Source organism: Donghicola eburneus, from assembly GCF_900115865.1.
GTDB lineage: Bacteria > Pseudomonadota > Alphaproteobacteria > Rhodobacterales > Rhodobacteraceae > Donghicola > Donghicola eburneus.
This window is the reverse complement of record NZ_FOXY01000005.1, coordinates 167,529-280,287: the sequence shown is the minus strand read 5'-3', so window position 1 is coordinate 280,287 and position 112,759 is coordinate 167,529. Positions and strand designations below refer to the sequence as shown.

The 112,759-nt window shown below is 59.9% G+C and carries 114 protein-coding genes and 1 tRNA gene (2 of these 115 only partly in view); 36 read left to right on the top strand and 79 right to left on the bottom strand.

The genetic code is table 11. The features are described from left to right. From BM225_RS11135 to BM225_RS11115, 5 genes are all read left to right on the top strand, one after another. Positions 1-1,078, top strand: partial view of a phosphoglycerate kinase gene (locus BM225_RS11135; protein ID WP_092464382.1) — the 3' portion only. The gene continues 98 nt to the left of window position 1, outside the view; only the last 1,078 of its 1,176 coding nucleotides appear in the window; its start codon lies off the left edge, out of view; it ends in the stop codon at positions 1,076-1,078. Positions 1,079-1,212: 134 nt separating this feature from the next. After that, positions 1,213-1,509 carry an FtsB family cell division protein gene (locus BM225_RS11130; protein WP_072706710.1) on the top strand — a complete coding sequence of 99 codons (297 nt, stop codon included), beginning with the start codon at positions 1,213-1,215 and terminating at the stop codon, positions 1,507-1,509. Between the two features lie 235 nt (positions 1,510-1,744). Next, complete coding sequence (gene pdhA / locus BM225_RS11125; RefSeq protein ID WP_072706566.1) at positions 1,745-2,767, top strand: pyruvate dehydrogenase (acetyl-transferring) E1 component subunit alpha; 1,023 nt, start codon at positions 1,745-1,747, stop codon at positions 2,765-2,767. 18 nt (positions 2,768-2,785) lie between these two features. Next, positions 2,786-4,156, top strand: coding sequence for a pyruvate dehydrogenase complex E1 component subunit beta (locus BM225_RS11120; protein WP_072706567.1), 1,371 nt, complete (start codon positions 2,786-2,788; stop codon positions 4,154-4,156). A 12-nt stretch (positions 4,157-4,168) separates the two neighbouring features. Then, on the top strand, positions 4,169-5,479 hold the full coding sequence (locus BM225_RS11115; RefSeq protein ID WP_072706568.1) for a pyruvate dehydrogenase complex dihydrolipoamide acetyltransferase: 1,311 nt from the start codon (positions 4,169-4,171) through the stop codon (positions 5,477-5,479). 306 nt (positions 5,480-5,785) lie between these two features. On the opposite strand, the gene cysE is transcribed toward BM225_RS11115, so the two are convergent. From cysE to fabD, 22 genes are all read right to left on the bottom strand, one after another. Then, positions 5,786-6,595, bottom strand: coding sequence for a serine O-acetyltransferase (gene cysE, locus BM225_RS11110; RefSeq protein WP_072706569.1), 810 nt, complete (start codon positions 6,593-6,595; stop codon positions 5,786-5,788). A gap of 107 nt (positions 6,596-6,702) precedes the next feature. Next, complete coding sequence (locus tag BM225_RS11105) at positions 6,703-10,629, bottom strand: baseplate multidomain protein megatron (RefSeq protein WP_092464380.1); 3,927 nt, start codon at positions 10,627-10,629, stop codon at positions 6,703-6,705. Then, on the bottom strand, positions 10,629-11,075 hold the full coding sequence (locus tag BM225_RS11100; RefSeq protein WP_092464379.1) for a C40 family peptidase: 447 nt from the start codon (positions 11,073-11,075) through the stop codon (positions 10,629-10,631). Before BM225_RS11100 ends, BM225_RS11105 begins: the two co-directional genes overlap by 1 nt. Next, a complete protein-coding gene (locus BM225_RS11095; RefSeq protein ID WP_072706572.1) occupies positions 11,072-11,947 on the bottom strand; it encodes a DUF2163 domain-containing protein in 876 nt (291 codons plus the stop codon). Before BM225_RS11095 ends, BM225_RS11100 begins: the two co-directional genes overlap by 4 nt. Further along, the gene (locus BM225_RS11090) at positions 11,944-12,576 is read right to left on the bottom strand and encodes a DUF2460 domain-containing protein (protein WP_072706573.1); all 633 of its coding nucleotides are present in this window, start codon (positions 12,574-12,576) and stop codon (positions 11,944-11,946) included. Before BM225_RS11090 ends, BM225_RS11095 begins: the two co-directional genes overlap by 4 nt. An 11-nt stretch (positions 12,577-12,587) precedes the next feature. Next, positions 12,588-13,250: a phage tail tape measure protein gene (locus BM225_RS11085; protein ID WP_072706574.1), complete on the bottom strand. Its 663-nt coding sequence runs from the start codon at positions 13,248-13,250 to the stop codon at positions 12,588-12,590. Then, positions 13,225-13,437 carry a phage tail assembly chaperone gene (locus BM225_RS11080; RefSeq protein ID WP_072706575.1) on the bottom strand — a complete coding sequence of 71 codons (213 nt, stop codon included), beginning with the start codon at positions 13,435-13,437 and terminating at the stop codon, positions 13,225-13,227. Before BM225_RS11080 ends, BM225_RS11085 begins: the two co-directional genes overlap by 26 nt. Continuing rightward, positions 13,434-13,757 (bottom strand): gene transfer agent family protein, encoded by a 324-nt coding sequence (locus BM225_RS11075; protein WP_072706576.1) that lies wholly within the window; start codon positions 13,755-13,757, stop codon positions 13,434-13,436. The genes BM225_RS11080 and BM225_RS11075 overlap by 4 nt, the downstream gene beginning before the upstream one ends. Continuing rightward, positions 13,757-14,170: a phage major tail protein, TP901-1 family gene (locus BM225_RS11070; protein ID WP_072706577.1), complete on the bottom strand. Its 414-nt coding sequence runs from the start codon at positions 14,168-14,170 to the stop codon at positions 13,757-13,759. The genes BM225_RS11075 and BM225_RS11070 overlap by 1 nt, the downstream gene beginning before the upstream one ends. 22 nt (positions 14,171-14,192) lie before the next feature. Next, positions 14,193-14,597, bottom strand: a complete 405-nt coding sequence (locus tag BM225_RS11065) for a DUF3168 domain-containing protein (RefSeq protein ID WP_072706578.1) — start codon at positions 14,595-14,597, stop codon at positions 14,193-14,195. Further along, positions 14,594-14,932: a head-tail adaptor protein gene (locus tag BM225_RS11060; protein WP_072706579.1), complete on the bottom strand. Its 339-nt coding sequence runs from the start codon at positions 14,930-14,932 to the stop codon at positions 14,594-14,596. Before BM225_RS11060 ends, BM225_RS11065 begins: the two co-directional genes overlap by 4 nt. Further along, positions 14,929-15,528, bottom strand: coding sequence for a head-tail connector protein (locus BM225_RS11055; protein ID WP_072706580.1), 600 nt, complete (start codon positions 15,526-15,528; stop codon positions 14,929-14,931). The genes BM225_RS11060 and BM225_RS11055 overlap by 4 nt, the downstream gene beginning before the upstream one ends. 129 nt (positions 15,529-15,657) lie before the next feature. Next, complete coding sequence (locus BM225_RS11050) at positions 15,658-16,839, bottom strand: phage major capsid protein (RefSeq protein WP_072706581.1); 1,182 nt, start codon at positions 16,837-16,839, stop codon at positions 15,658-15,660. 22 nt (positions 16,840-16,861) lie between these two features. Beyond that, positions 16,862-17,386, bottom strand: coding sequence for an HK97 family phage prohead protease (locus tag BM225_RS11045; RefSeq protein ID WP_072706582.1), 525 nt, complete (start codon positions 17,384-17,386; stop codon positions 16,862-16,864). Beyond that, positions 17,379-18,566, bottom strand: coding sequence for a phage portal protein (locus BM225_RS11040; protein ID WP_072706583.1), 1,188 nt, complete (start codon positions 18,564-18,566; stop codon positions 17,379-17,381). Before BM225_RS11040 ends, BM225_RS11045 begins: the two co-directional genes overlap by 8 nt. A 102-nt stretch (positions 18,567-18,668) precedes the next feature. Continuing rightward, positions 18,669-20,033 (bottom strand): DNA-packaging protein, encoded by a 1,365-nt coding sequence (locus BM225_RS11035; RefSeq protein ID WP_420809852.1) that lies wholly within the window; start codon positions 20,031-20,033, stop codon positions 18,669-18,671. Then, positions 19,939-20,280, bottom strand: a complete 342-nt coding sequence (locus BM225_RS22110) for a hypothetical protein (RefSeq protein ID WP_245780460.1) — start codon at positions 20,278-20,280, stop codon at positions 19,939-19,941. Before BM225_RS22110 ends, BM225_RS11035 begins: the two co-directional genes overlap by 95 nt. A 284-nt stretch (positions 20,281-20,564) precedes the next feature. Continuing rightward, positions 20,565-21,722, bottom strand: coding sequence for an endolytic transglycosylase MltG (gene mltG / locus BM225_RS11025; RefSeq protein WP_072706586.1), 1,158 nt, complete (start codon positions 21,720-21,722; stop codon positions 20,565-20,567). Further along, on the bottom strand, positions 21,722-22,981 hold the full coding sequence (gene fabF, locus BM225_RS11020; RefSeq protein WP_072706587.1) for a beta-ketoacyl-ACP synthase II: 1,260 nt from the start codon (positions 22,979-22,981) through the stop codon (positions 21,722-21,724). The genes mltG and fabF overlap by 1 nt, the downstream gene beginning before the upstream one ends. A 232-nt stretch (positions 22,982-23,213) precedes the next feature. Further along, complete coding sequence (locus tag BM225_RS11015; RefSeq protein WP_072706588.1) at positions 23,214-23,447, bottom strand: acyl carrier protein; 234 nt, start codon at positions 23,445-23,447, stop codon at positions 23,214-23,216. A gap of 216 nt (positions 23,448-23,663) precedes the next feature. Further along, positions 23,664-24,401: a 3-oxoacyl-ACP reductase FabG gene (gene fabG, locus BM225_RS11010; RefSeq protein WP_072706589.1), complete on the bottom strand. Its 738-nt coding sequence runs from the start codon at positions 24,399-24,401 to the stop codon at positions 23,664-23,666. A 91-nt stretch (positions 24,402-24,492) separates the two neighbouring features. Next, complete coding sequence (gene fabD / locus BM225_RS11005) at positions 24,493-25,428, bottom strand: ACP S-malonyltransferase (RefSeq protein WP_072706590.1); 936 nt, start codon at positions 25,426-25,428, stop codon at positions 24,493-24,495. A 161-nt stretch (positions 25,429-25,589) separates the two neighbouring features. Here fabD and BM225_RS11000 point away from each other — a divergent pair, with 161 nt between their 5' ends. After that, entirely contained in the window at positions 25,590-26,795 is a 1,206-nt protein-coding gene (locus tag BM225_RS11000) for a cytochrome b/b6 domain-containing protein (protein WP_072706591.1), read from the top strand. Positions 26,796-26,884: 89 nt separating this feature from the next. On the opposite strand, the gene BM225_RS10995 is transcribed toward BM225_RS11000, so the two are convergent. Then, positions 26,885-27,460 (bottom strand): YceI family protein, encoded by a 576-nt coding sequence (locus tag BM225_RS10995; RefSeq protein WP_072706592.1) that lies wholly within the window; start codon positions 27,458-27,460, stop codon positions 26,885-26,887. 134 nt (positions 27,461-27,594) lie between these two features. Beyond that, the gene (locus tag BM225_RS10990; protein ID WP_072706593.1) at positions 27,595-28,149 is read right to left on the bottom strand and encodes a hypothetical protein; all 555 of its coding nucleotides are present in this window, start codon (positions 28,147-28,149) and stop codon (positions 27,595-27,597) included. A gap of 281 nt (positions 28,150-28,430) precedes the next feature. On the opposite strand from BM225_RS10990, the gene rpsF reads away from it, so the two are divergent. Genes rpsF through rplI form a run of 3 tightly spaced genes read left to right on the top strand, consistent with a single transcriptional unit; the run spans position 28,431 to position 29,649 of the window. Continuing rightward, a complete protein-coding gene (gene rpsF / locus BM225_RS10985) occupies positions 28,431-28,793 on the top strand; it encodes a 30S ribosomal protein S6 (RefSeq protein ID WP_072706594.1) in 363 nt (120 codons plus the stop codon). Positions 28,794-28,818: 25 nt separating this feature from the next. Next, the gene (gene rpsR / locus BM225_RS10980) at positions 28,819-29,046 is read left to right on the top strand and encodes a 30S ribosomal protein S18 (protein WP_013961325.1); all 228 of its coding nucleotides are present in this window, start codon (positions 28,819-28,821) and stop codon (positions 29,044-29,046) included. 12 nt (positions 29,047-29,058) lie between these two features. Continuing rightward, complete coding sequence (rplI, locus tag BM225_RS10975; RefSeq protein ID WP_072706595.1) at positions 29,059-29,649, top strand: 50S ribosomal protein L9; 591 nt, start codon at positions 29,059-29,061, stop codon at positions 29,647-29,649. A 60-nt stretch (positions 29,650-29,709) separates the two neighbouring features. Here the strand turns inward: rplI and BM225_RS10970 are convergent, their stop codons facing one another. The 4 genes from BM225_RS10970 to BM225_RS10955 all read right to left on the bottom strand — a co-directional run bounded on the left by BM225_RS10970 (position 29,710) and on the right by BM225_RS10955 (position 33,395). Beyond that, positions 29,710-30,291, bottom strand: coding sequence for a GNAT family N-acetyltransferase (locus tag BM225_RS10970; protein ID WP_143095371.1), 582 nt, complete (start codon positions 30,289-30,291; stop codon positions 29,710-29,712). Positions 30,292-30,382: 91 nt separating this feature from the next. Then, positions 30,383-31,720: a trigger factor gene (gene tig, locus BM225_RS10965; RefSeq protein WP_092464375.1), complete on the bottom strand. Its 1,338-nt coding sequence runs from the start codon at positions 31,718-31,720 to the stop codon at positions 30,383-30,385. Between the two features lie 127 nt (positions 31,721-31,847). Beyond that, positions 31,848-33,182 (bottom strand): mechanosensitive ion channel family protein, encoded by a 1,335-nt coding sequence (locus BM225_RS10960; protein ID WP_072706598.1) that lies wholly within the window; start codon positions 33,180-33,182, stop codon positions 31,848-31,850. Positions 33,183-33,310: 128 nt separating this feature from the next. Then, positions 33,311-33,395 (bottom strand) — tRNA-Leu (locus tag BM225_RS10955). A 146-nt stretch (positions 33,396-33,541) separates the two neighbouring features. On the opposite strand from BM225_RS10955, the gene BM225_RS10950 reads away from it, so the two are divergent. Further along, the gene (locus BM225_RS10950) at positions 33,542-34,006 is read left to right on the top strand and encodes a Hint domain-containing protein (protein ID WP_072706711.1); all 465 of its coding nucleotides are present in this window, start codon (positions 33,542-33,544) and stop codon (positions 34,004-34,006) included. 19 nt (positions 34,007-34,025) lie between these two features. Here the strand turns inward: BM225_RS10950 and BM225_RS10945 are convergent, their stop codons facing one another. Further along, the gene (locus BM225_RS10945; RefSeq protein ID WP_092464373.1) at positions 34,026-35,660 is read right to left on the bottom strand and encodes an NAD(P)H-hydrate dehydratase; all 1,635 of its coding nucleotides are present in this window, start codon (positions 35,658-35,660) and stop codon (positions 34,026-34,028) included. A 168-nt stretch (positions 35,661-35,828) separates the two neighbouring features. Here BM225_RS10945 and BM225_RS10940 point away from each other — a divergent pair, with 168 nt between their 5' ends. The 3 genes from BM225_RS10940 to BM225_RS10930 all read left to right on the top strand — a co-directional run bounded on the left by BM225_RS10940 (position 35,829) and on the right by BM225_RS10930 (position 38,557). Further along, positions 35,829-36,167: a P-II family nitrogen regulator gene (locus tag BM225_RS10940; RefSeq protein WP_072706600.1), complete on the top strand. Its 339-nt coding sequence runs from the start codon at positions 35,829-35,831 to the stop codon at positions 36,165-36,167. A gap of 50 nt (positions 36,168-36,217) precedes the next feature. After that, on the top strand, positions 36,218-37,624 hold the full coding sequence (gene glnA / locus BM225_RS10935) for a type I glutamate--ammonia ligase (RefSeq protein ID WP_072706601.1): 1,407 nt from the start codon (positions 36,218-36,220) through the stop codon (positions 37,622-37,624). A 135-nt stretch (positions 37,625-37,759) separates the two neighbouring features. Continuing rightward, the gene (locus BM225_RS10930) at positions 37,760-38,557 is read left to right on the top strand and encodes a lytic murein transglycosylase (protein WP_072706602.1); all 798 of its coding nucleotides are present in this window, start codon (positions 37,760-37,762) and stop codon (positions 38,555-38,557) included. Here the strand turns inward: BM225_RS10930 and BM225_RS10925 are convergent. Further along, positions 38,547-39,293 carry a heme-dependent oxidative N-demethylase family protein gene (locus BM225_RS10925; RefSeq protein WP_072706603.1) on the bottom strand — a complete coding sequence of 249 codons (747 nt, stop codon included), beginning with the start codon at positions 39,291-39,293 and terminating at the stop codon, positions 38,547-38,549. The two genes, BM225_RS10930 and BM225_RS10925, sit on opposite strands and share 11 nt — an antisense overlap. A 139-nt stretch (positions 39,294-39,432) precedes the next feature. On the opposite strand from BM225_RS10925, the gene BM225_RS10920 reads away from it, so the two are divergent. The 5 genes from BM225_RS10920 to BM225_RS10900 all read left to right on the top strand — a co-directional run bounded on the left by BM225_RS10920 (position 39,433) and on the right by BM225_RS10900 (position 44,968). Beyond that, positions 39,433-40,656, top strand: coding sequence for a bifunctional alpha/beta hydrolase/OsmC family protein (locus BM225_RS10920; RefSeq protein ID WP_072706604.1), 1,224 nt, complete (start codon positions 39,433-39,435; stop codon positions 40,654-40,656). Between the two features lie 84 nt (positions 40,657-40,740). Further along, positions 40,741-42,048 (top strand): adenylosuccinate lyase, encoded by a 1,308-nt coding sequence (purB, locus tag BM225_RS10915; RefSeq protein ID WP_072706712.1) that lies wholly within the window; start codon positions 40,741-40,743, stop codon positions 42,046-42,048. Positions 42,049-42,255: 207 nt separating this feature from the next. Next, entirely contained in the window at positions 42,256-42,840 is a 585-nt protein-coding gene (locus tag BM225_RS10910; protein ID WP_072706605.1) for a P-loop NTPase family protein, read from the top strand. Positions 42,841-42,906: 66 nt separating this feature from the next. Further along, positions 42,907-43,962, top strand: a complete 1,056-nt coding sequence (locus tag BM225_RS10905) for a FliG C-terminal domain-containing protein (protein WP_072706606.1) — start codon at positions 42,907-42,909, stop codon at positions 43,960-43,962. A gap of 79 nt (positions 43,963-44,041) precedes the next feature. Next, complete coding sequence (locus BM225_RS10900; RefSeq protein ID WP_072706607.1) at positions 44,042-44,968, top strand: lysophospholipid acyltransferase family protein; 927 nt, start codon at positions 44,042-44,044, stop codon at positions 44,966-44,968. Here the strand turns inward: BM225_RS10900 and BM225_RS10895 are convergent. Then, the gene (locus BM225_RS10895) at positions 44,932-45,633 is read right to left on the bottom strand and encodes a DUF1223 domain-containing protein (protein ID WP_072706608.1); all 702 of its coding nucleotides are present in this window, start codon (positions 45,631-45,633) and stop codon (positions 44,932-44,934) included. The genes BM225_RS10900 and BM225_RS10895 overlap by 37 nt on opposite strands. Positions 45,634-45,853: 220 nt before the next feature. Between BM225_RS10895 and acnA the strand changes: the two genes are divergently transcribed. Then, a complete protein-coding gene (gene acnA / locus BM225_RS10890) occupies positions 45,854-48,631 on the top strand; it encodes an aconitate hydratase AcnA (protein ID WP_072706609.1) in 2,778 nt (925 codons plus the stop codon). Between the two features lie 170 nt (positions 48,632-48,801). Beyond that, positions 48,802-49,890 (top strand): methyl-accepting chemotaxis protein, encoded by a 1,089-nt coding sequence (locus tag BM225_RS22290; protein ID WP_083595680.1) that lies wholly within the window; start codon positions 48,802-48,804, stop codon positions 49,888-49,890. A gap of 72 nt (positions 49,891-49,962) precedes the next feature. Here the strand turns inward: BM225_RS22290 and BM225_RS10880 are convergent, their stop codons facing one another. The 10 genes from BM225_RS10880 to BM225_RS10835 all read right to left on the bottom strand — a co-directional run bounded on the left by BM225_RS10880 (position 49,963) and on the right by BM225_RS10835 (position 58,851). Then, positions 49,963-50,496, bottom strand: a complete 534-nt coding sequence (locus BM225_RS10880) for a DsbE family thiol:disulfide interchange protein (protein ID WP_245780459.1) — start codon at positions 50,494-50,496, stop codon at positions 49,963-49,965. Further along, on the bottom strand, positions 50,489-50,644 hold the full coding sequence (ccmD, locus tag BM225_RS10875; protein ID WP_072706611.1) for a heme exporter protein CcmD: 156 nt from the start codon (positions 50,642-50,644) through the stop codon (positions 50,489-50,491). Before ccmD ends, BM225_RS10880 begins: the two co-directional genes overlap by 8 nt. Then, complete coding sequence (locus tag BM225_RS10870) at positions 50,644-51,372, bottom strand: heme ABC transporter permease (RefSeq protein WP_072706612.1); 729 nt, start codon at positions 51,370-51,372, stop codon at positions 50,644-50,646. The genes ccmD and BM225_RS10870 overlap by 1 nt, the downstream gene beginning before the upstream one ends. A 36-nt stretch (positions 51,373-51,408) precedes the next feature. Then, positions 51,409-52,065, bottom strand: a complete 657-nt coding sequence (gene ccmB, locus BM225_RS10865) for a heme exporter protein CcmB (protein ID WP_092464371.1) — start codon at positions 52,063-52,065, stop codon at positions 51,409-51,411. Further along, positions 52,062-52,679 carry a heme ABC exporter ATP-binding protein CcmA gene (gene ccmA / locus BM225_RS10860; RefSeq protein WP_072706614.1) on the bottom strand — a complete coding sequence of 206 codons (618 nt, stop codon included), beginning with the start codon at positions 52,677-52,679 and terminating at the stop codon, positions 52,062-52,064. Before ccmA ends, ccmB begins: the two co-directional genes overlap by 4 nt. A 144-nt stretch (positions 52,680-52,823) precedes the next feature. After that, the gene (locus BM225_RS10855; protein WP_072706615.1) at positions 52,824-53,177 is read right to left on the bottom strand and encodes an Mth938-like domain-containing protein; all 354 of its coding nucleotides are present in this window, start codon (positions 53,175-53,177) and stop codon (positions 52,824-52,826) included. Positions 53,178-53,240: 63 nt separating this feature from the next. After that, entirely contained in the window at positions 53,241-54,212 is a 972-nt protein-coding gene (gene secF / locus BM225_RS10850; RefSeq protein ID WP_072706616.1) for a protein translocase subunit SecF, read from the bottom strand. A 1-nt stretch (position 54,213) separates the two neighbouring features. Continuing rightward, positions 54,214-55,875, bottom strand: a complete 1,662-nt coding sequence (gene secD, locus BM225_RS10845; protein ID WP_072706617.1) for a protein translocase subunit SecD — start codon at positions 55,873-55,875, stop codon at positions 54,214-54,216. Between the two features lie 31 nt (positions 55,876-55,906). Next, positions 55,907-56,191, bottom strand: coding sequence for a preprotein translocase subunit YajC (gene yajC, locus BM225_RS10840; protein WP_072706618.1), 285 nt, complete (start codon positions 56,189-56,191; stop codon positions 55,907-55,909). Between the two features lie 131 nt (positions 56,192-56,322). Then, positions 56,323-58,851 (bottom strand): calcium-binding protein, encoded by a 2,529-nt coding sequence (locus BM225_RS10835; RefSeq protein WP_072706619.1) that lies wholly within the window; start codon positions 58,849-58,851, stop codon positions 56,323-56,325. 490 nt (positions 58,852-59,341) lie between these two features. Here BM225_RS10835 and serS point away from each other — a divergent pair, with 490 nt between their 5' ends. Further along, positions 59,342-60,634 (top strand): serine--tRNA ligase, encoded by a 1,293-nt coding sequence (serS, locus tag BM225_RS10830; RefSeq protein WP_092464369.1) that lies wholly within the window; start codon positions 59,342-59,344, stop codon positions 60,632-60,634. Between the two features lie 80 nt (positions 60,635-60,714). Next, entirely contained in the window at positions 60,715-61,122 is a 408-nt protein-coding gene (locus tag BM225_RS10825) for a hypothetical protein (protein ID WP_092464367.1), read from the top strand. A 104-nt stretch (positions 61,123-61,226) separates the two neighbouring features. On the opposite strand, the gene der is transcribed toward BM225_RS10825, so the two are convergent. From der to BM225_RS10810, 3 genes are read right to left on the bottom strand one after another with little or no spacing between them, the layout of a single operon-like run. Continuing rightward, a complete protein-coding gene (gene der / locus BM225_RS10820) occupies positions 61,227-62,702 on the bottom strand; it encodes a ribosome biogenesis GTPase Der (protein ID WP_092464365.1) in 1,476 nt (491 codons plus the stop codon). 49 nt (positions 62,703-62,751) lie between these two features. Next, entirely contained in the window at positions 62,752-64,065 is a 1,314-nt protein-coding gene (locus BM225_RS10815) for a PQQ-like beta-propeller repeat protein (RefSeq protein WP_072706623.1), read from the bottom strand. Positions 64,066-64,088: 23 nt separating this feature from the next. Next, a complete protein-coding gene (locus BM225_RS10810) occupies positions 64,089-64,751 on the bottom strand; it encodes a tetratricopeptide repeat protein (RefSeq protein ID WP_072706624.1) in 663 nt (220 codons plus the stop codon). Between the two features lie 246 nt (positions 64,752-64,997). Here BM225_RS10810 and BM225_RS10805 point away from each other — a divergent pair, with 246 nt between their 5' ends. Then, positions 64,998-66,212 carry an efflux RND transporter periplasmic adaptor subunit gene (locus tag BM225_RS10805; protein WP_072706625.1) on the top strand — a complete coding sequence of 405 codons (1,215 nt, stop codon included), beginning with the start codon at positions 64,998-65,000 and terminating at the stop codon, positions 66,210-66,212. Next, positions 66,209-69,925, top strand: coding sequence for an efflux RND transporter permease subunit (locus BM225_RS10800; protein ID WP_092464363.1), 3,717 nt, complete (start codon positions 66,209-66,211; stop codon positions 69,923-69,925). Before BM225_RS10805 ends, BM225_RS10800 begins: the two co-directional genes overlap by 4 nt. A 39-nt stretch (positions 69,926-69,964) precedes the next feature. Here the strand turns inward: BM225_RS10800 and BM225_RS10795 are convergent, their stop codons facing one another. The 3 genes from BM225_RS10795 to BM225_RS10785 form a co-directional block, all read right to left on the bottom strand. Beyond that, positions 69,965-71,734, bottom strand: a complete 1,770-nt coding sequence (locus tag BM225_RS10795) for a GMC oxidoreductase (RefSeq protein WP_092464361.1) — start codon at positions 71,732-71,734, stop codon at positions 69,965-69,967. Positions 71,735-71,955: 221 nt separating this feature from the next. Beyond that, positions 71,956-73,785 carry an ABCB family ABC transporter ATP-binding protein/permease gene (locus tag BM225_RS10790; RefSeq protein WP_092464359.1) on the bottom strand — a complete coding sequence of 610 codons (1,830 nt, stop codon included), beginning with the start codon at positions 73,783-73,785 and terminating at the stop codon, positions 71,956-71,958. A 67-nt stretch (positions 73,786-73,852) separates the two neighbouring features. After that, positions 73,853-75,145: a LysM peptidoglycan-binding domain-containing protein gene (locus BM225_RS10785; protein ID WP_072706629.1), complete on the bottom strand. Its 1,293-nt coding sequence runs from the start codon at positions 75,143-75,145 to the stop codon at positions 73,853-73,855. Positions 75,146-75,251: 106 nt separating this feature from the next. On the opposite strand from BM225_RS10785, the gene BM225_RS10780 reads away from it, so the two are divergent. Further along, positions 75,252-75,818 (top strand): LOG family protein, encoded by a 567-nt coding sequence (locus BM225_RS10780; RefSeq protein WP_072706630.1) that lies wholly within the window; start codon positions 75,252-75,254, stop codon positions 75,816-75,818. Here BM225_RS10780 and rarD read toward each other — a convergent pair. The 9 genes from rarD to BM225_RS10735 form a co-directional block, all read right to left on the bottom strand. Then, positions 75,710-76,639: an EamA family transporter RarD gene (rarD, locus tag BM225_RS10775; protein ID WP_072706631.1), complete on the bottom strand. Its 930-nt coding sequence runs from the start codon at positions 76,637-76,639 to the stop codon at positions 75,710-75,712. The genes BM225_RS10780 and rarD overlap by 109 nt on opposite strands. 132 nt (positions 76,640-76,771) lie before the next feature. Further along, the gene (locus BM225_RS10770) at positions 76,772-77,224 is read right to left on the bottom strand and encodes a host attachment family protein (protein ID WP_072706632.1); all 453 of its coding nucleotides are present in this window, start codon (positions 77,222-77,224) and stop codon (positions 76,772-76,774) included. Then, a complete protein-coding gene (locus BM225_RS10765; protein WP_072706633.1) occupies positions 77,224-77,424 on the bottom strand; it encodes a hypothetical protein in 201 nt (66 codons plus the stop codon). Before BM225_RS10765 ends, BM225_RS10770 begins: the two co-directional genes overlap by 1 nt. A gap of 122 nt (positions 77,425-77,546) precedes the next feature. Next, positions 77,547-78,155: a superoxide dismutase gene (locus BM225_RS10760; protein ID WP_072706634.1), complete on the bottom strand. Its 609-nt coding sequence runs from the start codon at positions 78,153-78,155 to the stop codon at positions 77,547-77,549. A 248-nt stretch (positions 78,156-78,403) separates the two neighbouring features. After that, a complete protein-coding gene (locus BM225_RS10755) occupies positions 78,404-78,973 on the bottom strand; it encodes a sarcosine oxidase subunit gamma (protein WP_072706635.1) in 570 nt (189 codons plus the stop codon). Further along, positions 78,966-81,980, bottom strand: coding sequence for a sarcosine oxidase subunit alpha family protein (locus BM225_RS10750; protein WP_092464357.1), 3,015 nt, complete (start codon positions 81,978-81,980; stop codon positions 78,966-78,968). Before BM225_RS10750 ends, BM225_RS10755 begins: the two co-directional genes overlap by 8 nt. A gap of 63 nt (positions 81,981-82,043) precedes the next feature. Then, positions 82,044-82,373 carry a sarcosine oxidase subunit delta gene (locus tag BM225_RS10745; RefSeq protein WP_072706637.1) on the bottom strand — a complete coding sequence of 110 codons (330 nt, stop codon included), beginning with the start codon at positions 82,371-82,373 and terminating at the stop codon, positions 82,044-82,046. A gap of 204 nt (positions 82,374-82,577) precedes the next feature. Next, entirely contained in the window at positions 82,578-82,829 is a 252-nt protein-coding gene (locus BM225_RS10740) for a hypothetical protein (protein ID WP_072706638.1), read from the bottom strand. Between the two features lie 66 nt (positions 82,830-82,895). Then, positions 82,896-84,140, bottom strand: a complete 1,245-nt coding sequence (locus BM225_RS10735) for a sarcosine oxidase subunit beta family protein (protein ID WP_072706639.1) — start codon at positions 84,138-84,140, stop codon at positions 82,896-82,898. 200 nt (positions 84,141-84,340) lie between these two features. Between BM225_RS10735 and ccmI the strand changes: the two genes are divergently transcribed. From ccmI to aat, 7 genes are all read left to right on the top strand, one after another. Continuing rightward, a complete protein-coding gene (ccmI, locus tag BM225_RS10730) occupies positions 84,341-85,573 on the top strand; it encodes a c-type cytochrome biogenesis protein CcmI (RefSeq protein ID WP_072706640.1) in 1,233 nt (410 codons plus the stop codon). Further along, positions 85,570-86,046, top strand: a complete 477-nt coding sequence (ruvX, locus tag BM225_RS10725) for a Holliday junction resolvase RuvX (RefSeq protein ID WP_072706641.1) — start codon at positions 85,570-85,572, stop codon at positions 86,044-86,046. The genes ccmI and ruvX overlap by 4 nt, the downstream gene beginning before the upstream one ends. After that, positions 86,043-86,276 (top strand): DUF1289 domain-containing protein, encoded by a 234-nt coding sequence (locus BM225_RS10720; RefSeq protein WP_072706642.1) that lies wholly within the window; start codon positions 86,043-86,045, stop codon positions 86,274-86,276. The genes ruvX and BM225_RS10720 overlap by 4 nt, the downstream gene beginning before the upstream one ends. Positions 86,277-86,402: 126 nt before the next feature. Beyond that, positions 86,403-87,017 (top strand): TetR family transcriptional regulator C-terminal domain-containing protein, encoded by a 615-nt coding sequence (locus BM225_RS10715; RefSeq protein WP_072706643.1) that lies wholly within the window; start codon positions 86,403-86,405, stop codon positions 87,015-87,017. A 233-nt stretch (positions 87,018-87,250) separates the two neighbouring features. Then, positions 87,251-87,745: an acetyl-CoA carboxylase biotin carboxyl carrier protein gene (accB, locus tag BM225_RS10710; protein WP_072706644.1), complete on the top strand. Its 495-nt coding sequence runs from the start codon at positions 87,251-87,253 to the stop codon at positions 87,743-87,745. Positions 87,746-87,754: 9 nt separating this feature from the next. Continuing rightward, positions 87,755-89,101, top strand: coding sequence for an acetyl-CoA carboxylase biotin carboxylase subunit (gene accC / locus BM225_RS10705; protein WP_072706645.1), 1,347 nt, complete (start codon positions 87,755-87,757; stop codon positions 89,099-89,101). 87 nt (positions 89,102-89,188) lie between these two features. Beyond that, entirely contained in the window at positions 89,189-89,827 is a 639-nt protein-coding gene (gene aat, locus BM225_RS10700) for a leucyl/phenylalanyl-tRNA--protein transferase (protein WP_072706646.1), read from the top strand. Here the strand turns inward: aat and BM225_RS10695 are convergent. From BM225_RS10695 to BM225_RS10670, 6 genes are all read right to left on the bottom strand, one after another. Then, a complete protein-coding gene (locus tag BM225_RS10695) occupies positions 89,764-90,147 on the bottom strand; it encodes a DUF2155 domain-containing protein (RefSeq protein WP_245780457.1) in 384 nt (127 codons plus the stop codon). The two genes, aat and BM225_RS10695, sit on opposite strands and share 64 nt — an antisense overlap. Further along, on the bottom strand, positions 90,144-90,593 hold the full coding sequence (gene mlaD / locus BM225_RS10690) for an outer membrane lipid asymmetry maintenance protein MlaD (protein ID WP_072706647.1): 450 nt from the start codon (positions 90,591-90,593) through the stop codon (positions 90,144-90,146). The genes BM225_RS10695 and mlaD overlap by 4 nt, the downstream gene beginning before the upstream one ends. Positions 90,594-90,602: 9 nt before the next feature. Continuing rightward, entirely contained in the window at positions 90,603-90,986 is a 384-nt protein-coding gene (locus BM225_RS10685; protein WP_072706648.1) for an NADH:ubiquinone oxidoreductase subunit NDUFA12, read from the bottom strand. A 59-nt stretch (positions 90,987-91,045) separates the two neighbouring features. Continuing rightward, complete coding sequence (locus tag BM225_RS10680) at positions 91,046-91,402, bottom strand: RidA family protein (protein WP_092464355.1); 357 nt, start codon at positions 91,400-91,402, stop codon at positions 91,046-91,048. Positions 91,403-91,502: 100 nt separating this feature from the next. Beyond that, entirely contained in the window at positions 91,503-92,774 is a 1,272-nt protein-coding gene (gene clpX, locus BM225_RS10675; RefSeq protein WP_072706650.1) for an ATP-dependent Clp protease ATP-binding subunit ClpX, read from the bottom strand. A 141-nt stretch (positions 92,775-92,915) separates the two neighbouring features. After that, complete coding sequence (locus BM225_RS10670) at positions 92,916-93,545, bottom strand: ATP-dependent Clp protease proteolytic subunit (protein ID WP_072706651.1); 630 nt, start codon at positions 93,543-93,545, stop codon at positions 92,916-92,918. 196 nt (positions 93,546-93,741) lie between these two features. Here BM225_RS10670 and BM225_RS10665 point away from each other — a divergent pair, with 196 nt between their 5' ends. Then, positions 93,742-94,959 carry an FAD-binding domain-containing protein gene (locus BM225_RS10665; protein ID WP_072706652.1) on the top strand — a complete coding sequence of 406 codons (1,218 nt, stop codon included), beginning with the start codon at positions 93,742-93,744 and terminating at the stop codon, positions 94,957-94,959. 9 nt (positions 94,960-94,968) lie between these two features. On the opposite strand, the gene hemA is transcribed toward BM225_RS10665, so the two are convergent. From hemA to BM225_RS10605, 12 genes are all read right to left on the bottom strand, one after another. After that, positions 94,969-96,195: a 5-aminolevulinate synthase gene (hemA, locus tag BM225_RS10660; protein ID WP_072706653.1), complete on the bottom strand. Its 1,227-nt coding sequence runs from the start codon at positions 96,193-96,195 to the stop codon at positions 94,969-94,971. A gap of 58 nt (positions 96,196-96,253) precedes the next feature. Continuing rightward, the gene (locus tag BM225_RS10655; RefSeq protein ID WP_072706654.1) at positions 96,254-97,510 is read right to left on the bottom strand and encodes an NAD(P)/FAD-dependent oxidoreductase; all 1,257 of its coding nucleotides are present in this window, start codon (positions 97,508-97,510) and stop codon (positions 96,254-96,256) included. Positions 97,511-97,553: 43 nt separating this feature from the next. After that, the gene (locus tag BM225_RS10650; protein WP_072706655.1) at positions 97,554-98,279 is read right to left on the bottom strand and encodes a c-type cytochrome; all 726 of its coding nucleotides are present in this window, start codon (positions 98,277-98,279) and stop codon (positions 97,554-97,556) included. Positions 98,280-98,282: 3 nt separating this feature from the next. Beyond that, a complete protein-coding gene (locus tag BM225_RS10645) occupies positions 98,283-99,455 on the bottom strand; it encodes a c-type cytochrome (RefSeq protein WP_072706656.1) in 1,173 nt (390 codons plus the stop codon). Next, positions 99,439-100,704: a sulfite dehydrogenase gene (soxC, locus tag BM225_RS10640; protein WP_072706657.1), complete on the bottom strand. Its 1,266-nt coding sequence runs from the start codon at positions 100,702-100,704 to the stop codon at positions 99,439-99,441. Before soxC ends, BM225_RS10645 begins: the two co-directional genes overlap by 17 nt. Before the next feature lie 81 nt (positions 100,705-100,785). Next, entirely contained in the window at positions 100,786-102,483 is a 1,698-nt protein-coding gene (gene soxB / locus BM225_RS10635) for a thiosulfohydrolase SoxB (RefSeq protein ID WP_072706658.1), read from the bottom strand. A gap of 102 nt (positions 102,484-102,585) precedes the next feature. After that, a complete protein-coding gene (gene soxA / locus BM225_RS10630; protein WP_083595689.1) occupies positions 102,586-103,452 on the bottom strand; it encodes a sulfur oxidation c-type cytochrome SoxA in 867 nt (288 codons plus the stop codon). Positions 103,453-103,520: 68 nt separating this feature from the next. Continuing rightward, positions 103,521-103,850: a thiosulfate oxidation carrier complex protein SoxZ gene (gene soxZ, locus BM225_RS10625; protein WP_072706659.1), complete on the bottom strand. Its 330-nt coding sequence runs from the start codon at positions 103,848-103,850 to the stop codon at positions 103,521-103,523. Positions 103,851-103,898: 48 nt separating this feature from the next. Next, complete coding sequence (soxY, locus tag BM225_RS10620; RefSeq protein WP_072706660.1) at positions 103,899-104,315, bottom strand: thiosulfate oxidation carrier protein SoxY; 417 nt, start codon at positions 104,313-104,315, stop codon at positions 103,899-103,901. A 25-nt stretch (positions 104,316-104,340) separates the two neighbouring features. Then, complete coding sequence (soxX, locus tag BM225_RS10615; protein ID WP_072706661.1) at positions 104,341-104,820, bottom strand: sulfur oxidation c-type cytochrome SoxX; 480 nt, start codon at positions 104,818-104,820, stop codon at positions 104,341-104,343. Positions 104,821-104,960: 140 nt separating this feature from the next. Beyond that, positions 104,961-105,515, bottom strand: coding sequence for a thioredoxin family protein (locus tag BM225_RS10610; protein ID WP_092464354.1), 555 nt, complete (start codon positions 105,513-105,515; stop codon positions 104,961-104,963). Positions 105,516-105,573: 58 nt separating this feature from the next. Next, positions 105,574-106,311: a cytochrome c biogenesis CcdA family protein gene (locus BM225_RS10605; RefSeq protein WP_092464352.1), complete on the bottom strand. Its 738-nt coding sequence runs from the start codon at positions 106,309-106,311 to the stop codon at positions 105,574-105,576. A gap of 69 nt (positions 106,312-106,380) precedes the next feature. Between BM225_RS10605 and BM225_RS10600 the strand changes: the two genes are divergently transcribed. Genes BM225_RS10600 through BM225_RS10590 form a run of 3 tightly spaced genes read left to right on the top strand, consistent with a single transcriptional unit; the run spans position 106,381 to position 108,247 of the window. Further along, on the top strand, positions 106,381-106,773 hold the full coding sequence (locus BM225_RS10600; RefSeq protein WP_072706664.1) for a thioredoxin domain-containing protein: 393 nt from the start codon (positions 106,381-106,383) through the stop codon (positions 106,771-106,773). 25 nt (positions 106,774-106,798) lie between these two features. Next, entirely contained in the window at positions 106,799-107,134 is a 336-nt protein-coding gene (locus BM225_RS10595; RefSeq protein ID WP_072706665.1) for an ArsR/SmtB family transcription factor, read from the top strand. Between the two features lie 60 nt (positions 107,135-107,194). Continuing rightward, the gene (locus BM225_RS10590) at positions 107,195-108,247 is read left to right on the top strand and encodes a YeeE/YedE family protein (protein WP_072706666.1); all 1,053 of its coding nucleotides are present in this window, start codon (positions 107,195-107,197) and stop codon (positions 108,245-108,247) included. A gap of 2 nt (positions 108,248-108,249) precedes the next feature. On the opposite strand, the gene BM225_RS10585 is transcribed toward BM225_RS10590, so the two are convergent. From BM225_RS10585 to BM225_RS10565, 5 genes are all read right to left on the bottom strand, one after another. Then, positions 108,250-108,726, bottom strand: coding sequence for an RrF2 family transcriptional regulator (locus BM225_RS10585; RefSeq protein WP_072706667.1), 477 nt, complete (start codon positions 108,724-108,726; stop codon positions 108,250-108,252). Between the two features lie 68 nt (positions 108,727-108,794). Next, on the bottom strand, positions 108,795-109,187 hold the full coding sequence (gene cueR / locus BM225_RS10580) for a Cu(I)-responsive transcriptional regulator (protein ID WP_072706668.1): 393 nt from the start codon (positions 109,185-109,187) through the stop codon (positions 108,795-108,797). Further along, positions 109,184-111,598, bottom strand: coding sequence for a heavy metal translocating P-type ATPase (locus BM225_RS10575; RefSeq protein ID WP_072706669.1), 2,415 nt, complete (start codon positions 111,596-111,598; stop codon positions 109,184-109,186). Before BM225_RS10575 ends, cueR begins: the two co-directional genes overlap by 4 nt. Positions 111,599-111,671: 73 nt before the next feature. Beyond that, positions 111,672-112,430: a LamB/YcsF family protein gene (locus BM225_RS10570; RefSeq protein WP_092464350.1), complete on the bottom strand. Its 759-nt coding sequence runs from the start codon at positions 112,428-112,430 to the stop codon at positions 111,672-111,674. Then, positions 112,427-112,759: the 3' portion of a 5-oxoprolinase subunit C family protein gene (locus tag BM225_RS10565; protein ID WP_072706671.1), read on the bottom strand. 681 nt of this gene lie beyond the right edge of the window; only the last 333 of its 1,014 coding nucleotides appear in the window; its start codon lies off the right edge, out of view; the stop codon is at positions 112,427-112,429. Before BM225_RS10565 ends, BM225_RS10570 begins: the two co-directional genes overlap by 4 nt.

Below are 112,759 nucleotides of genomic sequence, written 5' to 3'. Positions count from 1 at the left end.
CGCAACCCGCATCGAACGCATCAAGCCGACGATCGACTCGATCTTTGCCGCTGGTGGTACTCCGGTTCTTCTGGCCCACTTCGACCGCCCCAAGGGCAAAGTTGTGCCCGAAATGTCCCTCAGCCACGTCGCCCCCAAGGTCGAAGAGGTTTTGGGCCGCAAGGTGACCTTTGTCGATGCGCTGGACGCAGATGCCGTTGCAGCCGCCGAATCCGGCAGCATCGTGCTGATCGAAAACACCCGCTTCCACCCCGGCGAAGAGAAAAACGACCCCGCGCTCGCGAAAGAATTCGCAGCTTTGGGTGACATTTTCTGCAACGACGCTTTCTCGGCAGCGCACCGCGCGCATGCCTCGACCGAGGGGCTCGCGCATCTGCTGCCCGCGTGCGCCGGACGCAACATGGAAGCCGAACTGACCGCACTGGAGTCCGCTCTGGGACAACCCGAACGCCCCGTTGTTGCGGTTGTCGGCGGTGCCAAAGTCTCGACCAAGCTGGACCTGCTGTCCAACCTGATCGAGAAGGTCGACTATCTGGTGATCGGTGGCGGCATGGCCAACACCTTCCTCGCGGCCCAAGGCATCAGCGTCGGCAAGTCCCTGTGCGAGCATGACCTGACCGGCACCGCCAAAGAGATCATGGACAAAGCCAGCGGCGCAGGCTGCGAGATTGTTCTGCCCGAAGATGTTGTCGTGGCGTGGGAATTTGCCGCGAACACCAAGCATGAAACCGTCGCGAACACCGCCTGCCCCGAGGATGCGATGATCCTGGATGCGGGCACAGCTGCGGTCGAAAAGATCGTTTCGGTGTTTGAGCAGTCGAAAACCCTGATCTGGAACGGCCCCCTTGGTGCCTTCGAGATCGAGCCCTTCAATGCTGCGACCAATGCCGCCGCCAAGGCAGCTGCCGTGTTGACCCAGCAGGGCAAACTGATTTCGATTGCAGGTGGCGGCGATACCGTTTCGGCACTGAATCAGGCCGGTGCGGCTGACGACTTCACTTACATCTCCACCGCTGGCGGTGCGTTTTTGGAGTGGATGGAAGGCAAAACCCTGCCTGGCGTCGCCGCTCTGGGCTAGGTCACACCACAAAATGGGGGGAATGTTTGCGAATGTCCCCCCAAATTTGGGGTATTCCCTGATTTGTATCGTTGTGGCAGTATGTTATCCACAGGCTAATGCAACGAATAGAGCGGAAAACCGCCAGAGGCAGCATGTCGAACCAACGTCCCGGTCTCGGGTTCTTGATATACTTCACTGCGGCCTTTACGTTAGGTCTATACTTTACTTTCGCTGCGGTTCAGGGTGATTACGGCGTATTCCGCCGCGCTGAAATCGAGGCAGAAACACTGGCGCTTCGCGCCGAGCTTGCATCGCTGCAAGCAGATGTCGACAGGATGGAGAATTTAACTCGTCGCCTGTCTGACGGATTTTTGGACCTAGAGCTGCTCGACGAGCAAGCCCGCGAGGTCCTTGGGATGGTTCGCTCCGACGAGATCGTCATCCGCTAAGAATACTTGTCACCACTCACACGACAAGGCCGCTCCCTTCGGGGGGCGGTTTTTTTGTATACGAATTACACCTTTTGTAAAAAATTGCACACCAGACAACCCACTCCTCCTAACAGATACGCAGAAAGACTCTCGTTTTTCGGGTGTGCAAGATTTTCTCTCGCATCATGGAAATAGATGCGATATAGATAGTTCAACGTTAAACTATTTGCTTGAAAATGGGAGGGGACGGATTATGGCCACTCGGAAAAGTCCAGCAAAACCGAATGTATCGGCGGATGAGCTGCTCGAATACTATCGTGAAATGCTGTTGATCCGCCGGTTCGAAGAAAAGGCCGGCCAGCTTTATGGCATGGGCCTGATCGGCGGGTTCTGCCACCTGTATATTGGTCAGGAAGCTGTTGTTGTCGGCCTTGAGGCGGCAGCAAGCGAAGGTGACAAGCGCGTCACATCCTACCGCGACCACGGCCACATGCTGGCCTGCGGCATGGACCCCAAGGGCGTCATGGCCGAACTGACCGGCCGCGAAGGCGGCTATTCGCGCGGCAAAGGCGGCTCGATGCACATGTTCTCGAAAGAGAAGCATTTCTACGGTGGCCACGGCATCGTGGGTGCGCAGGTGCCGATCGGTGCAGGTCTGGCATTCGCCGACAAATACCTTGGCAATGACCGCGTGACGTTTGCCTACTTTGGCGACGGTGCTGCGAACCAAGGTCAGGTCTACGAGACCTATAACATGGCGCAACTCTGGGAACTGCCGGTCATCTTCGTGATCGAGAACAACCAGTACGCCATGGGCACCTCGGTCGCACGTTCGACCAAATCCCCTGCCCTGTGGAAGCGTGGCGAAGCCTACGGTATCGCAGGTCAAGAAGTGGACGGCATGGACGTTCTGGCGGTCAAAGAAGCCGGAGAGAAAGCTGTCGCACACTGCCGCGCAGGCAAAGGCCCCTACATTCTGGAAGTGAAAACATACCGTTACCGCGGTCACTCCATGTCGGACCCTGCGAAATACCGCACCCGCGAAGAAGTGCAGAAGATGCGAGAAGAGCGTGACGCAATCGAACACGTGCGCGAACTGCTGCTGTCTGGCGGCCACGCGTCCGAAGATGACCTGAAGGCCATCGACAAAGAGATCAAGTCTGTTGTCAACGAAAGCGCCGAGTTCGCCAAGGAAAGCCCAGAGCCCGCGCTCGACGAACTCTACACCGACATCTACGCCGCGGAATTGCCCGCAGGCCAAGAAGCAGACGCCTAAGGGAGAGGACATAGGATTATGGCAACCGAAGTTTTGATGCCCGCCCTTTCGCCCACGATGGAAGAGGGCACACTGGCCAAATGGCTGGTCAAAGAAGGCGATACCGTAAACTCTGGCGATATCCTCGCCGAGATTGAAACCGACAAAGCGACCATGGAATTCGAAGCTGTTGATGAAGGCATCATCGGCAAGATCCTGATCGCCGAAGGCACCGAAGGCGTAAAGGTGAACACCCCCATCGCCGTGCTGGTCGAAGAAGGCGAAAGCGCTGACGATGTGGCGACCTCTTCTGCCCCTGCAGAAGACGCCGCGCCTGCTGCCGAAGCCGCCCCCAGCGCGCCCGCCGCGCCCAAGGGTCCGGTCGAGGTTGTTGTCCCCGAAGAACAGGACATCCCCGAAGGCACCGAATTCAAATCCATGACCGTCCGCGAAGCGCTGAACAGCGCCATCGCCGAAGAACTGCGCCGCGACGAAGGCGTGTTCATCATGGGTGAAGAAGTCGCCGAATATCAGGGTGCCTACAAAATCACCCAAGGCCTGCTGGACGAATTCGGCGCCAAGCGCGTGATCGACACCCCCATCACCGAGCACGGCTTTGCCGGTGTGGCCGTGGGTGCCGCGTTCGGTGGTCTGAAGCCCATCGTCGAGTTCATGACCTTTAACTTCTCGATGCAGGCGATCGACCAGATCATCAACTCTGCTGCGAAAACCCTGTACATGTCGGGCGGCCAGATGGGCGCACCGATGGTGTTCCGTGGTCCGAACGGCGCCGCCGCCCGCGTTGGCGCGCAGCACAGCCAGGACTATGCAGCTTGGTACGCGCAGATCCCCGGCCTGAAGGTAGTGATGCCTTACTCGGCAGCGGACTACAAAGGTCTGTTCAAGACCGCTGTGCGCGATCCGAACCCGGTCATCTTCCTCGAGAACGAGATCCTGTATGGCAAATCGTTCGACGTTCCGGTTCTAGACGACTACACCGTGCCCTTTGGCAAAGCCAAAATCTGGCGCGAAGGTACCGATGTGACCATCGTCTCGTTCGGCATCGGCATGACCTACGCCCTAGAAGCGGCTGACAAGCTGGCCGAAGAAGGCATCAGCGCCGAAGTCATCGACCTGCGCACCCTGCGTCCGCTGGACAAAGACACCGTGATCAAGTCGGTCATGAAGACCAACCGCTGCGTCACCGTCGAAGAAGGCTTCCCTGTCTGCTCGATCGGCAACCACATCAGCTCGATCCTGATGCAGGAAGCGTTCGACTATCTGGACGCTCCGGTGATCAACTGCACCGGCAAGGACGTTCCGATGCCCTACGCCGCGAACCTTGAAAAGCTGGCGCTGGTCACCACCGACGAGGTGATCGACGCTGTCAAACAAGTCACCTACCGCTAAGGAGATCGCAGAATGCCTACCGAAATCCTGATGCCCGCCCTGTCTCCGACCATGGAAGAGGGTACACTGGCCAAATGGCTGGTCAAAGAGGGTGACACCGTGAACTCGGGCGACCTGCTGGCCGAGATCGAAACCGACAAAGCCACCATGGAATTCGAAGCTGTGGACGAAGGCGTGATCGGCAAGATCCTGATCGCCGAAGGCACCGAAGGCGTGAAGGTCAACAGCCCCATCGCGGTTCTGTTGGCCGAAGGCGAAAGCGCGGACGATATCGGAGCGGCCCCTGCGGCGGCTCCGGCAGAAGCGCCCAAAGCCGAAGAGACCAAAGCCGCGGCGGCAACGCCTTCGGCTGCGGCCCCTGCCCCTGCGGCGGCAACCACTGACAGCGGTGACCGCATCTTCTCGTCTCCCTTGGCGCGTCGCATCGCTGCGGACAAAGGTCTGGACCTGAAGTCGATCAAAGGCTCGGGCCCCCGTGGCCGTATCGTCAAAGCCGACGTGGAAAACGCAACTGCCGCGCCCAAGGCCGAAGCCGCCGCGCCTGCAGCTGCTGCCCCTGCCGCTGCGCCCGCAGCTGCCGCCGCGCCTGCGGGTCCGTCGACCGACGCCGTGCTCAAAATGTACGAGGGCCGCGAGTTCGAAGAGAAGAAGCTCGACGGTATGCGCAAGACCATTGCGGGCCGCCTGACCGAAGCCAAGCAGACCATCCCGCACTTCTACCTGCGCCGCGACATCAAACTGGACGCGCTGCTGAAGTTCCGCAGCCAGCTGAACAAGCAGCTCGAAGGGCGCGGTGTGAAGCTGTCGGTCAACGACTTCATCATCAAAGCCTCGGCGCTGGCGCTGCAGGCCGTTCCCACCGCGAACGCGGTTTGGGCCGGTGATCGCGTGCTGGAACTGAAGCCTTCGGACGTAGCCGTTGCGGTTGCGATCGACGGTGGTCTCTTCACGCCCGTTCTGAAAGACGCCGAGATGAAGTCCCTGTCCGCGCTGTCGGCAGAGATGAAGGATCTGGCGAAACGCGCCCGTGACCGCAAACTTGCGCCCCACGAGTACCAAGGCGGCAGCTTTGCCATCTCGAACCTCGGCATGTTCGGCATCGACAACTTCGACGCTGTGATTAACCCGCCTCACGGTGCGATCCTTGCGGTTGGTGCTGGCGTGAAAAAACCAGTGGTGAACGCAGAGGGCGAAATCGAAGTGGCGACCGTCATGTCCGTCACCCTGAGCGTTGATCACCGTGTGATTGATGGCGCACTGGGAGCCGAGCTGCTGAAGGCGATCGCAGAGAACCTCGAGAACCCGATGATGATGCTCGCTTAAGAGTGTAAAGATGCACATCGAAAGATAGCGGATTACCCGAATGGGCAGTTTGAAACTTCATACACAAAAGTAGTAGTTTCAATCTCAAGAAAGCCGCTCACTTTCAAAATCACAGGGACGAAACGGACACTGCCGTTTCGTCCCTTTCTCTTTTAAGCTCTTATTTCCTTGGATTATTTTCAATTCTTATTTTCGCGCCATGGTGCGAATCTAAAGTGCAACAATGGAATCAGAGAAACGCGACAAACCAAAAAGGCGGAGCTGCAAATATGCAACTCCGCCTTACCATTAAGGGTATTGGTGATGTCAGCCGTGCGAGGGGAAATTGTGGTCCATGCTCAGCGACGGTTGGCTGCACCCTGCCTCTCCGACGATGCGCGCGGGCACACCGGCCACGGTCTTGCAGGGCGGCACGTCCTGTAGAACCACAGAGCCCGCCGCAACGCGCGAGCAGTCGCCGACCTTGATGTTTCCAAGCACCTTGGCACCGGCCCCGATCAGAACGCCATTGCCGATCTTAGGGTGACGATCCTCTTCTTCCTTGCCTGTCCCGCCAAGGGTTACCGAGTGCAGCATAGATACGTTGTCACCGACCACGGCAGTCTCGCCGATGACGATGGAGTGTGCGTGGTCGATCATGATGCCACGCCCGATGCGCGCTGCAGGGTGAACGTCCAGACCAAACTGTTCGGAAATCCGCATCTGAAGGAAGTATGCCAGATCGTGCCGTCCGGTACGCCAAAGCCAGTGCGCCACGCGATAGCTTTGGATCGCTTGGAACCCTTTGAAGAACAGCAGTGGCTGGATGTAGCGCAAGCATGCGGGGTCGCGGTCGTACACAGCGACGATGTCAGCGCGTGCCGCCTCGCCCAAGGTTTCGTCGCTGGCATACGCCTCTTCGGCGATCTCGCGCAGCAGTTGGCCCGACATCTCGGGCGAGGACAGCTTCATCGCCATCCGATAGGTCAGCGCACGCTCAAGCGATCCGTGGTGCAGGATCGTTGAGTGGACCAGCCCCCCAAGAAGAGGCTCTTCGATGATGGCCGCTTCGGCCTCTTCTACGATGCGGGACCACACAGGGTCGATCGCGGCAATTTTCGGTTGTGTCTCAGGCATCGGACCCTCCGCTCTTTCGAACAGTGTAACAGATAGGATCGGATGGCGAAATGCAAGGACGTGATTGTGAACAGGCGGCACTTTCAAAGCGCCGCCTGCTGATTCTATCAGCCGATACTGAGTGCGGCGCTTGGGCCCGCTCCGAACAGATCAGAAATCTGCGCAACTTCAATGCGATAGCCCCCGACGGCACCATCCGAAGACCGTTGTGCAGACGTGTAGGTGAACTGCGGTTCTGTAAGTCTCTCTTCGCGGACGAGAGAGCCCTGTGCAAAAACACGCAGGACATAGGCCTCAATTGTTTCAGCCAGTGGCACGTCCTCGCGGCTCCAGTCATCGCCGCCGATACGCGTTCTACGTACCCAAGACAGTTGGTCATCCCCGCCCGAACGGACCTGCGCCAGATGACAAGGGCGATAAGGTGCCAACCCGCGGCCGACAAACGTAACGTCCTCGGTGGTGTAGGCGCGGTCGTCATACGGACGGCCCACTGGGCCCGAGCGCAGGTACATCGGCAGGTTCAAGGACTCGGCGGGCAGATCAAGCTGATCCAACGCCCCGTCCACCAACACAAAATAGCTGCCCTCGGGCCACGCGCCAGCTTGGGTCCAGTCCGTCCCTGCCTGCCCGCGCAAGAAGCCGGACAGTCGGTAGCGCCTGCCCCCCAACGGTTCGGCCTTGCGGAATTGGATCAGCTCCCATCCATCCGCAGCACCCGACCCAATGGCGGCAAGATTTGCGCCCGACAGAAACGCAGCCTCATCCACCGAATAAAGGTCACCCGACACCAGTGTCACCTCAATCGACACGCCCCTTTGCTCGGCTCCGATCGGCGCAAAGGGCAGCGCCGTGTCCAACTGGCCCAGCGTCGCAGGCGCATCAAGCGTTGTTGCCAGCGTATATCCGGCATCGGTCCGGCTTGAATAGACGTTGACGCCACCTGGCCACGGATCACCTGACGCCGCGAGATAGGGTGCGTGGGCAACCTCGTCCCCGCGCAGCAAGGGCAACTCCATCGGCAGACAGATAGCAGGCAGAGGCGGCACGTAGGGCGCGGTAATGGGGATCTCTGCGATCTCTGGCGCGGGTGTGTAGACGGACGGGTCCACGCGCACTGCCTCGACCTCTCGGCCATCAGCGACGGTCACACGTTCAACACGGTAGATATCCTGCGGCGCATCCTCAAAGGCGACCAAATCTCCGGCACACACATCGCTGCGAGAGGGCGGAAGCGCAAATGCGCAGGTCTCTCGGCTTGTTTGCGCCTCTGAGAGCCAGCGGTCTGCGGCCTGTTTCGCTTCCCCTCTGGTCAGGACAACGGGCACCTCGTTCTGTGAGGGGCGCTGAACACTATCCCACGGTCCACGCGTGTCGACAGAGACGGGCTCGAAGCCCGCGTCCGCCTCGAAGAAAGACAGGCCAACGGTATTCGGCACCTCTAGGTCAGACGCCCGTGCCTGCCGGATGTCTCCTTCGTCGTCCGCCAGCACGCGCTCGCGGTCCAGCATCTTGACCAGTGCATCGGAGCGGGACCGAAACACCAGCGTGCCGCCCTCTTCCACCGCATCAAAGCCGTGAGTCACCATGAGCCCTTGCAGCGCGGCACGGGCGGTCTGAGGGCCCGTTTCCGAATATCCCCGAAGCACTCCGTATAACTGCGTGGTATCAACATCCAAAACGCCAGCAGAGGCGCATATCTCGGCCACGACCGAGGCCAGCGTTCGATGCCCACTCCGGCCCGTGATCCAATGTCCGCGCTGATAGTTTGGCGCATCCTTCCATAGGCCGCCATGATTGGGAAATGCCGGATACGGACGCGCATCCCAAGCCCACACAAACATCCGGTCAGCATCCAGCATCGGACCACCATAAACCGGTGAGACGGGGTTCTTGGACGCATCCTGCCAATATTCGCGCATCACACGCAGGTATTGCATCTGGATGAACTCGTCCCGCTCTCCTGTGGAGTAATGGGGCAAAGCAGACTCAGAGGACTTTGGGTCGACGAATTTGTTCGGCTGGTTGGTGCCTTTGTTGACCGCTGCGCATCCTATTTCCGTGAACCAGATTGGCTTGGCAAAGGGCTCCCACGCAGTTGGAGTGTCCGCACGCAGACCGGCGATACGCTCGTGGTGATGGCTCGTCCACCAGCTGCGAATGTCCTTGTAGCGGTACACCCAAGGCTCCCCGTAGGCGCCATCGGTAATGGGTGCGCGCTGCTGCATATCGCGCGCCTCATCGCTTGGGTAATACCAGTCGTAGCCTTCACCGCCTTCGATGTTCTGCTTCAGGTAGGCCGGGTTGTAGGCTGTGTGCCAATCCGCGTCGGCGTGATCTTTGCCGTCGCGCCAGTCCGAAAGCGGCATATAGTTGTCAATTCCGATAAAATCGATCTGCGGATCAGCCCACAGTGGATCCAAGTGGAAGTAGCGATCGCCGGTGCCATCTTGGGGCTGATACCCCCAATACTCAGTCCAGTCGGCCGCGTAGCCCAGTTTGATGTCAGGCCCAAGGATGGCGCGCACGTCCGCGGCCAACGCCTTCAAGGCATCAACGACCGGAAAACCGGAGACACCGCGAATTTGTGTCAAAGCGCGCAGTTCAGACCCGATACAGAAGGCATGTACGCCGCCTGCGAGCTGACACAGTTTGGCATAGTGAAGGACGAAACGGCGCAAAGACCATTCGTCTGGTCCATCGTACAAGACTTGCCCGTCTTCGATCCGAAAGTCGCTGGGCTGTGCCGTTCCGACAAAGGAAGCGACCTCTGCATCCGCCACTTCTGTCCCATCGGGCGTATTGCTCAGTGTTGGTGCGGTAGACAAGGTGATCCGGCCGCGCCACGGCAAAGCCGGCTGCTCTTCACGCTGTCCCCAAGGATCGGGCAAGCCGTTGCCGCCGAGCTGATCCATCAAGATGAAGGGATAGAACATCACCTCTTGACCCACAGCGTTCAAATGCTGGATCGCTTCCACCACGGACTGATCTGCAGGCGTCCCACCGTAAACAGGGTCGCCCTCAAGCTGCACGACTTGCTCTGCCTCAGCGCGGAGTACCCCGCTCACCTGCCAAGGCATGCCAACTCCATCATGCGCGGTCTGCTCGACCTTTGGTTTGATCGAGCACGCACCACATCGCAGATCGTTTCCGAACCAAGACACAACGAGCGATGTTGCACGGCAATTCGGCGCCTCCTCAGTCAACGCATGCACCGAGGATTCAAAGTCGCTCATGCCCGAGTAACTGTTCACATTGGCCGAGGAATTACGTCCCAACCCTTTCCCGTAGTGAACGGGTGTGGTCGCCAAAGTGTATTCTCCAGAGCCCGGGATCATCGCAACGGCGGTAACATCTTTAGACACATCGCCGTGCTCTGAAACATGATCAGGTGCGTGGCGCACGACCTCAAAGCTGAACTGAGGGACACGGTTTCCGAAGTCTCCGAGTTGTACGTCCTCTAGCACCACATAGGCCGTCCCACGATAGGCAGGAACGGCATCGGTTCCTTCTATCACTTCGATCAAGGGGTCCGGCTGCTGGTCTACTTCGCCGCGATAAACACGCATATTCAGGGTAGACAGATCCACCTCAGAGCCGTCCGCCCAGACTCGGCCAACACGCGCGATCTCGCCCTCGCACAAAGCGATCGCGAGGTTGATAGAGTAGGTGTAGCGCTGGGTTGTCGAAGAGTGCGAACCAGAGGAGCCTTTGCCCCCGCCACTTCGTGACGTCTTGGTGTGAACGGTTTCTTTGAATCGCGTCGCCCAAATGATCTGGCCAGAGACGCGCGTACGGCCGTAAACTTTGGCAATCCCTTCACCTTCGGACGAAGAGCCGATGCGCAATCGATTTGTGCGCCCAACTTCGACTGTAGATCCAGCGCTCGTTTGATTCGAGAAGAGACGAGCGTCCAGCGCTTGTCCCAAGACTGCACCGGTAGCACGTCCCAGAGTCGCCATTCCCAAGCCGCCGAGGCTGCCGCCCAGAGAACCACCCAATGCCCCGCCCGCCGCGGATAATACGATTGTCGCCATTACTTTACCTCATTGGGAAATTCAAAACGCGCCACGATCCTGCGGCGCCAAGGAGCACTGAGCGGGCTGTCGATAACCGCATGATTGCCGAATGCATGAATGAAGCGCGGGGCATTACCGCAGGCGCTCTGTAGCCCCAAATGTTTTGCCACGCCGCCGTGCCGCATCCGGAACAAAAGAACATCGCCCTCTGCTTCTTTCGACAGTGACTTTGCGACGAGGTGCCGGCACGCCGCGCGCCACAGCGCCTCGTCTCCTTGGGGCTCTGACCAATCTGCCGTGTAGCTCGGAATTACCTCCGGTTCCCGCCCATACAAATGACGCCAAACTCCGCGCAGGAGCCCGAGGCAATCTGTGCCGAAACCCTTCGCGCTAGCTTGATGAAGATAGGGCGTTCCGATCCATTCTCTCGCCTCCGCGAGTGCTGCTTGTGATCGTGCCCTCATCGGCGGCTCCCTCCGTCCTTCGGTTCGGACATATTCGGGTAGCGCATCATCCAATCATCGCCCGGCAAGTCGGGAAAACCTTGAAAGTTCGGCGTGTTGCGGAACTTAAATCGACAAGTCGAGAACAGCTTATCACAGCCTGCATTCACGGTAACTTGGGTGCCAAGAGCGGGCTCCAGGGCCAGAGGATGCCAAAGTTCGATTCGGCGAAGCCCGTCGGTCACGCCATCGGACTTGACAGCGCCCTCTAGAACCTGACCCAAGCCGGTTTCGAACTGGACTGTCCCACGCGCAAACCACCCAGCATCATGTGCGGCTTCAGTCTCAACCAAAAGCACTCTCTTATCGATGACTTTCCGCACCGTACCATTCAGTTGATAGAGCGGTTGGTTCAGATGCACCCCACAAGCCCGATCCCCAAGGACGGCCCCGCACCCCTTTTGAAAAGTTCGACCACGCGGCTGCGCCAAGAGATCAGACAAGCCGCGCAGCTCTGCCTGAAACATTCCACCCGACTGGCGGATATCTCCCAGCTGACCTCGGAAAAGCAATTCCCGTTCAGACAGATCTTGCCAGTTCACCTGCCACAAGGAGAATGCAGCGGCATCGTAGAGCCCAGCCGCGATGTCCTCGGACGAAATCTTGTCCGAACTTAAGACGCCAAACGCCTCTGCGTTATCAACCGACAAGTCGGTGGATTGCTCCAAAGCTGAAGAGCTCATTCCCCCATCTGGGCGAAAGATTGTTCCGTCGAATTCAAGGACACCATCATGATCTGTGAACCCAAGCGCATGACCATCAGAGCGCACCAAGCGCCAAGCACGGCACATCGTCGTCGCTGATTTATCCTGATTCTGAGCCCCGACGTTCATAGCCGCACCTCCACAACAGGGACGTCCGGAACCTCGCCCGCGTTGAACCGTGACATTGCGATCTGAATCGTATCCGTGTCAAATCGTACTGGAACATCGAATTCGAAACCGGCCGTGATTGGCGCATCACTTTCAGGCGGGGCAACAAAAGTGATCTCGCCCGTTGTGTCATCCAGCGACCAATCAATGCCTTCGTGCATTTCGTTTCCCGCAACGGCCACCCGCACCGTCGCGCGGACCGGCTTCGCGATGGGCCGCGCGTAGCTTTGTGCGCCAGAGCGGTACTCTTTGCGCAGCTGAAACGTCACCGTCTCGCCATCACCGATCGCAATTTCTTGGTCTTCGGGTGTGATCGGTGCCTGACCTTTTGCCGACCGAAAATCGCTCCAGTCCTTCCACCGGAAGCTATGGAGCTGCCCTGCCCTCGCTTCAAAGAAGGCAATCACATCCTCCAAATCTGCCGAAGAGCGCACCCCCATTCCAGCGTCATAACGGCGACGAGAATGGTGCCACGGGGTATTTCGCTCTTCGTAGCCGTTCGACAGTGTCACAATTTGGGTGCGGCGCTCTGGTCCGCCCAAGGCGCCAAAGCTGATGTCGGTGGGAAACCGAACTTCGTGAAAAGCCATTCTTGCCTCGCTTAATGATTACGATTGCCATGAGAGAGAGCGCGCGCCATGCGCGCCGCGATCTGGGACTGACTGCGCCGAAAACTCGCCGCATCGGATGTTGTGATGTTCATAACCACAGAAACAGGACCCGCCCCCCCAGCACTGCGAACGCCGAGTGATCCGTCTGGTCCACGTGTCAAAGGCATAATCGCCTCAGGGCCAGCCTCGCCCATCAGGCCCGTCGCGCCCTTCATCGGGAACGCCGTGGGACTGTTCACGATCCCCCCTTTGGCAAAGGGCATGACCCGCCCCTGAGCAAACGCTCCGCCCTTTGCAAATGGCAACACACGCGACATGAACGCGCCAAGAGTACCTGACAGGGCCCCCGCAGCCTGATCCGTTACGGGCTTGGTCGCGGCACCGTAAGCTGTCTTGACCATCGATTGCCCCAACCCTGACAACGCTGTACTCAGCCGCGTCCCATCCAGCACCACCGCGTCAAAGGCACGCCGAAGCCCGTTCGACATACCGCGCTCCATCCGCCGCATATCCAACGTGGTCTCACTCATGCTTTCACGCATCCGAGATAGCTCGGCTTCGAACCCGCGTGTCAGGCTTGCGGCACCCTCCATGCTCTCCTCAAGCCGGTCGAGGTCGGCCTCTAGATCACTCAGACCCTCGGTCATGATCATTCTCCTTGGTATCGGGAAACGCACGGCTCAAGACATCGAACCGTGCACGGACCATGGGCATGTCCGCTGGCGTGCGGCCGGTCATGGTCATGAATTCATAAGGGGTCATGGCCCAGAATACGGATGGCGATAGCTTTAACTCAGCCAAAGCCACCCGCAGCATTCCATTGAAATCGAACGCAGTCATTCAACGCTTTCTGGTGGAGCGAATGCCAAAGCCAGGCACCTAGCTGCCGCAGACGCCGCTCCGTTCAGGCCCCCATCGAACGATGCGTTCGCAACCTCTGTCTCTGTGATCGGTAACCCACCACCACGCAAAGCCGCGGTGATTAGGGCCATCAAATCCAGCGACCGATAGGTGCCAGTTTCGAACCGCGATATCAGATCCACAAGGCTGCCTGCTTCGATCCGGTCCTCAAGTTCAGCCAAGGCCCCGAGCGTTAGCTTCATAACCCGTTCAGTGCCATTGACCGAAATCGCGACTTCTCCGCTCCACGGGTTCGCCATCACAGCGCCGTAAAGTCCAGCGCGCCCGCCGACGACAGCGACAACTCATAGGTCGCCTCGCCGTCATAGGTGCCCGCATACTCAATCGCTGCGATCTGGAACGCGCCTTGAACGACGCCAAAGTCAGGAATGATCACCTGAAAATCGGGCATCTGACCGTCAAAGAAAATTTGCCGCGCACGGGCATCGCCCGCAGTGTCTTTGAACACGCCAGACCCTGAGATTGAGGCCGATTTCACACCTGCGCCCGCCAGCAACTCGCGCCAGCCACCTTCGCTGCCAAGGTTGGTCACATCCACAGTTTCAGCGTTGAAAGACAAACGCGTTGCGCGCAGCCCAGCCAGAGTTTCAAATACACCGTCACCGGTTTGGTCGATCTTGATCAGTAGGTCCTTGCCCGCCTGAGTAGCCATAGTTCACCTCTTTGTTTAAAAGTCAGTTTGCCGCGAGATACGCGCGGTACTTGAGATCGATTTGTCGAGTTTCTGAATTGCGCTGCGCTTTAGCCTTGCGAAACCGAAGCCAGACCACGCGTCCCTCGGTCAAAGAAACAGGCGCAATTTCCAGCGCTTGGCCAATCGCCGCAGCGACCGTTTTGGCCATCAGAAATCCTTGCGCTGTGGAAACGATTGACAGCGTAAAGTCGTGACGAGCGTCTTGGCCTAACGGGTCTGCCGCATCCTTGGCCTCTTCTTCACCCATCATCACGTAAGTCTCTGGCAGGGTGCCCGATGGTACGGCATCGTACAGAGCGTCACCGATCAGCGCAGACAAAGCGCTATCCGCCGCCAGGTGAGAAAACAGGGCTGTTTGTAGGGCTCCTGCGCGTTGATAACTCATGCAGCAACCTCCTCTTTGGCAAAGCAGATCAAGAAGCGTGCAGCGTGGTCATATTCTCGCACGGCCTCGATCTGCCAAACACGGACATCAGAGCGGAGTCTTTGCCCCGCCACGGGTCGCGCGGGGCTCCCCGCTGGGGCGGCGCGCACAACGATGCGATAAGCGGTTTCTGACACCACCTGCGCCGCCCCACCTGCGATCCGGCCACTGCCGCCTCGCACCTCTGCCCACAGCGTGCCAAGCCTGACCCAGCCCGATTGCATCCCACCGGCACCGTCCGAGACGCTTTGGCGCGCCTCCAGCACCAATTCTTGGTTCAGGTGGACCGCCTTCATGCGCCGATCCTCCCAAAGGCGCGGACTGTGCGAAACCGCTCGATCAAACCACTCACCCCAAACGGAAAGGCATCTGTACCGCCCGCGCTCTGATCGCGATATTCGTAGTAGTGGCTCGCCAGAATCATTACGGCCTGCGCCAGATCGGCTGGCAAATCACCCCAAGTCTCGCCGTAGCCCGCGAGAATGAAAACTTCAGCGTAGCCACCGTTTGGGATCGTCGGCAGCTGCGTGCCACGCGGCGCAATCCGCGGCCGCTGCGCATCGCCTGCCAACCGGTACCGATCTGCAGGCACGATGGTCAGGTTGTCATCCACATCGATCAGACTCATTTCCAAAACCTGACGCACGGGCGCCAAGGGTAGTGTCTGCCCGCACACATCTCGCCATGCCTCGATACGGCAGGAAAATTCGCGCGTGATCAGAGCTTTGCCAGTCCGGCGCTCAATCGCCGCCAAGGCCGCCCGCAGGTACCCCTCGAGCACAGCTTCCTGCACTGCATCTTCGCCAAATCCGGTGCCAAGCCGCAAATGGGACTTGAACGCCTGCACCGGCAAAGCGGTCAAAGGCACTTTAGTCTCTTCGTTCAGGATCATTTTTGTCTCCGAAATCAGCCCGCTCAAACTCGGACCCCGCGCTGCCGCCCTCGTGCGGAGGATTGGCCAGACAGCGACAGCACGAGGCCTTGTCCGGCCCATGCCTGGGCCAGATCACTGCACCTTTGGTCAGGAGGTGGCGAATTTCAGCAGCTTGATCGCGGCAAAGTCGCTCACGTCTCCGCCGACGCGCTTGGTCGCGTAAAACAGGACGTGGGGCTTGGCACTGAAGGGATCACGCAGAACGCGCAGGTCCGGACGCTCGGCAACGGTATATCCCGACTGGAAATCACCGAACGCGATCGCACAGGAACCGGTGGTGATATCAGGCATGTCTTCGGCGATCAGTACGGGGTAACCCAGCAGACGCGCAGGCTCACCCGCCGCCAGACCATCAGTCCACAAGAAACGACCATCGTTGTCTTTTAGCTTGCGCACTTGGCCTGCAGTCTTCGAGTTCATCACGAATTGGGCACGGGCGCGATACTGAGCACCCAGAGCATAGACCAGATCGATCAGGCTCTCGGCGCCAGAAAAGGCCGCATCCGCACCAGTCGTCACATACCCCAGATTGCCCCATGTCCAGATTTCATCAGCGACACGGCTGTGGGTCAAAAAGCCTTTGGGCTTGTCCACACCGTCACCGCTAACAAAGGCCGCTGCCTCGGCGCGGGCAAACTTGTCCGCGATACGGCCCGCCAGCCAGCCCTCAATGTCGAACGCACTGTCATCTAGCAACCGCTGCGAGGCTTTGGGCAGAGCCGACAGCTCATGCAGCGGGATGGTGATGCGATCAATCTGGGGCGACGCCGTTTCGGCCATCGTGTCGGTTTCATTCGCCCAACCGTGGCCCATTTCGGCGCGGTCGATTAGCACGTCATAGCTGGTCGCCTCAACGCTGACGACATTGGCAATCGCGCGGATCGAAGCAGTGCTCGACAGCACGCCAGAGATGCGCTGACTGGTCTGAGGGTCCACCAGATAGCCACCATCGGCTGCCACTGCGGTGGACATGCCCTTGGCCTCGATGTCCAGACCACGCAGGCCCTCGTCATCGCCACTACGCAGATAGGCATCGAACGCCTTTTTGTGGGGCGCTTCGACGTCATAGGCCATCGAAAGAGCGGGACGTTTAGCGGTCAGGGATTTACGGTCAAGCATGGTCAGTCTCTCTTCCTGCTTTTGAAATTTCGAATTAACGTCGGCCTTGAACGCTTCAATCGCGCCCAAGAAGTCATTGATTGCGCCATGCATTTCATCTGAATCAGGCACAGCTTCGCCGGTCCGTGGCATCGCCTCGGTCAGATCCATCCGGTTCTCTCCTTGATTGGGGTTAGGCTTGGGTCAAAAGCTGACCGGCCCGCCGCAGGGCCTGAACAAAGGCATCTGCGGGATCGTGGGATTTGGCCTGAACTGTCGCGTCAGGCAGCATGGGAAAGGTCACCAGCGACACCTCCCACAGATCGACTTCATGCAGGATGCGGCGCCCCTTGCCGTCCTTGGCGGCACGCACGGTGCGATAGCCAATCGACAGACCGTCCAGCGCACCGGCCTGGACCAAAGCCGCAGCCTCGCGCCCCTTGTCGACGCTTTCTAGCAGCCGGCCCTTGACCCACAGGCCATGGTCGTCTTCGCGCAGCTCGTCCCACACGCCGATGGGCTGGTTCGGATCGTGCTGCCACAGCATCCGCACGCTGCCACCCTTGGCCATCAGACGCTCCAGACAGGCTGTATAGGCGCCCTTGGCCACCACATCACCGCCGCGATCCACCAGACCAAAGACCGAGGCATACCCGCTGATCTCGGCCCCATCGGTGCGCAAACCCGCATCCGGTCGATGAAATTTACGTTCAAGCATCTGCATTCTCCTCGGGCATGGCGGGGAACCCCAGTGCCACGCGCTTTTCCGCATCGGTCAGGAAATCAGCATTCGCCACGCGGCGCCAACGGGCCTCGCGCTCCTCGGCCAAGGCAGGGATCTGGTCCAGATCCGGCCCCAGAACCAATGCCTCGCCCGACAGTTCAGACAACCAGTTCGATAACGCCCCCAGCACCTTGCCCGCCAAAGGCAGCACCGTCAGACGATAGAACGCCCGATGCGCCTCTTGATAGTTGGCGTAAGTCGCATCTCCGGGGATCCCGAGCAGCATCGGCGGCACGCCAAAGGCAATGGCGATGTCCCGCGCGGCGGCCTCTTTGGTCTTCTGGAACTCCATATCACTGGGGCTAAAGCCCATCGGTTTCCAGTCCAGACCGCCTTCCAGCAGCATCGGACGCCCTGCATTACGGGCACCGGTGTGATGGGCCTCCATCTCGGACACCAGCCGATCGTACTGATCCGCGCTCATGGTCCCTTGCCCCTCAGCCCCCGAATACACGATCGCTCCCGAAGGCCGCGCAGCGTTATCCAACAAAGCCTTGGACCAGCGCGCCGCCGAATTATGCACGTCAATCGCCGTTCCCGACGCCTCTAGGGGCGATAGACCGTAATGGTCATCCTGCGGGTGAAAGCTGCGGATATGGCAAACAGGCTGCCCGCCGACCATGTCGAACCGATGCTTTTTCGCACCGACCACATAGTCATAGGCCACCGGCCAACCATCCGGCCCCGGCACCACATGCATCCGGTCCGAGCGCAGTACATGCAGTTCCACCGGCACGCCCTCGGCTTCGACAGCCTCAATGTACCCGTTCCCCGACAGCAGCATCTGGCCATACAGGGTCTCCAGAAACTCGGACCGGACCTGCGCCCCGTTCGGCCGGTTCAAAAGCGCCAGCCAAGGATGCTCCGAGTACCGCGCCGCGCTGTCCTGCAGGATCAGCGGCAAAGAGGCCGCCGCCTCGGCGATCACCTTGACCACGCGGAAGCCCACCGGATTGCCGACAAACCCCGCACGGGTCAGCGAAACCGTATCCCGCGGGGTCCAGGCAATCCGTCCGCCCCCCGACCAATGCACCACCGGACCGGTCGCGCTAGCCTTGGTCTCTGGCACGGGCTGGGGCTCTGCCCGACCCCGGAAGAGATCGAAAACCGCCATTGTCCCTCCGTTCCGTTCTGGCGAGGGATCATCCCGCGCCGTCTGTGTGACACTTATCCGCCGCAAAGATTAACACCCGCTGGGAGCACCGTGCGCTGCCTGTCAGAGGCTCCGAACCTGCGGGCGCTGATAGCCTTGCGCAGGCTTGATCAGCAGTTCCGTCACTGCCCATACCAGCGCATCCACACGATCCGGGCTGCCTTTGCCTTCGAACCCCCGTGGCCCCATCCGGCACATCTGGTCTTCCAGCTCTGCCAGACCACAAAGGTGGCGCACGCGCCCCTGTTCGTACAAAGCGGCTACTGGTTCAGCCCGCGCGACCTTCCCGCGTGAGGCATGAACCTTGGCATAGGGCACCAAAGGATCGACCTGCCGCAGAACCGCCTCTACTAAATCACCACCCTGATTAACCTCCGCCACGATCCGGTCCGCGCTGTGCCGACGCATTGCCGCCACAGCCGCCTGCGCCCAAGCCAAAGGGGAACTCGACGCCACAGAGGCATCCTCCAGCACATAAGCCCGCCAGTTTTGCGGAGGTCCCTGCACCACAGCGCCCACCACGACGATCCCGCAGGTGTCCGACCCCGCATGGCCCGTCACCGGCGGGTCCACAGCGACCACGATGCGATCCAAGTCGGGCACAGCACCGACCTGCGCTCGCTCCAGCTCTGCCATTTTCCACAGCGCGCCCTCAGCCTCTTCCAGCAGCACGCCATCCAATTCCTGCCGTCCCAGCCGAGATCCCGCATACCGCGCCTGCACCTCAGCCAGAAACGACTCCGCCAGATAGGCGCTGTTATCCTGCGTCCGCGCATGGGTCACCACCGTGGACGGTGCCTTCAACAAATCCTTCAGCGCGCCAACATTCCGCGGCGTTGTCGTCACACAAACCCGCGGATCATCCCCCAGCCGCAACGCAAATTGCAGCATATCCCAGGCATCCTGCCCGTTCTTCCACTTGGCCAATTCATCGACCCAAGCGCCATCAAACTGCGGCCCCCTGAGCCCCTCAAAATCATGCGCAGAAAAAGCCGCCGCCTCTGCCCCATTGGGCCATGTCAGCCGCCGCCGCGTCGCGCTCCATTCGGGCCGACGGTCCGGCGGAGAGCAGGCCAAAATCCCGCTCTCCCCGAAAATCATCACTTCGCGCACCTGATCGAATGTCTCGCCGACCAACGCGATGCGCGAGCACGCGCCCGGATCGCGGGGCCTGTTACCCTCGACCCGAGAACGCACCCATTCGGCACCGGCGCGGGTTTTCCCCGCGCCGCGCCCCCCCATAATCACCCAGCTGCGCCAATCCCCCGAAGGCGGCAACTGATGCGGCAAAGCCCAGAAATCAAAGAGCCACGGCAACGCCGCGACCTCTGCCTCACTCAGACTGTCCAGAAACTGCTCCTGCACCTCCAGCGGCGCGGAGGCGAGCCAAGCGGCCCCCGATCGAAGCGCGTGCGGCGCCGAGGTCAAGCTCGGCCCCACCCCGTGACTGTCCAGTTCGTTCATGATGCAGATCCTCCAATTCATAGGCCCGTTTCATCCACCCCCGCAGCGCGGCCAGCGCCTTTTCGCTGTTCTTCATAGCCTCCAAGTCACCGACGCGGATCTTGTTCTGCAGGGCTTCGACTTCCCCCATCAGATCGTGGATTTGCCCCGCCACATTGCGAAAGCGGTCAAAAATACGGTCCTCATGGGGCTGCTCGATAGATGTGTTCATTGTGTTTTGCCTCTCATGCGAAACCCGCACGAGAAAACGCGACCCACCACCCGTTTGCCTGCAAAGTGGCGGGCCCGTCTCGTCTAGCTTGCCACCAGATATACCGCGCTCGGTCCGTCCCGCCTATGACGCAGCATTTCACACGCCCGCGCCCTTAACCCTTTGGAAAGGCGCATCTCTTTCTTGGCACAAATACCCGCGCCGCAGGCGGACTGCGCAGCAGGCCCAAAACGAAAAAAGCGCCCCCAAAGGGACGCTTTTCAAACCGCATTCATCAAGCGATATCAGTTATTTGCGCGCTCAGCTTCAATCGCCCGCCATTTGGCCACATTCGCGTTATGCTCGGCCAGAGTTTCTGCAAAGGCGTGGCCGCCCGTGCCATCCGCCACAAAGAACAGATAGGGCGTATCTGCCGGATCGACCGCCGCACGCAGCGACGCCAGCCCGGGGTTCGCAATCGGAGTCGGCGGCAAACCACGGATCACATAGGTGTTCCAAGGCGTCTCGCGGCGCAATTCGCTTTGACGCAGACCGCGACCCAGCACGCCTTCGCCCCGCGTGATTCCGTAGATCACGGTCGGGTCCGTTTGCAGTGGCATCCCCTGCGCCAAACGGTTGGTAAACACGCTCGACACCTGAGGCCGCTCTTCCGCGATTCCGGTCTCTTTCTCGATAATCGAGGCAAGGATCAGCATCTCTTCGGGGGTCTCGACTTCGATGTTGTCCGAACGGTTCGCCCAAACTTCGGCCACACGATCTGCCTGCAGCGCTTCCATCCGTGCAATCACCGCCGCGCGGTCATCGCCTTTGGACACTTCGTAACTGTCAGGCGCGAGGCTACCCTCAGCCGGGATACCCGAAATCTCACCGCTTAGAACGTCGACGCTGTTCAGCGCGTTCACGATCTGCCAGCTGGTCACACCTTCGGCCAGTGCGATCCGATAGCGGGTGTCGCCCAACTCCTTCACGCGGGTCACTTCGGCGGGCACCTCAGCGTCCGAGCCAGGCGCATACTCAGCCACTTCCTCGAAACGGCCGGTGGCGGGGTCCAACTCGCGGACCTCCCCAACCAAAGAGTTCACGCCAACGCGGTAAACCACCTCGGTCCCACAAGAGCTCGCGCCGCCACGGGTGACGATATCCACGATCTCTTCCATCGAGGTATTGGCGGGCACCAAGTAGGACCCCGCTTTTAGCTCGGTGGATTTGTCTGTGTAGTCGACGCCAACGCGAAAGATCTGCGCATTCGTGATTGCCCCTTGCTCAGCGAGGTTCTCGGACACACGGCTGAAATTGCTGCCGCGCTCCACACGCAAACAAATTGCCTCGTTCAGCGGGCCAGCTTCTGTGTACTGGCGCTGTCCCCAGAGGACGACGCCAGACAGCAGAAAGATCGCGACGATCAGAAACGTCAGCGCGTTAGAGGCAACACTGCGCCACATTACTTCACTTTCCCGAAGATCACGCTGGCATTGGTACCGCCGAAGCCAAAGCTGTTGGACAGAGCCACATCAATCTTGCGCTCGACCTTCTTGTTCGGGGCCAAATCAACCTTGGTCTCCACCGCGGGGGTGTCGAGGTTGATGGTCGGCGGAGCCACCTGATCGCGGATCGCAAGGATCGAGAAGATCGCTTCGATTGCACCAGCAGCACCCAACAGGTGACCAGTCGCCGACTTAGTCGAGGACATCGTGACGTTGCCCGCGTGATCACCCATGAGACGCTCTACCGCGCCCAATTCGATCACGTCCGCCATGGTCGAGGTGCCGTGCGCGTTGATGTAATCGATCGCGTTGGGCTCCAGACCTGCTTTCTTCAGCGCGGCCTTCATGGAACGCTCGCCGCCTTCGCCATCTTCGCTGGGGGCAGTGATGTGGTAGGCGTCACCCGACAGACCATAGCCCAGAACTTCGGCATAAATTTTCGCGCCGCGCGCCTTGGCGTGCTCGTATTCTTCCAGAACCACAATACCTGCGCCCTCGCCCATGACAAAGCCGTCACGGTCCGCGTCATAGGGGCGGCTCGCCGCTTTGGGGTCGTCCGCGCGTTTGGTCGACAGCGCCTTACACGCGTTAAAGCCTGCTATCCCGATTTCCGAGATCGCGCCTTCTGCGCCACCGGCAACCATGACGTCCGCGTCGCCATCCTTGATCAGACGGGCCGCGTCGCCAATGGCGTGCGCGCCGGTCGAGCAAGCGGTCACAACAGCGTGGTTCGGGCCTTTGAAGCCGAACTTGATTGAGACTTGACCAGAGATCAGGTTGATCAACGCACCAGGGATAAAGAACGGCGACACACGGCGCGGGCCCTTTTCCTTGATCAAAACAGCGGTTTCCGCGATCGAGTTGAGACCACCGATGCCAGAGCCGATCATCACGCCCGTGCGTTCACGCGCTTCGGTGTCCTCGGGCTCCCAGCCGGAATCCTTGACCGCCTGCATGGCCGCCGCGATTCCGTACAGGATAAAGTCATCGACCTTGCGACGCTCTTTCGGCGCCATCCAGTCATCAGGGTTAAAGGTGCCATCGGACCCATCACCCAGCGGAATTTCGCAAGCATAGGTGGTGGCCAGATTGCTGGCATCAAACTTGGTGATCGGACCAGCGCCCGACTCTCCGGCCAGAATACGCGACCAGGTTTCCTCGACCCCGCAAGCCAGCGGAGTTACCAATCCCAAACCGGTGACGACGACACGACGCATGCGGCTGCCCTTCCTCATTAGTGCTTTGCCGCTGTCTACCCCGCATTTCACGTGGGGGGCAAGGGCTTGGCGCATTCTGCGGGCCATTTGCGCCCCGTTCCGCCGGTGGATTTCCGCGTTCAGAGCGCTTGAAAGCGCCACCCCGTCGAATCGCGAAATTCCCCACCGCGCAAAACAAAAGCGGCGCTCCCATCAGGAACGCCGCTTTCGCTATACGTAAGTCAGTCGGAAATTACTGGTTTTCCGAGATGAACTTGACCGCGTCGCCGAAGGTCTGGATGTTTTCGGCTGCGTCATCGGGGATCTCGATGCCGAACTCTTCTTCGAACGCCATGACCAGCTCAACGGTGTCAAGGCTGTCTGCGCCCAGATCGTCGATGAACGAAGCACCTTCGCTGACTTTGTCTTCGTCAACACCGAGGTGCTCTACAACGATCTTCTTTACGCGTTCTGCGACATCGCTCATGTCAATTCCTCATCACTTCTACTGGGCTTTTGCCCGTTTGTTGCCCGCGCCCCGAGGGGTGGACGTCTCTGCCCAACCGGGCGGCTCTTGACCCTACGGCATCTACCGCAGAGCGAACAGCCGACGCGCCAATGGCACCCTCGGCTAAAATCTGCGCCGCCTATAGCACATCACTCAGGCAACGCAAACGCTTTCCACAAGTCCCTCTAGGGAACCTTACAGCATGGCCATCCCGCCGTTGACGTGCAGGGTGGTGCCGGTGACATAACCAGCCTCGTTGCTCGCCAGATACAGCGTTGCAGCTGCGATCTCTTCGGGGTTGCCCATACGGCCCGCAGGAATCTGGGTCAGGATGCCCTCTTTCTGCTTGTCGTTCAGCTTGTCGGTCATCGCAGTCGCAATGAAGCCGGGTGCAATCGCATTCACCGTAATGCCGCGCGCCGCAACCTCATAGGCCAGCGACTTGGACATCCCGACCATACCCGCTTTGGCGGCCGCATAGTTGCCCTGTCCGGGGTTGCCAGTCGCGCCAACAATCGAGCTGATGTTGATGATGCGACCCCAACGGGCCTTCATCATCCCGCGCAGCACGCCGCGGCACAGACGGAAGGTCGAGGTCAGGTTCACTTCCAGAACCTGCGCCCACTCGTCGTCCGACATCCGCATGAACAGGTTATCACGGGTGATGCCCGCGTTGTTCACCAGAATATCGACAGAGCCCATAGCCTCGGCCGCCTGCTTGGGTAGCGCGTCAACCGCTTCGGCATCGCTCAGGTTACAGGGCAGCACATGGGCGCGCTCGCCCAGTTCCGCCGCCAGCGCTTCCAAGGGCTCCACACGGGTGCCGCTCAGGCCAACGGTCGCGCCCGCCGCGTGCAGCGATTTTGCGATCTCGCCACCGATCCCACCCGAAGCGCCGGTCACCAGAACATTCTTGCCGGTCAAATCAAACATGTCGTTCATCCTTCTCTCGGAACCAATCTCTTTCTTGGTCCAAATACCCTGCGGGGGTTCGGGGGCGCACAGCCCCCGGCGCCGCCCTCAATCACTCGGCCGCTACAGCCGCTTTTACGTCGTCGGGGGTGCCAACGGCTTTGGTCGCCACAGACCGGTCGATCCGCTTGATCATCCCGCTCAGCGCCTTGCCCGCACCGATTTCCCAAATCTCGGTCACGCCATTCGCTGCCATCCACGCGACGCTCTCGCGCCAGCGCACGCTGCCGGTGACCTGCTCGACCAGCAGGTTGCGGATCAAGGTGCCCTCGGTCACAGCCTCGGCACGCACGTTGGCGACCAGTGGAACAGCTGGGTTCTTGATCTCGACCTCGGCCAGAGCTGCCGCCATTTTGTCCGCCGCAGGCTGCATCAGCGCACAATGGAAAGGTGCGCTGACGGGCAGCAGCAGCGCGCGCTTGGCGCCCTTTTCCTTGGCGATGTCGCAGGCACGCTCGACGGCGGCCTTGTCACCTGAAATCACAACCTGACTGGGATCGTTGTCGTTTGCCGCCTGACAGACCTGACCCTCGGCAGCCGCCGCCGCCACAGCAGCAGCCGTCTCGAAGTCCAGACCCAGCAGAGCCGCCATCGCGCCCTCGCCGACAGGAACAGCTTGCTGCATTGCATCGCCGCGCAGACGCAGCAGGCGCGCACAATCTGCAACAGACAGCGAACCCGCGGCCGCCAACGCCGAGTATTCCCCCAGCGAGTGGCCCGCCACGAACGCCGCGTCGGTCATTGCCACACCTTCGGCTTCCAGCGCGCGCATTGCCGCCAGCGACGTCGCCATCAGCGCAGGCTGAGCGTTGGCAGTCATGGTCAGGGTTTCGATGTCCCCCTCCCAGATCAAACCGGACAGATTCTCGCCCAGAGCCTCGTCGACTTCGTCAAAAACAGCCTTAGAAGCAGGATATGCCTCGGCCAGTGCCTTGCCCATTCCAATGGTCTGAGCGCCCTGCCCCGGAAACACGAAAGCGCGTGTCATGGAGTTCTCCGTTTTAAAAAAGTTGCGACAGGTCTAGACGGTCCAGCCCAAACCCACAAGCGCAGGGCACAAACTCTGTGCAAGCGCACAGATTGTGGCAAACTGCCCATACGCTATTCTGCCAAGCGGACCCCTCCTCATTTGACGTTCAGGACTTTTCAATGCCCCTCAGCAACAACGCCACCCACTACGGCGCCGTAGCCAAAACCTTCCACTGGCTCGTCGCGCTTCTCATCCTCACGCTGATTCCCCTCGGGATCATTGCAACCGATGCCCCATTCGAGACCTCGGAACAGCTGGCCCAGAAGGCGTGGCTTTTCTCTTTGCACAAAACGCTGGGGGTCACAGTGTTCTTTGTGGCTCTCCTACGCATCCTGTGGGCGCTGACCCAACCCAAGCCCGCCCTGATGAACGGGGACAAGCCAGTCGAATCTCTTTTGGCCGAAACCGCGCACTGGCTGCTCTATGGCTCGCTGATCTTGGTGCCGCTGACCGGTTGGATTCACCACGCCAGTGCCGAAGGCTACGCGCCGATCTGGTGGCCCTTTGGCCAGTCCCTGCCCTTCATCCCCAAATCGCCGGACCTTTCGCATACCTTCTCTGTGCTGCACGGGATTTTTGAAAAAGTGCTGATGTTCACGATCATCGCCCACGTCCTTGGCGCACTAAAGCACCACTTCATCGACCGTGACGCAACCCTTCTGCGCATGCTGCCGGGCTATCCCGCGACGGGTCCACTCGAAGACAAGCACAGTGTCTTTGCGCCTCTGTTCGTTGCGCTCGTGATTTGGGCCGCCGCGCTGGGCACGGGTGCCGGGCTTGGCCTGTTCGCGCAGCCTGAACGCACCGAAGGCGCAGCATTGGCCGAAGTTGAGACCGATTGGACCGTAACCGAAGGTGACATCGCGATCACCGTGCAGCAGATGGGATCCTCCGTCACAGGATCGTTCGCTGATTGGACCGCGTCGATCAGCTACGACGAAACCGCAGAGACTGATGTCAAAGGCCAAGCCGAGGTCACCATCTCGATCCCCTCTTTGACCTTGGGCACCGTCACGGACCAAGCCATGGGCCCCGACTACTTCAATGTCGAAGAGCATCCGACCGCGACCTTCACCGCTGACCTGATCTCGACCGCCGAGGGCAACACAGCCGAGGGCACCCTGACGATCAAAGGCTACGAGCAACCGATCACCATGCCCTTTGACCTGACCATCGACGGCGACACCGCAACCGTGAATGGCACCGTCACTTTGGACCGCCGAAACTACCATGTGGGCGACAGCATGACCGACGAAGGCTCGCTGGGGTATTCGGTCGATGTGGCAATCAACCTGACGGCCACCCGCGCCGCCGAGGGGGAATAACCCCTCGGCCCACACGGCCAAACACAAAGAAAGGCGGTCAGAACTCTGACCGCCTTTTTCATTTCTTGAACCGGTTCGCTGTTCAGCGATTACTCGGCTTTCATCGCCTCGATCGAGATGAAGACTTCGACTTCGTCGCTGACGTAGGGTGCGAACTGACCCATGTCGAACTCGCTGCGCACAACGGTGGTGGTCGCGTTAAAGCCAACCCAAGGCTTGTTCGCCATCGGGTGATCGCCCATCTGGGTCATCTCTGCGTCCAGAACGATCGACTTGGTCACGCCATTGATGGTCAGGTCGCCAGTGATCTCACCAGTTTTCTCGCCAGTGACTTCGATGCCGGTCGAGGTAAACGAGATCTCGGGGCTCTCTTCTGCACCAAAGAAGTCGCCGGTCAGGAAGTGCTGGGTGCGCTCGTCCCAGCCAGTGATCAGGGTGTCGGTCGGGAACGACACGGTGACCGAGCTGTCTGCGGGCGCTTCGGCGTCAAACATGATTTCGCCTTCGAAACCCGAGTACATGCCATAGGTGGTCGAGAACCCGAGGTGGTTGTAGTTGAACACGATCTGGCTGTGGCTGGGGTCCAGAGTGTACTTTTCGGGGGCTGCGTATGCTGCGGAAGCTGCTGTAGTGGCGACCAGGGCTGCAATCAGGGTATTCTTCATTTCGCTCTCCAGAGGGGTGTTGCGTTACACCACAACAAATTGTCCGAAGCGGCGCTCCGGACAATCCGTGTTGGTTCAACATGTTCTGTGTGAATTCGAACAATCGGCCTATGCCTGTGTGCGCAGGTGGCGTTTCAGCCCCGCTGACCAAACACCTCGCGGCGCAAGCGACGCTCGATCTGGGCACGGTCCATTTCAGCATTCAGGCGGACCCGCAGCACCTCTTCGTCCGCGCGATCAAAGGCCAAAAGTACGCCGTTTTCCACGCGAATATCAGACAGCGTCGAAAAGCTGTGACAGGCCATCAGCCGCGTTGCCCCATGGGACGACCGCTCGATAATGCGCACTTCGCGGCGCTGCATATCCAGTTGCACTTCGGGATGGGTGACCGCTTGCGCCGCTTGGACCAGCATCAAGCCACCATAAAACCCCATGCCAGAGGTCACGAGTTTGACCAGTAGCGTTTCCTCGCCCAAGTAGCGCGTCGGGACGAACCACAATCCAATCGCCATGGTGATAACAATGATCCCAAGCATTGCAGTCGCAACCCGCAAAACTGGCATCAATCTCTCACCCGCCGACACGCAGTGGACAACATAGCCCCATATTGTGGGCTCTACATGGACATTTCCGCTCTGCCACGGATGCCCGCTTGCCTGTGCACCAGGCTTTTCGTTCAGTGCAACCATTTACCTGTTCCCTCGGTAATATATGCATTTACAATGCCTTAAGGGTCAGGGCGAGAATTGGGCACTCATGGGGTAATTTCCGGCGCATTTCGCCCCATTGTTGCCATTTCCGGCGCAATCACCCCACCCAGCACAAATGGCCCTGCGCGGCTTGTGTTTTTCCCGAACTCGTGTATATGAGCGCTTCCTTCGCAAATTTCGTGAACCGCGTGACCTCTCGTGGGTGGGGCGAAGGAATAACCCGCCCTATGAAGCTCGCTGAAAATGACTGGAGATAACACATGGCTCTCTATGAGCATGTCTTTATCGCGCGTCAGGACTTGTCCGGCGCACAGGCCGAAGGCCTGATCGAACACTTCTCGACCGTTCTGTCCGACAATGGTGGTGCCATCGTAGCCAGTGAATACTGGGGCGTCAAAACCATGGCGTACAAGATCAACAAGAACCGCAAAGGCCACTACGCTTTCCTGCGCACCAACGCCCCCTCGGCAGCGGTTCAGGAAATGGAACGCCTGATGCGCCTGCATGACGACGTCATGCGCGTCATGACCATCAAGGTTGACGAGCACGCCGAAGGTCCGTCGATCCAGATGCAAAAGCGCGAAGAGCGCGGTGATCGCGGTGACCGCCGCGAGCGTCGCTAAGCGGATTAGGAAAGGGATCTAAACCATGGCTACCAAACCGTTTTTCCGCCGTCGCAAAGTGTGCCCCTTCTCGGGCGACAACGCACCCAAGATCGATTACAAAGACACCCGTCTTCTGCAGCGCTACATCTCTGAGCGCGGCAAAATCGTTCCCTCGCGCATCACTGCCGTTTCGGCAAAGAAGCAGCGTGAACTGGCTCGTGCTATCAAGCGCGCCCGCTTCCTCGCTCTGCTGCCCTACGCTGTGAAATAAGGAGACACTGATATGCAAGTTATCCTTCTCGAGCGCGTGGCCAAGCTTGGCCAGATGGGCGAAGTCGTCGACGTAAAGCCCGGCTATGCCCGCAACTACCTGCTGCCCCAGCAGAAGGCCATGACCGCATCGAAAGCAAACATCGCTGCTTTCGAAGAGCGTAAAGCCCAGCTGGAAGCAAACAACCTCGAAACCAAAAAAGAAGCAGAATCGCTGTCTGAAAAGCTGGATGGCCAGCAGTTCATCGTGATTCGCGCCGCGTCGGACGCGGGTGCTCTCTACGGTTCGGTCACCACCCGTGACGCCGCAGACGCAGCCACCGAAGCTGGTTTCACCGTTGACCGCAAGCAGGTCGTTCTGTCGGCACCGATCAAGTACCTTGGTCTGCACGACGTACACGTTGTCCTGCACCCCGAAGTCGAAGCAACCATTCAGCTGAACGTCGCTCGTTCGAACGAAGAAGCTGAACTGCAGGCATCGGGCAAGTCGATCCAAGAACTGGCAGCCGAAGAGGAAGCAGCAGCAGACTTCGAAGTCTCGCAGCTGTTCGACGACCTCGGCTCGGCAGCTTCGGACGACGAAGAAGAGACAGCTTCGGAATAAGGCCTCGCGCCTATTCCAAATCCCGAAGCGACGCCGCGCAGCCCACCTGCGCGGCGTTTTTTATTGGATGGCCAGCACGGATACATCCGCCCAACCATAGGCAACCGACGTCAAAACGGCCCCATCGCGGGTTTCTTCGGCCTCGCCGCAAATCTCCCCACCCAAACGCTCGTAGAATCCTCGTGCCGGCGCGTTTTCTCGTAGTGCCCACAACGCAGCGCCCTGAACTCCCGCAGCTACCAACGACTCTGCACACCAACGCATCAAGAGCCGCCCTGCGCCCTGCCCTTGGTTCGCGCGGCGCACGTACACAGCTGTGATCTCTCCGCCAAAGCCTTGCGCTTTCAAAGCCTCGTCCCGCTGCGCGCAGTATCCCGCAAATCCAACGGCCTCTCCATCCAACTCCAACACAGCACACTGACCAAAAGCTCTCGCATCAAAGGCCGCAAAAACACCGCGCCACATGTCCGCGCGGTCCGCGACAGTCATCTGATCCAGAAAATGATCCGGCAGCAAACTCCGATAGGTCTCGTACCAGCAGGCCACATGAATTTCAGCAATCCGCTCGGCGTCCTCAATGGACGCCACACGCACATCAAACTGCGCCATCCCCGCCTCTTTCTGCTTTGTAAAAATACTCAAATCAATCCACCCGCCAACCACGCAGCGGTAGCACAAAAGAAAAGGCCGCCCCAACTGGGACGGCCCGAAATCCTGTCAAAGGAACCGCAGCTTATGCGATTTCTTCTTCCAGCGCGTCGACAGCTTCTTTCAGCTCGTCTTTGCTGATCTCTTTCTCGGTGACTTCGGCCTGATCGACGATGTGGTCGACAACCTTGTCTTCAAAGATCGGCGCGCGCAGCTGCTGCTGCATCTGCGGGTTCTGCTGGATGAATTCGAAGAACTGGCGCTCTTGACCGGGGTACTGACGCGCCTGCGCCATAACCGCTTGGGTCATTTCCTGATCAGTTACTTCGACTTCTGCTTTGTTGCCGATTTCGGCCAGCAGCAGACCCAGACGCACGCGGCGCTCGGCCAGCTTGGTGTGCTCTTCGGTGGTCTCGATCTCGCCGTGATCGTGGCCCTGAACCTCGGGGTTATCTTCGTGCCACAGCTGGTGCGCGATCTGCTTGGCTTCGGCTTCAACGAGGCTCGGGGGCAGGTCGAACGAGACCAGACCGTCCAGAGCGTCCAGCAGCTTGCGCTTGGTGACCTGACGCGCGGTGTTCGCGTAGTCGGCTTCCAGACGCTCACGGATCTGGGTCTTCAGACCTTCCAGATCTTCGGCACCGTACTTCTTGGCCAGCTCATCGTCGATCTCAGCGGCCTTGGGCGCTTTGACTTCTTTGATCTTGCACTCGAAGACAGCTTCTTTGCCAGCCAGGTGCTCTGCGCCGTACTCTTCGGGGAAGGAGACGGTGACGTCTTTTTCTTCGCCGGCTTTCACGCCAACCAGCTGCTCTTCGAAGCCGGGGATGAAGCTGTTCGAGCCCAGAACCAGCGGGTAGTCTTCTGCTGCGCCGCCCTCAAAGGCTTCGCCGTCAACTTTACCCAAGAAGTCGAATACGATCTGGTCGCCGTCCTCTGCCGCTGCGCCTTCTTCGCGCGCGTCAAAGTCCTGTGCGTTCTTCGCCAGGCTTTCCAGAGTCTCGTTGACCTGCTCGTCGTCTGCTTTGACAACCAGCTTCTCGAGCTTAACGCCCGACAGGTCGACTTCGGGAATCTCGGGCAGCTTTTCGTAGGTCATTTCGACCGCAACGTCGTCGCCTTCTTTCCAGTCGTCATTGGTCATTTTGACCTCAGGCTGGGCCGCGGGACGGTCGCCCGACTTTTCGAAGTGCTCGTTCATCGCGCCGTCGATGGCTTCCTGCATCGCTTCGCCCAGAACGCGCTGGCCGAACTGCTTTTTCAGCAGAGCCATCGGGACTTTACCTTTGCGGAAGCCCTTCATTTCGATCTCAGGCTGCGCCTCGGTCAGCTTTTCGTTGACCTTGGCTTCCAGCTCGGCTGCGGTGACGGTGATCGCATAACCGCGCTTCAGACCTTCGTTCAGCGTCTCGGTGACCTGCATACGTTTCCCCATAGAAATTAGGGCGGGCCACGCCCGCCGGATCGGTTTGGCGCGTTCTAAGGCGGACAAACGATGCGCGCAAGGCGTATTTGTCAGCGGAACCATCCGACTCGGCGCGATTGTGGGCTTATTCCGGCGTTTGCGGCGCCTCTACCTCTGGCGCGGGTGGGTTCTTGATCGTGATCTCGCGCTGCGGGAACGGGATTTCGATGCCATGCTCGCGAAAGCGCTTCCAGATCTGCAAGAGCACTTCGCTGGTGATATTCGCCACCCCGCCCTCTGGGTCTGAAATCCAAAACCGCAGTTCCAGATCAACACTGGAATCGCCGAACCCTCTGATCAGGCAAATCGGCGCGGGCAGCTTCAGCACACGCGGACAGGCTTGCGCCCCTTCGATCGCGAGGGCCATCGCCTTTTCTAAATCGGTGGAATACGCGACGCCAATCGGGACGGCCCTGCGCACGCGCTTGTCCGAAAAAGACCAGTTCGTCACAGGATTAGAGATCAGGATTTCATTGGGGATCAGCGTTTCCGTCCCCGACCGCGTCCGAACAGACACGTAGCGCCCCGCCAGCGCTTTGACCACGCCATAGGTGGGCCCCTCGCCGGTTTGAATCTCGATCACATCCCCCGGTTTGATCGAGCGGTCTGCAAGCATGGTAAATCCGGCGACAAAGTTTGCCACCGTCCGCTGCATGCCCAGACCAACCCCCAGACCCAGCGCACCGGAAAATACAGCAAAGGCCATCAGGTCGATCCCGACCACCTGCATCCCGACGAGCACCGCCACGACCATCAGAACGATGCCCAGAACCTTGGACAGAAGCACCTGAGCTGTGGGGGAAAGTGTCGTCGCCGCCTCGAGCCGCCGCGCAATGAAGCCGGACGAATGATAGGCCACCCACAAGAGCATGGAGCTGACAATCAGGCCCTGAATGGCCGTCCACAGCGAAATGTTCAGCTGTTTGGACGAAAACTTGATCGAATCGAGCCATAGGATCGTCGGGTCCAGCAGCCCAACCGCATTCAACGCCGCCACAGCCCAGATGGTCCAACTGACCAGATTGGCAAAGGAGTTAGAGGGCAGCAGCGTTGTCAGAATCCGGATAATGATCCACGCGTTGATCAGGCTTGCGAACAGCCGGACCATCGTTATCGGCTGGCCAAAAGCACTCAGCGCCCCCATCGCAATCCACAGCCCGATCACCCAACCGATCGGCAGGCTAATCGCCCCGGCCGTTGCCAAAGCGCGGCGGGTCAGACGGCCTTCGGTCGTTTCTGCGACAGTTTTGATCACGCGCCGCACCAAACGATGCAGCACCAGCGCCACGAACAAGGCTACGAAGATTGCGATGAACTGGATGGGCGTGAACAACTGAATCCCGAAGGTCCACAAATAGTCCAAGAGCCCTGTCACGGCCTCGGTCAGGGGCGTGACATATTTGGTCTCCAGCTCTTCCATCCTGCGCGCTCCTCTGTCGTGCTTGCCGCAGGACCAGTGTAACGGGTTCGAGACACGATTGGTCAAATGAAACCGATGTGTAGAGAAGCCCACACTTTAATCAGTTGATTTTTAGGAAGTATTCTCAGTGGTGCGGGTGGAGGGACTTGAACCCCCACGCCTCGCGGCGCCAGAACCTAAATCTGGTGCGTCTACCAATTTCGCCACACCCGCATCCGAGGACTGCTCTCTAGCAAAGCGTTTCAGCGGTGGCGAGAGGCAAAATGAATTTTTTTTACCGCGCCTTAATTTCGCCCCGTTTGGACGTTTTCTTAAGACATGTCGCGGAAGGTATCTCCGTGGTGAGATACGAGGTGGATATGTTTCCGACGACGCAAAGCGCACTGATCGCAGATGATATGGCCAATGTGAGCTTGGGCATTACCTCGGGCACTCAGGTTCTGACCGCGATGGGTGCCATCGCCGTCGAAGCCCTGAGCGAAGGAGCAAGGATCATCACCCGTGACGCGGGCATGTCTGTGCTGCGCCGAATCGAGAAATTTGAAAGCGATTGTGATGTCGTCCGCATTCGCGCCGGAAGTCTGGGTCACGACCGCCCCGAACACGACACCGACCTGCCCGCCAACCAGAAAATCCTGATTCGAGACTGGCGCGCTCAGGCGTTGACTGGTCAGAAGCAGGCGTTGATGCGCGTAGGCCGTCTGGAAGATGGTGAATTCCTGAAGTCCCTACCTGTCGCCAAGCGTGTGTTCTATCGCCTGCGCTTCGACACTGATCACATCATCTATGCAGACGGGCTGGAACTGTACTGCCCCGTCCTTTGATCGCTAGCGGCGAGCGCCCTTAGAACCCGCACTCTCTAAAGACTTTTGGCAACTGCTCCGGCAAATCCTCTGCGATGAGGCCCGGCCCAAAGCTTCGCGCAGCCTGCGCATGAAGCCAAACTGCGGCGGCGGCCAGATCGATCATGGCACTGGTTGCTGCCACCTGATGCGCGGTGAGCCCCGCAATTATCCCCGCCAGCACATCGCCTGCCCCCGCTGTTCCCAGCCACGGGACCGCCCGATCATGCAGCGCGGAGTGGATGGCACTGGCCCCGCGCTGATCCGCCAGAACGGTCGCTTCGCCTTTCAGCAAGACCGTCGCCCCGAGTCGCTCTGCCGCGAGTTTCGTCGCTTCGACTTTCCCGAGCCCCTGTTTGGACGGATCCGAGATCCGCACCTTTTCCGCGAGATCGGGAAAGAGCCGCGCAAACTCGCCTTCGTGCGGGGTGATCACCACGTTTTCATGACACGCCTCGAACATGACCTCTGGTGCATCGGCAAAACTGCTGAGCGCATCGGCGTCCAGAACAGCGCGCCGCCCGTCCGAGGCCGTCGCCCGTAGCACCGCGAGCACTCTGTCGCGCGTTTCCATCCCGACACCAAGGCCCGGCCCCAGACAGACCGAAGACAAGCGCGTGTCTTCCAATGCCTGAGACACGTCTTTGGCGCTGGAAATCTCGGTCAACATAATGGCGTTCAGGTGCGCTGCATTCTCCGCCAGTGCCTCTGACGGCACCCCTAACGTGACCAAGCCAGCGCCCGTGCGCAGCGCCGCCCGCGCGGCCATTCGGCCCGCGCCACCTTTACCAACACCGCCTGCCAAAATCAGGGCGTGACCGCGCGTATACTTATGCCCCCCACGGCCCAAACCCGTGACCTCTTTGAGCCAAGTTTCCGGCGCAACAGGCGGGATCGAACGCGTCACGCCATCCGGAGGAATGACCGCATCCGCAGGCACGGCGTCCAAACCGATATCCACAACGGCGACGGGATGCCGCCCCAACTCTGCCAAGCAATGCCCCAATTTCGGCGCGTGAAAGGTGACGCATAGATCTGTCCGCTCGGCGATCTTCCGCGGGTCAGTGTCGCCGTTGGCGCGACTCGGATCGTCACGCAAAAGCGTCGCGCCCGTGTCCACGTCCACGCCGGACGGGCAATCTACAGCGATGCAGATCACCTTTTTGTCACCAGATGCCCGATCACACACCGCATGGAAGGACAAAGCGCACTCTATCGGAATGGGACGGCTGATCCCGATCCCGAACATGGCATCGAACAATAATGTCGGGCGCTCACCCTGCCCTGCGCTCTGAGGCGTCATCGAATGTATCGGACCCAAAGCAGCCCATGCATCATGCATCTGCCGCGCATCGTCAGATAGCTTCTCGGCCTTGCCCCAAAAGAAAACCTCGACCTTCCAGCCGCGCTCAAACAGCCCACGGGCGATCACGAATCCATCGCCGCCATTGTTGCCCGGCCCGCACAGCACAACTGCGTGAGCTTTGCATTTATCCAAGTCCGGAAATTTGCGGAAAGTCTCGTCCAGAACGCCTTGGCCAGCGCGCTCCATCAACCCAAGGCCAGTGACCTCGCCAGCCTGCATCACCCTTTTTTCTTTGGCGCGCATTTGTGCAGAGGTCAGAATTTCGCCCATCAATTCACCCAAAAGTTTTCAAACTGCACAAAATACAGCCAGCTTGCACATTTTTTACACCCGCCTATAAATTCGGCTGCAACGCGCTTGGCTAGAGTAATCTATCCGATTGTGGAGCGGAAACAGAAATGATCTGAAGTGACGCAACCCGACACGAGGAGGCCGGCTATGAAAAAAATCGAAGCGATCATCAAACCCTTCAAGCTCGACGAAGTGAAAGAAGCTCTGCAAGAGGTTGGTGTCCAGGGCCTCTCGGTGATCGAGGTCAAAGGGTTTGGCCGTCAGAAAGGCCACACCGAACTCTACCGCGGCGCAGAGTATGTCGTGGACTTCCTGCCCAAAGTGAAGATCGAAGTTGTCCTGCCCGCCGATCAGGTGGACGCAGCCATCGAAGCGATCATCAATGCTGCCAAGACCGACAAAATCGGTGACGGCAAAATCTTCGTCAGCCCCGTTGAGCACGCAATCCGTATCCGGACCGGCGAAACGAACCAGGACGCGCTGTAATTTCAGCCGCCTTGTAAAACTATCCACTACTTTAGAGAGGAACAGGGAACATGAGCAAAGATGCAGTTCTCAAGCTGATCGCAGATGAAGACATCCAGTATGTCGACATCCGCTTCACCGACCCGCGCGGCAAACTGCAGCACGTGACTGTTGTTTCGGACCTGGTCGATGAGGATTTTCTAGAAGAAGGCTTCATGTTCGACGGCTCGTCGATCGCAGGCTGGAAGTCGATCGAAGCATCGGACATGAAACTGATGCCCGACACCGATTCGGTCTACATCGACCCCTTCTACGCAGAGAAGACCATCGCGATCCATTGCTCGATCGTTGAGCCCGACACTGGCGAAGCCTACGACCGTGACCCCCGTGGTACCGCTCAGAAGGCAGAAGCCTACCTGAAGTCTTCGGGCATCGGTGACGTGTCGTACTTCGGCCCCGAAGCTGAATTCTTCCTGTTCGACGACGTGCGCTACTCGGTTGCTCCGAACAAAGTGTCCTACCAGATCGATGCGGAAACCGCAGCCTGGAACACCGACGCAGAGTTCGAGACCGGCAACCTGTCGCACCGCGCCGACTACAAAGGCGGCTACTTCCCCGTTAACCCCGTGGACGACGCACAGGACATCCGTTCTGAAATGCTGTCGACCATGAAGGCGATCGGCATGAAAGTGGACAAGCACCACCACGAAGTTGCGACCAGCCAGCACGAACTGGGTCTGATCTTCGGAACGCTGACCGAGCAGGCCGATAACCTGCAGAAGTACAAGTACATCATCCACAACGTCGCGCACGCCTACGGCAAGACCGCAACCTTCATGCCCAAGCCCATGGCTGGTGACAACGGTTCCGGTATGCACGTGAACATGTCGATCTGGAAAGACGGCAAGCCCCTGTTCGCTGGCGACAAATACGCTGACCTGTCGGACGAAGCGCTGTACTTCATCGGTGGTATCCTGAAGCACGCGAAAGCTCTGAACGCCTTCACCAACCCTGCAACCAACTCGTACAAGCGTCTGGTTCCCGGTTTCGAAGCTCCCGTTCTGCGCGCGTACTCGGCACGCAACCGCTCGGGTTGTGTTCGTATTCCTTGGACCGAGTCGCCCAAGGCGAAGCGCGTCGAAGCACGTTTCCCCGATCCCGCGGCGAACCCCTACCTGTGCTTTGCAGCTCTGCTGATGGCTGGCCTCGACGGTATCAAGAACAAGATCCATCCTGGCGAAGCGTCTGACAAGAACCTGTACGACCTGCCCGCAGAAGAACTGGCCGGCATCCCCACCGTTTGTGGCTCGCTGCGCGAAGCTCTGGACGAACTGGCAGCCGACATGGACTTCCTGCTGGCCGGTGACGTGTTCACCAAAGGTCAGATCGAAGGCTACATCGACCTGAAGATGGAAGAAGTGTACGCCTACGAGCACACTCCCCACCCGATGGAATACAAGCTGTACTACAGCTGCTAATTCCCGTCTTGGGTTTAGCATCGAGGGCGCCCCGCAACGGGCGCCCTTTTTCTATGCCTGCGAGCTGGGGCTTTACTTGGTGGTTGGGGCGAATGGGTCTACCCTGAGCGGGATTTTAGACACACAGGTTTTACGATGCGACTTTCACTCTCTGCGGCCTTGGCCGCGATCGGGATTCTGGCTGGCTCTGCCGTCAGTGCTGCGTGCGGCAACACGTCGGCAGGCTTTGAACAGTGGAAGGCATCCTTTGCCCAAACAGCGCAGCGGGCCGGTGTCGGCCAACGCGGGTTGCAGGCTCTGGCGTCGGCGCGATACTCGAACGGAACCATCGCCGCAGACCGAAATCAAAAGAGCTTCAAATACAGCCTAGAGAAGTTCATGCAGGTGCGCGGCAGCGCCACGATCATCGCACAAGGACGCAAACGACTGGCCCGTGACGCGAAATTCTACAGCGCTCTGGAAGAGATCTATGGCGTCCCCGCAGGCGTGATAATCGCGATCCACGGGATGGAGACCGCGTTCGGGGGCTTTATGGGCGACACGCCGGTCGTCTCGGCGATCACAACGTTGGCCTATGACTGCCGCCGTAGCGATTTCTTCATCCCTCACGCCATTGGCGCTCTGCAACTAGTGGACATGGGCTCCATCACCGCCGCGACCCAAGGCGCGAAACATGGCGAGCTTGGCCATACCCAGTTCCTGCCCGGAAACGCCTTACGCTATGGTGTGGATATTGATCGGAACGGGCGCGTGGACTTCTACAACCAGTCAGACGCTCTGGCCTCTACCGCGAATTTCCTTGCGTCCAAGGGCTGGCGGCGCGGTGCGGGCTTTCAGCAGGGTCAGCCCAACTTTGCAGTGATCAAGGAATGGAACGCGGCCACGGTCTACCAACAGGCCATCGCGATCATGGGCGCAGAGATTATGCGCTAGCGGCGTTTGGATTGCGGGTCACAAAGGTGTGGATCGAAAACACCACGGCCCGCGTTTCCGGCAGTCGCATGATCACCTGACGCTCAGAGCGAAAGAACGGCGCGTCGGGCCCGTAGGACCGGCGCGGGTCCTTCTCTGACTTGGGTTGGTGCAAATTGGCGTAGCCGTGCCAGAGTTCATTGGCGCGCCAGATTGGACGCCCCGGTTGCACGCCATCAAACAGACGCTGCACCCGCTTACCAATATTCTCGTCATACTCAGGGATCGGCACATGGATCGCCATCAGGGGCCGACCCGCCTTTTCCGAGAGGGTCCAGCTGGACGGAAAGCACAGGATTGCGCCAGTCAGACAATGTTCTGACGCGCCATCTGGCTTTTGCAGGATGCAGTAGTCGGCCTGACCGAGTCGGCCTGCGGTCACCAAGGGTTGGTCCCAATCAATCGGAACCTGCACACCGTCGGGGCGGATAACATGCGCATCCGAAACCACAAAATCCTGAAAAGACTTAAGCTTACTCAGCAAAGTTAACAGAAACTCTCGGCCTGCTTCCAGCACACCATCTTCTAGATAATGCACATCGCCAAGGCGCTCAGCGATCAACTGGTCACGATAGGCCATTTGCGCCCCATAGCATTCATCGACCCAGAGCCAGTCATTCTCTGGCACGGGCTGGATGCCGGGCAGACCCTTGCGAATGTCATAGGGAATCGCGCTGTGTAGAATCTCTGTGCTCATGCCTCGGACGCTAGCTTAGCTTGCCACTCCATTCATCCGTTTTGATGCCGTTCGATCACCCTTGCGATAGTCTTGTGTCATTCCCCTTGCCCATTGCCCTAAATTGACACAGCTACAGGGAAACATCTGGGGAAAATGAATGCCTACCGAACGCGTCACCTTCGCCGGACCCGGGGGACACACCTTGGCCGCGCGACTGGAGCAACCGGGCGGACCCGTGCTGGCCACAGCCGTGTTTGCCCACTGCTTTACCTGTACCAAGGACAGCCTTGCCGCTACGCGCATCTCGCGCCGTTTGGCCGCTGCCGGGATTGCCGTTCTTCGGTTTGACTTCTCTGGCGTGGGCCAGTCCGAGGGCGCATTCGAAGAAACCACCTTTTCCAGCAACGTCGATGATCTGGTCGCAGCCAACGAATATATGGCAGAGCGGGGCATGACCCCCAGCCTCTTGGTCGGTCATTCTCTGGGGGGCACCGCCGTTCTGGCCGCCGCCCACCGCCTGCCCCACATTCGCGCGATTGCCACAATCGGCGCGCCTGCCAGCCCTCTGTCCGTGACGCGCCAGTTCGAAGACGCGCTGCCCGAAATCCGCGAAAACGGCGAGGCCGAGGTTCTCATCGGTGACCACGCGATTCGTATCGGCGCAGATTTCGTGCGCGACGTGGAATCCACCACGCTGAAGGACAAGATCAGCGATCTAGACAAAGCCCTGCTCGTCTTGCACGCGCCCCTCGACGAAGTGGTCCCCCTGTCCAACGCCACCGAGATTTTCAAATACGCGCGCCATCCCAAGAGCTACGTGACGCTCGACACCGCAGACCACCTGCTGACCGACCCGCGTGACGCAGAGTATGCGGCGGGCATGATCACCGCTTGGGCCGAACGCTATCTGGACCTGCGACCACCAGCGCCGCCCATTGGCGCCCCCGAAGGGATCATCCGCGTCTCCGAAGCCGATCCCAGCGGTTTTTTGAACGACGTGCAGGCCGGCCCCCGTCACCACGTTCTGGCCGACGAGCCAGAGGCTTATGGCGGCACGGACCAAGGGATGTCGCCCTATGGTTTCCTATCTGCCGGTCTGGGGGCATGTACCTCAATGACCATCCGCATGTACGCGCGGCGCAAGAACTGGCCCCTGCGGCACATCCGCGTCGACGTGCGCCACGACAAAGTACACGCACAGGATGCATCGATGCCGACCATGCCGCACAAGGGCGTGGACCGATTTATCCGCGAGATCACGCTATTGGGCGATCTGACAGACGAACAGCGCGAGCGCCTGCTGCAAATCGCGGACAAATGCCCCGTGCATGACACCTTGAAACAGACCTCGGTGGTGGAAACGCATCTGTTGGAAAAATAGCGGGAAACGCAGGCTATCTTGTTCATTTGCGCGCATCCGTCTATGACGCGCGCAACTGTCAACGACAAAGCAAAGGGCCTTCCGATGATCCCCCGCTATTCCCGCCCCGAGATGACCCAGATCTGGGAACCCGCCACCAAGTTCAAAATCTGGTACGAGATCGAGGCGCACGCCTGTGACGCACAGGCCGAGCTGGGTGTAATCCCGCAGGAAAACGCCGACGCCGTCTGGAAAGCCAAGGATGTCGAGTTCGACGTGGCCCGCATCGACGAGATCGAAGCCGTCACCAAGCACGACGTCATCGCGTTCCTGACCCACCTTGCTGAACACGTTGGCTCCGAAGAAGCCCGCTTTGTCCACCAGGGCATGACCTCGTCCGACGTTCTGGACACCTGCCTGAACGTGCAGCTGGTCCGCGCAAGCGACATCCTGATCAAAGACATGGAAGGCCTGCTGGCCGCCCTGAAAAAGCGTGCGCTGGAGCACAAGAACACCGTGCGCGTTGGCCGCAGCCACGGCATCCACGCAGAGCCGACCACCATGGGTCTGACCTTTGCCCGCTTCTACGCGGAAATGGACCGCAACCTTGACCGCCTGAAGGCCGCCCGCGAAGAGATCGCAACCGGCGCGATCAGCGGCGCGGTTGGTACCTTTGCCAACATCGACCCCCGCGTCGAAGAGCACGTCTGTGAAAAGCTGGGCCTCAAGCCCGAGCCCATCAGCACGCAGGTGATCCCCCGCGACCGTCACGCCATGTTCTTTGCCGTGCTGGGTGTGATTGCGTCCTCGATCGAAAACGTCGCCATCGAAATCCGCCACATGCAGCGTACCGAAGTGCTCGAAGGCGCGGAATTCTTCTCGATGGGCCAAAAGGGCTCGTCGGCGATGCCCCACAAAAAGAACCCAGTTCTGACCGAGAACCTGACCGGTCTGGCCCGTCTGGTCCGTATGTCGGTCATCCCCGCGATGGAAAACGTTGCCCTGTGGCACGAGCGTGACATCTCGCACAGCTCGGTCGAGCGCGCGATTGGCCCCGATGCGACCATCACTCTGGACTTCGCGATTGCCCGTCTGACCGGCGTGATCGACAAGATGCTCGTGTTCCCCCAGAACATGCTGGACAACATGAACAAGTTCCCCGGTCTGGTGATGTCGCAGCGCGTTCTGCTGGCTCTGACCCAAGCGGGCGTGTCGCGCGAAGACGCGTATTCCATGGTCCAGCGCAACGCGCTGAAGGTGTGGGAAGACCGCGTTGACTTCCGCGAGCTGCTGCTGGCCGACGCCGAGGTTGTCGCCGCCCTGGGTGAAGATGGCATCAACGCCAAGTTCGACATGGACTACCACACCAAGCACGTGGACACGATCTTCAAGCGCGTATTCGGCGAAAGCTAAGCCTTTTACATCGCTGAAAATTCTGATCCGTCGCAGCCTGTCTGCGGCGGATTTTTTAATGACTGGTAAATTAAAACTTTCTGCATGTGCAAAAACGGCCTTGCTGAGACGCGAGCGACAGCGTTATCCTTTTGTATAGAAACTTATAACCTTTCGTGACGATTTCAGCCGATTGTTTCTGGCGGGGTCGCAGCTGGAGTTACCGGCATGGGCTATAGAATTCATATTACGGGGGCCGCTGGCTCTGGCGTTTCAACTCTAGGGCGCCGCCTGTCCAAGGTCCTGAATCTTCCGCTTCTGGACACTGACGACTATTATTGGAAGCCGACACAGGTCCCCTACACCGAAAAGCGCACCGTCCCCGAACGATTGGATCTGATGCACAAGGCACAGCCGCGCAACGGCTGGATTGTTGCCGGATCGCTCATGGGCTGGGGCGAAGAACTGGTCGAAGACGCGGACCTGATCATTTTCATCTACACGCCCCATGACCTGCGGATGCAGCGCCTGCGCGCCCGCGAAGCACGGCGGTACGGGCACAGGATCACCGAAACCGGCGATATGTATCTCGTGCACGAATGCTTTATGGGATGGGCCAGTCGGTATGACGACCCCCAATTCAAAGGACGCAGCCTGGCCTGCCACAACAAGTGGCTCGACAGGATGGGCTTGCCCGTGCTGCGTTTGGACGGCCAACGGGGCGTCTCGCACATGACACGACGCACCATGGCCGCTTTGGTTCCCCCGATCCGCATTCCCCAGTATCCTCACCTAAGCCAAAATCTGCACTAACCTGCGGAAGGTAAAGCTTTCTTCATTCCTGCGAGTCTAGGGTGCCTCTGCCGTATAGAGGACCCCATGACCAGTCAGCCCCTTGCCCGGATCACCCCTGTTCAACGCCCCGTTGCTGCTCCGTTGCAGCGGCGGCACAAGGCCGCGATCATCGTACGCTTTCTGCTGTCAGAAGGCGCGGACATTCCCCTGACCGACCTGCCCGAAGATTTGCAGCAATCCTTGACCCAAGCCATGGGCCAACTGCGCTACATTGATCGCGACACACTCTCTGATGTTCTGGGCGAGTTCGCGTCAGAGCTAGAGCAGATCGGGTTGGCCTTTCCCGATGGGCTGGCGGGTGCGCTAGAAACGCTGGATGGCAAGCTGAGTCCCGAAACTGCCGCGCGCCTGCGCCGCGAGGCCGGGGTGCGGCAAAAGGGCGATGCGTGGGCGCGGCTATCTGCTTTGGACGCCGATGTGCTGATGGGTTTCTTTGAACGCGAAAGCCTAGAGGTGTCTGCCGTCCTGCTGTCGAAACTGCCGACCGACAAAGCTGCAGGCATTCTGGCCCGCATGCCGGGCGATCAGGCCCGGCGCGTGGCCTTTGCCGTGTCGCGCACCGAACAGGTGACCCCAGAGGCGGTCTACCGGATCGGCGTTTCGCTTGCGACTCAGATCGATCAGGCCCCGCCCAAAGAGTTCGCCAAGCCCCCTGCCAAACGGCTGGGCGAGATTTTGGATGTCTCGACTGCAAACACACGCGATTCGGTTCTGACAGGGATAGAAGAGGACGACGCAGAGTTCGCACGCGCCCTGCGCGGCGTGATTCTTACCTTTGCCGACCTGCAATACCGCCTGAAACCCATCGACGCGCCCGCCGTCGTGCGCACCATCGGGGACGATGATATGGCGCTGATTATCTCTGGTGCGACCGAAGAGAACGACATCAGTTCTTGGAAGTTCATGCTGTCGAACATGTCAAAACGCCTATCTGATCAGCTGCGAAGTCAAGCGCGTGAACGCACGACCCCCGACACCGAAGAGGTCGAGACCGCAATGGCCCGCGTGGTCAAGGTCATCCGGCGGATGCAGGCGGAAAACGGGCTGGAACTGCTCCCGATCCCTGACGTCAAAGAGTAAGGAATCCGCCCCAAGCTTGTGATCAGCGCCCGTGCGGCTTATGTCTGCACTCGCAGACACAAAGCAGCATCCAGACGACATGAGCACACAGCAGACAGACGCCGCACCTTCCGGTTCTTGGGGCGACTGGGCCGAGGACCGCGCCCTGCGCGGGATCATCCGCACCGCTTTGGCGCTGCCTTATCAACGGCGCGTGGCACTGCTGGGTTGGCTCATGCGCAAGGTCATTGCCCCGCGCGTGGGCTACCGCAAGCGGGCGCTGGACCATCTTGCATACATTTGGCCCGACATGCCGGAAGCAGAGCGCAACCGGATCGCGGACGGGGTATGCGATAATTTTGGCCGCGTTTTCATCGAGAATTATTCGGTCAGCGATCTGCTGAAACGCGCCGAGACAACCACGCTCTCTGGCCCCGGACTAGAGGCGATCGCAGCGGCCCGCGCAGAGAACCGTCCTCTTCTGTTCGTGACTGGCCATTTCGGAAATTTCGAAGCCCCTCGCGCCGCGCTCGTGCGCCAAGGCTACCAAATCGGCGGTCTATATCGCCCCATCGCGAACCCCTATTTCAACGAACACTATGCGCAGAATATGCACGACCTGAGCGGTCCGGTGTTCGAACAAGGGCGCCGTGGGACCATGGGGCTGGTCAAACATCTAAAACAAGGCGGCATGGCCGTTTTGCTGTTCGATATCTACGATAGTGGCGGCGTTCCTATTGATTTCATGGGAAAACCTGCTCCGACGCTCACATCTGCGGCAGAGATAGCACACAAAACAGGGGCGCTTTTGGTGCCATTTTTTGGGGTACGTCAGCCAGATGGCCTTACGTTCAGCGCAGAGTTTGATGCGCCCTTAACCCATGACGATCCCGTTGAACAAACGCGCGCGATGACATCCGCCCTAGAGCAGCGCATTCATCGTCATCCAGAGCAGTGGTTCTGGGTTCACCGCCGGTGGAAGCCGCGGCGTCAACGCAAGCGGGCCGCAGCGACAACTTCGCCCTGATTGGCTTTTTGCAGGATGACGGCATGCTCATCCTCTTCGGGTGTGGTGTTAACGGCGGCGGTGAATTCACCCGTCCCGTCCCAATCACCCACATGTTGCCATCCGCTGACAACATTCACGTAAGTTACCTCTTTGCCCGCATTCTCGCCGCGTTTGATCTTGACGGTTTCCTCGGGCAGATAGGTCACGAATTGCACCGCATAAGGCGCTCCGGCGGGATCGATCGCCATTGCCTGAATGCGCAGAGTTGAGCCATCCAGCTTGACCGACAGAGATGTTGCCCCGCGCGTGTCTTTGGCCAAATTCAAAGCGTCCGCCACGTCCATGGGCCGATTGCCGACCACATGCGCACCGCCGTTGATCACCATCTGCGGGGTATAGATCATCCGTTCGCCCATATTCCGAGCGTAAACCTTTTGGCGCTCGGTGAACGCAGGATTGGCAAAGGTATCAGCCCAGCCGATGTAATCCCAGTAATCCACGTGCAGCGACAGGGGCAGGATATCGTCCCGCGAGGACAGTTTTTCCAGCACCCGATCCGCAGAGGGACAAGACGAACAGCCTTGGGAGGTGTAAAGTTCCACCACCACAGGAGAGGTTGAAGACTGCGCCGCAGCCATCGACCCGACCCCGGCAAACACCAAAGCTGTTAGAATTCGTCTCATCCTTACTCCGCACCGTTTTATTTGTTGCTTCGGATGTAAGCAAAAACTTCTGCGAAGACCAATCAACGAAATGCGATGTGTCTGGGAACTGACAGCATCGTGAAAGGGTTACATCTTGGACGGCAGGCTGTGTCGCGCGGGATGATCTCTTGATCCTGAGCGCAGCATGACCACATAATTTTTTGCGATACCCCTCATGATTGAAAGGGAGGCCCATTTCATGCCCATTACAGTCGGAACAGACAGCGTCAAAGCACGCCGTACTCTGTCGGTCGGCGACCAGACCGTTTCCTATTACTCCATTCAAGCCGCGACCGATGCCGGTCTTGGTGATTTCTCCAAGCTCCCCGCCTCGCTGAAAGTGGTTCTTGAGAACCTGCTGCGCTACGAGGATGACGGCTTTTCCGTCTCGACCGACGACATCAAGGCATTTGGCGAATGGGCCACCGCGGGCGGCAAGAACCCCCGAGAGATTGCTTACCGCCCTGCCCGCGTTCTGATGCAGGACTTTACCGGCGTTCCGGCGGTCGTCGATCTGGCCGCGATGCGCGACGGGATCAAGGCGCTTGGCGGTGATGCGCAGAAGATTAACCCCCTAAACCCCGTGGATCTGGTCATCGACCACTCCGTCATGATCGACGAATTCGGCAACCCGCGTGCGTTCCAGATGAATGTGGACCGCGAATACGAACGGAACCTCGAACGCTATCAGTTCCTGAAATGGGGTCAGACCGCGTTTGAAAACTTCCGCGTGGTGCCGCCGGGAACGGGTATTTGTCACCAGGTGAACCTCGAATATCTGGCACAGACTGTCTGGACCGATGTGGACCAGAACGGCGAGACTGTGGCCTATCCTGACACGCTGGTCGGCACGGACAGCCACACCACCATGGTCAACGGCGCGGCGGTTCTGGGTTGGGGCGTCGGCGGGATCGAGGCTGAGGCCGCCATGCTGGGCCAGCCGATCTCGATGCTGATCCCCGAGGTTGTTGGCTTTAAACTGACTGGCGAGATGGTCGAAGGCACCACCGGCACCGACCTTGTTCTCAAGGTCGTCGAAATGCTGCGCGAACACGGAGTGGTCAGCAAATTCGTCGAATTCTACGGCGAGGGTCTGGACAACCTGCCGCTGGCGCAGCGCGCAACCATCGCAAACATGGCGCCTGAATACGGCGCGACCTGCGGCTTCTTCCCCATCGACGCGGAAACCCTGCGCTACATGGAGCAGACGGGCCGCGACAAGGACCGGATCGCACTGGTCGAAGCCTACGCCAAGGAAAACGGCTTCTGGCGTGATGCGGATTACGCGCCTGTCTATACCTCGACCCTTGAACTGGACATGGGCACCATCGTGCCTGCGATCTCGGGCCCGAAGCGCCCGCAGGACTACATCGCCCTGACCGAAGCCGGCACCGAGTTCGGCAAGTTCGTCCAAGGCATCCGCGAAGGCAAAGACGCCAGCGGCAAGGAAGAAGTGCGCTGGGAAGGTGAAGGCGGCGCGCCTGAACCCCACGACATCCCCGGTGACGAAGGGCACCACAAAAAGGGTTGGTACAAGACCGACGACGGCGCCTATCAGCTGCACGACGGCTCGATCGTGATTGCGTCGATCACGTCCTGTACCAACACTTCGAACCCCTATGTGATGATCGGCGCTGGTCTGGTGGCGCGCAAAGCCCGCGAACTGGGGCTGAACCGCAAACCTTGGGTCAAAACGTCTCTGGCACCGGGCTCGCAGGTTGTGTCCGAGTATCTAGAGGCCGCCGGTCTGCAAGAGGATTTAGATGCCATCGGGTTCAACCTTGTGGGCTATGGCTGCACCACCTGTATCGGCAACTCGGGCCCATTGGACGCACCGATCTCCAAGGCGATCAACGATTACGACCTGATCGCGACCTCGGTCCTGTCGGGCAACCGCAACTTCGAAGGGCGCATTTCGCCGGACGTGCGCGCGAACTATCTGGCCTCGCCGCCGCTAGTGGTGGCCTATGCGCTGGTCGGCGACATGAACGTCAACATCGCGACTGACGTGATCGGCACCGACAAAGACGGCAACGATGTCTACCTCAAGGATATCTGGCCCTCGAACGCAGAAATCGCGGAACTGGTCGAAAAGACCGTGACCCGCGAAAGCTTCCAGTCGAAATATGCGGACGTCTTCAAGGGCGACGAAAAATGGCAAGGTGTCGAGGTGTCGGGTGGCGAAACCTATGACTGGCCCGCAAGCTCGACCTACATCCAGAACCCGCCCTACTTCCAGGGCATGTCGCCTGAGAAGGGCTCGATCACCAATATCGAGGGCGCGCGCGTCTTGGCGATCCTTGGCGATATGGTGACCACCGACCACATCTCTCCGGCTGGCTCGTTCAAGGACACCACGCCTGCGGGCAAATACCTTCTGGATCATCAGGTGCCCGTCCGCGAGTTCAACAGCTATGGCTCGCGCCGCGGCAACCACGAGGTCATGATGCGCGGCACATTTGCCAACATCCGCATCAAGAACGAGATGCTGGACGGCGTCGAGGGTGGCTATACCAAGGGACCCGATGGCGCACAGACCACCATCTATGAGGCGTCGATGGCCTATCAGGACCAAGGCACCCCGCTGGTGATCTTTGGCGGCGAACAGTACGGCGCGGGCTCCTCGCGTGACTGGGCAGCCAAAGGGACTGCGCTGCTTGGGGTCAAAGCCGTAATCGCCGAGAATTTCGAGCGCATTCACCGTTCGAACTTGGTTGGTATGGGCGTGATCCCGTTCGAGTTCACAGGCGGTGACACCCGCAAGACGCTGGAGCTGAAGGGCGACGAAACCGTCAGCATCGAAGGTCTGGACGACGTGAAGCCCTTGGCCGAGGTGCCCTGCCATATTACCTATGGCGACGGCTCGACCAAAACGATCACCCTGAAGTGCCGCATCGATACGGCCCCCGAGAAGGAATACGTCGAGAACGGCGGCGTGCTGCATTACGTGCTGCGCAACCTTGCCAAACAAGCCTAATCGGCCGCACATACCATGATGAAAAGGGCGTCTTCGGGCGCCCTTTTTGCGTGTAAAATAGGCATTCGGCGCAAACCTATTTGGAAATGAGATTAATTTCGCACCCCACACTAAAGGACGTCAAAACCGGCCGTTGGAGCGGGTAACACCATTCACGCAGGACACCCACCATGAACATGATGACGTCGCTTGACTTGGCCCCCCACCTCGCTGCCGCGCCACAAAAGGTTTCGATGGACGAAGTCTCGCAAAAGACGCTGGACCTTGCCCGCAACGCCGAAAAGAACGCCTACACCATCCAGAAAATCACCAGCCAAATGACGATGCTGGCCCTAAACGCCAAAATCGAAAGCGCCAAGGCCGGTCCCTATGGCCGCGGATTCGCCGTTGTCGCGGACGAAGTGCGCGCGGTCGGAGAAGAGATTAACGGCATCGCCAAGGGCCTGGAGGACAACCTCAGCAATGAGCTGTCCGTGCTGCGCAATCTGGTCGCCGAGATGGAGCGATCTGCCACCGGCGAGCGTGTGGTCGATCTGGCCTACAACGCCATCGACGTCTTTGACCGCAACCTCTACGAACGGACTTGTGACGTGCGTTGGTGGGCCACTGACAGCAGCTTTGTCGACTGTCTGACCAATCCGACGCAAGAGCGCGCCGCCCATGCCAGCAAGCGGCTCGGGGTCATTCTGGACGCCTATAACATCTACCTCGATATCTGGGTCTGTGATCTAGATGGGCGCATCGTCGCGAATGGACGGCCCGACAATTATAGCGTCACTGGCGCCTCGGTCCGTGATATGCCGTGGTTCGCCAACAGCCTGCGCCTTGCCACAGGGGATGACTATGTGGCGGACGAAGTTGTCGTCTCTCGGCTGCTCAAAGGGCAGCAGACCCTGACATACGCCACATTGATCCGAGAGAACGGAGACGCCCACGGCAAGCCCATCGGGATCATGGCGACGTGTTTTGACTGGGCCAGCCAAGCGCGCTCGGTTGTGCAAGGGGTCCGTCTCGACCAGCGCATGATTGATGCGGGTGTGCGCGTCCTGATCCTTGACCGGAACAACCGCGTGATCGCGTCATCGGACGAAGAGGGCATCTTGCTGGAAACCTTCCCCCTACGCCGGAACCCAGCGCAAACCGCAGGCTACTACGTGGAAAATCACCAAATTATAGGCTTCCACGACACGCCGGGTTTTGAAACGTACCCCGGCCTTGGGTGGAAAGGTGTGGTCATTCAGAACAGCATGACCCGCTAGCACCGGATTGCACCGCAATCCCAGACAGATAGAGCGCGCGCCTCACCCTGAGGCGCGCTCCTTTTGACAATGTTATTGGGCCGCTTCGATGGCAGGACGAAGGGTGTCTGCCACGTTCCGTTCCAAGAGCGGGCCCGCGATCCGCGTGACAATCTGGCCATCGCCGTTGATCAAGTAAGTTTCGGGCACACCATAAACGCCCCACTCCAACGCCATCCGGCCCGACTCATCCGCCCCGATCGCGGAATAAGGATTGCCAAGCTCGGCCAAAAACTTCATCGCCGCTTCTGGCTTGTCCTTGTAGTTCACGCCGTAGATCGGAATGCCTTCCTCAGCCAAGTCCGTCAGCATCGGATGCTCGACCCGACACGGCGCGCACCAGCTGGCCCAAAAGTTCACCAGCTTGACCTCGCCATCCTTCAGATCCTCGATGGTAAAGGGCAGATCCCCGCCAAGCGGCGTCACCGAAACCACCGGTACCTCGCGCCCGATCTGCGCACTCGGCAGGCTCTCGGGGTCTTCGCGCATCATGCCCACATAGAACATGGCGGCCAGCCCCCCGAAAATCACGGGCGGCAAAATCATTAAAGGAGACAACTTAGCCACGGCCTTTCATCCTCTCTTCCACCTCTGCCAGCGCCGCGCGGGTCTTGCGCGACCGCATCACGGCCCATCCGACCAAAGCGAACACGAGCAGCAAAGACAGCGCATAGGACGACAGAACCGCGTCCGCATATTTCCCAAGATCAGGCATCAAACCATTCTCTCCCGTGCCAGCAGCGCACGCATACGGCGCGCCCGGATTTCAGTGTGGGTGCCTAGGAACACAAGGAAGATGAACAGCAGGACAAAGCCCGCAATCGACACCAGCAGCGGATAGTAGAACACGTCCGCCACGTTCTCCTCTTTATCCAGGCTCAGGGACGCGCCCTGATGCAGCCCTTGGTTCCAGAAGTTCACCGCATAGCGCGACAGCACCGCAAAGACCGACCCCACAAGGCACAGAATGCTGGTCAGGTCGGCGGCGGTGTCGTCGTTCTCGATCGCTGCCCACAGTGCCATGTAGCCCAGATAGAACAGGAACAGCACAAGGAACGACGTCAGACGCGGATCCCAAGCCCACCAAGTCCCCCACATGGGCTGGCCCCAAATCGCGCCGGTCAACAAGGCAATCACGGTCATGGTCGCGCCCACAGGCGCCGCCGCCTTGGCCGCCAGCGCGCTCACGTGGTGGCGACGGATCAGCCAGATCAGGCTGGCCACCAACATCATGAACCACGCATTAATCGCCATCAGCGCCGACGGCACATGCAGGTAAATGATCTTGACGGTCGAGCCCTGACGGTAATCGTCCGGGGTAAAGAAGAAGCCCCAGACCAGCCCCGTCACAATGCACAAGAGCGACGCGCCGCCGATCCACGGCAGCAGCGGCCCCGTGGTATCCATGAATTTCTTCGGGTTGGCGTATTGCCAGATCGACATGAAAGCTCCCTTTCCAGATCGGTGGCCCGGACGGGCTTATCTCAGGTTAATGCGCAAAACGGCAGCGCTGGCAAATGGCAAAAGCGCGAGGGTGCCAAAGGTGATCCCCCCAAGCATCAGGAGCGGGGTCATGACCTCGAACCCTTCGGCCCCGCGGCGCGCCACCTCTGCGCCGAAAATCAGCGTCGGCACATAAAGCGGCAGCACCAAAAGCGAAAGCAGCAGCCCGCCCCGCTTGATCCCCACGGTCAGCGCCGCGCCAAACGTCCCGATCACGCTCAGCGCAGGGGTCCCCATAGCCAGCGACGCAACCAGCCACACATAGCCCTGTTGGGGCAAACTCAAGAGCACCCCGAGCGCAGGCGCGGCCAGCACCAGCGGCAAGCCCGTAGTCAACCAATGGGCAAGCGCCTTCATCGACACGATCCCTTCCAGCGGCACAGGCGCAGTCGCCAGCAAATCCAGCGATCCGTCCTCCCAGTCCAGCGCGAAAATCCGGTCCAAAGACAGCAGACAGGCCAGCAAGGCCCCGATCCACAGCACGCCCGGCGCGATCTTGGACAGCAGCCCACTTTCCGGCCCGACGCCAAAGGGCACCAGCACGACCACGATCAAAAAGAACGCAAGTCCCAGCCCAAAGCCGCCCCCTGCCCGCACCGCAAGGCGAAGATCACGTACCAGCAGTGCAATCACAGAAAGGCCTCGTCAAAATCTTCGATCGCAGTGCTCAAGACGGCCTTGTGCGGCGTCACGTCCAGCACCTCGGCCTCAAGCCCCAGATCAATATGGGTCGCCATCAGCGCACTGCCACCAGCCGCCAGATGCGCCCGAACGGCATCTGCAAAGAGCGCAACCGATGCCACATCGAGCGATACTGTCGGCTCGTCCAGAACCCAGACCGGCCGGCCCGTCACCATCAGCCGCGCCAGCCCCAACCGACGCTTCTGCCCTGCCGACAAACTACCCGCAGCGCGATCCCGCAAGTCCCCCAGATTGAACGCCGCAAGCGCGGGCTCGACATCCGACTGTCCGAACACATCCGCCCATAGCGATAGGTTCTCGGCCACGGTCAGAACCTGCTTGATCCCATCCGCATGGGCCGCATAGGCAATCCTATCTTCGGCGCCAGAAACCGTCCCCACCATGGGTGGCTGCAATCCCGCAACCGTTCTCAGCAGCGTGGTTTTCCCCGCCCCATTCGGCCCGCGCAGCACCAATGCCGCACCAGAGGTCAGCACAAAGCTTACCCCCTCCAGCACCGGCACTCCGCCGCGCGCAACTGTCAGATCAGATACAATCAGGTCCATCGCCACAGACCTACCCCAGCGCCGCATTCAGGAAAAGCGCAACCTTATGCGCATTCCGCCGCAGCCTAGGCAATACCCGCTGCCCTGCATCTTTCTGCTTTGAGAAAATACTCACGGCACCAGCGCCCGCCAAAGGCCCTGCCCTCAAACAGGCAGCAGCGCCGCCGCAATCCGGCGCCCTTCGCTCAGCAGAACGTTATAGGTCCGGCACGCCGCAGGGGACGTCATCGACTCGACCCCAAGCCCTGCCTCTTCCAACCGGGACCGCAAATCCGCTGGAATATGTGCGACATCCGCGCCCGTGCCGATGAACAGCACATCCACGTCGCCCACCAGCGCCATCAGGCTTTCGGCATCCGCATACCCGCCCCAAGGCGCAATGCCTGTATCGGACAGCAGCACAGCGCCTTCGACCACCTGACCGCCGACACGGAAAAACCCGGGGCCGTACCCGTCAACGGGCATCGCGTCGGTAAAGGACACTTCGTTCATGCGCATTGGAAACTCTCCGCTCGTCCAAAGAAAAAGGCGCGGGAGTGACCCGCGCCTCGCATTGTGCACTTAGGCGTCGATATTGGCAAACTGGTTGCCTTCTTGACTGCCCTTGTCCTTGGTCCAGTCCCGCTTGACCCCCAAGACCAGCAGGATGGTCGAGGCGACAAAGATCGAACTGTAGGTACCGACCACGATCCCCCAGGTCATCGCAAAGACAAACCCGCGGATCACGTCGCCCCCTAGAACCAGCAGCGCAATCAGCGCCACAAGTGTGGTGAACGAGGTCATAAATGTCCGGCTCAAGGTCTCGTTGATCGACAGGTTGAGCAGGTCCTTCAGGCTCATCTTCTTGTACTTGCGCAGGTTCTCGCGAACGCGGTCAAAGACAACCACGGTATCGTTCAGCGAATAGCCAACGATGGTCAGCAGCGCCGCGATGATCGCAAGGTCAAAGCGGATCTGCAGCTCCGAGAAGATGCCGATTGTCAGAACCACGTCGTGCACCAGCGCAACCACGGCACCCAAGGCAAACTGCCATTCGAACCGCAGCCAGATGTACACAAGCACAGTACCAATCGCGGCGATCACAGCCAGTACGGCCGTCTGGATCAGCTCGCCAGAGACTTTGGGGCCAACGCTCTCGACGGACAGGAACTTCACATCAGGCGTCACGGTCGTCAGAGCCGCTTCGACATTCGCGATCATCTCGGCGCTGACAGATTCGGTGTCGTCCTGCGCCTGAATACGAATCATCGCGACATGCTGGTCTGCCTCGAAGCTGGGATCAAACACCTCTGTGATGGTGATGTCCCCCAGTTCCAGCGGCGACAGGGCGTCTCGATAGGCCCCCACATCAACCGGCTGCGTGCTCTCGGTCCGGATGGTAGTACCACCACGGAAGTCGATGCCGTAGTTCAGGCCCTGCAGCAAGAAGCTGGCCAGCGCGACAAAGATCATCAGGATCGAAATCCCAAGCCACAGCTTGCCGCGACCAAAGAAGTCCCACTTTGTTTCCTGTGGTACGAGTTTCAGACGCATATCAGACCTCGATGGTTCTCGGACGTTTCCGCTCGAACCACATGACGACCAGCAGGCGCGTCACGTATATAGCGGTAAAGACCGATGTGATGATGCCCAGACCCAGCGTGACGGCAAAGCCGCGCACAGGACCAGAGCCAGCTGCAAACAGGATCACCGCTGTGATCAAGGTGGTAATGTTGGCGTCGACAATCGCGCTCAGAGCCTTTTCATAGCCCAAGGAGATTGCCCGCGCCGGACCCTTGGCGGTTTTCAACTCTTCGCGGATACGTTCGAAAATCAGCACGTTGGCGTCCACCGCCATACCGATTGTCAAAACGATGCCCGCGATGCCCGGCAATGTCAGGGTCGCCCCCAGCATCGACAGAACGCCGAAAACCATGGCCACGTTGATGATCAATGCGATGTTGGCGAAAATCCCGAACAGGCCATAGCTGGCGAACATGAACACCAGAACGGCGATACCCGCGACCATACAGGCCAGTTTACCTGCATCGATGCTGTCCTGCCCCAGTTCCGGCCCGATGGTCCGTTCCTCGAGGAAGTCCATACCCGCAGGCAAAGCCCCTGCCCGCAACAGAACCGCGAGATTGGTGCTTTCTTCGATGGTGAAGTTACCGGTGATAATGCCGCTACCGCCCGGAATGTGGCTCTGGATGGTGGGGGCGCTGATCACCTCGCCATCAAGAACGATGGCAAAGGGGCTGCCGATGTTGGCCGCCGTGTAGTCGCCGAACTTGCGCGCCCCTTGGGGATTAAAGCGGAAGTTCACCGCAGGACGGCCATTCTGATCAAAGCTTGGCTGCGCGTCGGTCAGCTGCTCGCCGGTCACGACAGGCGCTTGCTCCAGCACGTAGAATAGGCCGGGCTCGTCCACCGCAGGCAAGAGTTCGTTGCCCACGCCGGGGCTGGTCTCTGCATTGGTGGTGCGGCTGATCACAGGCTGGAAGGTCAACTGCGCGGTGGTGCCAATGATCTCTTTGACTTCGTCGGCGCTGCCGATACCGGGCACCTGAATTAGGATGCGGTCGGTACCTTGGCGCAGGATCGTCGGCTCGCGTGTGCCAACCTCGTCGATCCGGCGGCGAATGATTTCCAGCGCTTGGCTCAGCGTGCGCTGGTCTGTCGCCTGCTTTTCAGCGTCGGACAGTTGAACCACCACATCGGCGCCGTCAGAGCTGACGGCCAGATCGGTCGCGCCAGCGCCGGTCAGGCTAGTGACCGGACGCGCCAGACCTTCGACGGTCTGGATCGCGGTGGCCATGCCGTCAGGCTGGCTAATGCGTACCCGCAGAATGCCCGGCGCGCTCTCTTGAAGGCGAATGGTGCCAACAGTGGCCCGCTCGTCGCGCAAAGCGTCGCGGACTTCGGGCCACAAGGCCTCCATCCGCTGCGCATAGACGTCCTCGACCTTGACCTCGGCCAGCAAGTGCGCCCCGCCGCGCAGGTCGAGACCCAGATTGATCAAGCCCGACGGCAAAAAGGACGGCCACTGGGCCGCGATCTCTTGGTTTTCCGGTGTGTCAATGCCCGCCTCGATCGCGGCAATGGCATCGTTAGACTGTTCCACGCGAGAGTAGAACAGGTTTGGCAGCGCAAGCACCAATCCGGCGGCCACGAGCCCCCAGATCAGGATGCGCTTCCACAACTCGAGTTGCAGCATTGACTGCCCCTTATTGAAAACGAGTGACGGATTACTCGGCCTTGGCAGGCTCGGTCTTGCTGAGAACCTGCGTGATGGTCGCTTTGACAACGCGGACCTTCACATTCTCTGCAATCTCAACTTCGACTTCGTTGTCGTCTTTGACTTTCGAAACCTTGCCGATAACACCGCCCTGCGTAACAACCTGATCGCCGCGGCGCAGGTTAGAGACCATGTTCTGGTGCTCTTTCATCTTTTTCTGCTGGGGACGGATCAGCAGGAAGTACATGATCGCGAAGATGAGGATCAGAGGCACGAACTGCGCAAATGCTTCCATTGGGATGGTTCCTTTGTAATCGGCGGGCAGCGCCCGAAATGTGTCGGGCGGAACCTATGCGCGCCTCTGGCCCATTGCAAGGCGAAGGGGGCGCAATTGCCACTGCGCCCCCTGTTTCACACCAAATCTTGTCAGAGCGGGGTGATCGTCCCCCATGTCGGATCCGCGTAGGATCGGAATTCGATATGAGGCTGGAGCTCCGCAATCGTCGTATGTTTGACAAAGACCTGCCATGGTGAGTAGGTGCCCTCTTCCAGATCCGGGGCAGAAACGTAAATGCTCACACCCTCTTCCTCTTGGTACATTCGGAACTCCAATTCGGGGTTATCCGCTTCCAAAGCCTCCAGCTCTTCGTCGCTCAGGCCGTCGGCCATGTAGTGCATGGGGTCATACTCAATGATGATGGTCTCTCCGACTTCCCAATCGTCAATAGTGGTCAGGTCGTCCATCATCAAATGCTGGCCGTTATCCTTGATCACGGAGTCGATGTAGACTTCAAAGGTGTCCTGACCCGCGCCGCCCTGCAGCGTGTCGCCATCATCGCCGATCAGAGTGTCATTTCCGTCGCCGCCCCGGAGAACATCGGCAAACTTCTCGATGACCGTCGGGTCATCATCTTTGGCTGCAGATGCCTCGAAACCTTCGACCGCCACCAGCACGTCATCCCCAGCACCGCCGTTCAGTTCGGACTTACCATCGAAGTCAAAGATCCGGTCATTGCCATCGCCACCCTCGAGTCGGTCAAAGTCGATATCATCGTCAACCTCGGCGAACGAGTAGCCGTCATACAAGATATCGTCGCCCGCACCGCCGATATAGGTGTCGTTTCCGTCGTTATCCCCATCCGGCGAAGAGGACAGGAATTCCCGCAGAGCGTCGCTGTTGGACAATGTCAGGTTCGCGTGTGCCCCCAACGCATCCAAGTCATCAATCTGATCCAAGGTCCGCTGGTCACCAAAGAGCACGTCATTGTCATCGCCGCCTTCGACACTGTCGTCCCCATTGCCTGCGGTCACGACATCTTCGCCGGTGCCCGCTATGATGGTGTCATTGCCTTCGCCGCCTTCGATGGTGTCCGCGCCGCTGTCGCCGATAATCTGGTCATCGTCCGCACCGCCATCGATTACATCCGCGCCGTCACCACCTTGGATGTAGTCCAGCCCAAAACCGCCAGAGATTAAGTCTGCGTCGTCTCCGCCATTGATCGAGTCGTTACCGTCTCCGCCATCAATAGTGTCCGCGCCGCTGTCACCTGTGATCCGGTCGTCATTCTCGCCGCCGTTAATGTTGTCGGCCCCTGCGCCACCGGAGAGCAGGTCGAGACCCGCGCCGCCATCCAGTGTGTCGTCACCTTCGCCCGCGATCAGGGTGTCGTCATCTGCGCCCCCGTCCATGGAGTCATTACCAGTGCCACCAACCAGAGAGTCGAGACCCGCGCCGCCATTCAGAGTATCGTTCCCCGCCTGACCGTTCAGGTGATCATCACCGTCATCCCCGTTCAGCAGATCGTCACCATCGCCGCCCATCAGGGTGTCACTCTCGGTCCCGCCATCCAGCGTGTCGTCACCCGCGCCGCCAAGAAGCAGGTCACTCTCGGCGTAACCCGAAATCCAGTCGTTGCCGTCTCCACCATTCAGGCTGTTAGCCGTCGAGTCGCCCACCATGGTGTTATCAGCCCCGTTCCCGAGGGTTTCGAAGTCTTCGTTCTCGTAGTCGGGCACATATTGGTTCAGCGTGATATGAGGCACCGCCGACAGGTCTGCGTGTTTTATGAACATCACGGTTTGGCCCATGAATTCCACCCGCAACCCCTCTTCCTCTTGGAAGACAGAGGCAAAGGCACCGGTCTCGTCGGTATTTTCTTCAACGCGCAACTCGATCTGGCTCTGGGTGCCATTTAGAACGTGCATGGGATCGTAGTCAAAGATGATGTCTTCACCCTGTTCCCAATCGTCGATCACAACCATGTCGTCGATTTCGCCGTCTTGCGCGGTATCCTCGATCAGCGAGTCCGCATAGACGTTGAACTGGTCGTTGCCTGCGCCGCCAGCCATGGTGTCACCGTCGTCACCCCACAGAATGTCGTCTCCGCCGTCACCGCGCAGGACGTCAGCACCCTTAGCAGCAGGCGCATATCCATCCACAGCGACGATGGTGTCATTTCCCAGACCGCCGTAGAAGCGCGACGCGCCGTCGAAGTCCATCATAATGTCATTGCCCGACCCGCCGTACAGACGGTCAGCGTCAGCCTGATCCGAGTGACCGTCAAAGATCACATCGTCGCCATCGCCGCCGTAGTAAGAGTCGTCGCCGTCATTCTCGTCATCAGGCGCCGCCGACAGAATGTGGTTCAGCTCTTCGTAGTTTTCCGCAGTCAGGTTCGGGGCCGCCATCAAGGCATCGATCGCCTCAAGGCGCTCTTCGGTCGCGCTATTGCCAAGCAAGGTGTCGTTGCCCTGCCCGCCGTCCAGCAAATCGTTCCCCTCTTCGCCAAGCAGCAGATCGTTCCCGTCTGCGCCTTCTAGAGTGTCGTCTTCCGCGTCACCGACGATCCGATCATCATCGCTTTCGCCCGAGTCTTCAGAGCCCATGCCGCCCGACAATCCACCCAGAATGCCAAGGCTTGCCAGACCCATCAGGAACATCACTGCACCACTCATAACCCTAATCCTCATGACTGCTTTTATAGTCGTTTGGAGTAGTGCTGGCACACGAAGGGCCCCCCGCAAAACGCTTTCTGCAGGGTCACATTCCGGCCATTTTTCCTTGCGTCACAATGGTTAACAACGAAACAACCAAGTTTTTCAGGCCCCCGAAGCCACGCGTCACAGTGCCAGCCCGAAAGCGCCATATCGCGGCCCAGAACATTCCCCATTCCGACCCCACCCGCGCCGCCCGATGGCCCCATCAGTGCCCGCCCGCTGCCACATTTGCCGCCCCGTTTTACCTTCAGGAAACAATCGCGCCGCGAATCACCTCATTTCTTCATCTTTGCGGGAAATACTCCCGGGGGTCCGGGGGCAGGCAGCCCCCGGCCTCTGCCACCTGCCCCAATCTGCGGCATTTTTTTCCCGAGCGATCAAACCGCTCAGACTACCCCTCGCGCAAAAGATGTTGCATAACGCCCGCGAAGATTCACTGGAGAGACCCATGCACGACATTCGCTATATCCGCGAGAACGCAGCAGCCTTTGACGCCGCCTTGGCCCGCCGTGGCCTTGATCCGGTCTCACCCTCAATTCTCGCCCTTGATGCAGACCGCCGCGCGAAAATCGCAGCCGCCGAGACCGCCAAAGCCGAGCAGAACAAAGCGTCCAAAGAAGTCGGTGCCGCCAAAGCCCGCGGCGACGAGGCCGAATTCGAACGCCTACGCGCCCTTGTCGGCGACAAGAAGGCCGAAATCGCCCGTCTGAACGACGAAGCCAAGGCCGACGACGAAGCCTTGAACGCCATGCTCATGGAAATCCCGAACCTGCCCTTCGACGATGTCCCTGATGGCGCCGACGAAGACGACAATGTCGAGATCAAGAAATGGGGCACCCCCGCGACCCTCGATTTCGACGCCAAAGAGCATTTCGAGATCGCCGGCGTCATCCCTGGCATGGACTTCGCCACTGCTGGCAAGCTTTCCGGCTCGCGCTTTGTTGTGCTGACCGGCGCGGTTGCTCGCATCCACCGCGCTCTGGCACAGTTCATGCTGAACACCCACGTAGATGAAAACGGCCTGACCGAGGCATGGACCCCCGTGCTCGTCAAAGAAGAGATGATGTACGGCACCGGCCAGCTGCCCAAGTTCGGCGAGGACAGCTACAAAACCACCAACGGCTGGTGGATGGTCCCAACCGCCGAGGTCACCTTGACCAACTTCGTGAATGGCGAAGTCATCGAAGAGGCAACCTTGCCCCGCCGCTACGCTGCGCACACCCAGTGCTTCCGCTCCGAAGCGGGCAGCGCGGGCCGCGACACCTCGGGGATGCTGCGTCAGCACCAGTTCGAAAAAGTCGAAATGGTCTCGATCACCCACCCCGACACCAGCCGCGACGAGTTGGACCGCATGACCGGCTGCGCCGAAGGCATCCTCGAGCGCCTCGGCCTGCCCTACCGCACCGTTGCACTTTGCACCGGCGACATGGGCTTTGGCGCGCGCCGCACCCACGACATCGAAGTCTGGCTGCCCGGCCAAAACAAATACCGCGAGATCAGCTCGGTTTCGGTCTGCGGTGACTTCCAAGCCCGCCGCATGAACGCCCGGTTCAAGCCCACCGCGGGCGGCAAGCCTGAATTCGTGCACACCCTGAACGGCTCGGGCCTTGCTGTAGGCCGCTGCTTGATCGCGGTCCTCGAAAACGGACAACAAGCCGACGGGTCGGTCACACTACCCGAGGTGCTCCATGCCTATCTTGGGGGACGCACCACCCTCACCGCCGAAGGCCAACTGGTCTAAGCGGCACGCATATCCCAACCAAACGCCCGCGGAACAGCCCGCGGGCGTTCTTGTTTCCACACACGAAATATTTGGCCAACATGCATATTTCATCCCTTCCCCTCCCCAGCCACGTCCTGTCCCCCGCTGCCTCCGGCCTCCTCGCGCCGCTGGCCCTCACCCTTGTCGCCAGTCTCGCGGGCCCGACCGAGGCCGTCTGGCTCACCGGCGCTTTTCTAGCAGCACAGACCATCTTTCTGCTGATCATCGCCAACAGTCCTTTCTGCCCACGCCTATTCGCTCCTCTGATTGCCATCAGCGCACTGGTCACCCTGACCCTTAGCCCGCTTCTGCTCCCGCTTGGTCTCCTTATCCACGCGCTCTGGGCCCTACTGCACCAATCGGCCCGCATCACGGGTCACCTGCCGCGCCCATATCTCTACTTCACGCTGACAGCAGACCTGACAGCAGCGACCGTCCTCACCTTCGCCCTACACTTCACCCAATAAAAAAGGACGCCCGCAAAGGGGCGCCCTCTTTCATCTTTGCCAAAATACTCTCGGGGGTCTGGGGGCAGACAGCCCCCGGCCGCGCAACACAAGCCCAACAAGGCTTATGTCCGCTGGCCCTTGCCCAAGTGCTTTTTCAGCTTCGAAGGCTGTGCCTTCTTCTTGTTCTGATAGGGGTTACGATCCCCTTGTCCGCGCATATGCAGACGGATCGGCGTCCCGGGCATATCAAAGTCCTCGCGCAAACCATTGATAAGATAGCGCGAATAGCTATCTGGCATCTTATCGGGATGTGAACACATGACCACAAATCCCGGCGGACGGGTCTTGGCTTGGGTCATGTAGCGCAGCTTGATCCGGCGTCCGTTCGGCGCGGGCGGCGGGTGGGCCGAGATCATGCCCTCGAGCCAACGGTTCAGCCTGGCAGTCGACACGCGGCGGTTCCAAACGTCATGGGCGCGCTCAATGGCGTTGCGCAGACGGTCCAAACCACGGCCTGTTTTCGCAGAGACCGTCACCAGCGGCGCGCCGCGGAGCTGAGGCAGCAGACGCTCGAACGACTCTTTCAAATCGCGCAGCTTCTCTTGTTTCTCGTCTTCGATGTCCCACTTGTTGACAGCTACGACCACAGCCCGCCCCTCGCGCTCGGCAAGGTCGGCAATCCGCAAATCCTGCTGCTCGAACGGGATCGCCGCATCCAGCAGAACAACCACAACCTCGGCAAATTTGACCGCGCGCAAACCGTCAGAGACTGACAGCTTCTCGACCTTGTCCTGCACCTTGGCGCGCTTGCGCATGCCAGCAGTGTCAAAGATCCGCATCGGCAGCCCGTCCCACTCGATCCGCAATGCGATCGCGTCGCGGGTGATGCCCGCTTCGGGTCCGGTCAGCAGGCGATCCTCGCCCAAAATCTTGTTGATCAGCGTCGACTTGCCCGCATTCGGGCGGCCAACGACAGCAACCTGCAACGGCTTCGCCGCAGTAGGACGATGCACCTTCAGGTTCTCGTCACCGTCGAAGTCGTCTTCGTCATCGCCCACTTCGACCTCGGTCTCAGGCGCTTCGGCTTCGGCGCGTTCGGCGTACTCATCGGCCAAGGGCAGCAGAGTCGTGTACAGGTCGTTCAGACCTTCGCCATGCTCGGCTGACAAACGGATCGGCTCGCCAATCCCCAGACCATACGCCTCAATCACACCGGCATCCGCGGCAGCGCCTTCGGCCTTGTTCGCGGCAAGGATCACATGCTTGGCCCGCTTACGCAGGATTTCGGCAAAAATCTCGTCTACGGGGGTCACGCCCACGCGCGCATCGATCATGAACAGACAGATGTCCGCCATATCGACGGCCCGCTCGGTCAGGCGCCGCATCCGCCCCTGAAGGCTGTCATCCGTCGCATCCTCGAGGCCCGCGGTGTCGATCACGGTAAAGCGCAGGTCCGCAAGGCGTGCATCGCCTTCGCGCAGGTCGCGCGTGACGCCAGGCTGGTCATCGACCAGCGCCAGACGTTTACCAACGAGGCGGTTGAACAGCGTGGACTTGCCCACATTGGGGCGGCCCACGATGGCCAGCGAAAATGTCATAGTAGCGACTCCGTCAGGATCAAGCCGCAGCCCTTAACGCATATTTGCGTCAACGGAAAGCGATCAGTTTGCCCTTGCGCGACACAACATACACCAAACCGTTCACAACGATGGGTGCGGTTGCCGCGCCGCCATCCACGACCACACCGCCGGTAAACGCGCCGCTTGCCGCGTCAAAGCTGCGGAGCGAGCCGTCACCCGAAGCAATCAGCAACTGATCATTCACCAGAAGCGGGCCATAGTGGGCATAAACGTCCGCCCGCTTGCGCGGCGTGCGGGCCATATAGTTCGGCAATTTGGTGCCCCAAATGCGGCTACCATCAGCAGCGTCCAAGCGCAGCAATTCGTTCCGGTCCGAAATAAGGAAGACCGAGCCGCCGCCGACAGCCACGGGGCTGAGCGCGCCTTCTTGGGCCGTCCACATACGATCACCGGTATCCAGATCCAGCGCCGCCAAGCGGCCAGAGTGGTTCGACACGTAAACTGTGCCGCCATCAATCACCGGATCGCCCGTCACCGCGCTGATCTGGGCCAAGGCACTGCCTGTCCGCGTCCCCGACACCGACGCACGCCAACGCTGCACACCGCCAAGACGGAACGCAGACACCAGCTCACCGTTCGAGAAAGGGAACAGGACCAACTGGTCCGTCACGGCGGGCGCAGGACCGCCTACGATGGACGCGCCACCTTCGACGCCATTCAGTTGCCAGCGCACGCGGCCAGTGTCTTTCTCCAGCGCCCAACCACGGTTGTCGCTCGAGACAAAGTATACCAGATCACCCGCAACGGTGGGTGTGCCGGTCCCGCCCGCGTTCAATTGCTGTTCCCATAGGATGCGGCCAGTCGCGATATCCATCGCGGTCAGGCTGCCAAAACCCGAGGACGCGTAAACCAAATTACCATCCACAGCGAGCCCGCCGCCCGAGGCTTGGCTCGAGTCGTCACGCATCGGGGTTAGGTCGCGGCGCCACAAGACACGGCCATCCGGCGCGGTCGCCTGAACGGTCGCTTGGGCATCCAAGGTAAAGATGCGGTTGTCCGCCACTACGGGCTGCGCCGTGATACGGTGTTTGCGGTCTTCGGCCGCGCCGATGGACACTTCGAACACCTGCTCCAGCGGATAGTTCACGCGCAGATGGCCTGGGTTGTTCTGGATGTTCGCTTGCGACTGGGGCCACGAGGTCAGGTTCTGGGCCGCAGCAAAGGAAATCGGCGCCGTAAGGTTTTCGGGCGCGGCCTCGGGGGTCTCGCCCCGCAGGGTCAGGCGCTCGCCGGGTAGGATCACCTCTTGCTGTGCGCAGCCCGCCAGCAGGGTTGTCGCGGCAAGAACCGCAGTCAAGGCAGTGCGGCGGCAAAGCGTCATGGCAATCTTCCTCGTCAAACTATTTATTGGGCCGCAGCCTCGGGGTCGGCCCCCAAAGCGGTCAATGCATCACGGACACGCTGACGCTGGTCAGGGGCGACCTCTGCGTCGTTCAGAATACGGGTCAAAGTCTCGATCGCCAAATCTCGATTGCCGGCGCCCGCTTCTAAGTAGGCCAGCTCTTCCAAAGCCAGCAGGCGCAGGGGCGCGCCAGGTGCAGCCAAAGCCTCTAGCGAAACGCGGCGCGCATCGGTGTCTTGGGTTTCGGGCGCGATCAGCAGCGCCTTGAACGCTGCGATATCACGGTAGATGCGGGGCAATTCGCCGTCGGCAGCGACCTCGTTCAGGGCAGTGATCGCCCCTTCGGTGTCGCCAGCCTCGACCAGTTGCTGTGCGCGCATCTGTGCCACGATCGCAGAGGCGGTCGCATCCGGCGCTTCGATCATACCCAAAGCGTCGGCGCGCTGTTCGGGGGTTTCTGCGGTGGATGCGTCAAGCAGGCTATCACCAAATGCCTCTGCCTCGGCCTGCTCCTGCGCCTTGGTCCATTCGTTCCAAGCTGCCCCGCCAACGACCACAACGACGGCCAGACCCACGATCCATCCATACCGCTTGATATAGGCGAAAGTCCGATCGCGACGCACCTCTTCGGTGACTTCGTCGATAAAGCTGTCGGTATTGCTCATAGTCTGCCCCGTAACTCTTTGCCCCTCTGTAACCCTAGACGCGTTCCCTTGCCAAGGGCGATGGTGCTTTTGCATTCATCCTAAAGGGTCTACGGGCTATCGGAATTCCTCCAATTGCCGTTTATATGTCGCACAGCTGATCTAAACTATGTGGTTTAGCGTAAACGTTTTCGGTGTAGGAATAGCCCGCAACGATTCCCGCCTTTGTGTGTTAGACTGTGCTGCGGGCCAAGACCGAGGATATCCATGCGCATCGTCCAACTTCTGACTGCCCTGATTGTAACCGGAGTTCTGTATCTGGTTGTGTTCGAGCGCGAGCAATTGCTGGCCTTTGCAGGTGCTGCCCCAACCGAGGAGACCGCATCCGAGGATGAGGCGCGCACCACTCGTAAGGTGGGTGTGGTCGTGCAGACCATGGAAGCCCAAGAAATCGACAGCGCCGTGATTTTGCGCGGCCAAACCGAAGCCGCCCGTCAGGTCGAGCTGCGGTCGGAAAGCTCTGGTCAGGTGATCTCGGCGCCTCTGCGCAAGGGTAAGTACGTGACCAAAGACACAGTCATGTGTGAGCTTGATCCCGGCACGCTCGAAGCCACGCTGGCCGAAGCCGAAGCCGCCCTGGCCGAGGCAGAGGCCGCCCGCCCCGAAGCGCAGGCCCGCTTGGTCGAGGCCAAAGCCAGATTGCGCGAGGCAGAGATCAATGCCCGTGCCGCGAGCGAGCTGTCCAAGAATGGCTTTGCCTCTGAGACGCAGGTTGCCAACGCCGAGGCCGCAATCGAAAGCGCCCGCGCCTCGGTCGAGGCTGCAACAGGCGGACTGTCCAGCGCCGAAGCGCGCATTTTGTCCGCCAAAGCCTCGATCGCGTCGGTGAAGAAGGAAATCGATCGCCTGACAATCGAAGCCCCCTTTGATGGCATTATCGAAAACGACACCGCCGAGCTTGGCAGTTTGATGCAGCCCGGCTCGCTCTGTGGCACCGTCATCCAGCTGGACCCGATCAAGGTCGTGGGCTTTGTCCCCGAAACCGAGGTGAACCGCATTGATCTGGGGGCGAAGGCAGGCGCGCGTCTGACCACCGGCCAAGAGGTTGTGGGCCAAGTGACGTTCCTGTCGCGCTCCGCGGACGAGATCACCCGCACCTTCCGCGTGGAGATTGACGTTCCGAACGCGGACCTGAACATCCGCGAGGGACAAACGGCCGAGGTCGCAATCTCTGCCCCGGGCGAGAATGCGCATCTGCTGCCCCAATCCGCGCTGACCCTGAACGACGAGGGCGCTTTGGGCGTGCGTGTGGTCGATACGGGTGATGTGGCGCGCTTTATGCCTGTATCTGTTCTGCGTGACACCATCGACGGTATCTGGGTCAGCGGCCTGCCCCAAACCGTGTCCGTGATCGTGGTCGGTCAGGAATACGTGGTGGATGGCGTCGCCGTAGATCCCACTTATCGAGAGGCCAGTAAATGATCGGCATCGTCGACTGGGCTGCTGAACGCGCCCGCATGGTTCTGTTCTTCATCGTGATCTCGATCGCGGTGGGGGCCTTTGCCTATGTGGGCCTGCCCAAAGAGGGCGAGCCGGACATCGAAATTCCCGCGCTGTTTGTCTCGGTTCCATTCCAAGGCATCAGCGCCGAAGACAGCGAAACCCTGTTGGTCAAACCCATGGAGACAGAGCTGTCCGATCTGGACGGGCTAAAGTCCATGTCCTCGACCGCGTCCGAAGGGTACGCAGGTGTCGCGCTGGAATTCGAGTTTGGCTGGGACAAGACCAAAACGCTGGCCGATGTGCGCGACGCGATGAACACTGCCGAAGGAAACTTCCCCGCAGGCGCCGAGAAATACTCGATCAACGAGATCAACTTTTCAGAATTTCCGATCATCATTGTGAACCTGACCGGTGCCGTGCCGGAACGCACAATGAACCGCATTGCCAAGGACTTACAAGAAGACATTGAAGGACTGGATGCGGTTCTAGAGGCCGGCATCGCGGGCAACCGCGACGAGATGCTCGAGGTCGTGATCGACCCACTGAAGCTGGAGAGCTACAACGTCACAGCCGATGAGCTGATTAACGTGGTTCAGAACAACAACCAGCTGATCGCAGCGGGCGAAGTGAAGACCGAACAAGGCTCTTTTGCCGTCAAAATCCCTTCGTCCTTTGACGAGCCGCGCGATGTTTATGACCTACCCGTGAAAACAAACGGCGACCGTGTTGTGACCTTGGGCGATATCGCGGACATCCGCCCGACCTTCGAAGACCGACAGGGCACCGCGCGCTTTAACGGCGAGAAAACCGTTGCCCTGCAGGTGGTCAAGCGCAAGGGCTACAACCTGATCGACACCGCGAACGAGGTCAAAGAGGTCATCGCCACCGCCAGCGCAGCATGGCCTGACGAGATGCGCGCCGCCGTGCAAGTGGGCAGCTCGAACGACCAGTCCCACACCGTGGACAGCATGGTCAAACAGCTCGAAGGATCGGTGCTGACAGCGATCGCGCTGGTCATGATCGTGGTGCTCGCGTCCTTGGGCATCCGCCCTGCGCTGTTGGTTGGCTTCTCGATCCCGACGTCGTTCCTGCTATGCTTTGCAATCCTTGGAGCCTCGGGCATCGCCATTTCGAACATTGTCATGTTTGGTCTGATCCTTGCCGTGGGCATGCTGGTGGATGGCGCGATCGTGGTGGTGGAATACGCTGACAAGCGCATCTCCGAAGGTTCGGGCCCCATGCACGCCTATGTCGAGGCTGCCAAGCGTATGTTCTGGCCCATCGTCAGTTCGACCGCGACGACGCTCTGTGCCTTCTTGCCCATGCTGTTCTGGCCCGGTGTGCCCGGCGAATTCATGGGAATGCTGCCCGTGACCCTGATCTATGTTCTGTCTGCCTCGTTGGTGGTGGCACTGATCTACCTGCCTGTCCTTGGCGGCGTGACCGGCCGCTTGAGCCGCACGTTCCACAATTCCGGCGAAGGTCTGCGCCGCATCGCGCCGTGGTGGGTGCGCATCCTTCTGGTTCCCCCCAGCCTCTACCTGATTTTTATCGGCGTCATGCAGACCCTGAACCCGGGCTACCTGACCAACGGTCAGGGTGGTGGCAGCTTTGGTGCCTATCTGCCCGGCATCATGATCTTCCTCGTCGGGGCTGTGCTATCCAGCATCACCATCGACGCTGCCCGCGTGGATTGGCGCAAGAAGCGCAGCGTGGATGCAGGCTACAAGCGGTCGCCGTTCGGTTGGCTCATGCACGGGATCGTGGGCAATCCCATCATGCCGCTTGCGGTCATTGGCGGGGTCATCTTCTTTGTCATCTCGACCTTTGGCTATTACGGCGCAAACAACAATGGCGTCGAATTCTTCGTCGCGTCCGAGCCCGAGCAAGCACAGGTCTATGTCCGCGCACGCGGCAACCTGAGCCTGCAGGAAAAGGATGCGCTGGTGCGCGAGGTCGAGGAAGTCGTTATCGCCCACCCCGGTGTACGCTCGGTCTTCTCCTTTGCGGGATCGGGTGGGCTCGACAGCAACAACGGCGGCGCGCAGGCCCCATCGGACACCATCGGTCAGGTGCAATTCGAAACCATTCGCTGGGAAGAGCGGATGGGCCGCGCCGATCTGGACGGCAACGTGGTGCTCGAGGAATTGACCACACAGCTCAACCAGATTCCGGGCATACAGGCCGAAGTGCTGGAGCTGGCCATGGGCCCCGCCTCTGGGAAACCTGTGCACCTGCGGCTCAAGGGCGACGACTGGGACGAACTGGTGGGCGCGACGCAAACGGCCCGCACACAGTTTGAAAGCCTGCCCGGCCTGACGCTGATCGAAGACACCCTGCCCCTGCCCGGCATCGACTGGCAAATCGACGTGGACGTGGCCAAGGCGGGTCGCTACGGCGCGAACGTGGCAGCCGTGGGCGCGATGGTTCAGTTGGTCACAAACGGTCTGCTATTGGACACCATGCGCGTGGACACCAGCGACGAAGAGATCGACATCCGCGTCCGCCTGCCCGAACAGGACCGCGTGCTGTCGACATTAGATACGCTCAAGGTCCGTACCGCCGAAGGGCTCGTGCCCTTGGCCAACTTCATCACGCGCCAGCCCGTCGCGCAGTTGGCGGAGATCAACCGCGTCGATCAAAAGCGGCACTTTGACATCAAGGCAGACGTGGCCCCCGGCCTGTGGAAACTGGTGCAGGACGGCGAAATCACCGCCATGCTGCAAGACCTGACTGTGCTGCCCGTGGGCGAACGCGGCCAAGCCTTTGCGACCAAGGGAGAAACCCCCTACGGTCTGTACTGGCTAGCCGAGGGTACGGACCGTGAGGCCGTGCGCGACGCAGTCAACGGCGACGCTGTGCTCAGTGCTGTGAATGGCAACGAACGGATCGAGGCACTGGACGCTTGGCTCGACACAGAGCCGTTCCCCGCCAGCATAGAGGCCGAGTGGACTGGCGACCAAGAGGATCAAGCCGAGTCCGCAGCCTTCCTTCAGAGTGCGTTTGCAGGTGCGCTTGGGCTGATGTTTGTGATCCTTCTGGCGCAGTTCAACAGCTTCTATAACTCTGTACTCGTGCTCTTGGCGGTCATTCTATCAACGGCAGGTGTGCTGATCGGGATGCTGGTGATGAACCAGCCGTTCTCGATCATCATGACAGGCACAGGGATTGTCGCGCTTGCGGGGATCGTCGTGAACAACAACATCGTTCTGATTGACACCTATCAGGAATTCTCGCGGTACATGCCGCGGATCGATGCGATCACGCGCACAGCCGAAGCCCGCATCCGTCCCGTTCTGCTGACCACCATCACCACGATGGCAGGTCTGGCCCCGATGATGTTTGGCCTCAGCCTCGATTTCATCAACGGCGGCTACTCGATCGACAGCCCCACTGCCCTGTGGTGGAAGCAGCTTGCCACCGCTGTGGTCTTTGGTCTGGGGATCGCCACGGTTCTGACGCTGGTCTTTACGCCATCACTGCTGGCGCTGCGGGTTTGGGCGGGCACATATCTGCACTGGATCGCGACCCTGCTGGCCAAGATGTCCCTTGGCAAAGGCAGCCGTGCCGCGCGCGATCTGGCACTGGCCCGCGCTGCGAGACGTGTCAAACGGCCCGAAATCATTTGGGAGGTCGAGGATATCTCGGCCCCGGTGCCACACCACACCAGCACAATGCGCGCCGCCGAATAACGTCTCAGCCCCTTCTGCACCAGAAGGGGCTGTTTTCGTTCAGGCCGCCGCCGCAGGTTTCTGGCTGGCTTTGTCCTTTAGGTGATCAGCCAGACGCACGGCGATCCCCATCATCATCAAGGTCGGGTTCGCGTGCCCGCTGGTCGGAAAGACCGAGCCGCCCGCCACATAGAGCCCTTCGGTCCCGTAGACCTGACAGTTCTGATCCACAACACCGGTCGCCGGATCAAGGCTCATGCGTGTCGTCCCCAAGGTGTGCGCCATATCAATGATGACTGCATCTTCGGGGCGGTCGTTCTGAACCCAATCGGCCAATTGCGGTCGCGGCAGACCAGACGCCTCTAATTCGTCTGCAACCAGTCTTGCGATGCCCGCGAGCGCGCGGCGGGGGGCTGCTCCGATCTCCCACTCCACGCGGGGCAGCGGATTTCCAAAACGGTCGGTCTGCTCAGACAAGGTCACGCGGTTTTCAGCGCGCGGGGGCTGTTCGGTGATCGCATGAATCGCAACTCCGGTGAGCTTGTGCGGGATGCCGCGGGTCTCGAATTCTTCGACCACGAAATTAGGACTGATCAGGATCGCGGCGTTGGACACCATCTGCTTGACCTTGCGCGGAACGATCCCGCTTTGCAGCGCCTTTTGCGCGACACCTGCGCCGACGATACCCGCGTTGGCGATGATGTTCTTGATATCTGCCAGCGGCCGGTCGCTCTGGCGTTTCAGCAAACGCTTGAGCGCATCAAACGGGTTGTCCTCGGCGCGCTCCATCATGAAGTAGACCGCGCAATTCAACTGCTCTTCCTCGCGCTGCAGCTCCGGTGCCATAGAAAGGCCCGGCATGTACATCAGTGTACGGCCATTATGGGACAGACCATAGAAGCTGAACCTTTTCTTGATCGGCTTCAGATCCTTCTCGGGGAAGCTCGCCACATGCGCGCCCGGATGATCCATCAGGTAGCGGCCCACCTGATCAGTGTCGTTGCCAAGCCCCGCCGGTTTGGCGTCATTGGACAGCAGCAGAAGTCGCGCATTTTCCACCGCACTCGCCGCGATCACGCAGGTGTCGCCGTGCAGTTCGAACACCTCTCCGGCGATGTTCGCTACGGACACCCCGCGCACAAAACGCCCCGTAGGATCGGTCAGGATTTTTTGCGCCGTCGCATCGGTCACGATGGTTACATCACTGCGCTGCTCTTCCAGAAATTCCGGGCCCGAGCGATAGATATCCATCGGGTCCACGCGCGACCGCGCAAATTGCCAGAAGAAAGGCTTCAGTCGGCTTTCGTTGAGTTTGGGTTCAGGCGACTTGCGGCCCGCCACATCCCAGAACTTTTCATCGTACACATTCGGGCCAAGGTTCAGGATATCGGCCGCACGGTCGAGGTAGGGCATCAACTCGGGTCGGCTGATAGGCCAACCCGACAGCGGGACCCAAGGGCGCTCTGCAAAATCGGTCTCGTCGAACGTCGCGGATTTCCCCGCCCAAGCAATGGTTGATCCACCAATCACGCGGCAGCGCACGCCATAGCGCTGAACGTCTGGGTCCCAATGCACCGTCGACTCCGCGTGAAACTCCTGCCGCTTGGCCAAGGGCGCGGGGCTGCGCAAATCTCCGTCATGGTCCACGCGGCACAGTTCGGCTGTTTCCGGCGTTTCGATCAGACCCGCGCTTTCCAGCACGACGATATTCAAACCTTGGCCTGACATCTCTTGGGCCACGGCCAGACCGGACGGGCCAGCGCCGACAATCAACAAATCGATTTTTCCGGGATTTCGGGCGAATTGCGACAGGGGAACGAGCGTCGTCATACAACAAATCTTTCAAAATTTCGGGACCGCGAACCGGCAAAAAACCAAGCGGTGCCCCACAAAGAATCTAAAAATACGCGGACAGTTTACTGCGTTCTGCGCAAACACCCTATGGTAGAATTTCCCTCGAGTTGCGCTGATTGCCGCAACCTGTGGGCGAAAGCCAACAAAAAGGGCGATCCGAAAAGGACCGCCCTAATTTCACCGGAGATGTGCCCGCGTCAGGCCGCGTCTTGTGCCTCGGCGGCTTGGCGGCGCCAGAGGCTGGCGTAACGCCCATCTTGGGCCAAGAGGTCATTTTGGGTCCCGCGCTCGACGATCTCGCCATCTTGCAGAACCACGATCAAATCCGCATCTGCAATCGTGGACAGACGGTGCGCGATTGTCAGCACGGTCCGCCCTTGGGCCGCGTGCACCAGAGCCTCTTGGATACCGCGCTCGGTCTCGGTGTCGAGCGCACTTGTCGCCTCGTCCAGCATCAGGATCGGCGGGTTCTTGAGCAGGGTCCGCGCAATGCCGACGCGCTGCTTTTCACCGCCAGATAGTTTTAGGCCCCGCTCACCCACCTGCGTGTCATACCCGTCAGGCAAGCGCAGGATGAATTCGTGGATCTGCGCGGCTTTGGCGGCTTCGACAATCTCAGCCTCCGAGGCGCCATCGCGACCGTAGGCGATGTTGTAACGGATGGTGTCGTTGAACAGCACCGTGTCCTGCGGCACCACGCCGATCGCGGCGTGAAGGCTGGCTTGAGTCACATCGCGCAGGTCTTGCCCGTCAATCCTGATGGCGCCACCGCTCACGTCGTAGAACCGAAACAACAAACGGCTGATCGTCGACTTGCCAGAGCCCGACGGGCCCACAATCGCGACGGTCTGCCCCGCGCTGATGGTCAAAGACACGCCCTTCAGCACCTCACGCTCTGGATCATAAGAAAACCGCACGTCGTCCAGCGTGATCTCGCCGCGGGTGACTTTCAGCTCTTTGGCGTCGGGCTTGTCGGTGACCTCGGACGGCTGATCCAGCAGGTTGAACATCTCTGCCATGTCCACAAGGCTCTGACGGATTTCGCGGTACACGGTCCCAAGGAATCCGAGCGGGCTGGTGATCTGGACCATATAGGCGTTCACCATGACGAAATCCCCCACGGTCAGATCGCCCCGCTGTACGCCCAAAGCGGCCAAGATCATCACCGCTGCCAAACCGACAGAGATGAAGAAGGACTGCCCAGAGTTCAGAAAGGCCAGCGAATAGCTCGTCTTGAGCGCGGCCTTCTGGTAGCCCGCCATGCTTTCATCGTATCGTGTCGCTTCGCGCTCTTCGGCGTTGAAATATTTGACAGTTTCGAAGTTCAGCAGACTGTCGATCGCCTTCTGGTTGGCGGTCGTGTCCTCTTTGTTCATTTGGCGGCGCAGCTTCACGCGCCACTCGGTCACGACAAAGGTAAAGGTGGTATAGGCCACCACGGTCCCCAGCACGATCAGCAGATACCACACATCAAACAGAACCATCAGCCAGATCGAAATCAGCAGCAGTTCGATGGTCAGCGGGCCGATCGACAAAAGGGTAAAGCGCAGCAGGAACTCGACGCCCTTGATGCCCCGCTCGATGATCCGCGACAGCCCGCCGGTCTTGCGCGTCAGGTGATAGCGCAGGGACAGGTTGTGGATGTGGCGAAAGGTTTCGTGGGCCAGTTTGCGCACCGCCCTCTGCCCGACAGGGGCAAAGAACACATCACGCAACTGCTGCAACGAGACGGTCAGGAACCGCGCCGTCGCGTAGATCACTGTCAGCGCCACCGCGCCCAAGGCAAAGCCCGCGATATCCGGAATTTCGCCATCCGGCGACAGGGTGTCCACGGCCAGCTTGTACATATAGGGCGACGCGGTCGCGACCAGCTTGGCAACCAAGAGCGACAGCAACGCCAGAACCACGCGGACGCGGATCCATTTGGGCTCCTTGGGCCAAAGATATGGGGCAACGCGGCGCAACACGCGCCAGCCGCCGCTACGTTCTTCGGCGGCGGTCGGATCGGTCTGGGTTTCGGGGGGCATTCGGGCTCCGCTCTAAGTCTGGGGCAGAGAATAGGTCAGCCCCCTGCCCTTGGCCAGTGCTTGCCCGTTAGTCCCGTGGCAAATCAAAGATTTGACCGGGGTAGATCAGGTCGGGGTTACGGATTTTGTCGCGGTTCGCTTCAAAGACACGCACATACAGCACGCCCTCGCCATAGGTATCCGCCGCAATGGCCCACAAAGTCGATCCGGGCACGACAGTCGCGGTCACAGCGCCGCTCGCATCGCGAGGCGCATCGGCCAGCACATCCTCGCTCTCGCGTCGGAAAGGCGTTTCCAGACGAGAGGCGACAGAGCCATCCTCGGCAATCTCATCCACGCGCAGAGTATAGTTCCCACTGTCGATCTCGGGCAGTTGGACGCGCCAGCTGCCGTTATCGTCAATAGCGCTGGTGATCACAGGCTCGTTGTCCACATAGACCCGCACATGACCGGCTCCGGTGCTGCGACCGGCAAGGTTCACGTCGCCTTCGGCGTCGTAGCTGATCACGTCCAGAGCCACCTGCTCCATCACCTCGGGGGCCGAGCCGCCCGGTTGCAGCACGCGCATCCCTTTGTCATCGGCCAGCAGAACAGTCGGCGCGCCGGGCGCGTCAGACGCGATCGGCAGGGGCGCTGGTGCTGCGGGCGCGTCGGGCGCGGTCATCGCTGTTTCGAGTTCGGGCTGTTCGGGCGCGCTACTCTCCGCCTCGGGCACGGGCAAGGCCGCGACGCCTTGCGCAGCATCCTCTTCGGCCGGCGCGGGCAAGGACACAGGCGCGAGGATAACGCGCTGGTTCCCTTGGGTGCCGTTGGTGTCACCGTCCCGATGGGCCAGTGTCAGCACGCGGGGGCGCGGTGCGGGCGGCAGATCAAGGAAGCTGACAAACTTGCCGTCTGCCCCCGCATCCGCTGTCGCAACGCGCGCGCCGTCCACCAGAATGGCCAGTTGCAGACCGGCAGGTGCGCGTCCAGCAACCAACGTGCTGCCGTTGGGCTCGACCCGCACCAGATCAAACTGGAGCGCGGGGTCAGAGGGTTCTGTTGCAGGGGTCGTGACATCGGCGCTTTCCGCCGTTGCGGTCGCCTCTTCCATGGCTTCGGGTGCGGCGCTGACCTCTGGCTCGGGCAAGGCTGCGACCACCGGAGCCTCTGCACTTTCAGCTGTTGAAGCGGTCTGTGCGGCGAGCTCTGTAAGCTCAACTTGAGACTCATCCGCGGCCATTTCAGCCGATTGCGCATCACCTGCTTCCCCATCAAGGAACGCAGGCACGTCCATCTCATCTGCAAAGAAGAAAATCGCCAGCGTCGCAAAGACCACACCGGTGCCAAAACCCATCAGAATTGTGCGTGTATTGGTCATTTTTCTGTGGTTTCCCCGCTTGTCGAAGCCATCACGACGTATTGATCGAGGATACCAACCCGCTTAAACGGGGTCTAGGCGAATTCCCGCCGAAGGAGAGCCACCCATGTCCTTGTTTTCCGTTTGTGTCTTTTGCGGCGCACGTTCAGGCAAAAACCCCGCATTTGAAAGCGCTGCCGACGCGATGGGCCGCGCCATCGCCGCTGAAAATTGGCGGTTGGTGTACGGTGCTGGCGACGTTGGCCTGATGGGCGTGGTCGCCCGCAGCGCCCAAACCGCAGGGGCGCAGACCTTTGGCGTGATCCCCGAGCACCTGATGAAATGGGAAGTCGGCAAGCGTGATCTGTCCCAGTTCATCGTCACGGAAAACATGCACGAGCGTAAGAAAGTGATGTTCATGAACTCGGACGCCGTGGTCGTTCTGCCGGGCGGCGCGGGGTCTCTGGACGAGTTTTTTGAAGTGCTCACATGGCGGCAACTGGAGCTGCACGCACGGCCCATTATTCTGGTGAACACCGACGGCTACTGGGGCCCCTTGGTGGACCTGCTGCAGCACGTGGTGGATCAGGGTTTCGCCGGCGCGTCGATGCTGGAATTCGTGACGGTGGTGGACACGGTCGAGGACGCGGTCTTGCGTCTGCGCGAGGCCGCCCGCGCCCCTGCGGTCGAGTAAATCGCCAGCGCCGTCCAGATCATCCCAAAGGCTATGGCGTACCAGATGCCAAAGGGCTCTTTGAACAACAGGACCGCGACCAGAAATTGCAGGGTCGGGTTCAGGTACTGCAGAATGCCAACCGTCGCCATCGGAATGCGGCGGCTGGCATAGCTGAACAGGATCAGCGGGAAACCCGTCAGCGGGCCCGAGAACAGCAGAAGCGCGGTCTGGTACGGGCTGTCCATATGCGTGCCGCCGATCCAAAGAACCGTCAGCGAGATCGGGATCAGCAGCACAACCTCTGCCGTCACACTGACGACAGGTCCGATGCTGAGAAGCTTCTTGAGCACCCCATAAAAGCCAAAACTAAAGGCAAGGATCAACGAAATCCACGGAGCCACGCCAAGCCCCCATGTCAGCAAGGACACCGCCCCCGCAGCCAGCGCCACAGCGACCATCTGCCATCCGTTCAGGCTCTCGGCAAAAAAGATGCGCCCAAGCAGAACCGCGACCAGCGGAAAGATGTAGTAGCCCAAGCTGGCTTGGGTCGCGTGGCCCGTGTTGACCGAATAAATAAAGAAAAACCAGTTGAGCGAGATCGTCAGCGACGCCCCCGCGATGACCAGCAGCGTTCGGCGATTACCAAGCGCGGCAGGCAACTGCGCAAAGCGGCCCTGTACGGACAGAACCAGCGCAAAGAACACCGCCGACCACAGGGTCCGGTGCGCGAGGATGGTCAGCGGCGGAACATCCGACAAAAGCTTGTAGAAGATCGAAGACAGCCCCCACACCACACAGGCCGAAATCATCGCTAGGATGCCGCGAACGGTCTGGGTCATGGCAGGCTCCTTGGGGTCGTCTGCCAGATGTCTGCGCCTCTGCCGCGCAGATTGCAATGGTGTCAAGCGGATGCACCTGTGCAAAGGTGCAGATGCGTTTGCGCCCCCTGTAGGTGGGGGCGCGACGCGGGATCAGGCCGCCAATTCCTGTTTGATCAACTCTTCGATCTTGTCGATCGGGTGGTTGGTCAGGGTTTTGGGGATTTCGGCAATCACTTTGTCACTGACCTCTTGGTGCATTTCCTTGCGCAGTTCGCCCAAGGTCTGCGGGGGCGCGACAACGACAATCTCGTCGAATTTGCCCTTGTGCGCCTGTTTGTACAAAATGTCGGCCATATCACTGGCAAAGCGCTCTTTGGCCAGTTCGTGCCAATCGGTGTCATCGACCGCCGACTTTTGGCCGGGACCACCGTCGTGCATGCGGCCAGGACGGTTTGCGGATTGCTCGCGATCCGATGGGTTTTCCTGTTCTTCGATCCGCACCACATTCAGATCGAGGTCCTGCGCATCAAGATCGTTGCGGAGGAACAAGGCCTTTTCGCCGTCTGCGATCAAAACCCATGCGCCGTTTTTCAACTTAGTCATTAGCTGTCCTCCTTTTCGTCTGCTTTGGTCACGCGGGTGTCGCCTGCGGGACGCTCGGTCGCGCGCTTCAGCTCGTCGCGGGTGCCAATGTCGCGCTGCAAGTTGCCGCCCTGTCGTCCCTGCTGATCCATCTCTCCCTCAGCGCCCATCACCTTATCGGTGTCTCGGCTGCCGTCTTTCGATCTGACGCGTTCGGCCATAACATCCTCCTGTGCATTGATTTCATTAAGAAAACGCAAGAGGCGCCTAAAAGTTCCCCCAAAAGAAAACGCCCCGCGGAAAACCGCAGGGCGTCCAGAAATTCGCGTTGCGCGGGAAAGCCTTAGGCTTTCGACAGGCGCTCTGCCACGTTTTCCCAGTTGACCAGTTTCTCGAGGAAGTTGGTCAGGTACGCGGGACGCTTGTTGCGGAAGTCGATGTAGTAGCTGTGCTCCCACACGTCGCAACCCAGCAGTGCAGTCTGGCCGAAGCAGACGGGGTTCACGCCGTTCTCGGTTTTGGTGACCTTCAGGGTGCCATCGGTGTCGACGACCAGCCATGCCCAACCCGAACCGAACTGGCCCGCGCCAGCTGCCGAGAAGTCTTCTTTGAATTTGTCGACCGAGCCGAACGCGTCAACGATGCGGGCTTCCAGCTCCGACGGCATTGCGTCGCCTTTGGGGCCCATCATTTCCCAGAACTGCATGTGGTTCCAGTGCTGCGACGCGTTGTTGAAGATGCCGTTCTGGGCAACTGCGTCCGCGTTGTAGGTGCCTTTGATGATCTCTTCCAGCGACTTGTCCGCCCACTCGGTGCCGTCGATCAGCTTGTTGCCGTTGTCGACGTAGGCCTTGTGGTGGATGTCGTGGTGAAACTCCAGCGTTTCCTTCGACATGCCCAGATCTGCCAGAGCGTCGTGGGCGTAGGGAAGTGCGGGAAGTTCGAAAGCCATAGTAGCCCCCTTGAATTCGTGTGAAATTAATATGCCTCTTAGGTGATCCGACACAGGCCTCACGTCAAGCCTGAGTTTGAATTTCCCACCAGAGAGTCGTCAAACAAACGGTCTGATGGCTCTGTTGTTCCGCATATCCTGCGGAAAATCATCAGATATTCTGTGCACCCCGTCACATTGGACCTACGCATAAGAAAACCCTGCCCAATCTCTCGGGCAGGGTTTGTCTGTCTCGTCCAAAATAGATCTTAGAAGTAGCCGACTTCGCCGCCCTTGGCTGCCGAAACGCTCAGCAGTTTAAAGGCGTAATCCCCAACCGAGCGGAAGCAGATCAGGCGGAAGCTGTCGTCACCGGCCATCCAGAACGCGGCCGCGACCTGAGCGATACGGGTACGGCGCAGATCACCAGTGGTGAAGGCCTCGGGGGACATGTCCACGGGGGCGACCTTGGCGATCACTTCGCGTGCCCCTGCCCCGTCGATGCCAAACACTGCGCGGGCGTCCGACACGTTCACGGCCAAGAAGTGCGAGCCAGCAAGAGTGCTGTTCAACTCGTCCACTTTGTCGACAACTTGGGCATAGGGCACGAACACCATCAGTTCGTCCGGCGACATCCATGCGATGCCCCCTTCCAGACCGCCAACCATCTTGCGGACCTCTGGCAGCGCGTCGACGCCCGCCACCGCGCAGAGCGCTTTGGCCAGATCGGCGTTCGACAGATCACCGCGGACGGTGATCATGCCATGCAGGCCCAGTTCAGAGACGCGGCAGAACCCTTCGGTGTTCGCGCCGGCCAATACGCTGATTGCTTCAGACATTCTGCTTTTCCCCTTCTTTGTCGTACCAGACAGGGTCAACGATTTTCGCCATAACGGTCGAGCCGTCAGTTTTCGCGAATTCTACCAGTTCGCCCATACGCTCGGGTCCGTGCTTGACCAGACCCATCGCGATGCCGCGGCCCAAGGTGGGCGAGTAGTAGGTCGAGGTCACGCGTCCGATCATGGTGCGCTGGCCGTTCTCGTTGTGGCCGTGGACCACAGCGTAGGCGCCATCGGGCAGCACGCTGCCATCGACGGTTTCCAGACCCACCAGACGCCACCGATCTTCGGAGGCAAGGAAGGTGCGCTGCTGACCGCGTTTGCCGATGAAGTCCTCTTTCTTTTTCGAGATCGCCCAATTCAGCCCCAGATCCTGCGGGATCACGGTGCCATCGGTTTCGTCCCCGATCATGATAAAGCCCTTCTCGGCGCGCATGACGTGCAGACATTCGGTACCGTAGGGCATGACGCCATGCTCTTCGCCAGCTTCCATCAGCGCATCCCAGAAGGCGCGACCTTGGCTTGCAGGCACCGCGATCTCGTAGGACAGTTCACCCGAGAACGAGATGCGGAAGATGCGGGCATCAAAGCCACCCAGCTTGCCTTGGGTCCACTCCATGAACTTGAGCGCGTCTTTGGACACGTCCATGCCACCCAGCTTTTCCAGAACTTTGCGGGCTTTGGGGCCTACAACAGCAATCTGTGCGTACTGTTCGGTGACATCGGCGGTGTAGACTTTCATGTCCCACCACTCGGTCTGCAACCACTCTTCCATGTGGGCATGGGTGTGCGCCGCGCCGCCAGAGGTGGTGTGCACAAGGAAGGTTTCCTCGTCCAAACGAGCCACAACGCCGTCGTCCATCAGGAAGCCGTTCTCGTTGCACATCAGGCCGTAGCGGCATTTGCCCGGCTTCAGAGTGCTCATCATGTTGGTATACATGAGGTCGAGGAACTTGGCCGCATCGGGCCCCTTGACGATGATCTTACCCAGTGTCGAGGCATCCAGCAGACCCACATTGGTGCGGGTGTTGGTGATCTCGCGGTTCACTGCCTGCTCGTGAGTCTCGGACCCACGGGGGAAGGTATAGGGACGACGCCAATGGCCGACGGGCTCCATGTAGGCGCCGTTGTCGATGTGCCACTGCTGGATCGGGGTGTGACGGATCGGCTGGAAGATTTCGCCGCGTGCCTCGCCACCGATCGAACCCATCGAGATGGGGGTGTACGGCGGACGGAAGGTGGTGGTGCCCACCTGCGGAATCTCTGCATCCAATGTATCAGCAAGGATCGCCAATCCGTTGATGTTGCTGAGTTTTCCCTGATCTGTCGCCATACCCAGCGTAGTGTAACGCTTGGTGTGCTCCACGCTCTCGTAGCCTTCGCGGGCAGCCAGCTGGACGTCCGACACTTTGACGTCGTTCTGGTAGTCCAGCCACATCTTCATGCGCAGGTTATAGACTGCGTCCGAGGGCATCATCCACACAGGCTGCATCGGCTTTTCGTCGCGCGCGTCACCTACCGGAGCGGGAGTCGAGGCGGCGCTGAAGCCAGCAGCTTCGGCAGCCTTCTTGCCTGCGGCATCCGCGTCGGACAGAACTTCGCCAAGGCCGAGTGGGCCAGAGGCACTGCCTGCGGTGATCACGAACGGTTTGCCCTCTTGGTTGGTGGGCGCGCGGTCGGGATCGGGTTTGAAGTGGCTTTCGACCTCGTCCCAAACCAGCTTGCCACCGCAGTGCGACCACAGGTGCACAACAGGCGACCAACCGCCGGACATGGCAACCGCGTCACACTTGATCGTTTCAATCACAGCGCCGCCGTTGCCCTGCATCCGGCAGAGTTCAACGCCTTCGACGCGCTTGCCACCTTTGACTTTGGCGATCGCCTTGCCGGGCTCGACGCGAATGCCAGCCTTGCGGGCTGCATCGGCCAGAGCGCCTGCGCCGTCTTCACGGGCATCAATGACCGCGGGCACGTCGACACCCAGCTCTTTGAGCTTGAGCGCGGTGCGGTAGCCATCGTCATTGTTAGTGACGACCACGGTTTTCTGACCCACGGCGACACCGTAGTTGACCGCGTAGTCACGGACAGCGCTTGCCAGCATGACACCGGGGATGTCGTTGCCCGCAAAGCTGATGGGGCGTTCAATCGCACCAGTCGCAGTCACGATCTGCTTGGCGCGGATGCGCCACAAACGGTGACGGGGGGCGTCCAGCTCGGGCGCGTGGTCTTTGACCCGCTCGTAGCCCAACAGGTAGCCGTGGTCATAGACCCCTACCCCCATCATGCGGCGACGAACAGTGACGTTGGGCATCTCGTCCAGACGGGCCAGAGCGCCAGCGATCCATGTCTCGGCTTCGATGCCATCGATCGTGCCGCCGTCTACAGGAGCGCGGCCACCAAAATGCGCGGTCTGTTCCATCAGCAGAACCTTGGCACCAGCTTCGCCAGCGGCCAAAGCCGCCTGAAGGCCTGCCACACCGCCGCCGATCACAGCAACATCGACATAAGCATAGAAGTGCTCGTAGCGGTCGCCGTCGGTGTCCTTGGGCGCCTTACCCAGACCCGCGGACTGGCGGATGAAGGGCTCGTAGACGTATTTCCACAGCGGACGCGGGTGGATGAACATCTTGTAGTAGAAGCCAGCAGTCAGGTAGTTCGCGAACAAACCATTCACCGCGCCGATGTCGAAATCGAGCGATGGCCAGTGGTTCTGGCTGGTCGCGGACAGACCGTCAAAGAGTTCGGTCGTGGTGGTGCGCTGGTTCGGCTCGAACGTGTTGCCAGAGCCGAGGTTCACCAGAGCGTTCGGCTCTTCGGCGCCCGAGGCCACGATCCCGCGGGGACGGTGGTACTTGAACGACCGGCCGACCATCATCTGGTCGTTGGCCAGCAGCGCAGATGCCAGCGTATCGCCCGCGTGGCCCTGCATCTTCTTGCCGTTAAACGTGAACGCGACAGATTTCGAGGTGTCGACCAAACGGCCTGCCTTGGAAAGTCGGGTGCTCATTCTCTCAGACCTCGCTTTTGCCGGAGAACGGGGGGATTTGAGTATTTACGCAAAGCAGAAAGGTCATTCGAACTCTCTCCACTTAAAGCCGGGGCGCGCTGCGCGGATGGTCTCGAGCAATTCTGCGGGCGGCACCGAGGTTTGGGCGGTGTAGGTGCCAAAGACCTCGAGCGTGACGGTGCAGCGGGCGGCGTGGAACCACTTGCCGCAGCCGTTCGCGTGGCGCCAGCGTTCGAAATGCACGCCTTTGGGGTTTTCGCGCATGAACATGTAGGTTTCGAAATCCGCGTCAGACGAGCCCGGTCCGAAACGTTTCAGATGGGCCTCGCCGCCAGCGGAGAGTTCGGTTTCCTCGGCCATGACGCCGCAATAGGGGCACTGGAGTGTCAGCATGAGGCCAATCCTTTTGCACGGAAAGAGGTGGGAATTGCGCACGAGAAAGACCGCAGGGCACGAGAAACGTGCTGCGGAGCGGCTGTGCGAATTGTTCGGGAATAAATGTCGCCGCCCCCCTGAGGTAAGTCGGAAAGCGGGGTGCGGCGACGGTATGCTTCGGCCATTCGATCTTTGAACGACCGGCCGAAAGGCAAGTCGGTGTTATTGGCCGGTAACGTCTTCGGCTGCGTCATCAACGGCGTTGGCCGCGCCTTCGAGCGCTTCGCCAGCCTGTTCAGCTGCGGGGCCTGCGCCTTCGATACTGATGCTGATGTCGTCGTCTTGGCCGAAATCCATACCGCTATACAGCGCGAAACCAAGGACAACGACTGCGACGACGAGCGCGCCGACGATGAACGCGAGAACGCTGTTCGAGCTGTTGCCTGTTCCGGTGTTGCTGTCGTGGGCAGCCATGATTTCGCTCCTGTGTAATGGTCAGTTACACAGCAAACGCCGGATATGCGAAAAAGGTTCCGCATCTTAGTGCGCCACACCAGCAGCCACGGATTCGTCGATGAAGCGGCCTTCTTTGAAGCGGTCCACGGAGAATTCGTTTGCCAGCGGCGAGTAGCCCTTGGCCATCAGCTCTGCCATCGCCCAACCGGAGCCGGGGATCGCCTTGAAGCCACCTGTGCCCCAACCGCAGTTGATAAAGCAGTTTTCCAGTGGCGTTTTCGAAATGATGGGCGAGCGGTCGCCGGTCATGTCCACGATCCCGCCCCACTGACGCAGCATCTTCAGGCGGCTGATCATCGGGAATGTTTCGACCAGAGCGCGCACGGTTTCCTCGATGTGGTGGAAGCTGCCGCGCTGGGTGTAGTTGTTGAAGCTGTCGGTGCCCCCGCCGATCACCATCTCGCCCTTGTCGGACTGAGACATGTAACCGTGAACGGTGTTCGCCATAACGACCACGTCCATGCAGGGTTTGATGGGTTCGGAAACCAGAGCCTGCAGCGCCGCCGATTCAATCGGCAGACGGAAGCCCGCCATATCGGCCAGAACGCCCGAGTGACCCGCGACCACAATGCCAAGCTTGTTACAGTCGATAGAGCCCTTGGTCGTCTCGACCCCGACCACACGGCCGGCCACGCGGCGCACGCCGGTCACTTCGCATTTCTGGATAATATCCATGCCCATGTCAGAGCACGCACGCGCATAGCCCCACGCCACAGCATCGTGACGCGCGGTACCGCCGCGTTTCTGCAAGAGACCACCCAGAACAGGGTAGCGCGGGCCGTCAATGTTGATGATCGGCACGATTTCTTTGACCTTTTCGGGGCCAATGAATTCGGTCTTCACGCCCTGCAGCGCGTTGGCATGAGCGGTGCGCTGATAGCCGCGGACCTCGTGATGGGTCTGGGCCAGCATGATGACACCACGCGGGCTAAACATGACGTTGTAGTTCAAGTCCTGCGACAAAGTCTCGTACAGGTCGCGCGCCTTTTCATAGATCGCGGCGGACGGATCCTGCAGGTAGTTCGAGCGGATGATGGTGGTGTTCCGGCCGGTGTTGCCGCCGCCAAGCCATCCCTTCTCGATGATGGCAACGTTTGTGATGCCAAAATTCTTGCCCAGGTAATAGGCCGTCGCCAAACCGTGGCCGCCCGCGCCTACGATGATGACATCGTAGGATTTTTTGGGCTCGGGCGAACGCCATGCGCGCTCCCAGCCACTATGATAACGTTGTGCCTCTCGGGCAACCGCGAAGACGGAATAGCGTTTCATCAGACTCGAATCCGTAGGTGTGTCAGTTCATGATCCGTCATGGACCTGTCGCAATTCTGGACCGCCTCTCTCAGCGTCACAATACCGACTGGATGCGACATGAGGCCGTGGCGGCCTGCGACATACCATGGTTATGGCGCGATTTTGACTTTTTCCAAGAGCCATTCCTGCCTAAATAGCGGTCAGACTTGGGAGACGACATGACATTCTGGATCATCACACTCGGCCTGGCTGCAATGGTTGCGGCGCTGCTCGTTCTGGCACTCATCCGAGGCAAGGCGGGCGCTGAACCCCCTGCGGCCTATGACCTGAAGGTCTATCGCGACCAGATGGCCGAGGTGGAGCGCGATTCTGCGCGCGGCGTGATCGCCCCCGAAGAGGTCGAGCGCCTGAAAGCCGAAATTGGACGCCGGATTCTTGCAGCCGATGCCAAATTGCAGGAACAACAGTCCGGAGCGGGCCAGCCAAAATCCGCGACTTTGGCCATGGCGGCGATCGTCGGCGTCTTTCTGCTGGGGGGCGCTTGGTGGATGTACAACCACTATGGCGCGTTTGGATATGGTGATCTGGCGCTGAAAGACCGGATCGAGATGGCCGAAGAGCGCCGCGCAGATCGTCCTACTCAGGCGCAGGCCGAGGCGGAACTGCCGCCAATGCCGAACCCCGACCGCGACCCCAAATATCTGGAACTGGTCGAAAAATTGCGCGCCGCAGTCGAGCAGCGCCCCGACGATCTGCAAGGCCAAGCCCTGCTCGTGCGCAACGAAGCTGTCTTGGGCAACTTTGCCCGCGCCCACGCTGCACAAGCCCGCGTTCTAGAGATCAAGGGCGACGAGGCAACCGCGACCGACTACGCGGATTATGCGGACGTCCTGATCCTTGCCGCCGGCGGCTACGTCAGTCCCGAGGCTGAAACCGCTCTGAAGCAAGCCCTGTCTCGCGATCCCAAGAACGGCACCGCTCTGTATTACTGGGGCCTGATGCTGACCCAGAACGATCGCCCTGATCAGGCCTTTGGCATTTGGCGCAGCCTGCTGCGTCAGGGGCCCGACGATGCGGCGTGGATTCCGCCAATTCGCGCGCAGATCGAAGAAATCGCTATGCGTGCTGGTGTCGAATACACCCTGCCCCCCGTTGCTGACGGGCCAATGCTGCCCGGCCCCAGCGCAGAGGATATGCAGAACGCCGCCGAACTCTCTGACGAAGATCGTCAAAACATGATCCGCGGCATGGTCGCCAACCTGTCAGAGCGCCTTGCTACCGAGGGCGGGACCGCCCCCGAATGGGCGCGCCTGATCAATGCTTATGGTGTTCTTGGTGAACAGGACCGCGCCGCCGCCATCTGGGCCGAAGCCCAAGGCCGTTTCGCCGAACGCCCCGATGAACTGGCCGCCATCCGCGCCGCCGCAGAGCAAGCAGGGGTCGCACAGTGATCTACGAAAACATCGCGGAATTTGCCGGCGCCTGCCCGCCCATGACTGCCTTGGCGGGACTGGATTTCGGGGACAAAACCATCGGTGTTGCCGTTTCGGACACTTTCCGTGGCGTGGCGACCCCGCTGGAAACCATCCGCCGCAAGAAGTTCGGTGTCGATGCAGAAGCATTGCTGGCCATTCTGAACAAGCGCAATATCTCTGGCATCGTGCTGGGGCTGCCGCGCAACATGGATGGCACCGAAGGCCCACGCTGCCAAAAAACCCGCGCCTTTGCGCGCAACCTAACAAAACTGACCAACTTGCCGATCACATTCTGGGACGAACGCTTGTCCACAGTGGCCGCCGAGCGCGCGCTACTCGAGGCTGACACGTCCCGCCGCCGCCGCGCCGAGGTGATCGACCACGTGGCGGCCAGTTACATCCTTCAGGGCGCGCTGGATCGCCTTGGCCATCTTGGGAGAGCGGATTGACCGACGACATCTGGAAACGGGACGAAATCGAAAGTCCCTGCGTCAAAATCTGTGTGATTCACCCAGAAACCAAACTGTGCACCGGCTGCTTGCGTTCGCTGGATGAAATCGGCGCTTGGTCACGGATGACACCCGAAGTGCGCCGCCAGATTATGGGCGAACTTCCGGCGCGCGCAGACCTACACAAACAGCGCCGTGGCGGGCGCGCCGCGCGGCTCAAACGCGCCTGATTTTCGAAAATTCTTCGAAATTCCATATGCCATGGGGCGACTTGCCTAATATTCAGTCGCCCTTACGGCGGTTGGGCGGCATTTCCGTTCTTTACAAGCTGTTGTCACGCATCTTACTTACCCAACATGACGCAGCGCAAACCCATGACCCGCATCCAACGCAAGAACACCGAAGCGATTCTCGAGGCCGCTTTGGTCATGTTCTCGCAATACGGGTTCCGTGGCAGCACTCTGGATCAAATCGCCAAGGCTGCAGGCCTGTCGAAACCCAACCTGCTCTATTACTTCAAAAGCAAAGAAGCGATCTTTACCGAGGTGCTCGAAGGGCTGCTGGACAACTGGCTCGATCCCCTGCGTGAGATGAAGGAAGACGGCGACGCGATCGAAGAAATCTTGGCCTATATGAAGCGCAAACTTCAGATGAGCCGCGACTTCCCGCGCGAAAGCCGCCTCTTTGCGAACGAGATCATTCAAGGCGCCCCGCGCATGATGCACGCCATCGAAGGCGAGCTCAAAGAGCTGGTCGACGAAAAGGTCAAGATCATCCGCAAGTGGAGTGCCGATGGCCGCATCGCCGAGATCGATCCATACCACCTGATCTTCTCGATCTGGTCGCTGACCCAGCACTACGCGGACTTTGACGTGCAGGTCCGCGCCATCCTGCGCGAAGACACCGACGAGATTTTCGACGAGGCCGAGAGCTATTTGACCACCCTCTTTACACGGATGCTGACGCCCTGAACACGCGCCCTTCGGGCAGGAAAGTTGCCCCGCCTCGATAGGTTTTGAATTTATCTATCATCCAGGGTCATTTTATAGATAATCTATTCGCGTTATAGGCGAAACCCGTCTTTTCCGGCCCTGAAACAGTGATCCGAAGCTTTTCACGCATTCTTAGACCGCGTATAAGCCGTTCAAATTCGTGACCCGCTTCCGGCCACTCCGGTGCGGGATATCCACCTATCGAGGACGGTATGAGCAAAACAAACCACGACGCAGATGTCGCCTTCATTCAGGCTCTTGCAGAGCTGCTGCGCGAAAACGATCTGACCGAACTGCAGGTCAAGCGTGAATACGCCGAGGATGATAGTCTTGATGTGCGCGTGTCGCGCGCAGCCCCTGTCGCGGCCCCTGCCCCTGTCCAATACGCTGCTGCCCCCGCCGCTCCGGCACCTGCTGCTGCCCCTGCACCCGCCGCTGCCGAAGCACCCGCAAGCGACAATCCCGCCGACCACCCCGGCGCTGTGACCTCGCCCATGGTTGGCACCATCTACCTGCAGGCAGAGCCCGGCGCACCGGCGTTCATCTCTGTCGGCGCACAGGTCAAAGAGGGTGACACCATCGTCATCATCGAAGCGATGAAGACCATGAACCACATCCCCGCGCCCAAGTCGGGCACCGTCAAGCGTATCCTCGTCGAAGACGGCTCGGCAGTAGAGTACGGCGCACCGCTCGTTATCATCGAGTGAGGCTGACCCATGTTCGATAAAATTCTGATCGCGAACCGGGGCGAAATCGCGCTGCGCGTCATCCGCGCCTGCCGCGAGATGGGCATCGCCTCTGTCGCGGTCCACTCGACCGCAGACGCCAACGCCATGCATGTGCGCATGGCGGACGAGGCTGTCTGCATCGGCCCCAATTCTAGCACTGACAGCTACCTGTCCTTCCCCGCGATCATCGCGGCCTGTGAAGTGACCGGCGCGCAGGCGATCCATCCGGGCTATGGCTTCCTGTCGGAAAACCAGAACTTCGTGCAGATCGTCGAGGATCACGGCATCACCTTTATCGGCCCCTCGGCCGAGCACATCAGCCAGATGGGCGACAAGATCACCGCCAAGGAAACGGCTGAAAAGCTGGGGATCCCCGTGGTGCCCGGCTCTGCTGGCGGCGTTCCCACCGTGGAAGACGCCAAGAAGGTCGCCGCTGACATGGGCTACCCTGTCATCATCAAGGCGACCGCCGGTGGCGGTGGCCGCGGTATGAAGGTGGCTCTGAACGAGCAAGAGATCGAGAATTCGTTCCGCACCGCGCGGTCCGAGGCGAAAGCGGCGTTCGGCAACGACGAAGTCTACATCGAGAAGTACCTGCAAAAGCCCCGCCACATCGAAATTCAGGTGTTCGGCGATGGTCAGGGCAACGGTGTGCACTTGGGCGAGCGCGACTGCTCGCTGCAGCGTCGTCACCAGAAAGTACTCGAAGAGGCCCCCGGCCCCTGCATCACCGAAGAAGAGCGCGCGCGCATCGGTAAAATCTGTGCCGACGCCATCGGCGCAATGAACTACCGCGGCGCAGGCACCATCGAGTTCCTGTACGAGAACGGTGAGTTCTACTTCATCGAGATGAACACACGTCTGCAGGTGGAACACCCTGTGACCGAAGCCATCTTTGGCGTCGATCTGGTGCGCGAACAGATTCGCGTCGCGGCGGGTCAGAAGCTGTCGTTCACTCAGGACGAGTTGCAGATCAACGGTCACGCCATCGAGGTTCGCATTAACGCAGAGCGTCTGCCGAACTTTGCGCCTTGCCCCGGCAAGATCACCCAGTACCATGCCCCCGGAGGTCTGGGTGTGCGGATGGACAGCGCGCTCTATCAGGGCTACTCGATTCCGCCCTACTACGACAGCTTGATCGGCAAACTGATCGTGCATGGCCGCGACCGGACCGAGGCTTTGGCCCGTCTGAACCGCGCCTTGGGCGAGTTGATTGTGGATGGCGTCGACACCACCGTGCCCCTGTTCCACGCGCTGCTCGCGGAAAAGGATATTCACACCGGTGACTACGACATCCACTGGTTGGAAAAGTGGCTGGCCGCGAATTTCGGCTGATCTTTCAGGCCGCTAGACACAATTTCCAAGGGCAGGCCATCGCGCCTGCCCTTGCGCATTCCGGCGGGCGGATTAGGATTATTCTCTATGACGATCACGCCGGAACTCCTCTTGAATGCCTATGCCGCAGGTGTCTTTCCCATGTCGGAGGGCCGCGATGATCCCGACCTATTTTGGGTCGATCCCAAGCTGCGTGGCATCATTCCCCTAGACGGTTTTCACATCTCGCGCAGCCTTGCACGGCGGATCAAACGTGGCGGATATTCGGTATCCATCAACGGAAATTATCGCGGCGTGATGGAGGCCTGTGCAGAACGTTCAGAGACGTGGATCAACGCGGAGATCCTGGCTCTGTACACCAAGCTTCACGAGATCGGATATGGCCATTCTCTCGAAATCTGGTCCGAAGACGGAGAGCTGATTGGCGGGGTCTATGGCCTTGCCCTTGGCACTGCCTATTTCGGAGAGAGCATGTTCTCGCGCCGGACCGACGCGTCAAAACTGGCGCTCGCGTGGCTGGTGGACCACCTGCGCCGTGCGGGCTTTACCCTGTTTGACACGCAGTTCCTGACGCCGCATTTGGCCAGCCTTGGGGCGATAGAGATTCCTCGCGCCGAGTATCACGCAAGGCTGTCGAACGCGCTGGAAAATGTTGCTGATATTTACTCTGTCCCGCTCGAAGACGATCCGTCTGCTGTGGTGCAACGCAATACCCAGACGTCATAGCGGGCGTGGTCCACTGGGTTCAGCGCTGGCGATGACGCGACCATCCAGCCCTGAAAAACAGAGGCACCGTCCTGTTCGGCAATCGACAAAAATGCATAGCCTTCGCCAGCCGGATCATCCGGCGGGTAGCGACATTCACCGAGCGCGATAGTCACGCGCCCTAGACGCGCGTATCCGCCGGTTTCAATTTCCAGATCAGTGACGGCGCCGGTGATTTTATCCAAGCCACGCAACAACGCGCCGGTGCCGCGCGTTGTCGCTTCTTGAGCTGCCGCAGGCAGCGAAACGGCCATCAACAAAGCTGCGGCGTACCGGATCACTCGGAGCCCCCGGACACGAACTTCATCATCAGCGATACAAGGCTGATCGCGCTCTGCGTATCCTCGATCTCGTCCCCAGCAGCAAGGTTATCGAGCGAGCCGCCAGGCACAATCTCGATGTAGTTGCCCCCGAGCAAACCCTCGGACGCGACGGTAATCGCACTGTCATAGGGCAGTTCGATCCCGTTCTGGATCTGGATTTCGGTCTCGGCGCGGAACGTGGTCGGATTCAGCTCCATGTCGCTGACGGTGCCGATTTTCACACCGGCCAAACGCACGTCGGTCCCGAGGGTGATGCCCTCGGCCGAGCGGAAGCTCGCAGTCAGCGGATAGGTCGCAGACTGTCCTAGCGACAGGCCAGCCACCTGCCCTGCATACACCACAAACCCGATGGCGAGCGCCATAACAGCGCCGCCGACCAGTACTTCGGTACGGTTCTCAGCCATGATGATGCCTTACTCGGGCTGCCAGGCTTCGTAGTCCTGACGAGGCGCGGGCTCAGGGCGACGGATCGACCCTGCGGGCGCGTAGGCCAGCGGCGTACCGGTCAGGTTTTCCTGGTGCGGCTTTTCCCACTCTTTGTGGGCCAGCGGACGATCGGTCGGCGGCTCATCATAGGTGTAGTGCAGCCAACCATGCCAGTCGGGGCTGACGCGGCTTGCTTCGGCTTCGCCGTTAAAGATCACCCAGCGGCGCTTGCCGCCTTCGGTTTGGTAAAAGACGTTGCCCTGCTCGTCCTCGCCCACTTTTTGCCCGTGACGGTTGGTCCAGAGCATGGTGTTCAAGGTCGCGCCGTTCCACCAGGTCACAGCTTTCAGCAGCGTGTTCAGAATACCCATAGGTGCCTCCGATCTAATTACCTTCCGTATGGCCGATTGGCCTCGAAAGGTCCAGTCCCTTAGCCGTGAGCGAGGGCGGTAACTTCGATTTCGATGCGGTATTTGTCGTCGATCAGGCGGCATTCCACCATGGTCGCAGCAGGCGGGTTTTCCCCAAAGGTTTCCGCGAGGATCGGCCAGCAAGCTTCGAATTCCGCGCGGTCCGGCAGGTAGTAGTTCACGCGCACCACATCCGCAAAAGAACTGCCCGCTTTTTCAAGGGCGCCGCCAATGACCTCGAGTGCGGATTTGCACTGTTCTTCGACCGTATCGCCCTGCCCCACGGTGCCTGCCACATGGACGAAACCGCCCGCAACGACTGCACGGCAGTAGCCGATCTTTTCCTCGAACACACCGCCGGATTTGATGCGCTTCATCTGTCTTCAACCTTTTCGGGAAATGCGGCCACACTGGGCCGGACAAGAAAAATGCCCGCCCCGTCGGGGCAGGCATTGGAATGTCAATTAGCCTCGGGCCTCAGCCCGCGCTGGCGCCGCCCTTCTTGGCGGTTTCGGCGTAGATCATCAGCGGCTTCGCATCCGAAGAGTTCACAGCCTCTTCGTTGACGACAACCTCTTCGACTTCGCTCATGCCGGGCAGGTCGAACATGGTATCCAGCAGGATGTCTTCCATGATCGAGCGCAGACCACGTGCGCCGGTCTTGCGGGCAATCGCCTTGCGCGCAATCGCGAGCAGCGCGTCGTCGGTGAAGGTCAGCTTGGTGTCCTCCAGTTCGAACAGACGCTGGTACTGCTTGACCAGAGCGTTCTTGGGCATGGTCAGAATGGTGACCAGAGCGTCCTCGTCCAGATCCTCAAGCGTAGCGATTACCGGAAGACGGCCAACGAATTCGGGGATCAGGCCAAACTTCAGCAGGTCCTCAGGCTCGAGCTCAGCCAGCAATTCGCCGACCCCTTTGGAGGTTTCGTCCCGCACATCCGCACCAAAGCCCATTGCGCTGCCTTTGCCGCGCTGCGCAATGATCTTGTCGATACCCGCAAAGGCGCCGCCGCAGATGAACAGGATGTTCGTGGTGTCCACCTGCAGGAACTCCTGCTGGGGATGCTTGCGGCCACCCTGAGGCGGAACCGAAGCCACGGTGCCTTCCATCAGTTTCAGCAGAGCCTGCTGAACGCCCTCGCCCGACACGTCACGAGTGATCGAGGGGTTTTCCGACTTGCGGGTGATCTTGTCGACCTCGTCGATATACACGATGCCGCGCTGCGCGCGCTCGACGTTGTATTCCGATGCCTGCAAGAGCTTCAGGATGATGTTTTCCACATCCTCGCCCACATAACCGGCTTCGGTCAGTGTGGTCGCATCGGCCATGGTAAACGGCACATCCAGAATACGCGCCAAGGTCTGGGCCAGCAGCGTTTTACCGCAACCGGTCGGACCCAAAAGCAGGATGTTGGATTTGGACAGTTCAATCTCGGAACTACCCTGTGCGTGGTTCAGACGCTTGTAGTGGTTATGGACAGCCACCGACAAAACACGCTTGGCGCGGGCTTGACCGATCACATAGTCATCCAGAACTTCGCAAATCTCTTTGGGGGTCGGGACGCCGTCGTGCGACTTGAGCCCGCCGCCCTTCGTTTCTTCGCGGATGATGTCCATGCACAGCTCGACGCATTCATCGCAGATGAACACGGTCGGGCCGGCGATCAGCTTGCGCACCTCGTGCTGGCTCTTTCCGCAGAAAGAACAGTAGAGGGTATTTTTGCTGTCGCCGTTGCTATTGTTCGACATATCTCACCTTCTCGGCATTGTAGGTCTGTGCGGCCGATGCCGACAAAACCCCTTGGTCTTGAGCAATGCTAGGGCAGCACGCCCACCGCCACAATGTCAAATGTGCCACAGCGCGGTAATCTGTGGCACAAAACTGTTATGTTACGCCTCGTCTTCAGGCTTTGTGCGGTTTTCCACGATTTCGTCGATCAGACCCCATTCTTTGGCGTCCTCGGCCGACATGAAGTTGTCACGCTCCAGCGCGGCTTCGACTGTTTCGTAGTCGTTACCGGTGTGTTTTACGTAAATTTCGTTGAGGCGACGCTTCAGTTTCTCGGTCTCGCGAGCGTGGATCATAATGTCCGTCGCCTGACCCTGATAGCCACCAGAGGGCTGGTGCACCATGACGCGGCTGTTCGGCAGCGAGAAACGCATGCCCTTTTCGCCAGCAGTCAGCAGGAGCGAGCCCATCGACGCGGCCTGACCGATCACGAGGGTCGAGACCTTGGGTTTGATGTACTGCATGGTGTCGTAGATCGACAGACCCGAGGTCACAACGCCGCCGGGGCTGTTGATGTACATGCTGATCTCTTTCGAGGGGTTTTCCGCCTCGAGATGCAGCAGCTGCGCGACGATCAGGCTCGACATACCGTCATGGACGGGGCCCGACAGGAAGATGATGCGTTCCTTCAGAAGGCGCGAATAGATGTCGTATGCACGTTCCCCGCGGCTGGTCTGCTCGACCACCATAGGGACCAGGGTGTTCATGTAAGTATCAATAGGATCGTGCATTCTCTGCCTCTGCCTGCTGTCTTTCGGACACTAAAATTCAAATTAGCTCCCTGAGTCTTAGTCTCGCACCAGACCCCCTGCAAGGGGCGTGCCCTTTTTTAAACGTCTCATTTGCTCAGATATTGATCAAAACCTGTTGCGCCCTAGCCTTCGGGATAACTTTCTAAGCAATGCCCATCCCCAAGAGGCTAGGCCCATGACCGACTTTTCCCCAACACGCACAGCAGCGCTAGAACGCCTGAGCGCGTTTTTACCCAAAGCTGGCAGCACTTATGCCAAGCGCCGGAACTACGACCTTGGTCCCGACCGCCACACAGAGGGCGTGTCAACACTGTCGCCCTATCTGAGGCATCGGCTGATCACCGAAGCCGAAGTTCTAGAGGCCGTGCTGGCCCGCCACAGCTTGAAGTCAGCGGAAAAATTTGTCCAAGAAGTTTACTGGCGCACCTATTGGAAGGGCTGGCTCGAGATGCGGCCTGGCGTCTGGACCGCCTATCGCGCTGACCTGCAGCGTCAGTTGGACCGACTGAAATCCGAGGGTGGACTGCGCCGGATGTGGCAGGACGCCTGCGAAGGGGAAACAGGCATTGAACCGTTCGATTTCTGGGCCAAAGAGTTGGCGCAGACCGGCTATTTGCACAACCACGCACGGATGTGGTTCGCCTCGATCTGGGTATTCACCTTGGGGCTGCCGTGGTCGCTGGGGGCCGATTTCTTTATGCGGCATTTGCTGGATGGGGACCCTGCGTCGAACACTCTGTCGTGGCGCTGGGTGTCGGGACTGCAAACCAAGGGCAAGACCTACATGGCCGCGTCATCGAACATTTCCAAATACACAGAGGGACGGTTCGGCGGCATACACGGATTGGCGCAAGCACCGCGCATCCCAGAGGCACCTGCAGACCCCGAACGCATGCCAATCCCGCTGACCCAGCCAGTGTCCAAAGATCTGCCGACCGCCCTTCTGGTGCATTCCGATGACCTTGCCCTTGGGGATGTACTGAAGTCAGCGCCGCAGGTACTAGGAACGGGCGTGCTGACCGATGTCAGCAACCGAAGCCCGCTGGCCATCGCGCCCCATGTCCAAGAGTTCGCAACTGCCGCAATCAACGACGCCCTGAACCGCTGGTCTGATCGTCTGGCAGAGCAAACCTTCCTGTCGCCTGATGCCGTGGCCGATTGGGCCAAAGGTTTAGGCGCACAGCAGATTGTCACGCCATATGCCCCTGTCGGACCTGTCGCGGATGATCTAGCACGGATCGAAACGGCATTGCGCAGCAAGGGCATCACGCTGGCACGGGTGCGCAAGGACTACGACAGTGCTGCTTGGCCCCACGCCACTCACGGCTTTTTCCGGTTCAAAGAAAAAATCCCCGCACTGCTCGGGGCAATGCGGGGCATTGAGACGGTCTAGGACAGCGCGTTACTGCGCTGCCATCGGCTGACGGGCCAGTTCGCACTGGTGCCATAGATCTTCGAGAGCGGTGACCAGACGCTCCATATCCTCGGCGCTGTGCACGGGGCTTGGGGTGATACGCAGCCGCTCGGTCCCTTTGGGAACCGTGGGGTAGTTGATCGGCTGGATGTAGACGCCATGCTCGTTTAGCAGCTTGTCCGAGATAAACTTGCACTTCACCGGATCGCCAACCATCACCGGAATGATGTGGCTGGGGTTCGGGATGTGCGGGATGCCGATCTGGTCCAGTTGGGCCCGCAGTTCCGCCACACGGGCCCGCTGCAACATCCGCTCCGCACTACTGTCCTTTAGGTGCCGGATCGAGGCCGCCGCCCCCGCCGCGACCGCTGGCGGCAAAGCGGTGGTAAAAATAAAGCCGCTCGCAAAGCTGCGGACGAAATCGACCATCTGGGCCGAGCCGGTGATGTAGCCGCCCACAACGCCAAAGGCTTTGCCCAAGGTGCCCTGAATAATATCAACGCGGTCCATCACGCCATCGCGCTCGGCCACGCCGCCACCGCGCGGACCGTACATGCCAACAGCGTGTACTTCGTCCAAGTAGGTCAGCGCGCCAAACTCTTCGGCCAGATCGCAAATCTCTGCGATCGGGGCGATGTCGCCGTCCATTGAGTAGACGGACTCGAAGGCGATGATCTTGGGCTGATCTTTGGGCAGTGTCTCAAGGTGCGCACGCAAGTCATTCAGATCATTGTGCTTCCAGATCACGCGCTGCGCGCGGGAATGGCGCATGCCTTCAATCATGGAGGCGTGGTTCAACGCGTCCGACAGGATCACACAGTTCGGAATTTTTGCAGCCAGAGTACCCAAGGCAGCCCAGTTCGAGACATAGCCGCTGGTGAACAGAAGCGCCGCCTCTTTGCCGTGCAGATCAGCGAGTTCACCTTCCAGAAGCACGTGATCATGGGTTGTCCCAGAGATGTTGCGCGTGCCGCCCGCGCCCGCGCCGGAGCGGTCCAGCGCGTCATGCATGGCAGTCAGGACTTTGGGGTGCTGCCCCATGCCCAGATAATCGTTCGAGCACCAGATCGTGACGGGGCGCTCTTTGCCCGCAGCATCACGATGGGTCGCATGGGGGAAATCACCTGTCCGGCGTTCCAGATCGGCAAAGTGGCGATAGTTGCCCTGCTCTCGCAGATCGGACAGTGCGCCGTCGAAAAACTGGTTGTAGTCCATAAGTCTTTTGGTCCTTTGGGGGCGGTGCACGCATGCGCCGCCCTTTGTCTTTCCGGCGTTAGCCAAACATATCTGCTGTGATGCCCGCATACCAACCAACGGACTCTTCGTAGGTGGTTTTACGAAGATCGGCATCTTCACCCGTTTGGGATATGAACCCATCCACTTTAGCAATTTTCTCGTCCGTCGCCTCGTAAGTCGCACCCACTTTGACGCCATCGTCGGTGTCGATGAGCGACCAGCAGGTGTTCGAGAATTTGGCGGGGAAGACCTTGGAGCCGGTCAGCGCACCGCGCACAGCCATCGCCGCCACCTTGGCCTGAGAGTTCGCCGAGAAGCCCGACTTGGGCATATCGCCCTGCGAGCACGCATCACCAAGGACGTGGATATTCTCGTCGATCTTGCTCTGCATGGTGTGGCCGCTCACGGGGGCCCAGTTGCCGTCGGTCACGCCTGCCATCTCGCAGATCTTGCCGGCTTTCATGGCGGGGATCACGTTGCAAACGTCCGCTTTGATCACTTCGCCATCCACGTTCACGGTCATCTCGTCGGGGTTCACCTCGACATTCGCGCCGCCGAAATCGGGACCGATGCGTTCAACCATGCCAGTGTAGTGCTTGCCCCAACCCTCTTCGAACAGCGCCTGTTTCGAGAATTTCTCTTTGGGATCGACGATGATGATCTTGGCCTTGGGATTATTGGCCTTGAGCGTGTGTGCGACCATGCTGACCCGTTCATAGGGACCAGGGGGGCAGCGGTAGGGGTTCGGCGGGGCAACCATGACGAATGTCCCGCCTTCAGGCATCGCGTTGATCTGCGCGCGTAGCAGTTCGGTCTGGCTGCCACCTTTGTAGGCGTGAGGCATCGCATTCTGGGCCATGGTCGACCAACCCGGCACCGCGCCATCTACGAAATCAATGCCGGGGCTCAGGACCAGACGGTCATAGGGGACAGAGCCACCACCGGCCAGCGCAACACTCTTGGCGTCACGGTCGATACCGATAGCCCAATCATGGACGACGTTCACACCGCCTGCGGCCAGATTGCCGTAGGAATGCCCAAGGCTGTCCATCTCGCGGAAGCCGCCCAAATAGAGGTTCGAGAAGAAACAGGTGTAATACTGGCGTGTGGGTTCGATCAGCGTCACGTCGATCTCGCCCTTGCTGTCTTTAGCGACATATCGCGCGACTGTGGCCCCGCCTGCGCCGCCCCCGATCACGACAACCCGCGGCTTGGTATTGGCGCGCAGTGCTGGCGCCCCAAGCGTCGCGGTTGCCGCGCCTGCAGCAATGAACGAACGTCTGTTCAGTTTCATAGTTCTTCCTCCCTAGATGTGCGGCCCGAGTGGTGTTGTGTTCTTAGTCTCCGAGGTCCGCGAAATACGCAGCCAAGGCCGCGATCTCTTCGTCCGACAGCCGCCCTGCCATCATCTGCATGACGGGATGGGGCCGGATCTTTTTCTTGTAGGCATGCATGGCGACAACGAAATCTTCGGTCGGCCAGCCCGTGATCGACGGGATGCCTTGGTCACTGCCATTTCTCTGGTGGCATGTGCTGCATTCACTTGAGAGATATTCTCCGTAAGCGGGGTCCCCGACGATAGCCAGCACTTCGGGCGGGAGCTCTACCTCTTTGGACAGGGCCGTTGGTTGGGCTTCGGGAATATCCTGCGGGCTATCCGAGAACTGGCGGAGATAGGCTAGAACATCGTGGCGGTCCTGCTCCTCTTTCAGGCCGCGGAAGTTCATGCGCGTATCGCTGACCAGCGCTTTGGGATTGTCGAGATAAGCATCAAGGCGCTCGTAATCCCAGACCAGCCCGTTCTTGCCCTCGCGCACGAGACCGTCGGAATAGCGGAAATCTGCGATCGTGCCTGCCGTGCGGCCAAAGATGCCGTTCAGCTGGGGGCCGACCTTGTTCTTGGCCCCTGCCCCAACAACATGGCAGCTGGCGCATTTGCGGAACACTTTCTCGCCATTGGCCGCGTTCCCGAGGGGCGCTGCGATCTCTTCGGCTTGGGCTTGATGCACAAAGGCAGCGGCGATGACCGCCGCTGCCTTTAGATATGTCGCAATCCGCGTCATGGATCACTGACCAAAGGTCTTGAGGTACTCAATGACAGCCGCCACGTCGTCCTCTTTCTTGAGACCCGCAAAGGACATCTTGGTGCCTTTGATCTCTGCCTTGGGCTTCGCGATAAAGGCTGCCAGACGCTCTGGCGTCCATTCTCCGCCGTAGTCAACCATCGCGCCCGAGTACTTGAACCCGTCCGCCGAAGCGACCGAACGGCCAACGATGCCGTTCAACTGCGGGCCAGAGCCATTCTTGGCGCCATCACCAACCTTGTGGCAGGCTTTGCACTTTTTGAAGACCTTCTCGCCCTTGTCGGCCAGCGCCTGATCAATCGCCATCGCAGGCGTGGCTGCCGGAGCCTCTTCCGCGGGGGCCGGATCAGCGGCAGCGACCTGAACAGGCTCTTCTTCGGTGGCGGCGAGTGCCTCTTCGGTCACCTCTTCGTCGGGGGTAACGTCCAGCACAGTGGCGCGCTTGGTGATCTCGACGGTGTCCTTGCAGTTTTCCATGCAGGGCTCGGCGCGCCAGATCGCGTATTCACTCTCTTCGCGGTCATCGATGATGAAGCCGTCCGCATTGGGCAGCACGATCTCGGTGAAGTTCTCGTTCGACAGTACGAAGTCATCCTCGACCAGATAGTTGGAATAGAGGATGTACGCGACGATGCCGTAAACCTCGTCCGGGGTCAGGCTCTGTGCGTTACCAAAGGGCATGGAGCGGTTCACATAGTCCCATGCGGTCGACAGGTGAGGCCAGTAGCTGCCAACGGTTTTGAGCGGGTCTTCGTCCGCTAGGGAACCATCCCCGCCAGCCAGTTTGGGCCAATTGCCCCGACCTTCGGCAAAGTCACCGTGGCAGACCGCGCAGTTCTCGATGAACACCTCTTCCCCAGTGAAGACATCGCCAGAGCCGACCGGGAGGCCAGTGCCATCCGGGCTGACATCCAGATCCCACGCGGCGATTTCTTCTTCCAGCGCGGGGCGGCCCAAGCCAAAGGGCGCGTCCGCATAAGCTGCAGCAGCCTGAGCGCGGGCAATCAACGCGAAATCGGGATCACTATCGGCCGCCATGCGATCATAGCTTTCGGCGTGTTCGGGGATCAGGCGATCCGCGAAATTCAGCGCCACAGTCAGCATCAGAACGGTGCCGACCGCCGAGCCTGCATAAAGTTTAAGAGACTTCGACATTTTCTGCCTCCCCGTTCGATTTCACATGCCATGTCTGGATGCAGTTGTTGTGGTAGACCGAGTTCAGGCCACGCACTTCGCGCAGCTGCGCTTTGGTGGGCTGCACGTAACCGGTTTCGTCCATCGCTCGGGATTGCAACAGCATTTCGCTGCCGTCCCAGTTGATGTCCAGATAGAAGCGGGAGAGCGCCTTGTCGCCAGCCTCGGACGCCAGACGCGCCTGCTGCCATGTCTTGCCACCATCGGTGGATACGTCCACGCGCTTGATCTTGCCGTGGCCGGACCATGCCAGACCGGTGATGACCAGAGGGCCGGGACCGTGGGTGATTGGCGACTGGGGGCTGGGGCTCGTGACGACCGACTTGGCGTCCATGACCCAAGTCCACTTGCGGCTGGTGCCGTCCGCCAGCGTGTCGGTGTATTTGCTGGTTTCCTCACGGCTTTCAACGGCTTGGGTGGTGACCTCAATGCGGCGCAGCCACTTGACCCACATGTTGCCTTCCCAACCGGGAACGACCAAACGCACGGGATAGCCATGCTCTTTGCGCAGTGCCTCGCCGTTGGCTTTGAAAGCGACCAGAACGTCGTCCAGCGCCTTGTCCATTGGGATCGAGCGGCCGTTCGACGAGGCATCCGCGCCCTCGACATAGACCCACTTGCCCTCGGTCTGGATGCCAGCCTCGTTCAGCAGGGTCCGCAGGGGTACGCCGGTGTATTCCATGTTGTGGATCATACCGTGGGTGAACTGCGCGCCATTCAACTGCGCGCCCGCCCATTCCATGCCGGTGTTCGCCGCGCATTCGCAGAAGTACACGTGCTGCTCGCGGGGGAAGCGTTCCAGATCCGCGTAGGTAAAGACCAGCGGACGGTCGACCAGACCGTTGATCATCAGGCGGTAGTCATCCTTGGACAGCTCGATCGCGCCCGAGTGGTGGCGTTCAAACGCGCAGCCCTGCGGGGTGATCGTGCCGTCCAGCGCGTGGATGGGCGTGAAGTTGATCGAGCTGATCGGGTCCGCGGTCAGCCACGGCACGTTACGGCGCACCACATCGGTTTCGAACCGAATGGGCATGCCATAGGGGGTGGCGTCCACGCCCTCGCCCAAGCCTTGGGCCCATTCCTGTACTTCGGTGATCAGCGGATCGGGGGTCTGAGCACGGGCGCCAGTGGCGGCCCCTGCCCCGATGGCAGCCGCACCGGCCAGAAACTGGCGACGCGAAGCCTTGGGTCCCTTGAAGCTGGATGTCATGTCCTTTGCTCCTTTTCTCAGATCGAAAAATTCATCTTCGTGAATTCTTCGGGGTAAAAAAATTTGGTTCCGATGGGCGCCTTACGCGCCCACCACCTGCACGCTGGTGTTGGGCTCGACCACGACGGTGCCCTTGTTGCGGATGTGGGTTTCCACCACGTCCCAGATATCGGGGCCTTCGGTGCCCTCGTTCACGCTTGCCCAACCGGCAACGACGTAGTTCTTTGACGGATCCAGCTTCTCGCCGGTCTTCAGCAAGGTCAGTTCGCTGATGCGGCTGCCTTGGGGTTTGCTGATGTCGATCCGGTAGCCCAGACCACCCATGCGCACCATGTCCCCGCCCTGCTGGTAGTAGGGGTTCGGGTTAAAGATGTTGTCGGCAACATCTTCCATGATGGTATGGATGAACTCGCCGGTCATTTCGGTGCGGTAGGCCTTGGGATACGTCATCGAGGTGACGTTCCACAGATCCTCGCGGGTGATCGCCTGCCCCGGCAGAACCGAAGGACCCCAGCGCACGCCGGGCGACATGGCGATATCCGCATCGCGCTCGGTCAGCAGCGCATCACAGATCAGATCATCCCAAGTGCCGTTGAAGTTACCACGGCGGTACAGCAGGGAGTCTGTGTGGCCAAGGACTTCGGACAGGGTGGACTCATAGGGCGCGCGCTGCTCGTCGATCAGGGCGGCAACCTCGGCGTCCGGTGTGATGACGTCCGAGAAGATCGGGATCAGCTTGTGGCGGAAGCCCATCATGCGGCCGTCGCGGATGTCCAGATCGACGCGGCTGACAAACTTGCCGTTCGAGCCAGAGGCCACGATGATCGTCTCGCCCACCAACACAGGCTCTGGCAGTGCATCGTGGGTGTGACCCGACAGGATCACGTCGATGCCGGTGACAAGACTGGCCATGTGGCGGTCTACGTCAAAGCCGTTGTGCGACAGGACGACAACCACGTCCGCGCCCATGCCGCGCACTTCGTCGACCATCGCCTGCATGTTTTCGTCACGGATGCCGAAGGCATATTCGGGGAACATCCAGCCGGGGTTCGCGATGGGCATATAGGGGAAGGCCTGTCCGATCACGGCCACTTTCGCGCCACCGCGCTCGAAGAATTTGTAGGGTTTGAACAGTTCAGCAGGTTCGTCCCACTCGGCGTCGAAAATGTTCTGCGCCAGCGAGTCAAACGGCAGACCCGAGACCAGTTCGTTCACGCGGTCAGAGCCCAGAGTGAACTCCCAGTGGAATGTCATTGCGTCCGGCTTCAGCGCGTTCATCACGTTGACCATGTCCTGCCCCTGCGTGTGGTAGCAGGTATACGAGCCGTGCCATGTGTCGCCGCCGTCCAGCAGGATCGCATCGGGACGGTCTGCACGGATCGAGTTGATCACAGTCGCGACGCGGTCCAGACCCCCCATTTTGCCATAGGTTTTGCCCAAAGCGGAGAAGTCGTTGTAGGTCAGCGCATAGTGGTTCGGCGAGCCGTCATTGATGCCGTACAGCTTGCGGAAATCCGCACCGGTCACGTGGGGCACTTTGCCGTTCACTTCGCCCACGCCGATGTTCACTTCGGGTTCGCGGAAATAGATGGGCTTGAGCTGTGCGTGAATGTCGGTAACGTGGATCAGCGACACATTCCCGAAGGTATCAAACTGTAGCAGCTGGTCCTGCGTCAGAGCTTGCTGCGCGGCCAAGCGGCTCCAGTTGCCAAAGCCCGACGCTCCGACCAGTGCGGAGGCGGCCATGCTGGCCTGAAGAAAATCGCGGCGGGAAATCATGTGTGACAGGCTCCGGTTTTGAGATCAATTTTGACAAAGGCTCCCTGTCCCGTGCATTGGATGCACGGGCCAAGGAGGATTTTGTGTTGTGTTAGTAGTAGGTTAGTTACGCACCGACGGTCCTTCGACCGACAGACCGTTGCCGCGCGATGCGACATACAGCTCCAGAGCCACGAATTCGGGGCTACCGGGCGAGAAGGTTTCCGCACGGGTGTCACGGACACAGCCTTTGAAGCGCGCGTGAACCGAGTTCAGCTTGGCGTTCTTCAGGCGGTAGGTCGGGAAGCCGTTGATCTGGCCCTGCGACAGGTGGTCTGCGCGGATCAGATTATCGTAGTTGTCTTCGTGACAGGTCGCGCAAGACAGCTCCAACTGGCCGGTGCGGGTGTAATAGAGCTCTTTGCCCTGCTCCCACATCGCCTGAGCGGGACCGTCAATCGCGACGTTCACGGGCAGACCGCGCGACACAGCCGACATAAGAGCAACCATGTTGGTCATATCACCCGACGTGTATCCCAGCGCCTCGGCCCCCATGTTTTCAGTACGGCAGGCGTTGATCTGCATTTCCATGGTGCGGACTTCGCCAGCGTCCTCGTTCCACTTGGGATAGACGGCTTTGACACCGGCCATATCCTCGGGCGCGCCGTGGCAGGATGCGCAGCTCTTACCTTCGGATCCCTCGGCGGTGTCCCACGCCTCGCGGGCGTCGTCGACAAAGATCATACCGGGGTTATCGAAGTCATCGCGCTGCAGATCTTGGGTCTCGTGCGAGCGGAATTCCCAGCCGGACTGGATCGTGTCGATCATGTCCATGTGGGCGGGCGCAGCGGTGCTCGTGACGATTTCAAGATCGCCGTTCACCACCAGCGGTTCGGTCGGATCGGTTGCCTGCGCAGCCGTCGCCAGAGCGAAGGTGCTTGCGGCAAAACCCAACGCGATCATCGCCTTGCTTTTGATTTGCTTGGTCATGGTTTCCTCCCTGAAGCCAGAAAGCGGGGCGACAAAGTTATGCTCTTTGCGCGCCCCGCCCTGTCGCATTAGCCGATCGCTACCGGCTTGGTCTCTTCGTAGACGTCGCCGTCATCGTCGTACCAAGTGAATTTGAAGTCGCCTGCCTCGGGGACGGTCGCTTCGAATTCAAAGTAGGGGTTGGTCGAAATCGCAGGCTCCATCGCCACGTCCACAACCATCTGACCGTTAAACTCGCAGGTAAAACGGTTGATGATCGAGCGCGGGATGACGTTGCCGCTGCTGTCCTTGCGCTGACCGGACTCCATGGGGTGGCTGATCAGAGTCTTGAGGGTGATGGTTTCACCAGCCGAAGCCGACTTGGGAACCTTAACGCGGGGGCGTACACCAGATGCCATTTTAGGTCTCTCCTCAGAAAATCTATGTGTCTCGACAGGTCGCGGGCGTTAGCCGCCACAGCCGCCGATGGTCACTTTGACGGTGGATGCCGCACGGGCGAACGAGCCGTCTTCGAATTTGGCGATCGCGACGACGTCCTGCGTACCGGCAAGGCGGATACGGGTGGTTGCAGACTGCGAACCAGCCAGCGGGCCAAAGTTGAACTGGGCCACGCCGGGAGTCGGGTTGCCGGTCGCCAGAACCATGATGCTGGCTGCGCCGGGCGCATCGACGGTGATCGGAACAGTGTTGCCGTTTTCCGCGATTTCGGGGGCGGTCAGGGTGATGCCCTCGGCCTTCATGTCTGCGCCGCCGGTGAACTCGGCGATTTTGTCATCGGCCGAAGCCGCAACGCGGAAGGGAAGCACGGTCAGAGCTGCCGCACCTAGGCCCAGTGCGATTGTGTCGCGTCGGGTGAATTCCATTTCTCTCTCCTTAAATCCGGGTCGCTTACTGCTCTTTGAGCGTCATCAGGTAAGCGACGACATCCTCGACTTCCTGCGCGGTCAGCAGGGGTGTCAGTGCTTCGGTCGGTGCTTTGCCGGTGTAGGCATTACCGGGGCGGATGTAGCCCTCGTTCTTGTAGAACGCGGGCATGATCGTGCCCTCAAAAGTCTTTTTGGCATTCGCGACAAGGCCGCGCAGCTCTGCTTCGTTCCAGCGGTCGGCAACACCATCAAGGGTCGGGCCAACTTCGCCGTGGAACGGAACGTCCGACATGGCCGAGACAGCGTGACATGCAACGCAGTTGCCCTTGCCGCGGTTCGCCATGATCTTGACGCCGTTTGCCGGGTCGCCGGGCTGACCGGTCAAAGAAGTCGCGACATCGCCATATTCCGAGAACTCGACATCTGCCGGGGCAACGGGTGCCGCCATTGCGATGCCAGCAGTGCAAGCGGCGACTGCCGCGAGTGCAAATGAAAGCTTCATGTTTCCTCCCTGGCTACCATTCTTCCGCTGGTAGGCTCCGTATACTGTAGAACACCGCGCATCTTTTACGCAACAACAAATTCAACTAAGTGAATTTACTGATATGTTGCAGCGCAGCATTTCTGGTCTTGCTGGTTTGTTTACTCAGCCAACTTCCGCTGCAGGTACTTCTGGAACGGCTCTCCAGAGCTATATCCTTCTTCAAGAACCCAGTGCAACATGTTGAAAGTCGTTCCTTTTCCAAAGGCGCCGGGCATCTGTGCGACGGCGGCTTTGGGGGCGGTCGCACCCTCCTCTACCTCCTCAGGAAAGAACATCATTGTAGGGGTAAAGAGAACACCCCACCGTTGGATCATGTCCTTCTCCGAAAGGCTGGTCCCATCGAAATCCGTGACTTCAACGTCCCCGAACATGTTGAGCTGCACAACAAAGAAGTCGTCCTGCAACAGGGATTCGATGTCTGGGTCAACAAAGACTTCCTCGTGCATTTTCTTACAATAAATGCAGCCGCGCTGCTCGATGATTACCATCAGGCGTTTGCCCTCGGTGCTGGCTTCATCCAGATCTTCGCGCAGGTCCTTGAAGGTGTCGTGCATCCAGTCCGCCTTGTGCAGACCATCGTCCCCCATCTCGGCCGCCATAACGGACGTGGACAGGCAAAGCGCCGCCCCTAGGGCGGTTAATCGTTTCAGCATAGTCTTCCTCCCAGATAACAAGCCGCCCCTTCTCGGGCCGCAGCACAGAGTGTTCGCCTCACCCCAAGGATGTGAAAGACGGGAACCATTCGATCATCGCCGCCGCGATCAAGTTCACCGCATTTGTCGCAATCAAAATGGCAAAGATGATCAGCATCACGCCCATCACCTTTTCCACGTAGCCCAGATATTTCCGGTTGCGCTGTGCCCAAGCCAGAAACGGTCCGGCAAACAGAGCGGCGACAATAAAGGGCGCGGTCATCCCGATCCCGTAGACAAACAGCAGCGCGCCGCCCTGCCACACATCGCCCATGCCGCTCGCCACCATCAGGATCGACGCCAGCGCAGGGCCGACACAGGGCGTCCACCCAAAGCCAAAGGCCAATCCCATGACATAAGCCCCGCCTATGGACGCCGGATTGGCGGAGCTTTCGACCCGCGCTTCGCGGTACAGAAGGCCGATGCGCAGAACACCAAGGAAGTGCAAACCAAAGACAAACAGGATCGCTGCGGCCACGTAACTCAGAGGCTGCTTCCACTGGGCAAAGGCCTGCCCCACCGCCGTCGCGCCCATCCCGAGCAGGACGAAAATCGTCGTGACCCCTAACGCAAAGGCGATCGCAGACCGGATCAGACGGGCGCGGGCCCCCGCTGCAATCACGCCATCGCCGCGCAGTTCCGCAACCGACAGACCAGCCATATAACTGAGGTAAAACGGGACCATAGGCAGGATGCACGGCGTGAAAAACGACAGCAGACCCGCCAGCAATGCCCCCATGTAGGTGACATCCAACATGCAATATTCCTTGATTTATTCAAATATTTGATTACATGCTTGCCTGAAGCTGTCAATTGGATTGATCGCATGCCGCATCTATTTGCAAAAACCCTCTTTGCTGGCGCTCTCGCGCTTGCTCCCTTGACCGCCAGCGCGGCCGAGCTGGTGATGGTCGAGCAAGTGGGCTGCGCCTACTGCGAGATGTGGCACAAGCAGATCGGCCCAATCTACCCGAAAACATCTGTCTCTGCCGTGGCCCCCTTGCGATCTGTGCAATTGACCGAGATTGACGATGCAGGGTTCGATATTGCCCGACCCGTCGTCTTTACTCCGACTTTTCTGCTAGTTGACGACGGTCAGGAACTGGCAAGACTAGAAGGATACGCAGGCGAAGATTTCTTTTGGCCCTTGGTCGAGAAAATGGTCGCCGAACACGCCGGTTCTCCCCTCTCAGACACCGCTTCCGGCAGCGGTTCGTGATGTAAGTTAGTGATAGGCCCTTCCTATGTCTCTTCCTGCCATAAAAGACGATCTCACCGATTTTGAAATGGACCGCATGCTCGAGCGTGCGACCAGCGCCGCGAACTTCCTCAAGGCGATCAGCCACGAGGGTCGCCTAATGATCCTGTGCCATCTCGTGGATGGCGAAAAGTCTGTTACCGAACTCGAAGAACTGCTGTCTGCCCGTCAGGCTGCTGTGTCCCAGCAGCTGTCGCGTCTGCGTCTCGAAGGGCTGGTCGTGCCCCGCCGTGACGGCAAGACGATCTATTACAGTTTGGCAGATGACCGCCCCCGTCGTATCCTAGAGCGTGTTTACGAAGTATTCTGCGATAGCGAGTGAACCTGACGACACGCTAAACTGCCGGCGCGTCCGGCCGTCATTGGACTTGGGAGGGTTCCGATGATCGATGGGATTTCCGACGCGGTTTTGGTCGCGTTGATTGGTGCATTCGGAGGCCTGCTTCTGGGCCTCGCGGCGCGGTTGGGCCGCTTTTGCACACTTGGGGCAATCGAAGATTACTTTTACGGTGGCAGCGACATCCGCTTGCGCATGTGGGGCGTGGCCATCGGAGTCGCCTGCATGGGCGTGTTTGGCGCCAATGCGGCAGGGCTGTTTAACCCCACCACCTCCTACTATCTCGACACACGCTGGCTGCCATGGGCGTCGATCATTGGGGGCGGCGTCTTTGGCTACGGAATGGCGCTGGCAGGCAACTGCGGCTATGGCGCGCTGGCCCGGTTGGGCGGTGGCGACTTGCGGTCGTTTGTCATCGTTGTGGTGGTCGGCATGGCCGCCTATGCGACACTCTATGGCCCCCTCGCTTTTGTCTTTGCCAAGCTTTTCCCCCGTATTCCCACCGACACACCACAGGGCATCGCGCATGGTCTGTCATACCTGCTACCTGTCGCCCCTGCCGTCATCGGCATGGTGATCGGCGTAGCCATTCTGATCTTTGCCATCTGGCCTGCACGCATGCGCGCGGATCCAAAGGCGATCATTTGGGGCGCTGTCGTCGGTCTTGCTATTCTGTCGGGTTGGCTTGGCACGGGCTATATCGCGCAGTACGGATTCGAGGTCGTCCCCGTCGTCTCGCATAACTTCTCTGCCCCCGTAGGCGAAGCGATGCTTTACGCGATGATCGGCGCCAATCACGCGCCGTCGTTCGCCGTGGGCTCGGTCATCGGGGTATGGAGCGGCGCACTCATTGGCAGCTTTATGCTGGGGCACTTCCGGTGGGAAGCCTGCGAAGACCCACGCGAATTGCGCCGTCAAATCATCGGCGCGATTATGATGGGTGTGGGTGCGGTGCTGGCCATGGGCTGCACGGTGGGCCAAGGACTCTCGTCGATGGCGCTCCTCAGCTATTCAGCTCCGGTAACTATTGTGTCGATCTTTGGCGGCGCTGCTCTGGGCCTGCGCCACCTGATCGAAGGCTTCGCTCCTGCCGAGTAACCTCAGGCAGGCTGCACCTTCTTGGCCGAGTCGCCAGAGCAGAGGGGGGTCATCGCCAGCATTGTCTCAAGCGCGTGGTTGTCACAAATCAGGGTATCAAGCGTGATCGTTTCCATGTGCGAGTAGAACGCATCCAGCGCCGCAGCGATCGCCTCTTTCAACCGGCAAGCGTCCGTCAGCGGGCATGTGTTGTCCACATCGGCAAAGCATTCGGCAACAGGCACATCCGCTTCGAGCAGGCGAAAGACTTCGCCAATCGAAATCTGACCGGGCGCACGGGCCAGCGTCAGACCGCCCCCACGACCGCGTGTGGTTTCCAGAAAACCAAGCTGCGCCAGCTGGTTTACGATCTGACCCAAGTGGTTCTCGGACGAATTGCACGCCTCTGCGATATCATGCTTGGTGACACGGCGATCCATGTTCACGGCACAAAACATGAGCGCCCGAATGGCGATATTGGTGCGCTTGGTTATTCTCACAGAAAGTCCCTCCGTCCGAAATCTGCAATGACGCTATCACGTCAAAAGACGGAGGGACTTGATGTAGATCAGATGTGTGTTTTCGCGAGGTCTTCCAAAATTGGGCAGTCCGGCCGGTTGTCCCCTGCACAGCAATGGACGAGCCGCGCAAGAGTATCGCGCATTTCGGCCAGCTCGCGCAGCTTGGCTTCGATCTGCTCCAAATGGCTCTGGGCAATAGCCCGCACATCTGCACTGCTGCGCCCATTATCCCCCCAAAGGGCGAGCAGGTTGCGGCAATCCTCGATCGAAAAGCCCAAGTGACGTGCCCGCCCGACGAAGGCGAGCTTATGCAAATCGTTCTCCGAGAATTTGCGATATCCGTTCTCCCCGCGTGCTGGGGTGATCAGGCCGATGTCTTCGTAATAGCGGATCGTTTTGGCGGGCAGCTTCGTGCGTTCGGAAACATCCTTGATATTCATACGCTTGCCCCCTGCCCCAAGGTCACGCGGTTCAGCCGCAACGCATTCCCCAGAACAAAGACGCTGGACAGCGCCATGGCCCCGCCCGCCAGCATAGGCGACAGCGTCAGCCCCAGCGCGGGGTATAAAACACCCGCCGCCACAGGGATCAGCGCAATGTTATAGCCAAAGGCCCAGACCAAGTTCTGGCGGATGTTTTGCAGGGTCGCACGGCTCAGGCCAATTGCCTTGGGCACCGCCAAGGGATCGCCAGACATCAACACCACATCTGCAGCTTCGACCGCCACATCTGTGCCTGTGCCAATAGCAATACCGACATCAGCGCTGGCCAGAGCGGGCGCATCGTTGATCCCGTCACCAACAAAGGCAATTTTCCCGAACTCCTGCTTCAACTGCTCCACGGTGTCGCGTTTACCTTCGGGGCGCACGCCCGCAATCACACGGGTGATTCCCAACCGCTGCGCCACATATTCCGCCGTCGCCTGAGCGTCACCGGTGACCATCACGGGTTCCAGCCCTTCGGCGCGAAGGTTCTGCACCGCCTCGGCAGCACTGTCCTTGATCCGATCCGCCACGGCGATGGCCGCGATGACCACACTATCTCGTGAAACCCAAACGACCGTTTCTCCCCGCGCAGTGCGGGCCTTGGCCTGAGATTGCAGCGCACCAGCGACCGAGCCGCCCACCCAAGCCAACGTGCCCACACGGATCGTCTGACCAGAAACCCGCGCCTCGACGCCAGATCCTGTTTCAGACAGGAAGCCCTCGGCCTCTGGGACCGTCTCTGCGCCGCGCAGAATTGCGTGGGCAATCGGATGCTCTGACTTGGCCTCCAAGGCTGCGGCAAGCGACAAAGCCTCTGCCTCTGTCACCCCATCAGATGGCAGAACGGCGGCAAGTTCCGGGCGGCCTTCGGTCAGAGTGCCGGTTTTGTCAAAGACCACAGCTTTGACCGATTGTAGCTCTTGCAGCGCGTCGCCCTTGCGAAAGAGCACACCCAACTTGGCCGCGCGGCCCATGCCGACCATAATCGAGGTCGGCGTTGCCAGTCCCATCGCACAGGGGCATGCCACGATCAGAACGGCCACTGCTGCAATCAGTGCACGGGCCAGATCCGGCCCAACCACCAGCCAAACAAGGAAGGTCAGCGCAGCAATTCCCAAAACAGCAGGAACGAACCACATGGTCACGCGGTCAATCAACGCCTGAACAGGCAGCCGCGCGCCCTGAGCAGTTTCAACCATGCGGATGATCTGGGCCAAGGCGGTTTTGCTGCCGACCGCATCCGCACGGACGCGCAACGCGCCAGTGGTGTTCAACGTGCCAGCCGACACCGCGTCCCCCTGGGCTTTGGCAACAGGGACAGGCTCACCAGTCAGCATCGACTCGTCCACATGGCTCTGACCGGACAACACAGTGCCATCGACCGCCATACGCTCGCCCGGGCGCAGTTGCAGGATATCTCCACTCTCGATTTCCGCGAGCGGGCGCTCTGCGGTCGTTCCGTCAGCCTGCTCGACCCGCGCAGTTTTCGGGCTCAGGTCCATAAGCGCGCGGATGGCCGCACCTGTGCGCCCCTTGGCACGCGCTTCCATCCAGCGCCCCAAAAGGATCAGAGTACAGATCACCGCTGCGGCCTCGAAGTAAACCCCATGGCCCGCCACGCTCATGGCAGAGGGCACCAGCGTCACAACGGTCGAGTACCCCCACGCCGCCAGAGTGCCGAGCGCGACAAGCGCATTCATGTCAGGCGCACCTCGGAACAGCGCCGGAAGACCCAACTGAAAGAACCCTCTTCCAGGCCACGCCAGAACCAACGTTGTGAGGACCAGCTGGAGCAGCATATCCCCCCGTGCCCCAATCGTGCCGTCGATCAACGCGCCAAATCCGGGCACCCAATGGCGCCCCATTGCCAGCACAAAGACAGGCACTGTCAGGGCAGCCGATAGAATGAACTTCTGCCGATACTGCACTGATTTATCGACACCTTCTGCCGTCTCATCTGTCCGTAACCGCGCACCATAGCCCGCTTGCTTCACGGCGGCGATCAGGTCCGCAGCAGACACGCCCGAATAGACTTTGGCACGAAGACGGTCCTCGGCCAGATTGACCTTGGGCTCGACCACGCCCTCTACATTCGCCAGCGCTTTTTCCACGCGCAAGACGCAAGAAGCACAGCTGAGCCCCTCTAGGTCCAGCACGATCTCTTCGGTCGCCATGGGGTAGCCCGCCTTGGCCAAGCGCGCTTGGAGCGCCGATGGGTCAAAGGCTGGCCCCGTATCAATCTCGAGCGTGTGGGTCGCGAAATTGGTGTTGGCCTCCAGAACGCCAGCAACCTCGGACGCGGCGGCAGCAGAGCGCCGCGCACAGCCTGCGCAATTCAATCCTGACAATTTGTACTGACGATGCATGACAAGGATTCCTTTCTCTTGCCCTGCATATAGGGCTTCCAGTTACTGGAAGCTCAACCCTTCAGATCAGAAATTATTCAGGTGCGGCGATCTGCACCCCCGCTTGCTCCAAGCGCGCACGCACCGCACGCGCCATTTGGATCGCCCCTTGGGTGTCGCCGTGCAGGCAAATCGTATCAACGGGCACATCCACCCGCGCGCCAGATTGCGCAATGACAGAGCGCTCTTGGACCATTTCCAGCACCCGCTCTGCAGCCTGATCGGGGTGATGCAGCACAGCGCCCGGTTGGCCCCGCGGCACAAGCGTCGCATCGTCTTGATACGCGCGGTCGGCAAAAATCTCGGCGCTGAAGGTCGCGCCCAACTGCTCTGCCGCGCGCTGCTGCTGGGTTCCGGCGATCACGAAAAGCCGCAAGTCGGGCGACACAGCTAATGCTGCGCGATAGCACACCAGCGCCATCTCCAGATCCCACGCGCACATGTTTGCCAGCGCCCCGTGCAGCTTCAGATGGGCCACCGGCACGCCTGCCGCTGCCGCTATCCCCATGAACGCGCCAAGCTGGTACTGCACCAGTGCAGTTAACTCGGCCTCGGTGAGTTTCAGATCGCGGCGCCCAAACCCCTGCAAATCCTGAAATCCGGGATGCGCCCCGACAGCGACGCCCGCCGCCTTGGCCTGCGCGATGGTCTGGGCCATCACCACAGGATCGCCCGCGTGAAAACCACATGCCACGTTGGCGCTGCTGATCACCTGCAGTAGCGCAGCGTCATCCCCCATGGTCCAAGGTCCAAAGCTTTCGCCCATATCCGCATTCAGATCGATGGTGGTCATTCCCAGCCCTCCGGATCAGTGGCCGACACGACGCCGGACACCAAGGTATAAGACAGTAGATCATGGATCATCTCTGGCGCACGCACGACGGGGGCAACCCGCCCGCGCAATGCCTTGGCAAAGTCCGCCTGCGCCACACGCGCCGCCAGAGCCTGCTCCAACGTCACAAACTTGAACGGGATCTGCGCGCCAACCGCCAACTGCGCGAACGCAGGCAGATCAGCGCTGATGACGGTCGCAATGCGGGAGTAGCCGCCGGTTGTCTGCGCCTCACGCATCAGGACATAGGGCGTGCCGTCCCCCGTGATCTGAATATCACCAAGGCTGAC

Excerpts from the sequence above, each read along its gene's own strand:
- BM225_RS10575 (WP_072706669.1), bottom strand. The coding sequence starts at position 111,598 with ATGCATCGTCAGTACAAATTGTCAGGATTGAATTGCGCAGGCTGTGCG.
- BM225_RS10605 (WP_092464352.1), bottom strand. The coding sequence starts at position 106,311 with ATGTTGGATGTCACCTACATGGGGGCATTGCTGGCGGGTCTGCTGTCG.
- BM225_RS10665 (WP_072706652.1), top strand. The coding sequence starts at position 93,742 with ATGACCGACTTTTCCCCAACACGCACAGCAGCGCTAGAACGCCTGAGC.
- BM225_RS11070 (WP_072706577.1), bottom strand. The coding sequence starts at position 14,170 with ATGGCTACTCAGGCGGGCAAGGACCTACTGATCAAGATCGACCAAACC.
- BM225_RS10570 (WP_092464350.1), bottom strand. The coding sequence starts at position 112,430 with ATGACCACCATCGATCTGAATGCGGATATGGGCGAAAGCTTTGGACCT.
- BM225_RS10905 (WP_072706606.1), top strand. The coding sequence starts at position 42,907 with ATGACCAGTCAGCCCCTTGCCCGGATCACCCCTGTTCAACGCCCCGTT.
- clpX (WP_072706650.1), bottom strand. The coding sequence starts at position 92,774 with ATGTCGAACAATAGCAACGGCGACAGCAAAAATACCCTCTACTGTTCT.
- BM225_RS11060 (WP_072706579.1), bottom strand. The coding sequence starts at position 14,932 with ATGAAGGCGGTCCACCTGAACCAAGAATTGGTGCTGGAGGCGCGCCAA.
- BM225_RS10825 (WP_092464367.1), top strand. The coding sequence starts at position 60,715 with ATGCATATTTCATCCCTTCCCCTCCCCAGCCACGTCCTGTCCCCCGCT.
- BM225_RS11075 (WP_072706576.1), bottom strand. The coding sequence starts at position 13,757 with ATGGCGAACCCGTGGAGCGGAGAAGTCGCGATTTCGGTCAATGGCACT.
- purB (WP_072706712.1), top strand. The coding sequence starts at position 40,741 with ATGATCCCCCGCTATTCCCGCCCCGAGATGACCCAGATCTGGGAACCC.
- cueR (WP_072706668.1), bottom strand. The coding sequence starts at position 109,187 with ATGAATATCAAGGATGTTTCCGAACGCACGAAGCTGCCCGCCAAAACG.
- BM225_RS10950 (WP_072706711.1), top strand. The coding sequence starts at position 33,542 with ATGTTTCCGACGACGCAAAGCGCACTGATCGCAGATGATATGGCCAAT.
- BM225_RS10645 (WP_072706656.1), bottom strand. The coding sequence starts at position 99,455 with ATGTCGAAGTCTCTTAAACTTTATGCAGGCTCGGCGGTCGGCACCGTT.
- BM225_RS10795 (WP_092464361.1), bottom strand. The coding sequence starts at position 71,734 with ATGACGACGCTCGTTCCCCTGTCGCAATTCGCCCGAAATCCCGGAAAA.
- BM225_RS10740 (WP_072706638.1), bottom strand. The coding sequence starts at position 82,829 with ATGGCTGCCCACGACAGCAACACCGGAACAGGCAACAGCTCGAACAGC.
- BM225_RS11040 (WP_072706583.1), bottom strand. The coding sequence starts at position 18,566 with ATGGCGGTTTTCGATCTCTTCCGGGGTCGGGCAGAGCCCCAGCCCGTG.
- BM225_RS10930 (WP_072706602.1), top strand. The coding sequence starts at position 37,760 with ATGCGACTTTCACTCTCTGCGGCCTTGGCCGCGATCGGGATTCTGGCT.
- mlaD (WP_072706647.1), bottom strand. The coding sequence starts at position 90,593 with ATGGCTGAGAACCGTACCGAAGTACTGGTCGGCGGCGCTGTTATGGCG.
- BM225_RS10790 (WP_092464359.1), bottom strand. The coding sequence starts at position 73,785 with ATGCCCCCCGAAACCCAGACCGATCCGACCGCCGCCGAAGAACGTAGC.
- BM225_RS10945 (WP_092464373.1), bottom strand. The coding sequence starts at position 35,660 with ATGGGCGAAATTCTGACCTCTGCACAAATGCGCGCCAAAGAAAAAAGG.
- serS (WP_092464369.1), top strand. The coding sequence starts at position 59,342 with ATGCACGACATTCGCTATATCCGCGAGAACGCAGCAGCCTTTGACGCC.
- BM225_RS11000 (WP_072706591.1), top strand. The coding sequence starts at position 25,590 with ATGCCCCTCAGCAACAACGCCACCCACTACGGCGCCGTAGCCAAAACC.
- BM225_RS10960 (WP_072706598.1), bottom strand. The coding sequence starts at position 33,182 with ATGGAAGAGCTGGAGACCAAATATGTCACGCCCCTGACCGAGGCCGTG.
- BM225_RS10995 (WP_072706592.1), bottom strand. The coding sequence starts at position 27,460 with ATGAAGAATACCCTGATTGCAGCCCTGGTCGCCACTACAGCAGCTTCC.
- mltG (WP_072706586.1), bottom strand. The coding sequence starts at position 21,722 with ATGTGGCGCAGTGTTGCCTCTAACGCGCTGACGTTTCTGATCGTCGCG.
- BM225_RS10770 (WP_072706632.1), bottom strand. The coding sequence starts at position 77,224 with ATGACTAAGTTGAAAAACGGCGCATGGGTTTTGATCGCAGACGGCGAA.
- rpsF (WP_072706594.1), top strand. The coding sequence starts at position 28,431 with ATGGCTCTCTATGAGCATGTCTTTATCGCGCGTCAGGACTTGTCCGGC.
- BM225_RS10895 (WP_072706608.1), bottom strand. The coding sequence starts at position 45,633 with ATGAGACGAATTCTAACAGCTTTGGTGTTTGCCGGGGTCGGGTCGATG.
- BM225_RS10900 (WP_072706607.1), top strand. The coding sequence starts at position 44,042 with ATGAGCACACAGCAGACAGACGCCGCACCTTCCGGTTCTTGGGGCGAC.
- BM225_RS11045 (WP_072706582.1), bottom strand. The coding sequence starts at position 17,386 with ATGCTTGAACGTAAATTTCATCGACCGGATGCGGGTTTGCGCACCGAT.
- BM225_RS10680 (WP_092464355.1), bottom strand. The coding sequence starts at position 91,402 with ATGAAGCGCATCAAATCCGGCGGTGTGTTCGAGGAAAAGATCGGCTAC.
- BM225_RS22290 (WP_083595680.1), top strand. The coding sequence starts at position 48,802 with ATGAACATGATGACGTCGCTTGACTTGGCCCCCCACCTCGCTGCCGCG.
- BM225_RS11080 (WP_072706575.1), bottom strand. The coding sequence starts at position 13,437 with ATGACTGCGTTCGATTTCAATGGAATGCTGCGGGTGGCTTTGGCTGAG.
- BM225_RS10655 (WP_072706654.1), bottom strand. The coding sequence starts at position 97,510 with ATGAAACTGAACAGACGTTCGTTCATTGCTGCAGGCGCGGCAACCGCG.
- BM225_RS10765 (WP_072706633.1), bottom strand. The coding sequence starts at position 77,424 with ATGGCCGAACGCGTCAGATCGAAAGACGGCAGCCGAGACACCGATAAG.
- accB (WP_072706644.1), top strand. The coding sequence starts at position 87,251 with ATGAGCAAAACAAACCACGACGCAGATGTCGCCTTCATTCAGGCTCTT.
- BM225_RS11095 (WP_072706572.1), bottom strand. The coding sequence starts at position 11,947 with ATGAACGTCGGGGCTCAGAATCAGGATAAATCAGCGACGACGATGTGC.
- secD (WP_072706617.1), bottom strand. The coding sequence starts at position 55,875 with ATGCTGCAACTCGAGTTGTGGAAGCGCATCCTGATCTGGGGGCTCGTG.
- hemA (WP_072706653.1), bottom strand. The coding sequence starts at position 96,195 with ATGGACTACAACCAGTTTTTCGACGGCGCACTGTCCGATCTGCGAGAG.
- aat (WP_072706646.1), top strand. The coding sequence starts at position 89,189 with ATGACGATCACGCCGGAACTCCTCTTGAATGCCTATGCCGCAGGTGTC.
- BM225_RS10750 (WP_092464357.1), bottom strand. The coding sequence starts at position 81,980 with ATGAGCACCCGACTTTCCAAGGCAGGCCGTTTGGTCGACACCTCGAAA.
- yajC (WP_072706618.1), bottom strand. The coding sequence starts at position 56,191 with ATGGAAGCATTTGCGCAGTTCGTGCCTCTGATCCTCATCTTCGCGATC.
- der (WP_092464365.1), bottom strand. The coding sequence starts at position 62,702 with ATGACATTTTCGCTGGCCATCGTGGGCCGCCCCAATGTGGGCAAGTCC.
- BM225_RS10920 (WP_072706604.1), top strand. The coding sequence starts at position 39,433 with ATGCCTACCGAACGCGTCACCTTCGCCGGACCCGGGGGACACACCTTG.
- soxC (WP_072706657.1), bottom strand. The coding sequence starts at position 100,704 with ATGACATCCAGCTTCAAGGGACCCAAGGCTTCGCGTCGCCAGTTTCTG.
- BM225_RS10815 (WP_072706623.1), bottom strand. The coding sequence starts at position 64,065 with ATGACGCTTTGCCGCCGCACTGCCTTGACTGCGGTTCTTGCCGCGACA.
- BM225_RS11055 (WP_072706580.1), bottom strand. The coding sequence starts at position 15,528 with ATGATCCTGAACGAAGAGACTAAAGTGCCTTTGACCGCTTTGCCGGTG.
- BM225_RS10780 (WP_072706630.1), top strand. The coding sequence starts at position 75,252 with ATGTCCTTGTTTTCCGTTTGTGTCTTTTGCGGCGCACGTTCAGGCAAA.
- BM225_RS11100 (WP_092464379.1), bottom strand. The coding sequence starts at position 11,075 with ATGAGGGCACGATCACAAGCAGCACTCGCGGAGGCGAGAGAATGGATC.
- rplI (WP_072706595.1), top strand. The coding sequence starts at position 29,059 with ATGCAAGTTATCCTTCTCGAGCGCGTGGCCAAGCTTGGCCAGATGGGC.
- BM225_RS11065 (WP_072706578.1), bottom strand. The coding sequence starts at position 14,597 with ATGAGTTATCAACGCGCAGGAGCCCTACAAACAGCCCTGTTTTCTCAC.
- rarD (WP_072706631.1), bottom strand. The coding sequence starts at position 76,639 with ATGACCCAGACCGTTCGCGGCATCCTAGCGATGATTTCGGCCTGTGTG.
- tig (WP_092464375.1), bottom strand. The coding sequence starts at position 31,720 with ATGCAGGTCACCGAGACGCTGAACGAAGGTCTGAAGCGCGGTTATGCG.
- BM225_RS10610 (WP_092464354.1), bottom strand. The coding sequence starts at position 105,515 with ATGCTGAAACGATTAACCGCCCTAGGGGCGGCGCTTTGCCTGTCCACG.
- fabD (WP_072706590.1), bottom strand. The coding sequence starts at position 25,428 with ATGACACGCGCTTTCGTGTTTCCGGGGCAGGGCGCTCAGACCATTGGA.
- BM225_RS10810 (WP_072706624.1), bottom strand. The coding sequence starts at position 64,751 with ATGAGCAATACCGACAGCTTTATCGACGAAGTCACCGAAGAGGTGCGT.
- BM225_RS11085 (WP_072706574.1), bottom strand. The coding sequence starts at position 13,250 with ATGATCATGACCGAGGGTCTGAGTGATCTAGAGGCCGACCTCGACCGG.
- accC (WP_072706645.1), top strand. The coding sequence starts at position 87,755 with ATGTTCGATAAAATTCTGATCGCGAACCGGGGCGAAATCGCGCTGCGC.
- BM225_RS22110 (WP_245780460.1), bottom strand. The coding sequence starts at position 20,280 with ATGAACACATCTATCGAGCAGCCCCATGAGGACCGTATTTTTGACCGC.
- BM225_RS10685 (WP_072706648.1), bottom strand. The coding sequence starts at position 90,986 with ATGGGTATTCTGAACACGCTGCTGAAAGCTGTGACCTGGTGGAACGGC.
- rpsR (WP_013961325.1), top strand. The coding sequence starts at position 28,819 with ATGGCTACCAAACCGTTTTTCCGCCGTCGCAAAGTGTGCCCCTTCTCG.
- ccmD (WP_072706611.1), bottom strand. The coding sequence starts at position 50,644 with ATGCCTGATCTTGGGAAATATGCGGACGCGGTTCTGTCGTCCTATGCG.
- BM225_RS10910 (WP_072706605.1), top strand. The coding sequence starts at position 42,256 with ATGGGCTATAGAATTCATATTACGGGGGCCGCTGGCTCTGGCGTTTCA.
- BM225_RS10760 (WP_072706634.1), bottom strand. The coding sequence starts at position 78,155 with ATGGCTTTCGAACTTCCCGCACTTCCCTACGCCCACGACGCTCTGGCA.
- BM225_RS11120 (WP_072706567.1), top strand. The coding sequence starts at position 2,786 with ATGGCAACCGAAGTTTTGATGCCCGCCCTTTCGCCCACGATGGAAGAG.
- pdhA (WP_072706566.1), top strand. The coding sequence starts at position 1,745 with ATGGCCACTCGGAAAAGTCCAGCAAAACCGAATGTATCGGCGGATGAG.
- BM225_RS10595 (WP_072706665.1), top strand. The coding sequence starts at position 106,799 with ATGTCTCTTCCTGCCATAAAAGACGATCTCACCGATTTTGAAATGGAC.
- BM225_RS10590 (WP_072706666.1), top strand. The coding sequence starts at position 107,195 with ATGATCGATGGGATTTCCGACGCGGTTTTGGTCGCGTTGATTGGTGCA.
- soxB (WP_072706658.1), bottom strand. The coding sequence starts at position 102,483 with ATGATTTCCCGCCGCGATTTTCTTCAGGCCAGCATGGCCGCCTCCGCA.
- BM225_RS10785 (WP_072706629.1), bottom strand. The coding sequence starts at position 75,145 with ATGACCAATACACGCACAATTCTGATGGGTTTTGGCACCGGTGTGGTC.
- ccmI (WP_072706640.1), top strand. The coding sequence starts at position 84,341 with ATGACATTCTGGATCATCACACTCGGCCTGGCTGCAATGGTTGCGGCG.
- BM225_RS11115 (WP_072706568.1), top strand. The coding sequence starts at position 4,169 with ATGCCTACCGAAATCCTGATGCCCGCCCTGTCTCCGACCATGGAAGAG.
- BM225_RS10940 (WP_072706600.1), top strand. The coding sequence starts at position 35,829 with ATGAAAAAAATCGAAGCGATCATCAAACCCTTCAAGCTCGACGAAGTG.
- BM225_RS11130 (WP_072706710.1), top strand. The coding sequence starts at position 1,213 with ATGTCGAACCAACGTCCCGGTCTCGGGTTCTTGATATACTTCACTGCG.
- BM225_RS10755 (WP_072706635.1), bottom strand. The coding sequence starts at position 78,973 with ATGTCTGAAGCAATCAGCGTATTGGCCGGCGCGAACACCGAAGGGTTC.
- fabG (WP_072706589.1), bottom strand. The coding sequence starts at position 24,401 with ATGTTTGATTTGACCGGCAAGAATGTTCTGGTGACCGGCGCTTCGGGT.
- BM225_RS10870 (WP_072706612.1), bottom strand. The coding sequence starts at position 51,372 with ATGTCGATCTGGCAATACGCCAACCCGAAGAAATTCATGGATACCACG.
- soxX (WP_072706661.1), bottom strand. The coding sequence starts at position 104,820 with ATGAAGCTTTCATTTGCACTCGCGGCAGTCGCCGCTTGCACTGCTGGC.
- BM225_RS10600 (WP_072706664.1), top strand. The coding sequence starts at position 106,381 with ATGCCGCATCTATTTGCAAAAACCCTCTTTGCTGGCGCTCTCGCGCTT.
- BM225_RS10735 (WP_072706639.1), bottom strand. The coding sequence starts at position 84,140 with ATGAAACGCTATTCCGTCTTCGCGGTTGCCCGAGAGGCACAACGTTAT.
- fabF (WP_072706587.1), bottom strand. The coding sequence starts at position 22,981 with ATGCGTCGTGTCGTCGTCACCGGTTTGGGATTGGTAACTCCGCTGGCT.
- cysE (WP_072706569.1), bottom strand. The coding sequence starts at position 6,595 with ATGCCTGAGACACAACCGAAAATTGCCGCGATCGACCCTGTGTGGTCC.
- BM225_RS10670 (WP_072706651.1), bottom strand. The coding sequence starts at position 93,545 with ATGCACGATCCTATTGATACTTACATGAACACCCTGGTCCCTATGGTG.
- BM225_RS10925 (WP_072706603.1), bottom strand. The coding sequence starts at position 39,293 with ATGAGCACAGAGATTCTACACAGCGCGATTCCCTATGACATTCGCAAG.
- BM225_RS10745 (WP_072706637.1), bottom strand. The coding sequence starts at position 82,373 with ATGCTGACACTCCAGTGCCCCTATTGCGGCGTCATGGCCGAGGAAACC.
- secF (WP_072706616.1), bottom strand. The coding sequence starts at position 54,212 with ATGCGTCTGAAACTCGTACCACAGGAAACAAAGTGGGACTTCTTTGGT.
- ccmA (WP_072706614.1), bottom strand. The coding sequence starts at position 52,679 with ATGGACCTGATTGTATCTGATCTGACAGTTGCGCGCGGCGGAGTGCCG.
- BM225_RS10990 (WP_072706593.1), bottom strand. The coding sequence starts at position 28,149 with ATGGTTGCACTGAACGAAAAGCCTGGTGCACAGGCAAGCGGGCATCCG.
- BM225_RS10855 (WP_072706615.1), bottom strand. The coding sequence starts at position 53,177 with ATGCGCATGAACGAAGTGTCCTTTACCGACGCGATGCCCGTTGACGGG.
- BM225_RS11090 (WP_072706573.1), bottom strand. The coding sequence starts at position 12,576 with ATGGCTTTTCACGAAGTTCGGTTTCCCACCGACATCAGCTTTGGCGCC.
- soxY (WP_072706660.1), bottom strand. The coding sequence starts at position 104,315 with ATGGAATTCACCCGACGCGACACAATCGCACTGGGCCTAGGTGCGGCA.
- BM225_RS10800 (WP_092464363.1), top strand. The coding sequence starts at position 66,209 with ATGATCGGCATCGTCGACTGGGCTGCTGAACGCGCCCGCATGGTTCTG.
- BM225_RS10805 (WP_072706625.1), top strand. The coding sequence starts at position 64,998 with ATGCGCATCGTCCAACTTCTGACTGCCCTGATTGTAACCGGAGTTCTG.
- BM225_RS11105 (WP_092464380.1), bottom strand. The coding sequence starts at position 10,629 with ATGGCGACAATCGTATTATCCGCGGCGGGCGGGGCATTGGGTGGTTCT.
- soxZ (WP_072706659.1), bottom strand. The coding sequence starts at position 103,850 with ATGGCATCTGGTGTACGCCCCCGCGTTAAGGTTCCCAAGTCGGCTTCG.
- BM225_RS11015 (WP_072706588.1), bottom strand. The coding sequence starts at position 23,447 with ATGAGCGATGTCGCAGAACGCGTAAAGAAGATCGTTGTAGAGCACCTC.
- BM225_RS10715 (WP_072706643.1), top strand. The coding sequence starts at position 86,403 with ATGACGCAGCGCAAACCCATGACCCGCATCCAACGCAAGAACACCGAA.
- BM225_RS11050 (WP_072706581.1), bottom strand. The coding sequence starts at position 16,839 with ATGGATCTGACCGAGGCGATGCCACGGACCGGCGAAGCTGTGCCTGAT.
- acnA (WP_072706609.1), top strand. The coding sequence starts at position 45,854 with ATGCCCATTACAGTCGGAACAGACAGCGTCAAAGCACGCCGTACTCTG.
- glnA (WP_072706601.1), top strand. The coding sequence starts at position 36,218 with ATGAGCAAAGATGCAGTTCTCAAGCTGATCGCAGATGAAGACATCCAG.
- BM225_RS10835 (WP_072706619.1), bottom strand. The coding sequence starts at position 58,851 with ATGAGTGGTGCAGTGATGTTCCTGATGGGTCTGGCAAGCCTTGGCATT.
- BM225_RS10650 (WP_072706655.1), bottom strand. The coding sequence starts at position 98,279 with ATGACGCGGATTGCGACATATCTAAAGGCAGCGGCGGTCATCGCCGCT.
- soxA (WP_083595689.1), bottom strand. The coding sequence starts at position 103,452 with ATGACCAAGCAAATCAAAAGCAAGGCGATGATCGCGTTGGGTTTTGCC.